Source organism: Propionispira arboris (assembly GCF_900109225.1).
Lineage (GTDB): Bacteria > Bacillota > Negativicutes > Selenomonadales > Selenomonadaceae > Propionispira > Propionispira arboris.
Genome location: NZ_FNZK01000013.1, coordinates 1 through 115343, shown reverse-complemented (window position 1 = coordinate 115343; position 115343 = coordinate 1). Strand labels below are relative to the sequence as shown.

The window sequence follows — 115343 nt, the reverse complement described above, 5'->3', positions numbered from 1 at the left end:
TGCGCTTCTATGTAATCAAAATCGGTTTTCCTCAAGTAAATATCGAGGACAATATGCCTCTTTTATTTGCCACAATTACTGGCAATATCACATCTATGCCATATTTACGGCTACTGGATATCGACTTTCCAGCTAAGTTTGTTGCTAAGTTCAAAGGACCTAAATTTGGTATAGCCGGTATCAGGAAAATCTTGGGTGTTAAAGACAGACCTCTGTTAAACAATATGATCAAACCTTGCACAGGATATACACCAGAAGTAGGGGCAAAACTCTTTTACGACGCAGCGATAGGTGGTGTGGATATTATTAAGGATGACGAACTGATTTCGGGAGACAGAGCTTTCAATAAACTTGAAGATCGTGTGAAGCTGAATATGGCAGCTGCAGCCAAAGCTGATAAGATTAAAGGTGAAACTACCATGTATACCGTAAACATCACGGATGAAGTTCATAAATTAAAAGACAATGCCTTGCGAGCTATTAAAGCTGGTGCCAATGCGATTATGGTAGATGCTTTTGGCATTGGTCTGTCAGCACTGAGATCATTGGCAGAAGACCCGGATGTTAATGTTCCTATCTTGGCTCATACCTGCTACGGTGGTGCTTTGAAAACTTCCCCGTATCAGGGAGTAAGTTCAAATGTACTATTCAAGCTATTGCGTATGTGTGGAGCTGATATTATTCTTATCGAGTGTCCTTATGGTAAATTTGATAATATTCAGAGTAAATATATACGTAGTATTCAAATTTGTCAAGGCAAGTTTTATAATCTAAAAACTTCATTACCATTTATTGGTGGCGGAGTAATACCAGGATTGATTCCAACGATTATGCAAGATACGGGGTATGATGTATTGTTAGGAGCTGGTGCTTCCGTGCATGGTTTTCCAACTGGACCTGTAGATGGTGCTAAAGCGCTGCGTCAGGCTATTGATGCTTGTATGGACGGTGTAAGCCTGAGAGAAGCCGCTAAAGATCATAAAGAGTTAGAAGTTGCTGTTAATAAATGGGGCATTTATGGAGAAGAAAATCTAAAAAACCTCTATGCTATTTAACTAAGTTTGGATTGGCTACTACCCCGGAGTGCCGTGAATTTGGTCTCCGGGGACACTAGCCTTCAAAATATATTCTAATAGAAATAGAAAAGAGGTGGAGTTGTTTTGTTAGGGAACTTGACGAAGTATCTAAATGAAAAGACTATTCGTACGCAAGTTGAGTGCCAGAATTGGGAAGAAGCAGTCAGAAAAGTGGGAAATATACTATTTGAGAACGGTGATGTCGAAAGCTCCTACGTTGACGGGATGATAAAATACGTTAAAAAGTATGGTCCATATATAGTATTGATGCCAGGTTTTGCCTTGGCCCATGCTCGACCGGAAGACGGTGCTAAGAAAGTAGCCATGTGTATGATCACCCTGAAAACCCCTGTCAAGTTTGGTCATGAGAATTATGATCCCGTTTATGTGGTAATGGGTTTAAGTGCACCAGCTAAAGAAAGACATGTTGAAGCTCTTGCTGATATTTGTAACATTTTAAAGGAAGAAAAAATTCTGGAAGTGATCAAGTGTGCTCAGGCTGCAAATGATATCATGAAAATATTTAACTCTGACGAAACTTTACTTTCGCAGCAAGAAATAGCCCCATCTTGATATAAATAGGCAAAGCAGACACTCGTCAGTATAGCTTTTTTCAATAAATAGACGAAACCGTCTTGTAAACATTTTTTTTGATATCGTTAAAGCAATTGTCCAATCTAGGTCAGCAACTTCATTGAACAACACAAAAAACATATAAGCTCAACTTAATTGCGGTGTTGGAAAATTAGGCGAGGATGATTTCTGATTTTATGAGATACTTTAAGTATATTCAATTCTTGAAGTCCAACACGTAATGAAAGTTGAGCATTTAAGAAATAACATTAAATAAGGAGGAATAGATTATGGCTTGGAAAAAAGTAAATGGTGCTTGTATTTGTGGATGCGGAATGGGAAGTTCCCTGCTCCTGAAGATTCTTCTGGAAAGTATCCTTGAAGAGAAAAAAATATCTTCCAATATCGAATGCGTTGATTCGGGGAGTGTTCCCAACGATCTTACTTTAGTAGTGACTTCTAGCGCTTTTGAAAAAGAAATGAATGACAGATTTGAAGGAAAAATTCCGGTTATAGCAATAAAAGATTTTTACGGAAAGGGGGAACTTGAATCAAAACTTAGAGATATTGGTGTTATTGATTAAAAATATTGTCTTGCCAGAGTAATATCAAGGCAAAAATCATGAAGAGAATATTTTGAAAACCTGGAAAATCTCTAGTGTACTGATCGTTATGGTAGTTGCGCTGAATACGCAAAGGAAGGCGGATTACATAGTGGCGCTCAAAGATAACCATAAAACCTTGTATAAATATCAGAATATTCTAATGATTAGAATAAATATTGCTTTAAAGAAGAAACACTACAAATCTACGATACCCATAAAAAGAGGAGGTCGAAGAAAACTATGGTTAGTGCAATCATGGAATTTTTAGCTAACGAGGTTTTAACTCAGGCTGCGGTGGTCATGGCATTAGTTGGTCTTATTGGTTTAGTTCTCCAAAAGAAACCCATTGAAAGAGTTATGACAGGTGTCATTAAAATTTATGTAGGGATGACCATTTTCACACTCGGGCTTAATGCAATTTGTGCTCAAGTTGATATTTTTACAAAAATGTCTTTGCAAATTGTAGGTGCTTCAAATGTATTGGAGGGTGCAACCAGGGTTCCTATTATTGCCTCATATGATAACGTTATGAGTGCGGCGGCATTGACACTAGGTTTAGCTTATGTCGTAAATATCTTAATTGCGCGATTCACAAAAATGAAAATTATCTACCTGACAGGACATTGGTCACATTGGACATGTATCTGTGTTTGTGCGGTACTGATGAACTATTTGGGTATTGCAAGTACTACGGCTATCTTAATCGGCGGCGTTATTGTCGGGACATACCAAGTGGTGTTCCCTTATATGCTTCAACCCTATACCAAAGTACTAACGGGAGGTGCTCCTATAGCATTTGGACATGGTGTCAGTTCCTGTGCCTTAATCGGTAGCTGGATCGGAAGCAAAATAGGGGATCCAAAGGACAGCTTTGAAGATATTGAATTGAGCGGACGTTTATCTTTCCTCAAAGAAGTTGTTATCACAGTGGCTCTAACTATGTCCGTTATGTATTTGGGCTTGTCACTAATTGTAGGAAAAGATTTTGTTATGACATTGAGTGGTGGAAAAAACTGGATCATGTTTGCTATATTTGCAGGATTCGGTTTCTCCGCTGGTCTAATGGCTCTTCTTTATGGAATTCGTATGTTTATTGCTGAAATAACACCTGCTTTCCAAGGTATTTCCACAAAACTAGTTCCCGGTGCTATACCAGCTTTTGACTGCCCCGTTTTTTTTCAATACGGTGCCAATTCGCTGCTGATTGGTTTTGTTATTGCTCAGATTTGTTCTGTTATTAGTATGGCTATTTTAATGAGATTTGATCTGACTGTTCCAATATTAATGGTAACCTATGAAAATTTCTTTGGCGGCGGTGTTGTAGCTATTTTTGCCAATAAATTCGGTGGTAAAAAAGCTGCTATAGTCGGTGCAATGTTCTTCGGTTTTACTGCAACATTAGGAAGATCGCTTTTCTTCCCAATGCTTGGTCCAATGGTTGCTTTTGCACAAACGACAGCTGAATGGGACCAAATGGTTGTCTGTACAGTGGTAGGTTGGATTGGAAACCTCCTTGGTTTAGCACAATATATGTTCTAAACAATTGAAGCTGTTCAGACTATAAGCATAATCAACGCTATAATCTGAATATCAACAACATCAATGTAAAAAATAAGGGGTGTTATTATGGCTACGAAAAGCTTAATATCCAAGGATTCAAAATTCTTATTCTTACTCGGTATTCTTTATATCTTTGTTATGTTTATAATAAGCAAAATTTAACTACCAAAACAGGGGGCTGTGTAGCAATGGAAAAGAAAAGTGCACTAAGAAAATAATCCACGGATTTTTCTATTATCAATTAGCTTATCCAGGTTAAATAACACGTCTATCGTGTTACTTAAGTCTTTTGCAATAGGGCATATAATGTTCAATTATATGCCCTATTGTAAGTTTCAAGAAATATTATCAGTAAAGTTATTGGTGATTCATGCAATATATTGGGGAAGAGATCATGTGGACGTAAATAAAAAAAGAACAAGGCTAAATACCTTATTATTATATATATTGAGGTTCTAAGAGAACATTTTATTGTACGAGGAGGAGTATATTGTGATAAATTTCCCCTGCTTTATTTGCCTGCAAAAACAGTCTTTAGACACTATGAAGAGATTAAAAATTGAAGACTCTATTCAAGAAAAGACTCTCAGAAAAATTATGGAATTGTTGTTAAATATTGATTGGAGTCTTTCATCGGATGAACTGGAAAATGAGGTTAATATTGTTTTTCGTGGTGAAATTGGAAATGCTGATCCGTTTAAACAAATTAAAGATATAAATAATAAAGAATCCATGAAGTTAATTGAAGCAATCAAAGAGAAAATTAAACAGACAGATGCTGATAAGAAAATTGCAAAAGCTACGTTGGCTGCTATAGCTGGCAATATAATTGATTTTGGACCAGATAAAAATTTTAATGTTGGCAAAACACTTCAGAAGTTTTTAAAGAAAAAACGATTACCAAGAGATTTTAACTATTTACGTGAAGAATTATTGACGGCAAATACTATTTTGTATTTTTTGGACAATGCAGGAGAGATAGTATTTGATAAATTACTTTTGGAAACAATAAATTCACTAAGAAATAAGCCATTTTCTCGAATTAGTTTAGTTGTTAAAGGAGGACCATTTGTTAACGATGTGACATTGACAGAAGCACTATCTATTGGGATGAATGAAATTCCTAATGTGGAATTTAGAAAAATTGGTAATGGTGAACCAGACACTGGTCCAAATAGAAAATCAGCAATAGTCGAAAAATGGATTAAAGAGCATGATATTGTGTTATCAAAAGGTCAGGCTAATTATGCAGGTTTGCATTCATATAAGAATATTTATTTTTTGTTAATCGCAAAATGTGCTTATAGCGCCAGTGTATTAAATGTTCCAGAAGGAAGTTTGATTATAAAACGAAGTATTTGAAACTAGAACGTATACTAATCAGTGGAAATTGTAAAAAAATTATTTTATTGAAAAATCAAGAGGAAAGCCTATATTTTAAGATAGGACTTTCCTACTTTGTGAGTATAATATACTTTTATACAGTGTATGTATCTGCGTATTCAATTCATTTATTAAGAAAATATTACGAGTATAAAGTTTTACTCTCATAAATACAAAAAGTATGCTATTCTTATGAACACCAGATAAAATAGGAATGTTATCTATTTTCAATATAGTTTATTTTAAATAAATCACAATGTTCTGACTTTTCATTATTTATGGAATAATTAAATAGGCAAAATATTTCATATCAAATAATTTTCCAATATTTTAACCGTATTCAAAAAATTAAGTTCACCATATTTTGTCTCTGATATTATAATTCCAGTCTGAAAAAGGAGTGATTATAGAATAGATATTTTTTCATATGTATATAGGTTGGGTTTTTTATGGGGAATTTACACCAGAACCAAAAAGTTAATACTTTAATTTTTTCTTATTTACTGGTAGAAATTGATAATGTTTTTGGGGGTTATGTAGATGGAAGAAAACCTACGTTTGCTTATTGCAAATGAAAATAAATTTAATCCTTACACTGATGACAGTTTAGCTTTAATGTTGAAAACATCAAGACAAAATATTATAAAGATAAGAAAACAATTAAATATTCCAAGTTATAATCTGCGCCGACTTCCTTATCTTAAAGACAAGATAAGGGAATTTATTAGCGAAGAAAAAAATATATCTGATCGAAAATTAGTCAAATCTATTCAAAATTTGGGCTTTGATATTTCTACCTTTTCTGTATCTATTATTAGAAAAGAGCTTGGAGAAATAGAAGAAATTGATGAGAATACTCAAACTAATGATAATGATGTATTTTGCCATATTATTGGTTTCAATGGTAGTATTTTCCCAAAAATAATGCAAGCTAAGGCAGCAATATTATATCCCCCCAATGGGCTTCATACTTTAATTATAGGACAGACTGGAACTGGTAAATCCCAATTAGCCATGGCTATGTTCGAATTTGCTAAAAAGATAGAACGAGTTAAACCCAAATCGTTAATTCGATTTAATTGTGCGGATTATTCTAATAATCCACAACTTTTGCTTTCACAATTATTTGGACATGTTAAGGGAGCCTATACTGGTGCTGAAACGGAAAAAAAGGGATTAATTGAAAAAGCTGATGGCGGTATAATATTTTTAGATGAAATCCATCGATTGCCAGTAGAAGGTCAAGAGATGCTTTTTTCTATTATTGACAACGGCGTATTTCGCAAACTGGGGGAATCGGAAAACGAACATAAAGTTAATGTAATGGTGATAGGAGCTACGACGAAAGATCTTGATTCTCAACTTGCCCTTACTTTTCGACGAAGAATACCAATGGTTATAGAATTACCACCTCTCTATAATCGTTCAATAAATGAAAAATATGAAATAATTGTTGAATTTTTCAGAATGGAAGCTGAACGACTTGGCATCCCCATTAATGTGAAATCCGATGTAGTGTGTGGACTGTTATGCTATAATTGTCCCGGCAATATTGGTCAACTTAGAAGTGATATTCAAATGGCTTGTGCTAAAGCCTATTTGAAATATGTAAATGAGAATAAGAAATGTATTACTATTGGTCTGGCAGAGTTTAATAACGATGTGTGTGAAAGTTTATATCGCAAAAAATATACATATAGTGGTATAAAAAACTATATTAATAATGGAATTTCAATTCAACCGGGACGAAAAGAAGTCGATATATATGATGATACGGATTCATATATATTACCAAATGAAATTTATGGTTTTATTGATCAGCGATTTGAGGAATTAAAAAGGCAGGGCGTTGAACAAAACACTATAGGAAAAATTATGGAAAGGGAACTCGAAACCCATTTAAAAAGAACCACAAGTTATTTGCAGAAAATAAATATTAATATGGAAACCCAAAATATATCATGTTTAGTCGGAAATGAAATATCGAGTATTGTAGCAAAGATGTCGGAAATTGCAGAGGAACGGCTGGGGTCATTGGATAAAAGCTTTTATTACTGCTTGGCGTTACATCTTCATGCAACAATTCAACGAGTAAAACAAGGAAAACCAATATTTAATCCTGAACTTAGCAGAATTAAAGAAGAGTATCATGATGAATATTTAACAGCTATAGAAATTTTAAAATTTGCTGAGGAAAAACTTCAAATCAAATTTCCAGAATCTGAAACTGGATTTATTGCATTATACTTAAGAAAAAAGGCCATTAATCTAAAAAGTCCTAATGGAATTGTAAATATTATAATTATTAGCCACGGACATGTTGCATCCGAAATGGCGAAAATTGTAAATAGTTTAATTGGTCAAAATTTTGTTGATTTTGTTGATATTGACTTTGAAGAAAAAACCGACACAGCATTAAAAAGATCTATTGAATTATGTGAACGAATCCATATGGGAAACGGTATATTGATTCTTGTAGATATGGGGTCAGCTATTACATTTGGTGAATTAATAACAAAAGCAACCAATATTCCAACAAGAACAATAAACAAAGTTCATACAGCTATGGCTCTGGATGCAGCTTTTACAGCGATTAATCAAAATATGACTTTGGAAGATTTATATATGACTTTGGATAATCAAAGTTATTATTTTAAACCTAAAATAAATAATGGTCAGCCGGTTCTAATTACTCTCTGCATAACGGGAGAAGGTGCAGCGCAACAAATAAAAAAATTTATTGAAAATAATTTTAAAGAAGAAATAAGACAAAGTAACATTGAGATCATTCCAATTTGCTTTATAAAATATTGGGATGCGATAAATGCAATAAAAAAAATTCAGGAAGAAAATTTTTTAATTGGAATTATTGGTACCATTGATCCAGCTATTAGTAATGTTCCTTTTTTATCTATTGATAAAATATTTGAAGAAAAAGGGGAAACTTTATTGAGAAATTTACTGTTTGCTGGGCAAAATGAGTATTTAGTTAAAACTAGCATTCCAGTATTAAATCAAATTTTTGATGATAAGCTTATATTACCACAAGCGACATTTAAATCTAAAAATGTTGTTTTGGATGAACTAAGCCAGTTGTTATTGAAATATGGTTATGTGCAAAAAGGCTATTTACTGGGAATATACGAACGCGAACGAATGGATAATACTTATTTGACTGGTACAATTGCTATCCCACATACTTTTGCTAAACATGTTATTAAACCGGGAATTGCAATTGCCACGCTGCAGAAACCCATTAACTGGGGAAATGATCAATTTGTGGATAAAATATTTATGATTGCTTTACCAGAAGCAAGTTCGCTTGTTTTCCGTTTTTTTTATCAAGTCTGGGCTGATCAAAATTTAATGGAAAAATTAATGTCGTGTACAGATCGGCATGAGTTTATAAACCATATTTTGGAGTGCAAGTGAAAATACTGAATTTCAATAGATTTTTTTGCACTACTTTCTCCATTATTTTATTTTTTTCTATAGAATGATAAAAGATTATTGAAAAAACTTTTATTTATAAAGAAGGACTTGAATTGGATATACAAACAAAGTTATTAATTTTTGCTATAGATATGATCGGTCCACTATTACTAGGATGTGCTTGCAAATATCAGCAAGTGTTTAATGCTGGATTTTTTAATAAAATGATCTTAAATAATATTCTCGTGGTTTGCCCTCTTGTTTCTTTTTTTAGTTTTTGGATATTACCAATCAATAGTGACCTGTTATGGGTTCCACTCATTAGCATTGCAATGGGATTTTTACCAGGGGGAATAGCGTATATTATTGCACAAATGAAGTATTCTGATGACCGAGAGCGCGGTTCCTACGTGATGGCAGCTAGTCTTTCAAATTTTGGCACAATTGGTGGTATTTGCGTTTTTCTTATTTATGGTGAAAAAGGATATGCATATCAACAAATTATGGTGCTATTTCAATATATGTTCATGTTTATGTGCTGTTATCCTCTGGCACAATCTTATGAAAATCGATTTAAAAAGGAATCAATAAAGCAGAAAATATCATTGAAAGCAATGTTGTTCTCAAAAAATCAACTTGCAGTATTAGGAATATTACTTGGTGGAGTTTTACACTATTTAGATGTGCCTCGTCCACATGAAATCAATGGTACAATACAAATTTTAATTCATTTTGGAACGTGGACAGGTCTCATTCCGGTCGGATATTCGATAAATTTAAAAAAAATTCGTCAATATTGGCTATCATTATTTGATTTATCAATCATTAAGTTTATAGTTACACCAATTATAATTTACTTTTTATCTCATATTGTCATCCATGATATTAATATGCTCGGAACAATTCTTGTGCTTTCATGTATGCCAACGGCAGTAAATGCAGTAATTACCTCAAGAATTTATAATTTAAATGTTGATTTGAATGTTGCTGCTTTCATTGTAACAACGTTACTGTTCTTATTTATTATTTATCCACTTCTTTTTATCGGATTATCATGTTAGTTCGGTAAGCGTCAAAAATGCCGTTACCTTGACAACACGTCAGTTGGTAACAGCATTCGTTTTGTAGTAACCTGGAACGAAATTCGGCATTAATCGTTGCGGTGCCTCAACATCATTTCGTATATTCCAGTTTGGTGCATTTTTGAAAATATAAGTCAAATATGCATATGGATTTACCCCATTTTCTTTTGCACAGTTTCTATGATGCTAAAAATAATGGCACTGGCTATAGCTCCTCGACTCGTATTCGCGAAAAGAAAATTTTTGCGATCAATAACAAACGGCTTAATGTTGTCTTCTGCACGATTGTTGTTGTCCGTCACTTATATAGCGTTCAAGATATTTCCATTGTTCAATCATGTAATGTACTGCTCGACCAAAGCTACTTTTTGTAGATGCTTTCTTGGTATGAAGGTATGACAAAAACTCGTCAAGCACTGGCTTTGCCAGTTCCTGCCGCTTTTTATAACGTTCTTCTGTTGCACAATCGGAAAGTTGCCGCTCAATCGCAAATAGTTGGGTGCAATACTGTTTACACCGTTGTGTACCAGATCTTCACGGTCTTTTTCAGGAAGGCATTTCAGTGCTTCGTCAAATTTTCTTCGGATATGCGACGTATCTTACTTTTCGAATAAGGCTCATGTACGTAGATATTTTGTTAATGCTTTGCCACAGCTTGAATGATGAAGAAACGACTTTAACAAAAGCATGTATTGAACAAATCAATCAACTCTTTTATATGGAGAAAGAATTCGCATCTCTCGAAACCGAAGAACGGAAAAAACAGCCTCTAATGCAGGAAAAGCCTGCATTAGAGGCTGTTTGGTTATGGATTGAAGCGAATAAAGAGAAAATAGCACCTAAAGCGAAATTGCGCCAAGCCATAAACTATGCGGAAAACAATAAAAAGGGTCTAGAAAAGATTATGCTGATCTATCATGAATTTGTTAACTTATATGGATCTATCGATGTTTTAACTTGGTATTGAGTTAATAATGTTGGATAGAAACCTTCTAAGGACCATCCCTTTAGTATGGATACAATCTCATCAAACGAAAGGATATCTTCATCAGCCCATGTGATTATCATTTCTACTATTACTGTCATCATCATATCAATAACAATTTTTGCATGTTCATTTTCACTTTGAATAATTATAGGAAGTTTATTTTTGAGATATATTCTGTACTTATTAGAAAAATTTAAATCTCTTTGATTGCGAACCAAAATATTGAGATACTCATAATCTTTTCTGAATAGCTCATATATTTTTCTTATATAATTAGTCATGTCAGAATCGCTTTTTAAAATTCCCATATAGATATTATCGAGCCCATCTAATAATTTAGCTTCTATGTATTCCAAGACAGCATAAATGTCTTGAAAATGTCTATAAAATGTTGCCCTATGAATCCCACTTTCTGCTGTTATATTTTTTATGGTAATTTTTTCTATTTCTGTGTTTTTGTACAGTGTCCAAAAAGCATTTACTATTTTTAATTCAGTTTGTTTTCCTGCGTTCTTGTTCAAATTATTCTCCTCCTTAAAATGCGACATATTACCTCATATTGTATCTTGTCTTTAGAACATAGGGATGATAATATAAATTCATCAAATGCGACAATGTGTCTCATCTGAAATTGTACAATAGGAAAACTAAAAAGTATAGTATTTTTAATCTATAATCAAAAATAAGGAGAGTAAATAATTATGAGTAAAGTAAAGAATAACAAGGGATTACCATTAAGTGTAGATGTTATTAACGATTTACCTGGGAAAAGGGGGATAGCATTTGACTCTTGGTATGTAAAGGCAGATTTTGAAAGTGATGGACATATTTTAGGATTTACATGGCATCAAGGAATGATTCATACACCGGACGAAAAAGAAATAGTATCGGCTGAAACAGTATTTATGGATGCCACTGACAATACTTGGATCAATAAAGACCTGACAGCACCAGCATCCTCAGAAAACAATTGTTCTTATGATGAATTGAATGTTTACTCATCTTTGGGATCATTAAAAGGTAATCGGGATGCTATGTCTTTAACATTAGATCTTGGAGAAAATAAATTGGATATTAAATTAACTTCACAAAAAGAAGTTCTCTATAATGGTGCTAGTGGTTTGATTACATTCAACGGTACTCCAAGTTATCAATATTCTTTTCCTAATATGAAAATGGAAGGTACATTTACTATCAAAGGTAAAACTTATGCGGTGAAAAATGGTGTTGCTTGGTTTGATAGACAAATTGGAAAAGTTGAACGTTCAGATATATTAAAAGAAGATGCTAATCTAGACGGAACTCTTGTTGCGGGTAAGAGTATTTGGTTATGGCTTGGCTTAGCTTTAGGTGAAGAATTAAAAGAAGCCATTTCACTTTGGGATATTTATTCAGGTAACACTCGATATGCATTTGCAACTATCGCTGACAAATTTGGTGCACAAACCAATGCTGTCGCTGATATTACTTATGACGAAGTATGGACAAGTAGCAAGACCGGTAATAAGTATCCAAAAGTGTTGACCATTAAAGTAGCAGCTGTTGACTTTAAGATGAAACTAACTTCATATGCTAATAGTGAAAATGTTGAATTTGTTCGAGACATACAAGGATTAGATGGCTGTCAATGTCTATATCATGGAATTGGAAACTACAAAGGTCAGAAAATTGATCGAGCAGTAAATTTAGAAATGATTGGGAATATATGCCAGTAATTAGTTAATGAGGTAACCGTACAACCAAACTGTGCATATAAAAATAGCAACATTAGGGGATGATTCCACTGATGAAAAGTTGGGGGACCAATGACCGTTGCTATAGCCAGTGGGCTTCTAATAGTATAGCTACTATTCATATATTGCTTGTTTTACCAACAATGTATGTGATTTGTTATAAAAAAATAAAAGAATTAAAGCATATTAAAATTTTTTGGATAATAGGACCGTTATATAATGAATTAAAGAATTTTAATCTATTTATAAATTTGCCAGAAAATTGGACGATAGGGCATGGTTTGTTTTCTACGTAACGTGATACTATCGTTCATTTCTGGCGACCGTCATGAAAATAATTAGTACCTTCTAATCATATCCATAAAGAATTTTATAAAGGATGTCGTCAGAAGTGAGAAGAAAAGTATCTGTAGAAGAATTAGCTAAAATAAAGGATGCCATGGATAAAGAAACGATAGTAAGAGTTTTTAAAAGATATAAAGCTCTCTATCTATATCTCTCTGGCATGATTGGTAGTGATGTAGCAAAACAGACAGGAATAACAGTAAATACGATATGTAATTTATATAAAAAGTATCAGTCTGCCGGACTTTCTGGTATACCGGATAAAAAAATTTCAGGAAGACCCGTACGACTTACACTCGAAGAAAGAGATACATTAAAAGAACTGATTATGAAGCAGCACCCTTTTGATGTCGGAGTATCCAGGGATTTTAATTGGACAGCTGGTTTGATTGCCAATTACATTAAACGAGAATACGGATATACATATTCTATTCGGGGAATCACTGGATTGCTGGCGCGGATGGGGTTTTACTATAAGTATCCAATTTATGTACTTGCTGATTAATAAACCATAGCGGAGAAATACCGTCTAATGCAATATGACGGTATTTGGTATTGTAATAATCAAACTAATTTTAAGTCTGTCCACTTGTGGTAAAGTAACGTTGTTGATGCATAATACTACGTTGTACGTGAGTATGTCCTACTCAAATTCCTTTTTCATTATCTTTCTTAATTTCTGAATCAAATTGTTTTTCTTTTAGCGGGCCACCTCCTGATTTTATTGTAACAACCGTTCAATGTGTCTGCAAAAAGTATTTTAGTTGTACAAAAAAGCTCTAGGCAACGGTCCTTTATTCCGTTTTGTGCCATGAGTAAGCGAAAGGTATGGTTATAATTATGGCAAATACAAATTTGAATTACAATCAAACTGTTACTGCTGATATTGGCAAAAATAAAATAACAGACTATCTTATGTGGGGTCTCGTTGCTATAGTAGCAATTATGACATTATTGATGAAATTAAATATAATTGCCAACGTAACAAGTAATATATTTATTCCTATGTTTATCTTTGCATGGCTTCATGGAACTCGGCGTTATGGGTTCAAAAACATGGTAATATGGTTTGCCATCACATGGATTGTAAGTGTTTTCTTTGAAGGACTAAGTATAACAACGGGATTCCCGTTTGGGCATTACTATTATAGAGAAGGATTAGGACTTCGTATTTGGAACGTACCAATATTTATAATGGTATCTTATTTTGCCATCGTGTATACATCTTGGACAGTAGCACATGCAGTACTAGGACGCTTCAATAAGAAAATTGAAGGAATTTATAAGGTCCTTGTCCCAATAACTACAGCCTTATTAATGACTATGTGGGATCTTGTAACCGATCCTCAAGCTTCTACTATAGGCGGTATTTGGGTTTGGAGGGATGGAGGAAACTATTTTGGGGTTCCAATATCTAATTTTATAGGGTGGTTTTTTGTAGTGTATGTTTTTTCGCAAATATTCACATTATTTATTTCCAAGAAAGATTTTGACTCTGGCAATGTTAGTATTACATCAAAAAAGACATATTGGCTTCAGCCTTGCATAATCTATTTAGTTATGGGAATAGGTGTCGTTATCGATGGAATTGTGCATTCTGATTATACTGAAATATATGCTTCTATGGGAATAATAGCTGTCTTCACAGTGATTTTTAATGCAGGTATTGCAATGTTAAATATGAAAACCTCCAAAGAATTAAACTAATAAGTCTAACCTTTGACCGTTCCTGTTTTATTATATGAAAAGTTCATTTCTGCTGTTTTTCCATGATATTAAGCTGGATTAAATATTGTCCTGTTAAATTATGCAAGGCTTTCACATATTCATAAATCGGAATACAGGAGTTTTCCTGAAAGTAGTTTAAATAGTTCATAACAAGTGTTGAAAAGATAAAGGACTGCATAGCAGAATTTTGGCTAGCTATGTTTTGCTGTTTTAGCAAGCGTGCATAATGTTTATGATTTTTCACGAAAGATGGACATTATAAAGTTCCATTATATGGGAAAAGAACATCCTGAAGTTATGGATACTTTTGCTAGTTTCTTCCTGACGCCGCATGTTTCTGAGCAAAATAGTGCGAATTGGTATAAATTACTTTCAGGTAATAGGACGACAGAAATGATGCGCGTCACGATGAGAAAACCCGAAGGGATGAAAGCGAAGATAGAAGAAATGGAGTCAATTGGTTCCAACGCATCAGTTCCGATTATAGCCCTTTATGGAGCTTTACCAGAAAAAATATGGCCGAATCGTGAGTCTTGCGCAAAAGCGTTACAGAAAATGATGGTTCCGGTAGAATATCTCTTTGGAACACAAGACCCTCTATTATTGGAATGAGCCTTTATGGTATTATTACAAATTGGAGAACTTGCAAAAAATTTCCCGTAATAGAGGTTTTATTGCACATCATTATGGAAACGTTAACACAACAATGACGTGGAAGACCAGGGCAAATGATATTCCTTTATTAGAAAAAAATTGTAAGCAAGTTTTGAAAGAAAATTATATTCGTTATAACAAAGAAAATAAAATAGAACGATAATTGTATTTAAAGTCATCGAATAGCATACGCATAGTATGCTATTCGATGACTTTTTCATGGTATAAAATAAAATTCACGATTCATAACTAGATTCGATTTTCCCCTATTGATTTTTCAAAGATAATTGTTTTTTTTGGAAATTCATAAAAGCGTTAAATTATATGGTTCTTAGGCCAAAAAAATTAGAGACATAATCAAATATGACACTAAAGAAAAACGAATTCAAATAAAGTTTTTATAACCGTTGATTTCCTTGATAATGCAAGAGCCGAGAATATTCATAGAAGAGCGAATATCTTTCTCGCTTTTCCAGAAAACATCAAGAAATCCAAAGGGTGTAGGATCTGATCCACGCATAAAAGAAAATCCGTCAATTTTCTTAAAAAGTAAATCTATTTCATCGAGTGGAAGATTATGCCCATTATTACATAGTGGATTAATGTCATATATAGTGATCCTCTCAATATTTGTATTCGATAGGGCTATAATTTATCTTTTGAATAACGAAAGGATGTGTAATATAAATTTAAAAACTTATCAGAATATTTGGCAGTGAATAAAAAAAACAAATTTGACCAAAATCTGGCATGGAACTTGCATTAATATAATGGTGAAAGATGTGCCAGAATTCTTACGGAAAAGGAAGGGAGAAACAATAGAAAGGGACATGACAAATGAATTTACGAGATAATAAGTGAAGTCAGGTCCGTATACTGAATGAAAAAATTCTGGCGCATGAATTGTAAGGAAAGGAGGAGGTATGTTGTTAGATGTGAATCTACTGGACACTGAACTAGTAGTACTTAATCTGGAATTGGAAAATAAATATGATGTTATGACTGTGCTAGCAAATTGTTTATTGGAAAAGAATATTGTAAAACCGAGTTATTTACAGGCGCTCATTGAAAGAGAAGATGTTTACCCGACAGGATTGCAAACAAAAGAATTTGGTGTTGCTATCCCGCATGCAGATATACAGCATGTACTAAAACCAAGCATTGCAATTGCTACTTTGAAAAATTCAGTAAAATTTAATTTGATGGCGAGTCCCGAAAATACTGTTGATGTGAAAATTGTCTTTATGCTTGCCCTAACAGAACCGCAAAAACAGTTGCAGCTTTTACAGGATTTGATATCGCTGTTTCAAGCCTCTCATCTCATTAAACAAATGTTGAAGTGTGATGATAGGCAAATGTTTATAGATATAGTGAATCAAATAAACCAGAATGAGTAAAGATCAAATTTATATTACATTTGTATAGAGGAGGGAGAAAGAATGGGAAAAGTAAAAATTATGTGTGTATGTGGAACAGGAATTGCAACTTCTACGGTTGTTCATAACGGTGTGGCTAATATGTGCAAAAAAAACAATATTGAATATGAAATTATACAATGTAAATCACTTGAAGTGAAATCTAAATTAAATACTTTTTCACCGGATTTAATTGTTTCAACTACGACAATTTCTACGACAACTACTATACCTATTATAAGCGGGATTGCTTTTTTGTCGGGTGTAGGTTTGGAAAAAGTTGAAGAACAGATTATCACTGCATTAAAACAAACGCTGGGGGTGATCTGATATGTTAGATGCAATTCAATTTATTTTGGGCTTGGGTCCTGCGGTTATGATGCCAATCATTATCACAGTTCTGGGGTTGCTTTTAGGGCAGGGCTTTAGTAAGGCTTTCAGGGCAGGGCTTATTATTGGTGTTGGTTTTGTTGGAATCAATATGGTTATTTCGGTATTGATGAATACGTTAGGTCCTGTAACACAAGCTATGGTTAAAAATATGGGAGTTCAACTGGATATTCTTGATGTTGGCTGGCCAATATCAGCCGCGGTTAGTTTCGGTTCTATAATTGTACCGGTGATTATGCCACTGATTCTTTTATTTAATGTATTTTTGTTGGCGATTAACCAAACAAAAACGGCAGATGTAGATATCTGGAATTATTGGCAAATGCTGTTTTGTGGAGCCATTGTATATCATTCAACGCAGGAAAATTGGTATTTGACAATCGCGGCCGTTTTGATTTGTGAGTATGTAACTTTAAAGCTTGCGGATATAACAGCACCTTTGGTGGAGAAATTTTTTGGTTTGCCGGGAATTTCGCTTCCGCATGTAGGAACTGTGGGGTGGTATCCTGTTGCGTATGTTTTTAACAAAATCTTAGACAGGGTTCCTGGTATAAACAGTATTTACATTGATCAAAAGAAAGTACAGGATAAATTCGGAATATTCGGTGAACCGTTATTTATTGGGTTAGTTCTTGGTTCTATATTGGCAATATTAGCCAAATATGACTTAGGTAAAATTTTAACTACCGGTGTTACGCTGGGCGCTGTAATGGTTATTTTACCAAGAATGGTAGCAATTTTAATGGAAGGATTGATTCCTCTGTCTGAAGGGGCAAGAGAGTTTTTAAAAAACAGATTTCCGGGGAGGGAATTTTATATTGGGCTGGATACGGCTATCGCTATTGGAAATCCAGCTGTTATGGCTACTGCCATTATAATGATTCCGATAGCTGTCTTAATGTCATTAATTCTTCCAGGAAATCGGCTGCTGCCGTTTACGGATCTTGTCATGCTGACCTTTATTTTAAGCTTTCCTGTTGCTGTTACAAATGGGAATATATTTAGATCTTTAATTATTAGTCTTTTAATTGTGCCACTGTGTTTATTAATTGCAACAGATTTTGGACCTGTGCATACAATTATGGGGCATGCTGTTGGTTTTCCATTTCCGGAAGGGACGACGACGATCAGTAGTTTATATGGTGGAACACTGCAAATCCCCTGGCTTATATGGAAGCCCCTGTCTTTATTATTTGGACAGTAGTGTGTAAATAAAACGGTACATGGTGAGGTGTATTCTTTTTAATATGCAAAAAGTGAATGGATACACCTTATTAATTTTAGAAAAGAGGAATAGAAAATGAAAGCAATTGTATTTAAAGGCCCTAAAGATTTTGAGATGCAAGAAATTCCGATGCCGCTATGTCCAGAAGAAGGGATTTTGGTGAAAGTTAAGGCCGTTGGTTTATGCGGATCAGATATTCGAACCTTTGATGTAGGTCATGGGAAGCTCATACCGCCGCAGGTCATTGGTCACGAAGTTGCAGGTGTGATAGAAAGTATAGGGAAAAATATATCGGATTTTTCTGTAGGGGATAAAGTGGCGGTCAATCCGATTATTCCTTGTGGGCATTGTGATTATTGCAAAATTGGATTTGGGAATCACTGCCAAGAGTTAGAGTTTTTAGGAACAACGATACCTGGGGGGTATGCTCAATATGTGGCAATTCCTAAAGTGGCTTTAGCGAATGATTGTGTAATAAAAATAACGAATAATTTACCGATGGAGCAGGTTCCTCTGGCAGAAACAACCGCTTCTGTCATATGTGCGCAGAAAAATATGGGGGTAGGCAAGGGCGATACGGTTTTGATTTTTGGTGCTGGTCCTATTGGTTGTTTGCACGCCGTAATTGCGAAGGCTCGTGGAGCGAAAAAAGTGATTATGTCAGAAATTAATGAGAGCCGATTGGATCTTGTAAGAAGGTTTACAAGTATTGATGTTTTTGTGGATTCCTCGCAGCAAGATGTTCATGAAATCGTGTTAGCGGAAACCAATAATTTAGGAGCGGATGCTGCTATTGTTGCCTGCCCGGTGGGACTTGTTCAAGAACAAGCCATAGATATGGTAAGGAAAAGAGGCAGAGTATGTTTTTTTGGCGGGCTGCCAATTAATAATTGTCATATAAATTTAAACAGCAATAGAATTCATTATGATGAAATTGCAATTTATGGTGCATTTGCTTACGCACCTAAAGATTTTATAGAGGCCTTCCATTTAATTTCAGAGGGGAAAGTACCAGCTGCCGAATTTGTTACGCATATATTGCCTTTGAAGGATATTGCCGAAGGGATCGATATTATAAAAAAAGGACTTGGGATTAAGGTGGTTTTGAAGCCTTGGGACTAATAACCAAGTTATGGGAGCGAGTTTCAAACAACACTAAAGGGGTGAAGAATATGGCGGTTGATTTGCATGTGCACACGGCAGCAAGCGGCGACGGAGAGTTTTCTTCTTGGGCAATAGTGAAAATTGCAAGTGAAGCTAAGCTTCAGGCGATTGCTATAACGGATCATGATACGATCGATAGTGTTGAGGAGGCTGTCAAATGGGGGGGCGAGTATAATGTAGAAGTTATACCCGGCTGTGAATTTTCTTCTATATATGAAAATAAATGGCTCCACATTTTAGGCTATTATATAGATTATCATAAGCCAGAGCTTATTCAGCTGTGCGAAAAAGTAAAAAAAGCGAGAGAAAACAATATTGATGCTCAAATAGATAAATTACATCAAACGGGTTTTTTCTTAGAAAAAGAAAAAGTTATGGAAGATAGTTCCGATCCATTGCCAATTTCTTTTGGAAGAGCAATCTTTACTGATTCAAGAAATAATGGAAATCAAATGTTAGAAAAATACAGGGGAAAAGCGAATGGAATACTTGATTTTTGTCAGGATTGGATGATTTATGGACGTCCTTATAATGCGGTGCAGTATTTTCCCAACACAAAAGAGGTTATTGAACTTATTCTGCAATGCGGCGGTGTGCCCATTTTGGCGCATCCGGGTGCTAGTTTGCGGGAAGAGGAAAATGGTTTGATTGTTGAGCTGCTGAAGTTTGGCTTAGCAGGAATTGAAGTATTTACAAGTTGGCATAATGAAAAGCAGGAAAGGCACTATCAAAAATTTGCACAGGATAAAAAAATATTAATTACAGCGGGTAGTGATTTTCATGGAAAAATGAAACCCCAAATTTTAATGGGACAGATTACGAGCAGTCCTTATACCATAGTTGAACAGTTAAAAAGCAGGGTGAGGCTTTGATGAAAGAGTGATAAAAAGAAATAATATTAAAAAGAATATTATTTCTTTATTGAAAATATTTTCTATATTGTTGTTATTTTCTTTTAATGTAAAATAGAAATTGAAGGGACCTTCAAAACGGGGAGCGGTTTAAAAATGCAGTCGTCAGTATATAATCAATCCACCTTTTTAGTATTTAAAACCGCATATCTTTATTACTTTCAAGACAAATCACAAAATGAAATTGCTGATATATTGAATATATCTATATCAACCGTATCTCGTTTAATTAAAAAAGCTAAACAAGATGGGATTGTGGAATTTGTAATTCGAAATCCCTATATGGATTGTCTTGAAATGGAAGAACAAATAAAAAATAGTTTTAATTTGAAAGATGTAATTGTTGTACCGCCAATGAAAGAACTTGGAAATCTTGTAGAAAATAAAGCAAATATGAGAAAACTCGTCGCACTGGAAGGAGCAAGATATGTCCAAAGAATTATTACAGAGAAAGATGTTTTAGGACTTAGCTGGGGGCAAACTATGTATGAGCTAATACAGTATTTGAATCCTTGTCAAAAAGTCAATGCCAGTTTTGTTACAATGCATGGAAGTCTTTCTGGATGTCATCCAGATTTAGATGTAATGGCACTGGGGGCAAGGATCTCAATGGCTTTTGGGGGGCAAAATTATTCTTTGCTGGCAGAAGGGCTGATGAGTAATAGTAGAACCGTAGATTCTATAAAAGCTGAAAAATATGTAAGCATGATCTATGAAATGTTCAAGCATATCAGCATATCTTTAAGCAGCGTAGGAGCTTTTTCCCCGAATGTTGATTCATTATTGTACAAACAGGGTGGGTATCTTCTCGATAACGAAATTCTTGAATTAAAGAAGAAAAGTGCCGTTGGCGATATCAGTCTTAGGTTTATTGATGGTCAAGGGAAAGAATGCAGTACATCTTTAAAACATCGTACCATAGGAATAGAACTTGATGTGTTTAAAAAAATTAAAACAAAAATCCTGGTAGCTTCTGGAGTATCTAAAGTCTATGCATTAAAGGGAGTTCTAACAGGTGGCCTGACGGACATATTGATTATTGATCATGCGTTAGGGAAGGCCGTTTTATCTTAACAAAAACCATAGTTTGTTTTTTGATGGGCCCGTCATGAAACGCTATAGTTTAAAATAAAAAAGGGGGTTATCTTATGTATATTGATCCTTTGTTTATGCAATTTCCTGATGGTTTAGAAGATGAAAAATATTTAATCGCAACATATTATGTGGCAAATGCGAAATCAATGGAAGCTGTTAAATATGCCGCAGCATTGGCTGTTGAACAGACTACTGGCACTTGGGTTGCTGTACCTGGCGAAACGCATGCATTAAGAGAAAAACATCTTGGTCGCGTGGTTGGAATTTATGAGGTTCCAGCTTACTCCGATTCGTATCCTGCGGATGTAACAGAAAGACATTTTATTCTACGATTGGCATTTCCAACACATAATTTTGGTGCTCAATTTGCTATGATGTTTACAACTGTAATTGGTAATATTTCAAGCATGGGCAAATTGAAATTGTTAGATTTGGAATTTCCACATAAGTTTTTAAAAGAATTTAAAGGTGCTAAATTTGGCATAGAGGGAATACGAAATTTATTGAATGTACATGACAGACCTTTGGTAAATACAATGATCAAACCGTGTATTGGTTTGAATCCGAAGCAAACAGCAGAGCTTGCTCATTCGATCGCATTAGGCGGCGTAGATATCATAAAAGATGACGAATTGACAGCCGATCCGGATCACTGCCATTTGGTCGACAGAGTCAAAGCTGTTATGGCAGCATTGAAATCTGCGGATGAAGAAAAAGGTGAAAAAACACTTTATACCTTTAATATCACAGATAGAACAGAAAAATTGCGGGACAATGCTCTTCGGGCAATTGATGCTGGGGCAAATGCGTTAATGATAAATGCATGGCCGGTTGGAATGGATGCTTGCAGGATGCTGGCAGATGATCCGGACATCAATGTTCCAATATTGTCTCATTGTGATATGCAGGGAGCTTTATATGAATCACCATGGTCAGGTATGTCGGCCAGTCTCGTATGCTCAAAGCTGCCTCGTCTTGCTGGTCTCGATATGGGGATTGTCTTGAGTCCTTATGGAAAATTCCCGCTGACAATGGATACCTTTATCCAGGCAGGTTATGCTTGTTTGACTCCGTGGCAGCACATTAAGCCAATGATGCCAATGCCGGGAGGCGGAACAACGCAGGGCCATATTGAAGAGCTTATACACAAATTTGGCAAGGATGTAATTATAGCTGCCGGTGGTGCAGTAATTGGACATCCACAAGGTCCTACTGCCGGAGGCAAAGCATTCAGGCAAGGTATTGATGCTGTGATGAAAGGCGTATCGCTTAAAGAAGCTTGTAAAGACAGTAAAAATAAGGAACTTAAAAGCGCTATTGATGCATGGGGTGTTTATGGGGAACGACAAATTTTTGACCTCAAGGCAAAATAAAGTGTTGATATAACAGAGTAAGTAAAAGAGCCTGAGGAAATTCTCGGGCTCTTTTACTACCATCTTTTGAAATAAGAATATAAATTTAAATAAGAATATTGCAAATCCGAAGCAGTCTTGTTATGCTGTAGTTGCATCTGATTTTTCTTTGCATTTTGTTTTTTGCACGTTACAGAATACAGGGGAGCAGATGATTTTTTATTAAGGAACATCTTATATTACGCTTGGAATTATAATTAAATTTTACTAGGAACGCACCGCATTTTATACATAGATAATGTGATTCATTTCTAAAAATTTGTGATAAAAGAGAATAAAAAAACAGAAAATTTAAAAAATAAGGGGGTGCTGAAATAGTAGTCAGAATAGAAGGGATCCTTTTTTGCCTTTAAAAATAGATGATGTCACGAAAAACCATGTATATATGTTACCTTTGACTGTAATATTAATTAAGGGGGACAGAATTATGGAAGTGCAGGTTTCTAAAACAACTAATGGTATAGAGGAACAAGTCATCAAAATCATAAGTGAGGAAGATAAAAAAAATCCACTAGCAGATCAAGAGATTTCTAGCAAATTATATATTAGTCGGAGCAGAACTGGTGAAATCAGAAATGCTTTAGGAATACCGGATGCACAGGAACGGCGTAAGACTTTACTTCAGGAAGAAATAAAAAGAATAGTAAAGAAAAATCCTAACATCTCTGAACGTAATTTGACAACGGAACTAAATACATTGGGTTTTCATATATCCAGAAATACGATAACCAATAGCTTTTTTGATATATTACAGACAAGTGGTTTCGCAAAAAATGAAAAAAAAGAAAAAATAATGCAAGAGCCTTTGGAAAATAACAAGCCAAGTGATATTTTTCTGACAATGATAGGTCATGAAAGAAGTTTAAAACCAAAAATAGAGCAGGCTAAGGCAGCAATCTTGTATCCATCCAATGGTTTGCATACATTGATTATAGGTGCCCCTGGAGTGGGGAAGACGGAACTGGCGGAGCTAATGTATAAATTTGCGTTGGCTTATAAAAAAACGAATGTAAACGACTATCCGTTTATTCCCTTTAACTGTGCCGATTATGCGGAAAATCCACAATTATTGCTTGCACAGCTTTTTGGGTATCGTAAAGGTGCTTTTACTGGAGCAGAAAATGATCAGGATGGACTGGTGACAAAAGCGGATGGAGGGATTTTATTTCTTGATGAAGTACATCGCCTACCACCCAATGGCCAGGAAATGTTATTTCAGTTGATTGATAAGGGACATTATCGAAGGTTGGGAGAAACGAATGCTCTTCATAAAGCGAAGGTTATGATTATTGCGGCAACTTCGGAAGATATAGAGAAAAATCTTTTGATTACTTTTCGAAGGAGAATATCTATGGTGATAGAATTACCTTCGTTAGCATTGCGAACTTTAGAAGAAAGACTTGATATGATCCGAGAATTTTTCTTTCAGGAAGCGACATTACTCAACAAAAGAATTATTGTAACGCTACAGGCATTGCGCAGTTTATTAAGTTACAACTGTGTAGGGAATATAGGAGAGTTGCGGTCAGATATTCAGGTATCCTGTGCGAAGGGATTTTTAGAATATGTGACAAACGGTCTTGACGATGATTCTATTATGATTGATGTACCGACTTTACCGATTCATATTTCAAAGAGTTTATATAATATAGTCTGGGACAGGAAAAAAGTTGAAAAAATTCTTTCCGATGATTTGATTTTTTTACCGGGAACTAAGATATTTGAAAAAGTAAAAGAAAGTGCATATACATTTCCCAATGACATTTATAAAAACATTGAGGTGGAATACCAGCAGTTACAGCAACAGGGATTATCGGACGAAATTATCAATCGTATTATTACGGATGGACTTGAAACCAATCTGAAAAAAATAATTAGCCAAATTAAAAATAATAAATATAACTTAATTACAAAAGATTTGAGGGTAATTGTGCGTCCGGAAATTATTCTGTTAGTCGAAAAAATGCTTACGATAGCAGAAGCGAAATTAGGCAGCTTTGATAATACATTATTTTATTGTTTGGCGACACATTTGAATGCTTCGATCGATAGAATAAAAACTTGCAAATACAGCTCCAATCTTTGTCTACATAATGTAAAGCAATATTATACGAGAGAATATGAAGTGGCTAAGGAAATGGCATTTTTAACAAAAGAGCATTTGGGAATAGATTTGCCAGAAGAGGAAGTCGGATTTATTGCTATGTATTTAAAAGCCACTGCAAATAAAGATGTTTATGATACAGCTGCCATTGGAATCGTTGTTGTGTCACATGGAAATGTTGCGCAGGGAATGGTAAGTGTAGCGAATCGGTTTTTAGGCGTTGATTTAGTTAAGGCTGTTGAGATGTCATTGGATGAAAAAATTGAAATTGCATTTAAGAGAACACTGGAGGCTGTAATGGAGGTAGATCAGGGGAAAGGCGTCTTGCTGTTGGTTGATATGGGTTCATTAGATACATTTGGAAATCAGATTACTTTACAGACCGGTATAGCAACACGGACAATTACCAGAACGGATACCTTAATGGTGATTGATGCTGTTCGGAAAATTTTATTGCCGGAAAATAATTTGGATATGGTGGCAGATTCTTTAACAAAAGAAAAAATCAGCAAAATATCTCATTTGGATAAAAATAGAAAAAAATCGAATTATGTCATAGTTTGCTTTTGTTTAACAGGAGAAGGCGTAGCTCAGTATATTGCAAGTATAATCAAAAAAGAGGTTTTACAAATATGCAATAAAATAAATATAATACCAATAGGGGTACTGGATGCAGTGACAATAAAAGAACAAATTGATACGATTATGCAAAATTCAAATATCCTTATAATTGTTGGTTCGATCAATGAACGATATCATGATATACCTTTTATTTCTGCGGCAGAGGTGATACAGAACGGACCACAAAAACTGATTGAAATGGTGCAAAACCGATATGAAGCAAGTCAGTTGTATATGGATAAAGCTTTTTCTAAAGTTTTCAATAGGGAGCTTATTGAAATAAATGAAGAAGTAAAAAGTAAAAAAGAAGCATTGGTTTTATTGGTAAATAAACTTGTGGATAAAAGTTATGTGACCGAGAATTATATAAAAGGTGTTATGGCAAGGGAAAATATGGGATCCACTGTAATAAATAACTGTTTGGCTATACCGCATGGATATGGGGAAGACATTATTAAATCTGGCATAGGGATTTTGGTCTTGAAAAAAGCCATTGAATGGGAATCAGGGGTAATGATTTCTTTGATATTTATGCTGGCACTGAATGAACAGTCACAAAATGAGTTTCAGCGGGTTTATAGAATTATTAGTAATTTAGATATTATTTCGCAAATAGAGAAAGCAGAAAATGTAGATGCCGTTTTTCATTTATTGGAAAATGCTTGATTTTTTAGGTAGTTAATGCATAAGATCTCTTTTTACGAATAAGTTAGGGAATGCTTGTCGAATTTGTTTTATAAATGTTATGGGCGTAGGTGATTGTCTATGGCAGCAAAAATAAATCTAATCTTTTGCCTATTTCCCTGCTTAGCTGGTATTCAATGAGTCCGTGGTTCGAACCCACTCAGCTACACCCATGAAATCAAGGGTTGTGTGATAGGCACAACTTAACAAAGTAGATGAGCATAATATAGGCACAATAGAGGGTGAGCTGAGCAGCTTAATCTCTATTGTGCCTATATTTATTTTATTTTTCCAATACCAAAGTACAATAACTGTCTTTTCCTTGAGCGGAAAAAGCCTGAAATGCATCATACGCACGCTTGGCTTGCCAGCCGCTAAGCAGCGCAATTTCTTTTAACAGCTCACTTTCTTGAGCGTTGCCGCCTAACTTATTAAGCAATTCAACCTCAGGCTCAAGGTCATGAATATCTCCTAAATAATCCTGCAACTGCTTCAAAACAGTTGCTATACGAGCTGCTTTCTGATCTTTTCGTGTACGTGAATACCACTCCAATATATAGCGGTTTTTTTTGCATTTAATCCGTAAGCGATGTATCGCTTCATTATCCATAATATCTATATTTTTCAGTTGCTGACGCAAATTTTTTAACCATTTTTTTAATCGCCAATCCGTATAACTTTGCCAAGAATCTTCTTTAACTTGTGTTTTTTCATTTAAAATCCAAAATAAAAAGGCTTGTAAATCTTCGGTCAATTTGCCCGTTTGCAGGGACTCGCTAAACAAGGCCAGTAGATTATTTCTATGCTTTAACAAGTAACCGTTCAACGGATCTTGCAAACTATCTATGTTCAGCAAGCTGCCTGCTTTCGACCATTCATCTTGCAGTACATCCAATTCCCGGATTTCTGCCGTACGTACGCTCCAACTTTGCAAAATATTTTTCCAATATTCTTGCGATTCAACAGAATATAGTAAGGCAGCAAAAGATAAATAGGCTCGCAGTTTTCTCAATGCAATTCGTAAATCATGAACGCCTTCCGCTGAGCCATCCAGCATAAAATACTTCGTTTGCGCGGTTAATGTGTTGTGCACCGCTTCGGTCATAAAAGAATCTAACGTTGTTAATGAATCAGTTTTCTTTTTCTGTTTTAATTTATGCGCCAATTTTTTATTCATACTTTTTCACCATCCTTTTATTATAAACGCTGAAACAGCTTTGCTCATCGCTTTGTAGTTTTTATATAGTCTAAATATTCTGTTATAATAGCTTAATAAGTTTTTAAATTTTATACAAGTATAAACCTTTTAGTATATAAGCTCAAGCGAAATGTTAACTGTTAAAAGAAAAATTCCTATTAAAAATGTATCGTTTTGAAACCGGATTTTATACCGATTTATATAGATGGGGCAGAACTTTATAAGAAAATAAACAATATCGCAATGGCGATTGATGAGCATACAAAGGCAATTGCTTTAGCACCGGATCAGTCAGCACTTTATATGTGAGGGAAAATTGCTATAAGATAGTAGGTCGGAAAAAATTAGCTAAAGCAGATTTAGCTATGGCTAGGCACCTTCAGAAAAGATCTAAATAAATTATAAAAATGATATTATTCAAATAATAATACAGATGATGAAAAAAGGCCTGTACAGGGAGGGATAAAATAAATTATCCCTCCGCCACAGGTCTTTTTAGGTTGTGTACTTCATGAGTTTAAGCTTTTTTTAGCTTCATTCGATTTGCAAATTCTTCATCTGTCATATTATATACTGCATCGAGTAAGGCAGCCCGAAAGGTTCCGGGACCAGTGGAGTTTTCGGCAGCAAGTTCACCACTAATACCGAGAATGGTAATGGATAATAAGCAGCCGTTGAAGATATTTTGTGAAAAGATGCAAGCTGCAGTGAGTACATTGAGCATGCATCCAGTGCCGGTTATATTAGTTAGTTCTGCTGTGCCATTATTGCCGAGAAAGGTCGTGGTTCCATCGGTTATAATGTCGGTTGGACCACTTGCAATGATTACCGCTTTGTTTTTGCGGGCCAGTGTCTGTAGCATAGTGATTGTGTCCGGGGAGAGAGTATCGCTTGATCCAACATCAATGCCGCAGGCATTATTACTAAGACCGGCGAGAGCTTTTAGCTCGGAGAGGTTTCCTTTAAGAACATTTGGCTGACACGCAGCAATGAACTTTTGGGCGAATTCCAGGCGAAAGTCACTGCAGGCAATGCCAACAAGGTCGATGATGGAAGGAATTGATTTCTCATGGGCAACTTTACCAGAGATTAGCATAGATCCAAGGCGGGCGTCCGTGACATTGCCGAGATTTACGGCCAAAGCAGCAGCTGCAGCTGTAATCTGAGCAACTTCAGCAGGATGTTCAGCCATGATTGGTTTGGCACCGGATGCAAGTACGATATTTGCGCAGTCATTAATCGAGATGGGATTGGTAAGGCAATGAATGAGTGGACTGGCAAGGCGGATCTTGTGTTTTATATTGAGAAGATCGGCGATGAGCGTTGCTTTATTTATCATAGATTTTCGCTCCTAGCTTTTGCTGCATTGTTTTGAGCATACCGTTTTTACGCATCGCAATGAGAAAGAAGTAGGCAATTGTACCGCCGATCAGCGTGCCAGAGATAAAAAGTGGTACATAGAACATCCAAGTGAGCTCAGTTTTTCCATAGAGCAAAGCCATAACCGGATAAGATACAATGGCACCGATGAGACCGGTGCCGATGACTTCACCGAGAACAGCATAGATGAGCTTGCCACCCGATGCTCGATAGAGCAGTCCGGACAATACGGCTCCAAATACAGCACCTGTCAGTGCTAGTGGCGGAATCCCCATAAGCAGCATACGCAGTACTCCAATCGTGGTCGCACATAGAAGTGCATACCATGGTCCAAGTAGTACAGCACAGGTAATGTTGATAAAATGTGCCATTGGACACATACCTTCGATTCGAAGAATGGGTGAGATAACGACACCAAGTGCAACAAGCATCGATAGGACAATAAGTTTAAAAAGATGTGCGTTTCTTTGCATAAAAAAATACCCCTTTGATATAAAGTTTTGAAAAACAGAAAAGCCGCTGTCCGAAAGTTCCGGCAGCGACTGCATATTGTCAAAAAAATCATATTCACTAACACAAAATAGCAAGTCCTACAGAACATTCCAGCAGGTCGGTCGAAGCTGAAGCTTCCTCTCAGTCCGAAACACGGACTCCCTAGCTATTTAGTTGTTTGTTGTAAACTGACGGACGCTCCTCCGGCAGCTGAAGAAAATAAGCTTTATCTATTAATTATATCGATTTTAACGGTGAATGCAAGCGAAAATATGCAGAAAAAATGAATTAACAGCCAAACGTTCACTTTTTACTTTTCTGATACTGATATTTTTGATAGAATGAGGGATGATCGGATTGATGGTAAGTTTTTCTTTTAGCGTAGTCTGCGATAGGCTATGACTGCAATATAACAAGAGGTTAAAAAATGAATTTTAATGTTCAGTCTATAAGTTGGGATAATGAAAAAAGAATAAACAGAGCAAAGGTCATTGCGGCAGAAATAGCTTCTGCCACTGAAATTGAAAAGTCTTATAGTGCTTTAGAATTTGGTTGTGGAACGGGTCTTGTCAGTTTTAATCTTTATGACAAGCTTAAAGATATAGTTTGCATTGACACAGCAAAAGGTATGGTCGATACATTAAACACAAAAATCAAACAGCATAAAGTAAAAAATATGGCAGCTTATCAACACAATATTAATGATGATTATTTGTTAACACCTAAATATGATTTAATCTATACATCTATGGCATTACATCATATTGTCGATGTTGATACAACTTTGGCAAACTTATATAAATTACTAAAGCAAAACGGGTGTCTGTGCATTGTGGATTTAGATGAAGACGATGGTAGTTTTCATAAAGCAGAGACAGATTTTAATGGGCATAATGGTTTTAATCAAACTGAATTGAAGCAAATCCTTGTAAAACTTGGCTACAAAGGGTTACGTTCGAGTACGTTTTACAAAGATGTAAAAAATATTGAGGGCGTTATATTGAACTATTCATTGTTTATTATGATTGGGAGAAAGCTATGAGGTAAGCGTATAATAGAAAGTTACCTGATGGCGAAAAATTAGCACAATCGCCATTGGTATCATTGTCATGAAATGGTAGAATAAATGATAGATATTAGTAGATATGTGTACGGAGGGTCAATATGATAAAACAAATCCGTTATTTTCAAGCAGTTGTTCGTTGCAAAAATTTTACGGAAGCTGCGGAGGTTTGTTATATTTCACAGTAAAATATCCGGCGATTGGTATTCAAATTACAAACGGCACCCATGAGGAGCTATATGGTTTTCTGCGGACGGGGCCAGATATTGTTATTAACGATCAACGTCGTGCCAGTTGATTCGTTCGGTTCTGCCATATATGAGAGGTTACAGGGAGGCGGACGGATTCTTCAGATTTCATCCTATGGCGGTCAAGTTGCTTATCCGGCAAATTCAATGTATCATGCGACAAAGTTTGGTATTGAAGGGTTCTGTGAAGTGGTAGCTCAGGAAGTAGAGCAGTTCAATATAGGCGTAACGATTATCGAACCGGGCGGAGCACGTACAGAGTTTCGTTATGACAGTGCAAAAGTGGCCAATCTCATGCCAGAATATGAATCGTGCCATGGCTTTCTTAATATGCTTGATGCAGCGAGAGGATTAGCACCTGGCGATCCGGCTAAGATGGCGCAGTGTATTATTGAGAGCGTTGATAAAAATCCGGCACCACTCCGTATGGTTCTTGGGTCTCAGGCACTCAAAGCAACGATTGAACGACTTGAAGAGCGTATTGCACATTATAAGAGTCAGAAAGAATTCGCCGCTTTGACAGATATCAAAAATTAATGTTTTAGATAGAGAAAAGACGGCAATTTCAATAAAAATTTATTTTAGTAAAAATCAACTAGGTCATCGAAGTAAAAAAATAAAGAACGAAAAGAAATGAACAAATTTCTTGACTTAGAGTTAACTGCAGGTTGTAAACTAAAAAAGAACAGGTAATATCAAACAAATTAGGAGGGATGTTTTAAATGGGGATTTCAAGACGTGATTTTGTTAAATTGGCTGGTTCGGCAGCGGTTGGGGCAGCTCTATCTGCTAGTATTGGTGGAGTGGAAAAAGTGCTTGCGCAGGCACCTGTTATTGGCAGTACAGATGTAACGGGTGGTGCAAGGACGGTTGGTTCTACAGCAAAAGTATATTTTACAAAACAGATTGATGCAGACCATTTAATTCGTTTGTATGATAAGATCGACGAGGGCATCTATGGAAAAGTTGCAATTAAATTGCATACAGGTGAGCAGCATGGTCCTAATATTTTGCCGCGTGACATGGTAAAAGCTTTTCAAGCGAAGGTTCCTGATAGTGCAATCGTTGAAACGAATACAATGTATACCGGAGATCGAAATACTACGGAGAAGCATCGTAAGACGCTAGAGGTTAATGGCTGGACATTTTGTCCAGTAGATATAATGGACGAGGACGGCGCAGTTATGCTGCCAGTTCGAAATGCACTCCATCTTAAAGAAGTATCAATGGGCAGCCATATCGTGAATTACGATTCGATGATTGTACTTACACATTTTAAAGGTCATGCTATGGGCGGATTTGGCGGATCGCTCAAGAATATTGCTATTGGCTGTGCTGATGGAAAAATTGGCAAGCATATGGTTCATGGATTTAAAAAACCAACGGCGCCAGAAGGTGCGGATTGGAACGAGATGGATACAAAAGATTTATTTATGGAAAATATGGCGGATTCAGGTAAAGCAACGGTTGATTATTTCGGCAAACATATCATTTACCTCAACGTTTTACGCCGTATGTCAGTAGATTGTGATTGTGCTGGTGTGCGTGCAGCAGAGCCAACAATTTCCGATATCGGCATTTTGGCATCGACAGACATACTGGCAATTGATCAAGCATCGGTAGATCTGGTCTATGAAAAACCAGAAAATGAAAAACATGATCTCGTAGAACGTATAGAATCCCGTCATGGGCTGCATCAGTTGGATGCCATGCGCAAATTGAAAATGGGCAATGATAAATATGAATTGATTTCTCTGGACTAAGATAGCTTTTGTCATCAAAATTAAATGAAAAAATGTATAAAACAGTCTGGGAGACTGTCTGAGATGCAGCGTATGCGAACCATTGCAAGCAATATGGTATTTTCCCTTAAATGTAAGGAAGCTGGTTTGGAAAATGGTGTTGCTTTACCAAAAAAAGAACAAGGGATCTTTACAAACTTTATTCGCGAATAAACCATTTGTAAAAGGGATTTTCAGCTTTGAAAGGGGTTGGCACATATTTGTTGACTTCGAGTTTACTGTATGTGGTAATTTAGGTAAGTAAACTGTTTAACATTGGATGCCATAGCAAGAATTAATCAAGATCAAGGGCACTGTTAGTTTTTGTGGTATAAATGGATAGCGGAACGGACGTGGTGGCATGCAGGCAATACGAAGAATTGGTATTATGGGAGGGACATTCGATCCGATTCATATGGGGCATTTGGTGACAGCCGATGCGGCTCGAATGGAATATGGACTGGATCAAGTGGTATTAATTCCGGACACTTGTCCGCCGCATAAACAGCAAATGGCGGTCACGTCGGTCCAGCATCGTTATAGGATGGCACTGCTGGCAACAGATTCCAATCTTTATTTCAATGTGTTACCCCTTGTGGAAATCAATGGTCCATCCTATACCATAGACACGGTTAAATCCTTGAAGAAAAACTATGGTGAGAACACCGAACTCTATCTGATCATCGGGTCTGATCTCATTCGAAGCTTGCCACATTGGTATGGTATTGACGAATTGCTGTGCTTGTGCAAAGTGATAGTCGCTCCCCGCCAAGGGTCAATTGGAGCGATCAAAGCGGTGATTCATCATTTCGGAGAAACGGGAAAACGACGGATTTTCCGGCTGAAAACTCCTGAACTAGAGATATCTTCAACCGAGATTCGGGAAAAAGTACGGGCGGGTAAGTCCATTTGCTATATTGTACCGGAAAACGTTGAACATTATATCAATAAGGAAAAATTGTATCGTAGTTATTAAATTCGAATAGGAAGATTGTAGTATAAAAACTTTTAGGATTGTCTGCGTTGGTATTTTGATGGCACTATTCAAAATAGTGTTTTCAAAACAAGGCAGATTTTGAGAAATATAAAGTAAATTTTAGCGAGGAAAATTTACTTTATATTTTGTATTAAAACAAGCGAGGCAACAAGGTGAATTTTGTCGACAGCATTATGAACACATTGGACTTGTTTCGACAGTGCATCGTAATAAAAGTGGTATCTATGATTATACGGAAGAAGACTGTAAATGGGTTGAGTTTAGCAAATGAATGCGAGTTGCAGGGGCGCCAATCGAGATACTGATTGAGTATGTGGCACTTTTTCAACAGGGTGATTCGACAATTGCAGCGAGAAAAAAACTGCTGATTGAACAATGGCGAAAACTATATGAAAAACAAGAAGCAATGAAAAGAACTATAGAACGATTGGACTACAAAATTAAAAGACATGATACTTTAGCAATTGGGAAAAAACATGAACTGAAGGATACCAAAGATTGAGTAAGCTATAATAATATTGCGATTAATCATGGGAAATTGAGTCAATGAATGGTGACAGAAAAATATGATTTATTTGTTTACTGCATGGAGTGAGAACATACTCTGTGCAGTTTTTTATTTATGAGAGAAATATATATATTACAATATTACAGCATTTGCAGAATAAAAATTAATTTCATACTTGACATACTGTTCAACTATGCTATTTTAATAAATAAAACATATATTAATTATATGTTTTTGCGCAATTATTTTAGAAATAAAGAAAAGGTATGGTGAATTTTTTATGGCACAGACAAAGAGAGAACTTGTGGAATCGGCATTGGAAAATAAAAAAGTAGAACGAGTACCTGTTGGATTTTGGTTTCATTTTCTAGAGAATGAAGATCAGGCAGATGCATCTACCGATCCAACACTTTCTGAAAAAAATATTGAGGGGCATCGAGCTTTTTATGAGGCATTCAAACCGGACTTTGTGAAACTTATGAGTGATGGATATTTTATTTATCCGCATCCAGCGTTCGCTGCTATTCATTCGGCAGTAGATTTTGGCAAATTAGAGCCACTTGGTAAAGATCATCCTTGGATTGAAAAACAAGTTGCTTTAGTCAAAGAATTACAGAAATTTATTAAACGAGAAGTATTCACCTTTTATAATATTTTTGCCCCAGCACGTGTACTCGAATGGTCATTACCGAATTATAATAAAACCTTACTTGGTGACTTTATTGCGGCAGATAAAGAGGCTGTTAAACATGGGCTGGACGTAATTGCACAAGATATCGCAACGTTAGCTGAACGAATCATAAAAGAAGGTGGTGCGGATGGTATTTATTTCAGTGTACAGAATATTGATGATTCACGCATTACAAAGGATGTATATTTAGATGTTTTTGCTCCAGGTGAACAAAAAATATTACAAGCAGCAAACCATGCGAATCCGAATAATGTTTTGCATATTTGTGGTTATGATGGACACCATAATGATTTGACTTGGTATGTTAATTATGAGGTGAAAGCATATAATTGGGCGGCGATTGTAGAAAATATTTCCTTGGCAGAAGGGAAAAAAATCTTCGGCGGAAAAGCTGTCATTGGTGGCTTTGGCAACACGGTAGAAGACATTCTCGCTAAAGGTGATGAAGCAGCCGTCAAAGCGGAAACACAGCGTTTGCTTGCAGAAGCAGGTCGTGAAGGCATTTTATTGGGAGCTGATTGTACTGTACCTCGCGGATTGGCGCTAGAGCGTCTTGAATGGGTACGTGACGCAGGGAAAAAGTAAATTTATTTGATAAAAGTTGTAAGGAGTTGGAAATTATGAAATTGAAAAATGTTTTTGGTTTATTTATCGTAGCGGGTCTTGCTTTGGGGCTAGTTGGCTGCGGCGGCGCAAACAAGACAGTGGACAAATCTTCCGGTGCAGCCGAGGGCGGACCTAAAGTTGTTCATATTGCACATACACAAGCTTACGTACCTTATGATTTTGTGAATGATAAGGGTGAATCCGATGGCTTTGAAGTTGCCGTATTAAAAGAAGTACAAAAACTTTTGCCACAGTATAAATTTGAATTTGTGCCAACCTCAGATGATGATCTTTTAATTGGCGTTGAGTCGGGGAAATACGATCTGGGTACAAAAGGTGCATGGCTCACTGAAGCTCGTAAGGAAAAATTCATTTTCCCGAAAGAACCAGTGGGCGCAAGTGTTATCGGTTTGGTATATCGTAAAGATAATGCTGAGCAGATTAAGGATATTGAATCCTTTGCCAAGTTTAGTGGCAAGCTAGTACCGATTGCACCACAAAATGCTCAATATAATGTTATTGAAGCTTTTAATAAAACGCATGCGGATACACCAATTAAGTTGGTTTCTTCGGAAGCTTTTACGGTTGCTGATGCATATACCTGGGTTTTAGAAGGTCGTTATGATGCTTATATTGATATTGAACTTAGCTACAAAAGCAATGTAGAAAAAGAAACCGGTTCTTACCACAATTTAGCGGATAAACTTTCATTTGTAAGATATAAAGCGATTCCAACCTATCCAGTTTTCAATAAAAAGAATCAGCAATTGGCTGATGATTATGATAAAGCAATTCAACAATTAAAAGATAGTGGGAAGATTAAGGAACTCGAAAATAAATATTTTGGTGAAGATCTTTTCCAATATGTAAAAGACTGATTGCTTAAAGGAGAGAATTCCTATGCGTCCATTTTCTCTACAATTTTTAGTTGATGTTTTTCCAATATTGCTGCCCTTTTTGTCAGCAACGCTTGCTGTGGTAGTGGGAACGATCTTTTTTGGTTCCATTGCCGGCGGGCTATTGGCTTGGGCGAAAGAGGGTTCTTACCAGCTTTTTCAGCGATTGGCACAAGCTTATACGTATATCATTCGCTGCACGCCGCCGATCGTACTTTTGTTTATTGTGTTTTACGGTTTACCTAAATTTTGTTTGGAAGTATTAGATACAAATATCAATGATTATGACAAATTATTTTTTGTAATTATAAGCTTCACCCTTCTTTTTGCTGCACCTGTTTCTGAAGTTATGCGGTCTGCATATGAAGCGATTGATCACGGACAGTATGAAGCGGCTGTTAGTATTGGTCTTAGTCCGTGGCAGGCGTTTTTTCATATTGTTTTACCCCAGGCGACCGTCGTGGCTTTGCCGAATTTTGGCAACTCGGTCATTAGTTTAATGAAGGATGGCTCGTTAGCCTATACCATCGGATTTATTGATCTTATCGGTAAGGGGCAGCTTATTGTATCGATGAATTATGGTGCCTATGCAATGGAAACGTATTTGGCTTTGGCATTGATTTATCTAATGCTTACCATTGGTATGGAAAAACTATTCCTTTGGATTGAACAAAGATTTTCTCGGCATAAACAGGCAGCTTGACAAGGGAGGAATAGCAATGGAAATCAATTATAAATTTTTAATCGATACATTTTATATTGTTTTGGCAGCTGTGCCAACTACGCTTAAACTTACCATTATACCTCTTTTGGCGGCAGCCCCTTTCGCTTTCACGATCGCTCTTATTCGCTTGCAAAAAGGCAAGAGCCTTTGGAAAGTGCCTGTGAGTGCTTATGTCACATTTGTTCGAGGTACGCCCATTGTATTGCAGATTCTCATGATTTATAGTTTGTTGCCAAGTCTGCTTAACGCACTGATGAAAGCCTGGTCATTTGATATTAATGTGTTTGACTGGGACCCTATTTTTTATGCATATATTGTATTTACGTTAAATATTATCGCGCTTTTATCCGAAGTACTGCGTTCAGCGTTTGGTAGTGTTGAAAAAGGACAGCTTGAAGCCGCTGAATGTGCAGGGCTAACGAAAGTACAGGCATATGTTCATATTTTACTGCCACAGGCAATGGTCGTCGCTATGCCGAATCTTTGTAATCTTACGGTGAATTTAATTAAAGGAACATCACTGGCTTTTTTGATGACGGTAAAAGATATGACTGCAGTGGCGAAAGTTTCAGCTTCTTATGGGTATAACTACATTGAGGCTTATTTGGATGTTTTTGTGGGGTATATTATCATCTGTTCAATTGCGCAGGTGTTATTCCATTTTGCTGAAGCACATATGGGACGGTATCGTCTCAGTAAACAAAAGTAGGTGGATAAAATGTTGAAAGTAAAAAATATATATAAAAAATATAAGCAGGAAGAAGTTTTAAAAGGTGTTGATATCACGGTCGAAAAAGGTGATGTCGTTGTTGTTTTGGGACCTAGCGGTTCAGGAAAAACAACTTTGCTGCGGTGCATGAATTTCTTGGAACGAGCCGATCAAGGCGAGATGGAATTTGACACCATATCTATTGACATGCATAAAGTGTCTTCCAAAGAAATTGGCAAAATTCGCCAAAAAACAGCATTTGTTTTCCAAAATTATAATTTATTTCAAAATAAAACAGCTTTAGAAAATGTAACGACGGGTCTCATTGTGGGTAGAGGAATTGTGAAAACAAAAGCAGTTGAAATTGGCATGAAGGCTTTAGAAAAAGTCGGACTTGCGGATCGGGCTTCTTTTTATCCGTCTCAACTTTCTGGTGGACAGCAGCAACGAGTAGGTATTGCCAGAGCAATTGCTGTGGAACCGGATGTTATTTTGTTTGATGAACCAACTTCAGCCCTTGATCCTGAACTTGTGGGAGAAGTATTGGCTGTTATTAAACAGCTGGCAAAAGAAGGGAAAACAATGGTTATTGTGACGCATGAAATGAAATTTGCTGCTGATGTTGCGACAAATGTCGTGTTCATGGCAGATGGCAAGATTGTTGAAGAAGGACCGCCCAAAGAAATATTTCTCAGACCCAAAGAAGAACGCACGAAAACGTTTCTCCGTCGCATCCTACCGCAAGAAGAATATAATATATAAACGGAGAGGCAATTTTCATAAATTTACACCGACAAATTGCTATTAAATTATCTACGTTGCGTGATGTCGTAGAACGATTGCAGGGGATAAAAAAACTCAGGAAGATTTAAGGATATATAGTAGATTGTATTCGGGGTGGTTGTATGCTGCTATGGAATAGTGAGTAAGCATCTTCTTAATATTTTTAAAATTTTAGCGGTAAATTCTTCAAAATAGACGCTTCATTTTAATGTGGGGCGTTTTTTTATGCCTTAAAATGACAGTGCGTGTTCAATTTGATCTAGTGCTATCGTCATTTATGGAAGTTTTTGAAAATATATTAATCACACATGATTAGTAGTTTTAAAAAATATAGTTGACAAAGTTTCATATAAATAATAGAATGATATTCATAGTATTCATATAATTGGAGTATGATATTACTTTGCCGGAAATATCTGTAGGTTTATGTTATACATTTTATCCTTTACAGTATAGCTTAAAAATTACATAACGTTTATCAACTGACTAGAAAACTAGAGGTTATAAAATTTGCATTATGCATATTTTATAACCTCTTTTTTTATGCCAATCCAGCGATTGTTAACTATATGATGGTAGGTTTAAGAACATACTGTTATAGATGCAATAAAAGAAATTATATTATAAATTTTGAAAGGTCAAAGGTGGAAACTATGAAAAATTTAAAAATTAGCAAAATCCTTACCATACTAATGCTGAGTTTAGTAAGTATTGTCCTGCTTACGGCATGCGGCACAAACAATGAGACGAAGACAAGTGATACTAATGTAAAGACAATTATTGTCGGTACGGGTAATAATTATGAACCATATTGCTTTTTAGATAAAAATGGAAATTTAAGCGGTTATGAATATGAGGTATTAAAAGCAGTTAATGAATTATTGCCGCAGTATAAATTTGAATTTCAGACGTATGATTTTGCGAATGTGCTTATTTCATTAGATGCTGGCAAAATTGATATTGGTGCACATCAGTATGAATCAAATGAAGAACGTCAGAAAAAATATTTATTCGGACAAGAAAGTTATACGACGTATACAACGTATGTTACAGTAGCGGCAAAAAATGAAACGATTCATTCTTTAAGTGATTTACAGGGCAAGAAGGTCAAGACTTCAACTGGCAGTAATTCAACGTATCTTTTGGAAAAATTCAATGAAACGCACAAAGATAATCCAATCATTTTGGCTTATGCCGATAATAGTACAGATGAAGAAACGGTTGTTGGCATTAATAATGGGGTCTGGGATGCAGTCATTGTAACAAAACGCGATGCGGATAAATTCAATAAGGCATATGGTAACGGGAAGGCTGTTCTCAAACAAGTGGGGGAACCTGTTGCTACATCCAAGACTTACTTTGTGTTTGCGAAAGGTAATACGGAATTGCAGACGGCAATTGATGGAGCTTTGAAAAAATTAAAAGAATCGGGTAAATTAGCTGAGATTTCTACGAAAGTAATTGGTGGTAATTACACAGAAAGTGAGTAAATAGCGATGGTGGATTTGTTTGATTGGGACAGGTTTTTTACAAATATACCCCAAATTGTAGCGTATCTACCGGTTACTTTTAAAATTGTTTTTTATGCTACGCTGTTTGGTGTCATTTTGGCTCTGCTGGTTGCCGTGATCCGGATAAAAAAAATACCGATTCTTCATCAGGTGGCGGGGATTTATGTATCTTTTATGCGTGGTACTCCAATGTTGGTTCAATTGTTGGTTGTATTTTACGGGATTCCGATCGTGATGCAGCAATTGTTCAATATTAATGTAAATCGTTGGGATAAAATTATTTTTGTATATATTACATATATACTCAATCAGGGAGCTTTTTTATCGGAGATCTTTAGGTGCTCTATTTTAGCGATACCGACTGGACAACTGGAAGCGGCTTACTCTGTTGGCTTGACACAATTTCAAGCTTTTCGGCGGATTATCCTGCCTCAGGCAGTGCGGGTAGCGGTTCCGAGTTTTGGTTCTGACTTTATCGGGTTGTTTCAAAATACATCATTGGCATTTTTAATTGGTGTTGTAGACATTATGGGAAGAGCAAAAACTATTGGGACAGCTACAAAACATGTATTAGAAGCGTATGTTTTTATTGCGATATTTTTTATTATCATCAGTTTGCTGGTCAAAGGTGCGTTTTATCTTTTAGATAAAAAATTAGCCTATGGCAGATAAGGAGATACGATGGGTTTTAATTTTATTTATTTTTATGACTCTGTGCGATCGGGTATCGAGTATCTGCCGAATACCTTTGAACTGACCTTTATTCCAATATTGGTTGGCTTATGTTTGGGAATCTTGATCGCTGTAATTCGGGTTTATAGAATTCCATTTTTCGCCCCGTTATTGGCTGTTTTGATTACGTTATATCAGGGTATACCGCTTGTCGTAGCCTTGATGATTTATCATCTTTTGTTTATGGCTGCATTCAATAATTTTGCAGCAGTTTTACATTTAAGCATCAGCATGGCTGACATTAATACGATTTGGATTGGTATTTTTGCTTTATCACTGCATGCGACCTGCTATATGGAAGAATCCATAAAAGGTGCGTTTTTCTCCGTTGACCAGGGGCAGTATGAGGCAGGGTATTCAGTAGGTTTGACGAGGCTGCAAACGTTGCGACGGATTATTATTCCCCAGGTTATTCCAGTAGCATTGCCGATGCTGACGAATAATATTGTGGGTACCATTAAAGGTTCTTCGATTGTTATGGTTATTGGAATAACGGAAGTGCTGGCAGGTTCTGTTATTCCAGCTTCAAAAACATATGCTTTTTTTGAAGGCTATATCGCTGCTGCTTTGATTTATTGGATTTTTACAATCCTTGTCGAAAAATTTGCCATGCGTATTGAAAAACGGGGTGATAAATACAGGAGGAATTTAGTATGATCGAAATTAAAAATGCAAAAAAGTCGTTTGGAAAAAATGAGATATTACACGATGTTTCTATTCAGGTTAACAAAGGCGATGTCATTGTAATACTTGGACCAAGTGGTTCAGGAAAAACAACTTTATTGCGCTGCATTAATTTTTTGGAAAAAGCCGATGCCGGTACATTGACAATTGGTGAGCAAACGGTAGATTTGAAAAAAGCTTCAAGCAAAGAAATTTTGGAAATTAGACGCAAAACAGCGTTCGTTTTTCAAAATTATAGCTTGTTTCATAATAAAACAGCCTTGGAAAATGTTATGGAAGGGCTGATTACAGCACGGCATGTACCATATGCGGATGCGAAAAAAAAAGCAGAAGATACATTGGCTTGGGTGGGGTTATTGGCAAAAAAAGATGCATATCCATGCCAGTTATCAGGGGGACAGCAGCAGCGTGTTGGAATTGCCAGAGCCGTGGTCTTAGATCCAGAGGTTATCTTATTTGATGAACCAACCTCAGCACTTGATCCTGAACTGGTTGGTGAAACACTCGCGGTTATAAAAAGTGTGGCTGAGCGTGGTATTACGATGATTGTTGTCACACATGAAATGTCTTTTGCGCAAGATGTTGCGAGCAAAGTTGTCTTTATGGATGGTGGTTTTATTGTCGAAGAGGGTACTCCGGCAGAAATTTTCCGACACCCCAAAGAGGAACGAACGAAACAGTTTTTGGCACGAATTATTTCGGCAGAAAATATGTATTATATTTAATATAGTGAATGAAATAGGCTGATGTCTGGTGGCTTTAAGCTAACCGAGTTATGAGCTTTTAAATGAGGAGGAAGCTGCGTGGGTGAAATATATTCGGGGATTCGTGAAAGCAGGCCCCATACATTCAATGATTTAGGCGATACCAGCCAAAATTTAGAACAGGATTTTAACAAGGGTTGTCTAAAAAAGGCGGATCGAAGTTTCGCACAAGGACTGCAATGCCAACAGATCAACAGTATGGCAGCATTAATGTCGTTGGATGATGCGGTGTTTATTGCTCATTCACCGCAAGGTTGCATAGGATGTACTACAATGGCGACCGATGTTTTTCGTGTAGGACAGGCGCATCGTGGTGTGAAGCTGATAAAAAATCCACGGATTATCGTGAGCAATATTGATCAAAACGATGTAGTTTTCGGGGGTGAAAAAAAACTTCAGGAAGCGATTACCTATGCCGGGGAACGTTATGATCCGAAATTGATTTTTATCTTTACCTCATGTGCATCTGGCATTATTGGTGATGATGTTGATGCAGTCATTCGAGATTTACAACAAACGAATAAAGCCTTATTGATACCGATTCATTGTGAAGGTTTTAAATCAAAAGTTTGTGCATCTGGTTTTGATGCGGCCTTTATTTCGATAACAAAGTACATTTTAAATAAAGAAAAAATTGAGAAGATACCAAATTTGATCAATTTATTTGCACCAACAACCGTAAGTTATAAAGACCAGCTGGAAATTGAAAGAATGCTGGCGACATTGGGGGTAGAAGCAAATTATATCCCATTTTACAGTTCTCTAGAAAAAATAAAGAAAATACCGGCAGCGGTGGCGTCAACTTCCATTTGTAAAGTTTTTGCCGATGAGTTTATGCAAGAACTTGCCGATGTCTATGATATTCCGTTTTCCCATACGGTAATGCCAATTGGTGTAAGAAATACCGATAAGTGGTTTCGTGGCATCGCAAAGATTGTTGGCAAAGCCAGTGAAGCAGAAGCAATTATCGAACAAGAGCATGCACGGGTTTTGCCGGAAATTGAAAAAATCAGAAAGCGGCTCCAAGGTAAAAAAGTATTTATTTGCGGCGGTACAGGGCGATCGTTTGCGGCTGCGGCATTATTAGAGGACTTTGGCATGGAACTAGTTGGCTTAGAAACACCTACATATGATGTTGATGCTCAACTTGATATTGAATATTTGAATGGAATTCATAAGAATTTTGTGGTTGATATTGCCAATATGCAGCCGTTTGAGCAGATTAATCTTGTCAAGAGATTGAAGCCAGATGTATTTATTGGTGTGCCAACCTGGGCGGCACGACTTGGTATTCCAACTACGCATGTTTTAGATATGAAACGACCAACGATGGGGTATGATGGTATTTTGTATTTGGGCAATAAAATTGCTGATCAGGTAGACAATCCGGGGTTCAATGTGAAACTTGCCAAACATGCCAGACTGCCTTATCGAGAAAGCTGGTACACAGAAAATCCATTTAAATATATCGAAGGATAGGAGTTTGAACCATGTCAAAAGTAACGGAAAATCCAAGAGGTAATTGTGTTCTTGGGGGAATCAATGCAGTATTAGGAGCCATTGACAGGGCATGTCCTATCTTTCATGCAGGGCCTGGCTGCTGCATGCAGACAAGTGCTGGTGAGTCGGGGCAGGCTGGAGGTAAGACACCATTTTTTGTATCGAGCGTGTCAATTCCCTCTTCAAATATGTTAGAAAAAGAAGTCGTATTTGGTGGTGAGAACAAACTTCGCAGTACGATTCAAGGAACGATTGAGGTCATTGATGCAAAAGCTTATTTTGTATTGACTGGTTGCACGGCTGGAATTATTGGTGATGATATTGTAAGTGTTGTTGATGAATTTCGCGCCAAAGGTCATCCGATTTATGCGATAGAAACACCGGGTTTTGCCGGCAATAGTGATTATGGTTATGAAACTGTTTTCAAAGTTTTTTTGGATCAGATCGTAGAAAAGGGAAGACCTAAACAGAAAAATCTGGTGAATTTATTGGGTATTATCCCCAATCATGATCCTTTCTGGAGTGGAAACTTCGAGGAATTGACTCGTATTTTAAATAAACTTGGTTTAGAGGTTAATACATTTTTTACCCAGCATCAAGGTATGGATGAAATTAAAAATTCTGGAGCTGCAGCGTTAAATATTATCGTAAATCCTTGGCTGTTAAAGGATGCTGCCGAGCAATATGAAGCTGAGTTTGCTGTGCCAAGCCTTCGTATTGAAGGACTGCCAATTGGTGCGACCGATACGACAGACTTTATCAGACAGATAGCAGCAGCACTTGACCTTGATACAGTGCGGGTTGAAGCGGTTATCGCTGAAGAAGAAGAAGAGTATGTCTATAATTATCTCGAAACAGCAATCGGGGCACTCAGCTGGAAGCGTTTTGCGATTGTGGGGGATTCCAATATGGCAATTGGTTTAACGCGATATTTAGCAAATGATTATAGTTTTACACCGCTTTTGACCATTATTACCGAACCGATGTTTCGTGAGGAGGATAAGGAGCGGATAAAAAATCGTTTGACTTCACTTGAGTATGCAAAGCCACCACAGGTTTTATTTGAGTCAGATCAATATCATATCGCAAAAGCTTTAGCTGAAAATGAAGAGATTACGTTATTAATCGGTAGTACAAATGAACGGGAAATAGGTTTACAAAAAGATATTCAGTGTAGTGTAATTTCTTTTCCAATTACGGATCGCTTGATATTCAATCGTACCTATGCCGGGTATCGGGGCAGTTTAACACTAACCGAAGATTTGTATGATAATTTATAAACTGAACGAAGCACATAAAAGCAGGAGGTAAGTCAAATGGCAATGCAACTCGATATTTCCGATATTGGGACAAGAGAAAACAGACTTGGGTCAATTACCGGATATGTAGGTGATTTACAAGATTTAGCAAATCAAAGTAATTGTGGATCGTTAAAAGGTGGTGTACGCTGCTTTTCACAATCTAGTACATGCCTTTCTGGGTGTGCACTTGGACAATTATCAGGTATTCGTGATGTTGCCGTTATTCACCATGGACCAGCAGGCTGCTCGGTAACGGGAGCGCAGATCTATACGGTTACGAAACAGGTTGCGAAAAAAAGAGGCGTAGTAAATAACACCGTTTATATTGGCACGGATATGAGCGAAGAAGATACAATTTTTGGTGCTGGCGATTCCTTGCATGATATTGTTGTGGAAACAAATCGACGATATAAACCCAAAGCTATATTTGTCAGCAGTTCTTGTGCAACAGGAATTATTGGCGAAGATATTGACAGCATTGTTGCCGAACTCAGAGATGAGATTGATGTACCAATTGCCGCGATTCATTGTGAAGGGTTTAAATCGAGAATCTGGGCAAGCGGCTTTGATCTTTCGGATCATGCTGTTTTGACAACGATTGTAAAAGAACCAAAACAGAAACGTAACAAAATTAATTTTAAGAACTTTTATGAAAGTGCTCGTGATGATATTATTGCGCTATTTAAAAACTTTGATGTGGAGCCAGTCTTTTTGTATGCCAATGCGACCGTAGAAGAATTGTCACATATCTCTGAATCGTTGGCTACCGTATGCATTTGCGGGACTTTAGGAAATTATTTAGGAAATGGTTTGGAAGAAAAATATGGTGTTCCTTATATAAGGACAATTAATCCCCTGGGCGTTGTTGGCTTTGAAACTTGGCTTCGCGAAATTGGTAAAGTAATTCATAAAGAAACGGAAGTCGAACAATATATACAAGCTGAACGAAGCATATATTTACCGCAGATTGAAGAAGTTAAGAAAGAATTGGAAGGTCTGCGGGCTGTTTTGGGCATGGGACCTGGCTATACTTTTGAAGTATCAAGAGTTTTACAAGAGCTTGGTATGGAAGTCGTTTGGGCAGCCGCCTGGCATTATGACAAACGTTATGAAAATGGCGATATTCCACCAGCAATGGATTATCTGCTAAAAAATACACCGAATTTTGAGGTCAGTGTAGCCGATCAGCAAAATTTTGAGATTCTTAATATTTTAAACACATATAAGCCGGATCTATATCTATCCAGGCATCCGGGATCGACAGTTTGGGCAATTAAACAAGGCTATCCGGCCGTTTATGTAGCAGATGAATATATGATCTTTGGCTACAAAAGAACGTTAGAGTTTGCACATACCGTTTTAGATACGATTCGCAACCGAAGCTTTGAAAAAAATCTGGCTAAGATGGTTAAACTGCCATATACAGACTGGTGGTATAAACAAAAATTAGATTTGTTTCTTGAAAAAACAAAGTGATTTTTGGCAGCACGTTTATCGAAAGTGCAAAGTGAAAATGGAGGTCTCGTTAGATTATGGCAAAGATATTAGATAAGCAGCGATATAAATGTGCAATGGGGGCAATGTCTACCGTACAGGCAATTGAACGGGCAATTCCCGTTCTTCATTCGGGGGCGGGATGTGCGCAGAAGCTATCAAATTCATCCGGCAGCAGCGGGTATTTCTCACCTAATATTTTTCCGTGTACAAGTATCAATGAACAGGATGTTGTATTTGGTGGCGAAAAAAAACTGCACTCCACGATTGAAAATTCCCTGAAAGTTATTGATGCGGATTTATATGTGGTACTTACTGGCTGCACACCAGAAATTGTGGGGGACAATGTTGATGAAATTGTGGCGGATTTTAAAGATGCGGAAAAACCAGTGATTTTTGCTTCGACACCTGGCTTTAAAGGCAATAATTATCAGGGGCATGAATGGGTCGTTGATGCAATTGTTGAACAATATTTAAGCCCTACGGAAAAAAAGACACCAGGCTTAGTCAATATATGGGCTGATGTGCCCTATCAAGATGAATTTTGGCTGGGAAATTTGCGTGAACTCGAAAAACTTTTGGCAGAACTTGGTCTGATTCCGAATACTATTTTCGGGTATAAACGTGGCATTGAAAATATAAAAAAAATTCCGGAAGCACAGTTTAATTTATTGGTTTCACCTTGGGTTGGATTGGAAAATGTAAAACGGATGCAAGCAAAATTTGGCACACCGTATTTACATTATCCAACACTGCCAATCGGTGCTTTTGAAACAAGTAAATTTCTGCGGGCAGTCGGCAATTTTGCGGGAGTCGATCAAGGGAAAATTGAAAAATTGATCAGCGAAAAAGAAGCCTATTATTACTATTATATTGAACGTTTTGCCGATTTATTTCTCGAAACTCGCGTTATGTCAAAAAAATTCTCCGTGGTAGCCGATGCACAATATGTTTTGGGAATTACAAAGTTTTTGGTCAATGATATGGGGCTGTTCCCCGCTAAACAATATATTGTCGATGATACGCCAAAACAATATCGAAATGACATTGAAGGATATTTTAAAGATTTGAATTATGATATCGAAGCAGCTGTGGAGTTTGGCGTGGATGGTTATAAAATTCAACAAGAGATAGAAAATACGGATTATCATGGCTATCCATTGCTGCTTGGTGGTTATTGGGAAAAAGACATTGCGGCGAAAACAAATGCACATTTCTTGAATGTTTCCTGGCCGGTGAATGAACGTTTAGTGATGAACAGTTATTATGTCGGTTATGATGGCGGCTTAAAATTGATCGAAGACATTTATTCAGTTGTGAAAACCAGATTCAACTAAGCCGGTTATGATTGTGGAGGAGGTCCATTTTTATGGGTAAAATAAATAAATCCATTACAGAATTAGTGGGGCATACGCCGCTGCTGGAACTTGTCAATTATGAACAGCAGAACCAATTAAAAGCGGAGGTGGTGGTAAAGCTTGAATATTTCAATCCCAACCAAAGCATAAAAGATAGAATTGCTTTGGCGATGATTGAAGATGCTGAACAAAAAGGATTACTCAAAAAAGGATATACGATTGTCGAAACAACAAGTGGCAATACGGGGATTGGTTTAGCTGCTATAGCTGCGGCTAAAGGGTATAAATTCCGTGTCTATATCCAAGATCAGGTCAGCCAGGAAAGATTCAAAGTAATTCAGGCTTTTGGCGGAGAAACAATCAAGCTATCAGAAGAACCTGCAGTAGCTAGCGTGCTGGCTGAAACCAAAGGCGATTTTGTAGCCGCGATTAAATCCTTGGAAGAAAATGTATTATCGAAGCAAAAAAATATCTTTTTTGTTAATCAGATTGCAAATCCCGTAAATCCAGACATACATAAACGGACAACGGGTCCTGAAATTTGGGAAGATACAGCTGGAAAAATTGATATTCTGGTTGCAACGGTGGGGACTGGTGGAACCATATCTGGTGCAGGTGCTTTTTTGAAGTCTAAAAATCCGAACTTGCAAATTGTTGCTATACAGCCAGGTCCTAATTCCATACCAAGTGATACCAATCCAAAACCGGAAGAAATTACGGGGATACATCCTTTTTTTGGAATTGCAAAAGAACGTGTGCCGGAAACAATGAATACGGATATTTATGATGAAGCTTTTGAAGTTGAAACAATTCATGCCTACGAAGCGGCTCGGGCCGTTGCGAAATCCGATGGAGTTTTATTGGGAACATCTTCCGGTGCAGCTATCCATATAGCAACTAAACTGGCAAAACGCCCGGAAAACAGTGGTAAACGAATTGTTGTTATTGCAGCGGATACGGGTCTTCGTTATTTATCAACGAATTTATTTGTTTAGCTAGAAAAGTTAACCTACATTTTAGGCTTAGCAAAGCCACTATAGTTTAGGAATCGAGATGATCATTTAGAATCTATTGTTTATAAACAATAGATAGAAAGTTGGGGAAAAACATGAGAAAAAGTTTAGCACTTATTTTAAATATTTTATTGGTGACTGGGTCGACTCATACCGTATTTGCTGGAGCAGCTACTGCCAATCCTTTTCAAAAAGTTCCTTTGGAAAACTGGGAATACAGCAATATCCAACAACTGGAAAAAGATGGGGTTTTTGAAAATGAAGACCATCAATTTAAACCAAATACGGTTTTGACACGCTATGAAATTGCGGTCATTGTGGCTAAAGCAACTGCAAATTTTGATAAAGCTAATACGGATGATAAAGCACTTTTGGATAAACTTCAGACAGAATATTCACCAGAACTTACGGCATTAGGTGTTCATTTGGAAAATGAAAAACCTGCTGCAAAAAACCTTGCTGATCGGATTTCTTTTTCGGGAGAACATTATTTTCAATATCAAAATCAAGATACGGATTCTCATGGTGTAAAAACAAAAAGTAATCCATTTTCTACGCGTACACGAATCTATACAACATATAAAATTGACGATCAATGGAGCTTCACAACACGCTTGCAAAATACGAGTACCTTAAACAAGTCCGATCAATATGAAACGGGAACCCTCGGTAAAAATGGTACAGGGACTTCTTTAAATGAAGCCTATGTGACTGGTAATATTTTTGGTGGTACGACCTCTATTGGTCGCCAAGGTCGTCATGCAACCGTACTTGACGGTCTCATTTATGATGGAGCTTTTAAAGGAATTTTAACAAATTATAAACTTGCAAACAATTTCCAAATAACAGGTCGTTATGGAACGGAAATTTCGACTCCAGTTGATGTCAACAATGATACGAATACGTATGGAAGTCTGGAACTTACAAAAAATATTGGTCCAGCACAACTTGGTTTAGCTTATCATAATTTTTCTAGTCCGGTAGCTGGCACAAGCAAAAACGTTTGGCAGGGTTATGCAACGTTTCCACTCAGTCCGGATTTTTCGGCTAGCTTAGATTATGCAAAGTCAAATGCAAATCAAGAGAATAAAGCATATTCGCTGCAAATTAGTTATAAAAAAACAGATGTATCACAAATTGGATCGTACAAACTGTATACACAATATCGTCGTATGGAAAAAAATAGTACAATAAGCACAACTTACGATATTGCTAGTGTTGGTGATGGTGGTTTTAAGGGGTATGAAATTGGTACAGAGTATGTTCCTTGGAAAAATGTTGTTTGGAGAAATGAATTTATCGATGGGAAATCTACCGTAGATAATAGTTCAACCACTAAATATTATTATAGCCGTCTGTGGTTTTTCTTTTAAACAAAACGAAAGAATATGAAGACGGATCATTTGGCAGAAAGGAGCCATTTATGGCATACAAAATAGCAATTGCTTCTACGGATGGTGTGGAAATCAATGCTCATTTTGGGAGCACAGAAACGTTTTTGATTGTTCGTGTTGAAGATGATGGAAGCTTTCAACAGCTAGGCAGAACAGCACCTGCGACTGTTTTGCCGCACCAAGTCGCGGAACATCCTGCATTAGGACAAGATACTTCAGCTTGCAGTTCGGGGAGTTCTTGTAAAAGTCAAGGTGGTGGATGCGGTGGTGGTCATGATGAAACGGAAATAAATGAAAAAATTGTTCAAATTCTTGATTGCCGTTGTTTGTTATGTAAAAAAGTTGGTGCTGGTGTCAAAAAACAATTAGAAAAAAAATCAATTGCCGTTTTTGAAGTCGATTATAAAATCGAAGCTGCTTTGAAAAAAATTATTGACTATTACCGTAAAATTGACCAGCATATTTCACTACGAAAAGCCTGAATAAAAAAATAGAAAGCAAACTTGTGGGCACTATATAATGCACTAAACAAATTATTACAACTGAACACAAAGACGACCAATAGCTTCCCTGGGCCTTTATTCAGTTCACGAATAAAATTTTGAACAGTTACTTCCATGAAACTTGCCTACTCTCACTTATTTATTTTATAGGCAAGGATAGCATAATGTTTCAATAAAAATAAGGGATATCATGAAAATCTTTCGTGAGTTATGTACGTGTAATGACACATTGATTTTTAATAAATTAAGTTTTCATATATTGGCAGAATATAAAGTGAAGCAAGAAAATTAAAAATTAAATATCAATGTCCCACTACACGAGTAGGTTCCTGTTTTATATAAACAAGTGGAGGCGTTTTTATGTCATATAAAGTAGCAATTTCTTCGACCGATGGGAAAGTCGTTAATCAACATTTTGGGCATACTGAAAAATTCCTTATTGTTCAGGTAGATGAAAAGAAAGAGTATCGTTTTCTTGAAGACAGATCTATAGAATCACCCTGTAATGCAGGCGGGCATGATGAGTGGGCGCTGGAAAAAGCTGTGCTGGCTGTGTCGGACTGTCGGTATGTTTTATGTGCTCAGATTGGTGGTGGGGCAGGACGTGTGTTGGAAATACACGGGATACAGGCTATTACAATTCGTGATTTTATTGAAAATGCCATGAAGAAGATTATTGCTTATGATGCAAAACAAAATAAATTAAAGGTGAAGGCTGAACCAGTTCTGTAACTAGAAGCTGTTTACGGAATAAAAAGGAAAGAAGGCAGAAAAAATGATTGATCAGGTAAGAGTAAGAGAAATACATCCATGTTTTGGTGCTAAACAAAATAAAGGCAGAATGCATCTGCCAGTGTGTCCGGGTTGTAATATTGAGTGTAATTTTTGTGATAGAAAAATCAATACAACAGAAAACCGACCGGGAGTAACAGCTTCTATTTTAAAACCAGAACAAGCGATTGAAGCGATTGAACGCGGTTTGAAACTTTGCCCTGATATAACGGTAGCTGGCATTGCTGGGCCGGGGGATACACTGGCGACCGATAATGCATTGTTAACCTTTCGGTTGATTCAGGATAGATTCCCGCAACTTTTAAAATGTATGAGTACGAATGGCTTATTGCTAAATGAACGGGCTGAAGAAATTATTGATGTGGGGATTGATACCTTGACGGTAACGGTTAATGCGGTCGATCCAGAGATACAGGCTAAAATTATATCAGGAATTGTTTATCATGGAAAACGCTATGAAGGTGTTGAAGCAGCTGATATTTTAATCAAAAATCAATTGGCTGGAATCCAGAAAATAGCCGATGCGGGCATTACCATAAAAATTAATACGGTATTGATCAATGAAATTAATCGATTCCATATTAAGGAAGTGGCTAGACAGGTTAAAGAGGCTGGGGCAACTTTATATAATATTATTCCGCTGATTCCACAGCATAAATTAAAAGATTATGTAGAACCAGGTTGTAATGATATTGATGGAGCAAGACGTGAAGCAGAAAAATATATAGATGTTTTCCGCCATTGTCAAAGATGTCGTGCGGATGCTGTGGGCGTTCCAGGGAAAAGTAATTTTAGTGAGCAGGTTTATCTGGGGCAGCTTGTAGTTAAGGAAACGTTTTCACATGGTTGAAGCATATCAGCTGGGAACGGCAGAAAATCATATGTGTTTGCAGGGGGAAAATAAATGTCTAATATTATAGTAGATAATTTAGTCGAACTTATCGGGAATACACCCATATTGAGATCACAATCATTTGCGAAATTAGCAAAAGTGGAAGAAAGTGAACTTTTATTCAAATTAGAATATTTTAATCCGCTCGGCAGTATCAAAGATCGGCTGGCTCATGCGATGATTCAAGATGCAGAAGAGAAGGGAACTCTTACAAAAGATTCGGTCATTATTGAACCGACTAGTGGTAATACTGGTGTCGGGCTGGCGTTTGTTGCGGCAGCAAAAGGGTATCGACTGATTATTACAATGCCTGATTCAATGAGTGTGGAACGTAGAACACTCTTGACAGCGCTGGGGGCAGAATTGGTTTTGACTCCAGGGGAAAAAGGCATGAAAGGAGCAATCCGCAAGGCGGAAGAATTGAATGGACAGATTGTAAACAGCATTATTTTGCAGCAATTTGAAAATCCGGCAAATCCCCAAATACACAAAAAAACAACAGGGCTTGAGATTTGGGAAGCTACAGAAGGGAAGGTTGATATCTTAGTTGCCGGTGTTGGGACGGGGGGGACCATAACTGGAATCGCAGCTGCGTTGAAGGAGAAAAATCCTTACATCAAAATCGTGGCCGTTGAACCAGCCTCATCACCAGTTTTATCCGGTGGTAAACTGGGAGCTCATCAAATCCAAGGTATTGGACCTGGTTTTGTATCAAAAGTTTTGGATTTGAAGCTTGTAGATGAAATCTACAAAGTGAGAAATGAAGAAGCAATTGACACGGCTCGTGTTTTGGCAAGAGTTGAAGGCTTATTGGTGGGTATTTCTTCGGGGGCAGCCGCTTTTGCTGCAGCAAAAATTGCCAAACGATCTGAAAATAAAGGAAAAACAGTTGTTGCTATCCTTCCCGATACGGGAGAACGTTATTTGTCGACGGTTTTATTTAATAAAATTCCTCAGGAAAAAACTACAATATGGTATTAAATATAATATAAATTTCTAGTTGATCAAAAATGAGTGTTAAATTCATATTATTAAAATAAAAGGAGATTAAATAATGGGAGAAAAAGTATTGAGACAAATTGCAATTTATGGTAAAGGTGGAATCGGTAAATCGACGACCACTCAAAATTTAACAGCGGGGCTCAGTGAACTTGGCAAAAATGTTATGGTTGTTGGCTGCGATCCAAAAGCGGATTCAACAAGGTTGTTATTGGGGGGGCTTGCCCAGAAAACAGTATTGGATACATTGCGTGAAGAAGGCGAAGATGTTGACTTGGAACGTGTCTTGAAATCAGGGTACAATGGGATTCGTTGCGTTGAATCGGGTGGACCGGAACCAGGTGTTGGTTGCGCTGGTCGTGGTATTATTACATCGATTGGGTTATTGGAGCGCTTGGGAGCGTACACGGAAGATCTTGATTATGTATTTTATGATGTTCTTGGGGATGTTGTGTGCGGTGGCTTTGCGATGCCGATTCGCGAAGGGAAAGCGAAAGAAATCTATATTGTAGCAAGTGGGGAAATGATGTCTTTATATGCGGCCAATAACATATCCAAAGGGATTCAGAAATATGCGAATAAAGGGGTTGTAAGACTTGGCGGGATTATTTGCAATAGCCGTAATGTAGAACGTGAAATCGATCTTTTAAAAGCATTTGCGAGTGAACTGGGCACACAGCTTATTTATTTTGTACCACGTGATAATATTGTTCAACGAGCGGAAATTCACAGAAAAACTGTTATTGAATATCGTCCAGAAGCGCAACAGGCGGCTGAGTATCGTGAATTAGCACATAAGATTGAAACAAACAAGAATTTTGTTATTCCAAAACCAATGACGCAGGAACGTCTTGAAGAAATTCTTATGGAATTTGGACTCATGGATACATTGGAAGATGATTATCGTATTTGATATATAAACCACATCAAGTAATACTATATTTTTAGTATGAAAAAGATTGACAAAATCAGCTGCTCAAACTATAATTATAAACATATTAATCATATATGGTTAATTTTTAAATACGGAAAGAATGTGTAATAGTAATATTAACCAGACTTTTGCTGCATTGAATAATAGTTTCTAAGATGAATTTTTTTAGGAATTTTTTGAGCGTAAAACAAAAGATCTGCTATTTCTCTAGAACTGTTAAAGTTTAGCTGATCAAAAAATGAAGGCTAGGCATGTTGAGACATGCTTAGTTTTTCTTTATTTTGGCAGTTATTATTAGGAGGGAATTTAATGGCTGTAAGAAAAATACAGATTGGGACAAATTCAAATTCAGCGATTTCACAACATTTAATGGAACAGATTGTAGATGTTTTAAAAACAACCTTTCATGGCAATGTAACTCTTGTTACACAAAATTTTCGTCTGGTCCAGATTGAACGCAATGAGAAAATACGGCCATGTGATATGATTACTCGCGGTCAGAAATTGAATGTAGATAAAAAGTCAGATTATACGCAAATTGGTAAAAAGATTCAAAAAGAATTTGGCGATTTAGAATACGGACAGATTGTCATTGTAATCAAAGAAGGAAAGATCATTCAAATTGAACGTACCGAAAAACATCGCTTTCAAGAATTTACCGGACTCGATGGCGAAGGCATTTAAGGTAAGGCTATTATTTATTTTATAAAATCCAGTCCCATCGTTTGCTGATCATGAGAATTGAAGGCAAAGGTTATAGGAATTTATTTCTTGTATCCTTTGCCTTTTTTTATGAGAAATATAGATATTTTTTAATGAGGTGAAAAACTATGCCAAAGAAAATTAATTTGGACATTGCCGAAGTGGAAAGCCGGGAACATCGACTGGGGACTATTATTGCCTGGGATGGCAAAGCAAGTGATTTGCATAGAGAGTCTGGTTATGAAAGCCGTGCCTGTGGCAAGAAGAAAGATGGCTGCCGGCTTTGTGAAGTCAAAGGTCCTTTTACGCAAGGCTCAGTTTGCAGCGAACAGATGGTAGAATGCCAGGCCGGTAACGTCAGAGATGCAGTGCTGATTCAACATTCACCTATTGGCTGCGGGGCGGGGCAGGTTCCGTATAATTCCATTTATCGAAATGGCTTAGCAATGCGTCATCATAAAGTTGAAAATATTCGCATCATCAATACAAACCTGATCGAAAGTGATATGGTTTTTGGTGCTGCGGGAAAATTGAAACAATCCATCGATGATGCCTGGGAACGCTATCAACCCAAAGCAATTTTTATTGCCACATCGTGTGCAACAGGAATTATTGGTGAAGATATGGAAAGTATTGCGCGTGAAAAAGAAGCAGAGCTTAAAATTCCCATTATTCCGATTGCCTGCGAAGGTTTTCGTTCGAAGCATTGGAGTACTGGTTTTGATGCGACACAGCATGGTATTTTGCGACAGCTTGTGAAGCGTAATCCAAAAAAACAAGAAGATTTGGTGAATGTTATCAATCTTTGGGGTTCTGACGTATTTACACCAATGCTGGCAAATCTTAATTTGCGGGTGAATTATGTTGTTGATTTAGCTTCGGTTGATGATTTGGAACAGCTTTCAGAAGCAGCGGCGACGGTTGGCTTTTGTTATACATTGTCTTCATATATGGCGGCAGCATTAGAACAGCATTTTGGCGTACCAGAAGTAAAAGCTCCGATGCCGTATGGTTTTGCGGGTACGGATGCCTGGCTTCGTGAAATTGCTAAAGTCACACATCGCGAAGATCTGGTAGAACAATTTATTGAGGCTGAACACAAACGTGTTGCACCACGAATTGCCCAACTTAAGCAAAAACTCAAAGGCATCAAAGGTTATGTAGCAACTGGATCGGCCTATGCACATGGACTTATTCAGGTTCTTAGAGAATTGGATGTTGAAGTCAATGGTTCCCTTGTCTTTCATCATGACCCTGTTTATGATAGTGGCGATCCACGGGAAGATTCTTTGGGGCATTTAATTGAAAATTATGGGGATGTCGGCTCCTTTAATGTGAGTAATCGGCAACAGTATCAATTTTATGGTTTACTTAAGGAAGTGAATCCTGATTTTATCTTGATTCGTCATAATGGGTTGGCGCCGCTTGCTTCCAGAATGGGGATTCCGGCAGCACCGCTTGGCGATGAACATATTGCTATTGGTTATGATGGTATTGTAAATTTGGGTGAATCGATTTTAGATGTTTTGGCACATAAAAAATTCCATGATGATATTAAAGCACATACGAAATTACCATATAAAAAATGGTGGCTGGAACAAAAAGATCCATATCTGTTAGCGAAACATCCAGAAGTCATCAATGAGTAAGGGAGTCGGGAAATTATGGCGATAAATAAGGATAAAAATGGACAGACAAATTCTATCAATCAGGTTCGTTATGGCTGTGCACTTGGAGCATTGCATTCCGTTACGGCGATTCCGGGAGCAATGCCGATTGCGCATTGCGGACCAGGCTGCGTTGATAAACAATATACAAGTTTAGCTTTTTATAATGGATTCCAAGGGGGCGGCTATGCTGGCGGGTCGGTTACACCGAGCGATAATCTTGGAGAAAATGAAGTTATTTTTGGCGGTGAAAAGAAATTGAGCGAATTAATTTCGGCAACGCTTAAAATTATGGAAGCGGATTTATTTGTAGTACTCAATGGCTGCATTGGCGAAATCGTGGGCGATGATGTATCTTCGGTCGTTAGTAAGTTCCAAGAAAAAAATGTGCCGATTGTATACGCTGAAACAGGAGGCTTTAAAGGTAATAATTTTATTGGGCATGAAATTATTACCGAGGCAATTATTGAACAGTATGTTGATAAATATGCAGTTGATAAAGACAAAAAAATCAAGGGATTAATTAATGTGTGGTCAGAATTACCTTTTCAAAATACCTTTTGGCGTGGTGACTTGTTAGAATTAAAACGTGTCATTGAAGGGGCTGGATTTCAAGTTAATATTTTATTTGGCAATGGTTCAAAAGGAATTGAAGAATGGAAAACTATACCAAATGCACAATTTAACTTGGTGGTTTCACCTTGGATGGGTTTAAGTACAGCAAAATATTTAGAAAAGAAATATAATCAGCCATATTTGCATATTCCGGTGCTCCCGATTGGGGCTGGACAAACAGCAGAGTTTTTACACCAAATTGTTGCATTTGCTGGTTTGGATATCACCCATGTAGATGAATTCATCAAACAAGAAGAAAAAGAATATTATTATTATCTGGAGCATTTTACGGATTTTTATGCCGAATATTGGTGGGGGCTGCCAGCAACGTATGCAGTAGTCGGGGATAGCATTTATAATTTGGCAATCAATAAATTTTTGGTCAATCAGTTGGGGCTTATTCCGGGTAAACAGATTATTACCGATAAAGCTCCGGAAAAATACCGTGAGGCGATTGCCAAGGAATATGCACATTTGGCGGAAGATGTAGCAACGACGGTGGAGTTTGTGGAAGATGGGTATATTGTGGGAGAAATCTTGAGGAAAACAGATTTTGGGCATAAACCACCAATTATTTTTGGTACAACTTGGGAACGAGATACGGCGAAAGCTTTAAATGGAAATATTGTTGAGATTGGTTTTCCGGCATCGTATGAGGTAGTTTTGAATAAGACGTATATTGGCTATCGTGGAGCTTTGACTCTTTTGGAAAATATTTTTACAGCCGCCATCAGCAAGAGTGCTTAATAAATTAATTGCACACACATGTTGTACTCCCTTTATATTATCTTAGTTGAGTAGAAAATCTAAAGGCTAATGGTCTGTATTTATATTGTCCCTAGATTTTTTTATTTCATAGGAAAGTTCTCTAAAATGTTATTCCAAATAAAAGAAGCACACTAACTACGGGCGCAATAAAGTAAATGATGTTTTAGATGTAAAATCAATACTATGGTTCATCGTCGATAATATCATCTTTAATTAAAAAGTAATGCATATTTAAAATGTTCTTCCAAGACACCCCGATGATGGTCATAATAAATATCGCGATGAACATACTGTTGCCACAAATTTGGCAGCAAAGAGGATTATAGACAAAAGATAAAAGAATATTATTGCACCATTTGGGAAAACTGCGAAATAGATCAGGCTTAGTTGTATATAAATAATGATTATATTAAAGCTGATTGCAAAAGCAAAGGCCAATACTATAACTTGTGAAAAGTTGGTATTGGTCTTTGCTTTTTTACGTAATTCAAACTTTGCTAAAGATGTTGAGATGATATATTGTGACAATAAATAAAGTTTATTTTATACAAAAAATATAAGGAGTGAACTGGTATCATGCTTTTATTGAAAAAATCCTATGTGTTAAACAAAATAATTCCATGGATAATTCCTGCTATATTATTGCTATTTTGGCAAGTTGCAACAAGTGATGGTCTTGTATCTAATAAAATTTTACCACAGCCCATAAAGGTAATTGATATTTTTATTAAATTGATAAGTAATGGTGAATTGATACGATATATAGGGGCTAGTACACAGCGTGCTTTTAGCGGGTTTATTATAGGCGGTGGTATCGGTTTCTTATTAGGTCTTGCAAATGGATTATCCAGAACATCAGCACAATTTCTTGACGCGTCTATTCAGATGATTCGAAACATACCTCATTTGGCATTAATTCCGTTGTTGATTCTTTGGTTTGGTATTGGTGAAGAGATTAAATTAGTTCTTGTATCACTCGGTGTGTTTTTCCCTATTTATCTAAATACGTTTCATGGCATTCGTAGGATAGATACACGTCTTATTGAAATGGGGAAAGTTTATGGATTACATGGAGCAGCATTGTTTTGGAATATTATATTACCAGGGTCACTATCCTCGATATTAGTCGGTGTACGTTATGGTTTAGGAATTATGTGGCTGACTTTAATTGTAGCTGAAACTGTAGCCGCAAATTCAGGCATTGGTTATATGGCAATGAATGCAAGAGAATTTATGCAAATGGATGTAATTGTATTGAGCATTCTTGTATATGCGTTACTAGGAAAATTGTCAGATAGTATTGCCTGTTACTTAGAAAGAAAATGGTTGAAGTGGCAAACTGAAAAATTGTAGGGAGTGATAGGTATGCTGATCAATGAAGTACAAGAATATTTAAATATTGAAGATGTAAACAAATATTTTGGTGAAACGAAGGTATTGCATGGACTTACTTTGCATATAAAACAGGGGGAATTTGTAGCAATTGTTGGGCGCAGTGGCTGTGGGAAAAGTACGTTATTACGATTAATTGCAGGGCTGGAAACACCAACAAATGGGTCAATAAAAATGCAGGGAGAAGAACTCTGTGGAATAAATAAAAAGATTCGAGTCCTTTTCCAAGAGGCACGGCTTCTTCCGTGGAAAAGGGTGATCGATAATGTGAAACTTGGTATGCAAAAAGAAAATACAAGCATTGCCAAGCAGGTAATACACGATGTTGGACTTGAAGAGCACAATGATAAATGGCCAGATATTTTATCGGGGGGGCAGCAACAGCGGGTAGCCTTGGCAAGAGCACTTGTTGCTGAGCCAGAAGTGCTTCTTCTTGACGAACCGTTAGGCGCATTAGATGCATTAACTCGGATTGAAATGCAACAACTGATTGAAAAATTGTGGCTTGCTAAAAAATTTACGGCTATATTGGTGACACATGATGTTAGTGAAGCTGTTGCATTAGCAAGTCGGGTTATTTTTATTGATCATGGAAAAATTGCAATGGATATTGCTATTCAATTGTCGCGTCCGCGCCATCGTAATAATGATTTTACGTATTATGAGAAGAAAATATTAGATCAAATAATGGGTAACGCAGAGTCTGTTATAGAGGATACTAAAAAATTAGAATATGCAATATAAAATTAAATTAAATGGACTAAATCTATTAGGATTAGGAGAATAAAACAATGACAAAATATAACCCAATTACGCCAGCGATACTTGAACAGTTACAAAAAACTGTCGGAGAAGAATATACCTTAATTCAGCAACAGATTACAGAGGAATACGGTCATGATGCAGCTACGAAAAATGATAAACCACAGTATCCAGAGGTTGTGATTTTGCCGAAAGATACCGGAGAAATAGCAAAAATTATTAAACTAGCCAATCAATATTTAATTCCGGTGACACCTCGTGGCGGAGGCAGTGGTCTGGCAGGTGGAGCGGTAGCATTATATGGTGGTATCTTACTAGATTTGGCACGAATGAATAAAATTATCCATTTAGATCGCGAAGCACAATACATCGTTGTGGAACCGTCAGTACGTACGAGTGATCTCCAGGCGACCGCCTATCAACAGGGATTTTTATATGCTGGCGATCCCTGCAGTAATGATCAATGTGTCATTGCTGGCAATATAGCAACCAATGCAGGCGGAAACCGTGCAGTAAAGTATGGAGTAACGGCAGATCAAGTGTATTCTTTGGAAATTGTGACTCCGTTGGGTGAAATTGTTACAATCGGAAGTCGTCTTAAAAAGAATGCTACGGGTTATAATTTGCCGCGATTATTGGCAGGGTCTGAAGGAACGCTAGGTATTGTTACCAAAGCTACTTTGAAGCTGCAGCCACTAGCACCATTTAATCCGAACTATCTTGTTGTTATGCCAGACTTGCAGGGAGTTGTCGCTTTAGTGAAAGAGGTGTTAGCCGATACACTACTAGATCCTTTGTCTTTGGAATTAATTGATATTAAAACCGCAAAAGATATTGAAGGCTATCAAAACTATCCTGTATTTGGTAATCCGGTAGGTGATTGTTTGATTGTTCAGTGGGAAGCTTATTCCAAAGAAGAAATATCTATCAGAAAAAAACGTCTTGAAGAAATAGCTAAAAAGCAGGGGAGCCTTGTTGTCAAAGCAATCGATGGAGATATTATCTGGCCAGCTCGCCGCATTTGGGGTAAGGCAATCGAAGCAAAAAATCCACTTCGTTTTTCAGAAGATTTGGTGGTTCCTGTGGATAAAATCAATGAATTTATTGATATATTGGAAGATCTTTCTCAGAAATGGACTTTTGAATTTCGCATAGCTGGTCATGCTGGCGATGGAAATATGCACCTGGCAATCATACCTCAACCAGAAAATACGGGTTGGCAAACTGCATTACCGCTATTGCGTCAAGAACTTTATGCCCAGACGTACGAAATTGGTGGACGTCTTTCCGGTGAACATGGAATTGGTTTTAAGAGAAAACAGACGCTGGCAACACTCGCTGATCCGATTGAACTCCTATTGATGAAATCCATAAAAATGGCATTTGATCCAAATTCTATTTTAAATCCGGGTAAAATTTTTGATATGGAAGCTGTATAACATTTTATTTAAGAATGACATTACGGGAGGTAATTATGAAAAGAATTTTGTTATTTTTACTTATACTTTGTATCGGCATAGGCTTTGCAGGATGTGCTGGAAGCCAAACAAACAGTGCTGAAATAGGCAGTGGTGGTACTGATGATTTGAGCAAAGTGACGATTCGTGTTGGCCAAACGGGATGGAGTAATTTCGAGTTAATGCTAAAAGCAGCGGGGATTGCAGATACACCTTATAAAGTCGACTATAAAGTTTTTCAAGGAGGAAATTTATGTTTGGAAGCAATGGCGAGTGATAATTTAGATTTTACTTTGACTAGTGAAATACCACCAGTTTTTTCATCGCAATCTGCCAATCAAGGGAATTTTAAAATTATTGCAGTATCACAATCGACTACGTTAAATCAAGAATTAGTTGTGCCAAAAGATTCTGGTGTTACGAGCATAAAAGAGTTAAGAGGTCAAAAAATAGCTTATGTAAATAATACAACTGCACATTATTTTTTACTGAAAATGTTGTCTCAAGCTGGTATGAAGTGGGAAGATGTAGATCCGGTTCAATTATCTACATCAGATGGGCTGACTGCTTTTTCAGGTGGAAAAATTGCAGCTTTAGCTAGTTATGGAAATGCAATTATTTCAGCTCATCAACAAGGTGCAGTTACTTTATTGAGTGCAAAAGATATTTTATCAGGTAATTTCCCCGTAGAGGCCTCAATTTCGGCTTTAAGTGATACTGGAAAGCGAGGGGCAATTGCAGATTATTTAACAAGAATCAATAAGGCGTATGAATGGACTCGTAATAATCCAGAAAAATGGGCGCAGATTATTGCAGACAATACACATCAACCTTATGATCAAGCATTGGCTACTTTTAAAGAAGGCATGGCACAGTCACCGGATAAAATAGTGGCTGTTTCACAAAAAGCAATCGATTCTCAGCAAGATATTGTAAAACAATTTTTGGAAGTGGGCGTGCTTAAAACGAATATTGATGTTAGTTCGTTTTGGAGTCATGAATATGATAAAGAATTACCGATTTCTGATAAATGAAATAGTTGGTGGCTAGCGTATTGAAAAAATAATTTTGGAGGCGAAATATGACTGCAGTTACACAGAAAATCGAAGGTATACTATCAAATAAAATTACTGGTTTGCAATTACCAGTTTTTAGAAAGATTGCCCCGTTGGTCAAACGCTATGATGCGATTGATTTAGCAGGTGGTGTACCTGATTTTTCGGCACCTGCTTGTGTAAAAGAGGCAGCGATTAAAGCCATTCATGAGGAGTGCAATCAATATGCACTTATGCAGGGAAATGAAGAACTGCGAATAGAAATTTCAAAAAAAATCGATAAGAAACATGGCATATATTATAATCCGGAAACAGAAATTACCATTTGCTGTGGTGTTACAGAGGCGATGGCAGCGACGCTATTGGCGATATTGAATCCTGGTGATGAAGTGATTATATTAGAACCGGCATTTACGATTTATGGACCGGATGTGGAGCTGTTTGGTGGAAAACCGGTCTATGTATCGCTTACACTTCCAGATTTTCGAATTGATGAAAAAGCAATTGAAAATGCTGTGACGAATAAAACAAAAGCCATTATATTTAATTCACCGCATAATCCAACGGGGCGTATTTTTGATCAAGAAGAGGTAGATCATATTGTTGATATTTGCAAACGATACAATCTTTTGGTGATTACCGATGAAATATATGATGAAATTTGTTTTGACAACCGTCCATTGCCAAGAATCTGGTTACAACCGGAAATGGAGAATCAAGTGATTGTACTTAATGGATTTTCTAAAACGTATAGTGTTACTGGCTGGCGCTTAGGTTACATTGTTGCTCCAGCTTGGCTTACAGAAGGAATCCGTATGGCACATAATTATCTTACCATTAGCAGTCCGGCGCCGCTGCAACAAGGAATTATAAAGGGCGTAACTGCTCCGGCTACGTACTATAAAGATCTTCGTAAAGATTATACCGAGCGCCGTAATTACCTTATAAATGCTTTTAAAAATATTGGAATCCCTTTCTTGGCAAGCCAAGGTGGTTATTTTTTATTAGCAGATTTTTCTTATTTAGGTTGGAAAAATGATGTCGAATTTGTAAAGGAACTCATAGCTAAATTGGGTGTAGCCGCTGTACCTTTATCAGGGTTCTATCATACATATTCAGCAGAGCGCATATGGCTTCGTTTTGCATTTTGCAAAAAATTATCTACGTTGCGTGATGCCATAGAACGATTGCAGGGGATAGAAAAACTCAGGAAGATTTGAGGGGCTTATTCGGGATTGTTGTATGCTAGCGATGGAAGAGTGCGTAAGCATTTTTTGATATGCTTAAAATTTCAGAGGTAAATTCTTTAAAATAGACGCTTCATTTTAATATGGGGCGTTTTTTTATGCCTTAAAAGGACAGTGCGTCTTCAATTTGATTTAGTGCTATCGTCATTTATGGAAGTTTTTTGAAAACATATTAATTGAGACCAGATAGGAATATAACCCTGTTTTGGCGAATTTATGTAATAGATTTTAGATAGCATGAAGAAATTTTTATTATAAAGAGTTGGGGGCTTGGCAAATGACGGAACAATACTATCTCAGTTTTGATGCAGGAACACAAAGTGTAAAAGTAGCAGTATATGATGAAAATATGGATTGTATCGTGCAGGTATCCAATCAAATGACTTTGACCTATCCACAAGCTGGGTGGGTTGATATGAATGCGAATGAATATCTTGCTTTGGCTAAACTGGGGATGAAACAGTGTGTGTGTCAATTAAATGAACGTGGAATTGATCCGGGGCTTATTAAGGTCATTATGGGGGATGGAATTATTTGCGGAATTGTTGGGATTGATGAGAATGGTCAGGCTATTACACCTTACATCAATTATTTAGATTCACGAACGCAAAGTGATGCGGCAACACTGAAAGACCTTAAACTTGAAATTTGGGGTAAAGAAACGGGAAATGCTGAGCCATTATGCATGTTTCCAGCATTGCATGCTCGGTGGTTATTATCTCATAATAAAGAATTTCAGGCTAAAGGCAGGAAGTTTGTTCATAATGCCCCCTATATATTGCTCAATTTAGCTGGTCTCAAGAGTGTCGATGCTTTTATTGATTGGGGGTCTATGTCAGGCTGGGGGTTGGGCTATAACGTATATGAAAAAGAATGGTCCGATGAACAGTTATCGATATTGGAAATCAACAAAAATTATATGCCTAAAATCGTAAAACCTTGGGACATTATTGGCACTTTATCGGCTGAAGCAGCTTCTGAAACTGGGCTGCCGGAAGGGATACCGATTTGTGCTGGAGCTGGTGATACGATGCAGTCTATGCTTGGCAGCGGCGTTTTTGAAGCAAATAAGGCGGTGGATGTTGCGGGAACCTGTGCGATGTTCTGTGTTTCGACGAATGGAATTATTCCAGAGTTAAGCCGTAAAGGCAGTGGTCTGATTTTTAATAGTGGTACATTAGAAAACACTTATTTTTATTGGGGCTTTGTCAGGACTGGGGGTCTCGCACTACGTTGGTTTAAGGACAGTATCTGTCAGCAAGCTGGAAATGACCATTATTATGAAACGTTAAGTCAAGGGGCGGCCAGGGTGACTCCGGGTTGCAATGATGTGATTTTTTTGCCGTATTTGACGGGTGGTTATGATGAATTTTCGAGTGTCAAAGGCTGCTTTCTAAACATGACACTTGATACCAATCAATTTGTCTTATGGCGGGCAGTCCTGGAAGCGATTGCTTACGATTATCGAGAAATTACCGATACATATCGTCAATCTGGAATCAAAATTGATCGAATTACCATTACGGAAGGTGGCAGCAGGGACCCCCTTTGGAATCAGATCAAAGCGGATGTTATGAATAGTGAGACAATTACATTGGAGAATGCTAGTGGTGCGGTACGAATAAATGCTATCATTGGGGCGTGTGCCGTGGATGAAAACCGAGATTTGATGGAGATGCTTACTAATAATTTGAAAATAACCAATACATACATTCCTAAACAAGAAAATTTTGAAAATTACAAGCAACAGTCGGAAAAACAAAAAGATTTATTGCATAAACTAGGTCGATGAGTGAATAATTATAAACATCAAATGATTGTTTTGACCGTAATTTTTCTTGATATTCTTCATTATATTTACAGATTGACAATTGCTTCTTGCCCCTGTAAGATTTAAATATCTTTAGATATTTATAATAGATATAATCTTCATGGAAAATATGGACAATAAAGATTCGATATTATAAGAGAAAGTACCGTGAACCAATGGGGTGTGATAACAATGTGTAAGGCAAAGGAAACAAATGAGGTAGTAACGAATGATTTGTTGAATGAAGAACTCTTGACCGCGTATGAAGAACTTACGGCTTCCGAGGAAGAGCTGCATCAACAATTTGATGAATTATTAGTAAAAGAAGAAGCAATTTATCAACAAAATACGGTGCTCAATCTACTACACGATATAGCTATCAATCTTATGTCTGACCTAAGGCATGATGATGTATTGCAAAAAATAATGGATGGGGTGCGAGATCTTTTCGGTGCTCCAAACAGGTTTGTATACTTTGTGGATGCAGAAATACGAACTTATACAGTAACAATCGGGACGGGTGTTTTTAACGAGTTAGACAAAGAAGGTATTCTTACGAAAGGTCTTGTTGGGCAAGCCTATCGAACTGGAACCGTTGCCACTGTGAAAAATTATAATAGCTGGCCGGAGCGTTTAGTGAATCCTATTTTTGATACGATATATTACGTTGCATTAGTTCCATTAAAAAACAAAGATAAAATGATTGGAGCAATCGGACTGGCTTTTTCCGAGCCGGAGCGGATTTTGTCGGAAGCGGAACTATCTTTGTTTCAACGTTTCGCGGATCTGGCATCGTTCGCTTTAGGCAATGCATTGTTATTAGACTCTTTACACACTGAAATTGTAGAACGTAAGCAGCTGGAGACAGTGTTATTAGATAGTAGAAATATGATGATTTTGGCGGCTGGTTTGGCTAACTTGGGTGTATGGGAATATGATTTAAAGACAAAACTTTATCATTTCAACGATGAGTTTTATGCTGTTTATGGTACGAATGTAGCTCGTGAAGGACAATTTATGTCGTTTGATACTTACGTTAGAGAGTTTGTACATCCAGAAGATATCTGGATGTTTGAAGAGGAACGGCAACTCTATTTTTCTGATGGCAAAGTCCCACTTAAAGACGTAGAACATCGTATTATTCGCAGGGATGGTATAGTGCGCAACATTCTTGTTCGGCGCAATAATATCAAAGATGCGAAGGGGGAAATCATAAAACTCTACGGTACAAATCAAGATATAACCGAAGTGCTGCAAGTTGATGCGGAACGGAAAAAGCAGGCGCAAACCATTAAGCATATGGCTTATTTTGATTCATTGACAGGGCTGGCAAATCGGCACTCTTTAAATGAATGGTTGAAAAATGAAATGGAAGGAGCTCGCTCAGGCAGTGCGGTTGGTTCTATTTTGTTCATTGATTTAGATGATTTAAAGATGATAAATGATACGTATGGCCACTCTTATGGAGATAAGATTATTTATACCGCGGGAACTCGGATACGTGATAGAGCGGGTAAAAATGCATTTGTTTCCCGTATTGGCGGCGATGAATTCGTTGTGATTTTGCCAGGGGCGTATGATCGAGAAAATGTGCGAAAACTTGTCCAACAGATTAGTAAATCTATCGGGAAAGAACAAGAAATTTTCGGCGGACAATTTCATATGACTGCCAGTATTGGGATAGCTTTTTATCCTGATGATGGCGATACTGCAGAAGAACTTATAAAAAATGCAGATAATGCAATGTATGCAGCAAAAAAAGAAAGCAAGGACTGCTGGCGTTTTTATACAGAAAAAATGCAAATAGATGCCTATGAAAAAATGCGGTTGACTGGTAGTTTGCGGCATGCATTGGAGCGAAATGAATTTTCACTTGTTTACCAGCCACAAATTTCTGCGACTGATCGAAAATTGATTGGCTTTGAGGTGCTTTTACGTTGGAATAGTCCTGAATATGGGAATGTGCCACCGATGCAATTTATTCCCCTGGCAGAGCAATCGGGTCTGATAAACAGCATTGGAATGTGGGTGCTGCGTGAGTCTTGTCAATTTGCCAGACGCTTATCGGAGCAAGGCGGATCGGATATACGTGTTGCTGTAAATATATCTTCAAAACAAATCGCTGTTGATGATTTTATTGTTGGTGTTTGCAATGCTGTTAATGCAGCCGGGATTGACCCGCAACAACTTGAACTTGAAATAACCGAAAGCGTGTTGATTCAGTCGATGGAGGATGCTATTGGTAAGTTGGCCCATCTTAAAGAATTTGGTGTAAAGCTATCTTTGGATGATTTTGGTACAGGTTTTTCGTCTTTGACGTATTTGAGGCAATTACCCGTTGAAACAGTTAAAATAGATAAGTCTTTTATTGATATGATAACAAGTGATGTGCAAGGAGCAAAAATCATTGCCTCTGTTATCAATATGGCACATGCGATTAATATGAAAGTTGTCGCTGAAGGTGTGGAGACCGAGGCACAACTGGAATATTTGTTAGATAAAGATTGTGACATTATCCAAGGCTATATCTTTAGCTGTCCCATCGTAGAAGCAGCGGCAATGAAATTTTTAGCAGATCATAGTGAAGTTTAATTGCTAGCTTAACGTTATTGATTGAAAATATTGGTGGGACCATATTACGAATTTAAGTATTTACAAAATAGTAGATAATATGCTAAAATAGCACATGTATCTAAGGTACGTAATGGGGTTATAGCTCAGTTGGTTAGAGTGCTTCGTTGACATCGAAGAGGTCACAGATTCGAATTCTGTTAATCCCACCAGTAAATTCAAGGTTTCGCTCATTGCGGAGCCTTTTTTGTTTGTAGTTTTATTATAAATGTCTATGTGGTGTATAAAGAAATTTATAATAGGATATAGTTTCCATATATCGAAAATAGATTTATATTAAATGTACCAAAGTATAGGTACTAATCTTAAGAATAAATTTATTATGCAATAGTCTGCAGCCTTGACGAATAAGAAAACATTGAGGTAAGATAGAAAATGTAAAGATCAAAACGCAAGGAAAAGCATCGCGGACATTGAAGTTTGTCTGTTGATTCAATAAAAGGATGGGATAGCTTATGATTTTATGCATAGCAAATGCTTCATGCAAAGCCGGTTAAACCAGACGATGGTTGCATGAAGCATTAAAATAGTCGTCGAGTATGCCGGTTTTACTTTTAAAAATTAATGATAAATTTTAAAGTAAAGAAGGCTGGAAAAATGAATTATAAAATAATGGATATGGATAAATACTATCGACGTGGTGTATTTCACCATTTTTCCGAGGATTGTAAGTGCTCGGTGTCTATGAGCAACCGATTGGATGTGACAGAATTTGTTGCTTGTTCAAAACAAAAAGGGACAAAGTTTTATATCGATTTTTTGTATATTTTAGCGAAAGTACTGAATTCGCGGGAAGATTACCGACTGGGGTATTTATATGAAACAGGTCAGGTTATCATTTATGATAAGATCAATCCAACTCAGTATATTTTTCATGAGGATACGGAAACCTGTACGCCCGTGTATACGGAATATTTCCCCGAATATCAGAATTTTTACGAACGTTGTATGGCAGATATTGTACGGGCAAAAGAATCACGGGAATATAGTCTTGATATGGCGAACCATCCAAACTGGTTCGATGCCTCATATATCTCTTGGCTGTCTTATGATTCGCTAAATGTGGAACTACCGGATGGTTACCTTTATTTTCTGCCCATTGTGAATTGGGGAAGATATCGCGAGGAAAATGGACGTCTTATGATGCCTGTTAGCGTGCGGTTGAACCACGCGACGGCGGATGGCTATCTTTTGGCCAAGGTGTTTTTGCTATTGGAAAAGGAAATAAAAGTATTTTTGCGAAAACGTGATTAAGAAATACGCAGGAAAGGATGGTTCGTTTGCAAATACGAGCCATTTTTTCTTATATTGAGCATGAATTTCAGACCATTATGGGTTAAAGAGTCCGTGATGTAAGGGCGAAATCTGTTATACTTAGGTAGGAGCTTGTCAGGAGGGAATTCGTTGAAAAACAAACAATCTATAGTAGGCGTGCTGTTGCTTTTCTTTATTTTATTAAGTGCAGGAGGGGCTTATATTGGAGATTATTTCGTTGATTTTGCGTTAAAAAGAGGCAATGCGGATGATCCATTGGCTATTCCAGCAGCCTGCCAGAAAATATTAGATCCTAATGTAAAGCCCCAGGCAGATCTGGATTTTAGAAAAGAAATATGGCAGGAAATTTCTTTTGATGGGCTCAAGTTAACCGCTTCTCATTTTAGTCCGAAAGAGAAGAGCGATAAATGGGTGGTTGTAGTACATGGTTATGGCCGATCACAAAATAGTGTTTTGGATATTGCCAATCAATATTTAAAAAATGGGTATCATGTGCTTATGCCAGATTTACGAGCCTCTGGTGAGAGTGAAGGCATTTATCTTAGTATGGGGTATTTTGAAAGTGATGATGTGAAATTATGGATTGACCAGATCGTTCAATCCGATCCTAAAGCAGACATTGTTTTACATGGTGTATCCATGGGAGCCGCGACGGTTATACAGACAGCATCAAAACCTTTACCAGACAATGTTAAAGTGGTTATAGAAGATTGCGGCTATACGAGTGCCTATACAATGTTTTCATTGCAGTTGAAGAAGCTTTATGGTTTACCCGCTTTTCCAATTATGGATTTTGTTAATGTTTTATGTAGAATTAAAACAGGTTATTATTTATCTGACGCAAATCCGCTTGCTGTTATCCATAAAAACCGTATACCGATGTTATTTATCCATGGCGGAAAGGATGAACTGGCACCTTTTAGCATGATGCTGCAGTTATATGAGGCAGCGAATTGTGAAAAGGAAAAATTGGAAATTGCCGAGGCAGGACATGCCGATGCACGAAAAGCCAATCCAGTCGATTATTATAAACATGTTTTTTCTTTTATTGATCGATATGTTGATAATAATGATGGATAATTAGGTGAAATGAAAACTTCTTTCTATATTCCAATACTTGACATATAAAATAAAAACTGTTAACATGTAATAAGTTTGATAATTCAAACAGCGGGCAAAGGTGACCTGAAACTGAATTCTTTTAATTTAGTTCCTAGGTCACCTTTTTGTATTTCATCCTTATTGGTATACCGGTATACCAATAAGACAAAAGAAAGGGGTAAAACTATGTACCAACCTTTGAATAAAGTGAATATGAAGGGCGATGGCAGTTTATATCATCAAGTTATAGATAATATTCGCAATCTTGTATTAAATGGAAAGCTAAAAGTAGGTGATAAATTGCCTTCAGAGCGTGATCTGGCAGAATTGTATGGCGTTAGTCGTGTTCCAATACGTGAAGCTTTAAAGACACTAGAGTTTTTGGGGATTGTACAAAGTGTTCGTGGTGATGGAGTATACATTCAAAATATACAAGCAAAAAATTTATTAGAAAATGTTGAATTTGCGGTGCAGGATGACAGTGATTTATTACCAGATCTTTTTGAGGCGAGAACCGTTATAGAAGTGAAGGCTGCACAGTTAGCTGCTTTGCGTAGGACGGAAGAGGAACTTGAAGAAATGTTGGAGGCTGTATTAGATATGGAACGCGATTTGTTATTGAAGCGTGATGCCAGTATATCTTCTTATAGATTTCATGTAGCCATTATAAAAGCTTCACATAATCGGGTATTATATCGTATTCATGATAATCTTTCGGGTCTGTTAAAGCTGTCTCGTCAAAAATCATTAGCAGTGAAAGGCCATAGTGAAGTCGCTTTGGATTTTCATAAACAGTTATTAAATAAAATTCGAGAGCAACAGGCAGAAGATGCAGGAAAGTTAATGGCTGAGCATTTATATAAGGCAAGTCTGGTGATTGACAATGAAAAAAAATAGCAATAATCATGGAAAGTAGATGGTGTTAATATGGCTATAAGTATCGCAATAGTAGTTGTTGCCTGGGTCGTTTATATGATTATTAAAAAGTTTTATCCTCAAGCAGTACTCTTGATAGCAGGAATGGTTCTTCTTTTTGCAGCCTGTTTATTAGGGCATACGCCGATTATGGAAGGAAAGCAGTCTTGTGGTTCTGATTTTTTTGATATTTTTAATACGATAAGTGTTTTGCTTAGTTCGCGAGTGGCTGGTTTGGGGCTCACGATTATGTCTATTGCAGGTTTTGCCAAGTATATGGAACATATTGGTGCAAGTAAGTCTCTGTTTACTTTGGTTGCATTGCCTATAAAACATATCAAATCACCATATATCTTATTGGTATTCAGTTTTTTTATCAGTCAGTTTTTGGTTGTGTTTATACCAAGCCATGCAGGACTTGGTTTGCTGCTTATGGTGATGCTGTACCCGATATTAATACGATCTGGTGTCAGTAAACTTTCTGCATTGGGCGTAATTGGCTGTGCACAATATATGGATGTGGGCCCGGGTTCGGGTAATGCAATACTGGCAGCAAATATCTGCGGGTTAGAGCCATCTGTATATTTTGTAAATCATCAACTTCCCATTTTTTTTATAACAACCTTAATTCTTGGTATTACACATTTTTTTGTGCAAAAATGGTGGGATAAAAAAGAAGGGTTTTGTGGACATGAATATCTAACTGAGATTACGGAACAAGATGAAAATTGCCCACCACTTGTTTATGCTGTTCTACCAATTATTCCGATGATTCTTATCTTGGGTTTTAGTCCGATCTTTTATAGTAAGATTAAAATGGATGTTGTTACTGCAATGTTTTTAAGTACGTTTATTAGTATGGTTTTTGAGTATGTAAGAAGCAAAGATTTCCGATCTGTTTTGAAAAGTTTGCAGTACTTATACGATGGGATGGGAAAAAGTTTTGCTACTGTAGTCAGCTTGATTGTTGCTGGCGAAGTATTTGCTGCTGGGTTAACTAAAATTGGTGCTGTTGACATACTGACATCGAGCGTGCAAAACTTAGGTTTTGGTATACATAGTTTAATTATTTTATTTTGTATAGTTATTGCTGGTTGTGCTTTTTTAATGGGATCAGGCAATGCAGCATTTTTCTCATTTGCGGCTCTTGCTCCTAAGATTGCCGCTGTAATGCACATTGATGTTATTACGTTGGTATTGCCAATGCAGATTATGACAAGCTTTGGCCGTGTTGTATCACCAATCACGGCGGCAATTGTTGCCATTGCCGGAGTCGCCGACGTATCACCTGTACAAGTTGTTAAACGAACAGCAATTCCTATGGCAGTAGCCGCACTTGTAAATGTGGTGTTTATATTTATTAATTTATAGAGGAGATGTTTTAATTGAAATGTGCAAAATGTATTCAAAAAAAATGCTATTTGGAAGGACAAAATTGTACTAAAATTACGGTTGATGATGTAAAAGATGCTTATACTGGTCAGCAGTTGGATATTATGAAGGCAGCTGCCTGTACGGAGGGGCGCTTTTATAATAATCTAACTCGGTTAGAAGAAACGAAAGAGTTCTGTAAATTAATGGACTATAAGAAAATAGGTATAGCTTTTTGCATAGGACTTAATAAGGAAGCCAAACTGATAGAAGAATATCTTGCTAAAACATTTGAAGTATATTCTGTTTGTTGTAAAGTTTGTGGTGTTGCCAAAGAAAATTTAAATTTAGAGCAAATTAAAAAAGGTGCCCGTGAAACGATGTGTAATCCATTAATGCAAGCCGAACTGCTCAAAAATAAAGAGGTAGAATTTTGTATTACAGTAGGTCTTTGTGTTGGACATGATGCACTTTTTACAGGAGCGGCAACTGTTCCTGTATCTTGTCTTGTCGCGAAAGATCGCGTACTCGCGCATAATCCGCTTGGGGCTGTGTACTCTCGTTACTGGCGGAAAAAACTTGGCATTCCATTAGATGATGAAGTATAGTAAATCACTAAATAAAGACAGGAGAGAAGATATATGATAAAGCATAATTTTGATGAATTGATTAACCGTAAAGGTACTGAATGTAAAAAATGGGATACTTATGCAGATGATGTAATTCCTATGTGGATTGCAGATACTGATTTTAAGTGTCCACAGCCGGTTATTGATGCTATGGTAAAAAGAGCGGAGCATGGTATTTATGGATATCCTGTCAATGATAAAAATTTTGAAGAAGCCATCGTTAATTGGCAGAAAAAAAGATTTGGCTGGAAGATCGAATCGGAGTGGGTAGAATATACGCCTGCCGTTATTCCTGCTATTGTATATGCAATTTATGCTTTTACAAATCCAGGCGACAATATTGTTATTCAGATGCCAGCGTATCATCCGTTCCATGCTATTATTCCGAACAATGGTAGACATATTCTTGGTAATAACCTTATTTTACAGGAAGATGGCAGTTATGAGATTGATTTTGAAAATCTGGAATCGCTGCTCAGTCAAAAACGAACGACTATGTTCCTTTTGTGCAGTCCGCATAATCCGACAGGAAAATGTTTTACCAGAGAGGAATTGAATAAAATATCTGAACTTTGTCTGAAACACAATGTATTCGTTGTTTCCGATGAGATACATTCAGATATAATTTACAAAGGAAGTAAACATATTCCTTTTGGGAGTCTATCACAAGAAGCTGCTGATAACTGTGTGGTTTGTGTCAATCCAAGTAAAACTTTTAATATAGCGGGTGTAAGAACAGGCGCAGCTGTAATACCAAACCGTCGTAACCATGATTTATTTTATGCACCACTTGAAAATCTCAAAGCATATGGCAGGACAATATTTGGTACACTGCCAATCGAAATCAGCTATAATGAATGTGACTATTATGCTGATCAATTACTTGAATATCTGGAAGGCAATCTTGAATATCTTAAAAAGTTTCTTGCAGAAAAAATACCAAAAATAAAAATTGGACACCCGCAAGCTACATATTTAATTTGGTTGAATTGCAAAGAATTGAATATGGAACCAGCGAAGCTGCAACAATTCTTTATGGAAGAAGCTAAAGTAGCCATGAATGAAGGTTCTACATTTGGCACTGGTGGTGCTGGGTTTATGAGAATGAATATTGCCTGCCCGCGTGCAAGATTAGTTAAAGCACTTAATCAAATAGAGAAATCGGTAAATATGCTATAAAAAGTTTTTTGATAAAATGGCAGTACGGATAAGAGTTGGCAATTTTTTTGTTAAAAATTAAAAACATATAGGATGCTTTATTTTTATGAGAGAGAGGCTTCAGTATGAAAAATACGTTGCAAATTCGTTTGACAATTTTGATAGCAGTCTTTTCTTTTTTTGCTGCATTGGTAGTGGGGAGTGTAAGTACATATATGAATGCTGCTGCTACCACGCAAAACATATTTAGCAGTAATGAAAATATTACGGGTCAAATTTCCAAAGAAATTGAACAGTTTGTCAGTAGTGATAAAACTTTAATAGAAACGTTGGCATTATCGCCGACAGCTTATTCAATGGATGCAGCTAAGTTTCGTGAAATGATTGTTGTGGCTCAAAAAAAGAGTCCGGAATTTGAAACTATGTATGTGATGAATCAAAGTGGTATGCAAATTGCGAAAACTACGAATAGCTCATTGAATAATAAAGCAGATAAGGATTACTTTATAAATGCGATTCAAGGGCAGACCTATATAACAAATTCTTATATTTCTCAATTAACGAATGCACCAACGATTACGATTTCTACCCCTATTAAGGATGTGAATGGGAATATTGTCGGTGTATTGGCAGGCGATGTTAGCTTGAAATCAATTGGGGAACTTGCTCAAAAAATTGTAATTGGTAAAACAGGGTATATAGATGTTGTTGACCAAAAGGGAGTGCTTTTGGCACATCGTGATGAGGAAAAGGTGAAAAACCAGGAAAGCATTGCGACCGAAGCGTATGCACAAGCAGTAATAAATGGAAAATCGGGTGTACAAGAAGGCCTGTCTTCGATTGGTATTTCATCATTAATTGCCTATGCTCCCATCAACAATTATAATTGGGGGGTAATTTCCTATCTGCCTAAAAGTGAAATTAATAGTGTGATTTATCACAGTGTAATGGTTATGGCAATTTTAGTATTTTTAGTCTTGCTAATTGCGGTCGCAGCAGCTATATTTACAGCCAAAGGTATAGCACGGCCACTGAATGATCTTGTTAATGGGGCTGTTAAAATTGCTGAAGGTGATTTAAATCAAAAAATTCAAGTGACTGGCGTGGAAGAAGTTAATCAACTTGCTGTATCGCTGGAGCGGATGCGTCAAGATTTGCGACATATTATTCAAGGGATAATGAGTTCGTCCGATCAAGTGTCAGCCGCCTCGGAAGAACTTACTGCTACGACAGAGCAGTCAACACAGGCAATTGGCTTATTGGCTGATACGATTACTGAATTAGCACACGGTGCTGATAAACAGGTAAACACAATCGAAAAGGCATCCGCTGTTGTAGAACGAATGTCAGCAGGAATAGAGGAAGTGTCTGCCAATGCCACAACGATGACAACTATTTCTGAGCAGGCAGCGACGTCGGCAAGTGGTGGTGGAAAATCGGTAAACGCGGTTATGTCACAGATGAATACGATCGAAGAAACTGTCGAAACTTCAGCTCGAGCTGTTAGTAAGCTTGGGGAGCGTTCACAAATGATTGGGCAGATTGTGGAAACCATATCTGGTATTGCTGGGCAGACAAATTTGTTGGCGCTGAATGCGGCAATTGAGGCCGCACGTGCTGGAGAACAAGGCCGGGGCTTTGCTGTAGTGGCTGAAGAAGTACGCAAATTAGCGGAACAATCCCAAGAAGCGGCCAAGCAAATAGCAGAATTGATTATTGAAGTGCAAAATGAGACTGAAAAAGCGGTGGAGGCCATGAATAATGGCACACGGGAAGTTAAGATTGGTAGCGAAGTAGTAGATACCGCAGGAAAAGCATTTACTGAAATTGTGGGGCTTGTAGAGCGTGTTTCTATGCAGGTTAAGGGTATTTCATCCGCTATGCAGGAAATGGCAAATGAGAGTGAAACGATTGTAAATTCGGTATGCGATATTGACCGTATTAGCAAAGCTGCTGCCGGACATACGCAAACTGTATCGGCTACAACAGAAGAACAGTCGGCATCTATGCAGGAAATTTCGAATGCTAGTCAATCTTTAGTAAAAATGGCTGAGGGATTACAAGATGCCGTTAAACGATTTAAACTATAGTTTACAAAAAGAAAACTGTGTTTTTTTCAATCGGTAATCTTAGAGTAAAAAAAAGAAAGTTGTTCTTTTTAAAAATATAAAAATAGCCGCTGTTGGTATATATTCGTTTTACAAGTATAAACCAACAGTGACTATTTTTTTCTTATTTATTTTAGGGATTATTTAAAAGGCGAAGTGTAAAAAAACATATAATTACTTCATGTAAAAATATAAAATCTGTTATACTATACAGAGAATTGTCAGAAGTAAATAGCTTAAAGCGTGGCAATGAAATTATGACATAAAGGGGAAATAAACGTGCGTGCAGTAGTTACAAGAGTCCAAGAAGCATCTGTTGTTATTGATGGAATTGTTAATGGACAAATTAAACAAGGATTTTTAATTTTATTAGGAATTGCGCCAGAAGATACAGAAAAAGAGGTCATTAAGCTGGCAGATAAAATTTGTGGCACAAGGGTTTTTGAAGATGAAAATGGTAAAATGAATTTGAATCTTGAAACTGTGGGCGGCGAACTTTTGATTGTTTCGCAGTTTACGCTTTTTGCTGATTTAAAGAGTAGAAGACCTGGATTTTCTGCGGCTGCTAAACCGAGTATTGCCATTCCGTTATATGAACAATTTATAAAAGAATGTCAAAGCAAAGGTTTTCATGTTGAACATGGTGAATTTGGTGCAGATATGAAAGTATCGTCAATAAATGATGGTCCTGTTACACTTTTGTTTGATACGGATCATTTGTAAATTTTAGACTACTGTTAAAGTATGTTTGAGAAAGGTGAGAATATGCAATCATCTAAAGTTTTTTATACATATTGCTTGACGAAACTGGGCGCTGTGGAGGATTATCCTTTTGGCCCGGATGTAATTGTTTTTAAGATTGGTGCTAAAATGTTTGCACTTATGGCTCGGAGAAATAATCAAAATGTTCTTTCATTAAAATGTGATATAGACTATTCATCGATACTACGTCAACAGTATGCAAGTATTACGCCCGGATACCATTTAAATAAGCGATGCTGGAATACATTAATTCTGGATGGCAGTATTCCGGAAAAAGAGATTATAGCCTTGATCGATCATTCTTATAATTTGGTTTTTAAATCACTTTCCCGTAAGGTGAAGGCAGAATATGTTACGGATTTTTAAAATCAAAAATTTTTCAGTAAATAGCAAAGGGCAAACAGGTTTATGCTGTTTGCCCTTTGCTATTTATGTACAATTAGTTTAGTTTTCGTTCTTCGGCAAATTTGGCATAATGCTCTAAGATCATATGAGCTGTTTCTTCAATCGCACGATTTGAAACGTTAATTACTAAACAATGCATTTGATGCATGATAGATTTTGAATATTCGATTTCTTCGGAGATGCAAGCTATTTTCGCATAGCTTGCATCAGACATTAAACCAATTGCCTTTAGGCGCTCCGTACGAATTTCATTGAGTTTACCTGGATCGACAATTAAACCGACAATTTTATGCGGCGGTACGCGAAATAATTCCTCAGGTGGTGTGATCCCCGGAATCAAGGGTACGTTAGCTACTTTAAGGCGTTTATGTGCCAAATACATGCTGAGTGGTGTTTTTGAAGTTCGTGATACACCGATTAAGACGATGTCAGCCTTGCGTAAACCCAAAGGACTTTTGCCGTCATCATATTTTACGGCAAATTCAATTGCTTCAATTCGTTTAAAATATTCTTGATTGAGTGAATGCATTAATCCGGGTTGGTTCTTTGGTTCAAGCCCGGAAAGTTTTTGTACTGCCTGCAGCATGGGTCCTAAGATATCTATCGTTTCGACATTATATTTTTGAGCGAGTCGATTGAAAGCCTCACGTAGATTTGGCGAAACGAGGGTATGACAAGTTAAGGCTTTTTGTGTGGAAACTTCTTGCAGTGTACTATCAATTTGCTCCACGGAATCGATATAGGGAACACGTACGATGTCAAAATTCCCCAAACCAAATTGACTAACAGTTGCTCGCACAACAGTTTCAGCTGTTTCACCAATTGAATCAGATATGACATAAATAACAGGTAATGCAGCTATGATAAATCACTCCTTTTTCCTTCGGCTAGATCAACGAGGACTCGTGTCAGATTTGTTTTGGTCAAGCGTCCGACAATTTTATAAGCTCGCCCACCTTCTGGTAAAAGTCGGACAACAGGCAGTGAATCCACTTCGTTTTCAATGATTTTTCGGGCGGCTGAAACAACCGATTCATCGGATGTGGTTACGATCAGTTTTGCCAGCGGTGTCATGACCATTTTGACAGGTATTTTTGCTAAATCGTCACCAGGACCAAGCGCGGCTTTCAATAAATCTTTACGTGATACAACGCCTGTTAAAACTCCTTGTCCTTCGACAATAAAAACACTGCCTACATCTTCTAGAAACATAGTAACAACAGCATCATAAGCGTTTGCTGTTGCTGGGAGGACGACTGGTACGGATTGAATTTCATGTACTTTAATAGTATTTAATTCTTCAGTAAAAAAAGATAGTAAACTTTTTCCAGTATAAAAATAGCCTACTTTGGAACGTGAGTCGAGTAAGCCACTCATAACCAAAATTGCCAGATCTGCACGTAATGCAGCACGGGTGACATGGGTTCGTTCTGCGATTTGTTCTCCGGTCACGGGACCTTCGTTTTTAGCAATTTCAACAATTGTCCGCTGCCTTTCTGTTAATGAAATGTTTAGCCACTCCTTTCATACGGGAATTTCCTGTAAGTACTTTTATCATAACATATTTTGCTGAAAAGTTCTCAAAAACCCGTTGCAAAGTAAATCTCTGGCAACGGGCGTGATGAGTTTATAAAATTATTGTTTTACCAAGTATAATCTTCTTTATCAATACGACCTCGTCCCGTGAGTGATTCAAGCATAATGCGCTGCTCGAGCTGGGCAACATTTTTCTTGGTTTGGCCAACCATGTCAGGATTGACCGAAATGGAATCAATGCCGCTGTGAATTAAAAATTCTGTAAAATCAGGATATACGCTGGGTGCCTGACCACAAAGCGAAACGGTTTTTCCATCTTTGTGAGCTGTATCAATCAGATGACGGATGGCACGCTTAACGGCTAAATTACGTTCATCAAATAGATGTGAAATCGTATCGTTGTCACGATCACAGCCCAATATTAGCATTGTAAGATCATTTGATCCGATCGAATATCCATCGACGAATTGATTAAATTGATCGGCAAGGATGATGTTGGCCGGGATTTCCGCCATCAGCCATACTTTGAAATCAGGACCTCGTTGCAATCCTTCTGCAGCCATGAGGGCTGTGACTTTTCTAGCCTCTTCGACAGAACGGCAAAACGGAATCATCACATGCAAGTTTGTTAGACCATATTCTTCACGTACTTTTTTTATTGCTTTGATTTCCAGCTTAAAAGCCTCCGTATACTTTGGGTCGTAATAGCGGGAAGCACCCCTCCAACCGAGTAAGGCACTTGGTTCGTGTGGCTCATACTTGTCACCGCCTTTTAGGTCACGATATTCACTGGATTTGAAGTCACTAAACCGCAATGTTACAGGGCGGAGCGACATAGCCTGACAAACCTTCTGCATTCCTTCGGCAAGTTTATCAATCGCTTCTTGCGCCCGACCGTCTTCAATCATATATAAGGGATGCTCATGAATATATGTAGTCCAGATAAATTCTTCTCGCATCAGACCAATACCATCACAAGGGAGTGTACTGTATTTTTCGGCTAAATCGGGGTCGCCGAGGTTCATATAGATTTTAGTTCCAGTAACGGGAAATGTTTCTGACTGTGTAACATTTTGCTGCACCGTTTTTTCATTTTGTTCATCTGGTTTTATTAAGTTACCGGCATAAACAATGCCATGAGCTGCATCAACTGTGATGACGGTATTGTTTTTTATGCCTAGTGTACCGGCAATGCCACAGCTTTTTGTGCCAACAACGCAAGGAATACCAAGTTCTCGACTGACGATCGATGCGTGGCAAGTCATACCACCGGCATCGGTAACAATTGCCTTCGCTTTTTTCATGACAGGAACCCAATCGGGGGCGGTCATTTCAGTGACGAGAATTTCGCCATCTTTAAACTGATCAATCATCGATGGATTGCAAATTACGCGGGCAATACCCGATATAAGTCCGGGACTTGCTGGCATGCCTTTGACCAGTACTTCACGTTTTTTATTGTTTGATTCTAGTTCTTTTGCTGTTTTTTGTATCGTTTCTTTATTTCGCCATGACCAAACAGTTTCAGGTCTGGCCTGCAAAATCCACAATTGATTTGTTCGTTCATCTATTCCCCATTCAATATCCATATAACAGCCATAGTGCTTTTCAATCGACAATGCATATTCAGCTAACTCACATACCTGCTTGGGCGTAAGAACAGCAGCATCAATTAAATCAGTAGGAACAAGTTTTTCTTCGCAGCCGCCATCCGGCATGCGGACGAATTGAATTTTTTTCTCGTTAATCGTATGTTTGTCAATTCGTAATGTTTTTTTATCAATCAGATAACTATCGGGGGTAACCATACCTTGAACAACATATTCGCCAAGTCCCCAGGCAGCTTCAATTAATATATGAGTATCATCGCCAGTGGCTACATTTACCGTAAACATAACACCAGCCGCTTTTGAAAAAACCATCATTTGAATGACAGCACTCAAGGCCACGTCTAAATGATCAAAACCTTGTTTTGTTCGATAATATACGGCGCGATCCGTAAAAGTTGAAGCATAACATTCTTTCACTTTCGTTATAACATCCTCGGCACCACAAACATTCAAATATGTTTCCTGCTGACCGGCAAAACTTGCATCAGGTAAATCTTCGGCGGTTGCACTAGAACGTACTGCCACAAAAGGGGTGGTCTCACCTTTTTTTTCGCCTAGGTCATGATAAGCATTGCGGATAGCCTCAGCGATATCTGCTGGCATTTCTTCCGCCATAATTGCAGTTCGAATTTTTTGGCTGATCTGGCGGAGCTGCGGGCCATTTTCTACATCCGTTAATTGATTTAAAAGCTCGGATATTTTTTTATTTAAGCCACTTTTTTTCATGAAATAACGATAAGCATATGCCGTGGTGGCAAAGCCATAGGGAACCGGTACAGCTGTTTGCGAGGTCATTTCACCGAGTGAAGCAGATTTTCCTCCGACAACATCCACATCGTTTCGATTAATTGTTTCAAACCAAAGTAACAAAGCATTTTTCTTTTCCATGAGATCCCTCCATTATTTAAAGTATATGCTAATTAAACTATTTATTTCTATTAGTATACACTAATAGAAATAAATAGCAATACATTTTAAACATTCATTTTATATTTTATAAAAGTATATTCCTAAATTACAAGGTAAATGCTATAATAAAAAAGTATTTTGCTTGTCGTTCGGGGCGTAGCCCAGTTTGGTAGAGCGCTACCTTGGGGTGGTAGAGGTCGTGGGTTCGAATCCCGCCGCTCCGACCAGTAAATTCAAGTCTTTCAAGCCACTGCTTGGAAGACTTTTTGTCTAATTGCACCTTACAGAAAATAAACGATACCTGCAATGCTAGTTTTATGATGGGGTACCAGTTTCTTAGCTGATCATGAACTAGTGCTGCGCATGACGTTGACCCTCCATATTCGGTGAGCATAGATAGTAGGAGTTTTATATCTGCATGATGCATTTTGGTTTATATGCGTGAAATGTGAATGTTTTGTAATTGAGTTTGTTGGTCGCTAAATTAAAATGTTGTTATTACCCTTTATAGAGGTGGTGTTTATGAATAAATGGGACGATTATTATATAAGAACAAAAGATAATGATCCAAACTATATTTTACACTTAGCATTATCTAAAGTTAACCTTAAAACAGGACATGCAATTGATTTAGGATGTGGAAATGGCGCAGATACAGCTTTACTTATAGAAAGGGGATGGACGGTTACGTCAATAGACTTTCAAGAAAAAGCCCTAAAAAATACATATGAACGTATTTTGCCAGAAAACCGATATAATTTAACACTTATCAAAAAGAAGTTTGAAGATGTAGAGTTACCAAAAGCAGATTTGGTTATTGCAAACGATAGTTTATCATTTTGTACACCTAAACAATTCCCCACTTTGTGGAATAAAATTAGAGATGCAATAAATTCTGAGGGACGATTTGCAGGCAATTTTTTCAGTAAAAGGAATGGCCTAGTCAGTAATCAGCACTCATTTTTTGAGTCAGATGAAATAAAAGAAATGTTTAAAGGTTTTAAAACGGAAATGTTTTTTGAAAAATATGAAGAGGGGCCTACTTCAAGTGGAGAATTATGGAATATTTTTTATGTCGTTGCTAAAAAATAAAGGACACTTCTCTTTGCATGTGAGAAGTGTCCTTTATTTTTGCCAAAACTGCATTAGTGTATGAAATCCGTAAAATGTTGGTGAGACCCGAATGTAGAAAAACGGTACTATTGATAATGTCACTGCTAAAGACATAAATTAATAATAAAAACTACTTTTTTATTATTGATACAGTTGTCGAGGATTCGAATCCCGCTGCTCTGACCAGATAAATAATAATAATTTTAAAGCTTTGTCTTTTTCGTACATGTTAGCAAGAGTATACTCTTCGTATATATAATTCTTTTTTATGCAAATAAAAAATCGCACAGGAAAACCTGTGCGATTTAAAAGGAGTTAAAATTGAAACTTTGGAGTCCAGAAACATAAGATTAATAGATGTGGATTACTAATCTCAAGTTTTATAATAAAGCATTTTTGTGACAATTTGATGACAAAATTGTGAAAATATAAAAACCATTGGAAAGGATTCATCCAATGGCTTTGGTTAATTGTATCAGTGATGCACAAGTATCTTACAGTTTTTTGCTGTTGCGAAATATTTGCAGTCCGCAGTCCAGGTTGATGGCTCAGGGTTTATTTCTTCTGGCACAGTCAGTGTATGGACAGTAACCTCTAAAGATTTTTTGAAATCCATAGGATCATTTTGATCTTTCGTGTGTTCTGTAATGCTGACACCTACTGTTTGTCCTTGATAGTGACCACTTTCAGGAATCATAACAAAATGACCGAGAGTTTTTCCGACACGCGTGTACATAAAAGATTCACTAATTTTACCTTGCAATTCCATCAAAACATCTCCTCATAAATTTTGTTGGACTCTGTGGGTTCAAATCCATTTTTAGTTTAGTCCGCATAGGGTACAATGTCAATGGACAATTATTCCAAAATTTGTATTTAACTGTTAGACTGAGTTTAGTACTGATTTTGAAAAGGCGCAAATCATATCTGAATAAAAGAATTATAGTTTTTAGAGGAAAAAACATAGTTATAGCGAAATATTTTATTATTAGTAATTATTAAGAGGAGATGGTCATATGGTTCAGGGCTATGTTGAATTGTATACGAATATACAGGATTTTGAACAGTATTTACTGACAGGCTCTTGCATTGCTACGATAGATCAAACTAAAGTTGAGAAATATAAAATAATTGTTCCCCGAGAGTATGTTCAGACGACTCTTATGGATACGAATCATGGATATGGTATGAAGCCGGGAGTAATTGTAGATCTTAATATAAAAGTTGAATGAAAAAATTAAAATATTTCTATAGAGTGACTTTATATTTTAAAATACAGTAAAACAAAATCTTTTGTTACTTTATAAAGGAATCTATAATTTGCTTAATGCTGGCTTCTTTTTGCTTTATAGGTAAATTATTTAGTTGCAGAGCGAGTTCAGGGGAGAGTTTTGCATGCTTAAACAATTCTTTTAAGAGGAATTGTTTCCTGTTTTCATCTAATTGGCTTATTTGAACTGTCATATTGTCCAGACTGTTTAATAAAGCTTGATTTGGTTCGTTTAAGTTCATAATTACATTCCTTCTCTCACCCTAAAGGATAGGGTGAGTTTTTATTTTTGTAGTAAAAAACATTGGAAATACGAAATCAAATAGTTGTAGGTTAAATGACCTAATCACTGCAAATGAAAATCAAGAGAGTTAAGACATTATCAGATCGTATCACTTTCTGAGTGGAACTATGATACTATAAAATAGTATATGCTTTTATTCTTGGATTTATATTTTCCACTTGCGTGAGATATAGAAGGCATACTTAAAATTATTCTAACGAAATGAATTGAATTAATAATAGGAATATAATCCTATAATAGCACATTGCTTTTTTTTTGTCATTTTATTTAATACAATTAATAGATGGTTGAACGCAGATTTTATATGGTGAAGAAGTTAGATTTCTTAGGAGTAATAAGCATTTTGTAAACGAAAGTTTCAAGGCTATAAAATTCTTATTGAGATTAAATACGACTGGTCGTATATGATAAAGAAAAAAGTGTTAATGGTAGTTACAAATGTTGATTCAATGAATGGGGTAAATGCTACAAGTTTATGGCTGGAAGAATTTTCTATACCATATATTGAATTTACAAATGCAGGTTATGAAATTACGGTTGCCAGTCCGTTGAGTGGAAAAAGCCCATTGAATCCAAATAGTCTGGTTGAAGAAATTCCCGCTGTTTGGCAGTCACTAACGGGAATTCTTGAAGCTACGGAAAAATTATCCGATGCTGTTAAAGATGAATATCAAGCCTTGGTTATTCCAGGTGGGCATGGTCCAATGTTTGATCTGGCAACCGATGAGCTTTTGGCTAGCACATTAAAAGATTTTATGGAGAAAATAAACTTATTGTCGCTGTATGTCATGGTCGGCAGCACTGGTTCGGGCAGTTTTAGCTGATGGGACATCCATTTTGGCTGGTAAAAAAGTTACAGGTTTTAGTAATAAAGAAGAAATTATCGTACAATTGGATAAATTAGTGCCATTTTTATTGGAAGATCAATTGAAAAAGATAAGAGCAAGTTGTAGCAGAAAAGATATGTGGCAGGAATATGTAGTTGTGGATGGCAATTTAATTACTGGGCAAAATCTACAATCTAGTACCTTGTTTGCGAAAACGATCGTTAAAGAGTTAAACGCTAAGCGAAACGTATGATAAAAAATTCTAGATAATTGCATATATACAAAAGAAGCATCTTGTATTTTAGAAGGATGCTTCTTTTTGTATATCTTTATGATGAAATTGTTTTTTGTTGATGAAGCCGAAATGACGGAAAAATGAACTTTAGATGCCCGGTTTTCGATTGTAAATTAGGGAGAACACGCTTGAAATCATTTTAATAAAATTTGTTTGATACCAATAAGAGTGCTTCTTCTAATTGGCTTTGACGGATACCTAAGGCATCGAAAACATTGGGATCAAGTGTGTCTGATAATTGGTTTCCAACGAAGGTATTGGCATAATGCTGCGCTATATTTACGGCATAGATTAATTCATGATTAATAATTCCGGTGGCAAAAGGGGTATGATGATACAATGCTACCTCAACAATTGGATAGGGAATTTCCCACCATTTTAATAAGTAACCACCTGCTTGCTGATGCGTAACATTTATGGAATCAAGTTCAATCTTTAATAAATCACATTCATTTTTTTCAATATTGCGAAAAATTTCAATATATTTTTCTGGGAAAATTTTAAAGAAAAGAGCCATGCCGATATTGTGCAGTAACCCTGCCGAAGATTCAATTTCCGAGAGCTTTTTATCCAATAAGTTTTTATAAATAATATTTAAAATTTGGCTGCAGATAAAAGCGTGATTCCATATTATTTCCAAATAAGCTGCATACATGTCTTTTCTGCTAAATGAATCAACGATAGAGGTCGCTAATACGATATTTTTTGTAGTTGATAATCCAAGGAAGGCGATGGTCTGTTTTATATTACCGGTTTTGACTTCATAAAAAGCCGAATTAATGATATGGAGAAGTTTTGTTGCTATGGCAGGGTCTTTTTCAATGACACTGGCAATTTTTCCTACATCTGCATTATTGTCAAACAAATTCATGATTTGATGATAGCTGTTTTTTACTGTGGGCAAATCATCTGTGTTATGAATTAACTTAATTAAGTTATCATCACATAGAATGTTTTCCGTCTCAAATATTTGATTAACTACTTGCAGCAGAGCGTTATTATCCCAGGGTTTCATAATATAAAGTTTTGCAAGGTTTTTTTGTAGTGCATTAAGAATCGTGTTTTTTTCGGAATAACCACTTAAAATAATTCTTAAAACATGGGGATGCGTTTCCTGAATTTTTTGTAAAAGTTCAAAGCCATCCATTACGGGCATGCGCATATCTGTAATGACTAAATCGATTTGTTCCTTTGCGAGAATAGCTAAAGCTGCTTTGCCGCTGTCTGCGGTAAAAAGTTCGTAATCTGTATCCATAAAGAGGCGGGTCAGTGATTTTAGAATTTGTAGTTCATCATCGACAAATAAAATTTTTTTATCTGTATGATTACTTTGCATGGGAGGATTCACTTCCGTTCGTAGGTAATTTTATGGTAAAAGAAGTTCCTTTAGCAATCTCACTTGTTACATAAAATTCACCTCCGTGCTTTTTAACAATATCATAAGCAACGCTAAGACCAAGACCAACTCCATTCCCAACATCTTTTGTTGTAAAAAAGGGATCAAAGATTCGACTAAGATGCTCATCTTTAATACCGGAGCCGGTATCACTTATTTGACAAATCACATAGTCTTCAGAACTATAGGTTTTTATTATGATTTTCCCCAGGCTGTTTGAATTCAGATTTTTTATTGCATAGATAGCATTTTGCAAAATGTTTAGAATGACTTGCCCAATTTGACCTTTATTACATAATAGATATAGTTGATCTTGCATTTGTCGGTCAATTTCGGCAACACTTTGTGCTTCGTTTTTTACGATCAACAAGCCTTCTTCGATGATTTGGTTTAGGTCATTATATACCATTTCATTTTCTATACCGGTTTTTGCTAATGTTTGTATACTTTGTACGATTTTTGTTATGTGATTTGCTCCCTCGCTGGATTCGGAAAGTATTGTAGTTAGGTCATCAAGGACGAAATTGATTTTTTCTTGTTGTTCTATATCGTCAATAATAGCTTTTTCTTGCATCAGTTTTTCTGGGGTTATATTTTCTTTTGCACAAGCCTGCACGAATTTTCTGTAAATAAAGATCATGTTTTTGATTTTTTGAGTATAACGCTTTAGTGTAGCAAGATTGCTGGATATAAAGCCAATCGGAGTATTAATCTCGTGGGTAATCCCTGCGGCAATTTCACCAAGAGAGGCAAGTTTTTCTTTTTGTACCAAATTAAACTGAGTTTCTTTTAGCTCCTGTGTTATCACATGAAGTTTTTGGTATTGTTTTGTTATGGTAGCGTTCATCTCAATTAAGGAAAGAATATTTTTTCTGGCTTTTACGGAAGCTTTTATTCTTGCTATAAATTCTGTGAAGTCAATGGGTTTATTGATATAATCATTGGCACCGTTTTCAAAACATAATTTAAAACTTGTTTTATCTTTGATTCCGGTAAACATGATGATTTGGACATCGTCATATTCTTTTTTTGTTCGAATGTTTTTTAAAATGTCAATTCCAGTTATATTTGGCATAATAATGTCCAGTAGAATAATGTCGATATTATATTCTTCTAATTTTTTAAGTACCGTTTCTGGGGTACTGCATAAAAAGACTTGGCTATCGAGGATGTTTTCTTTGATGAGATCTTGTGCCATTATTAAATTAAACTTTTCGTCGTCTACAACGAGTATATTCATATTGGGACCTCACTCTTATGATGAATGGGCAAACGAAGGATAAATGTAGTTCCTTTCCCTTCTTCGCTTTCAATTTTAATTTCACCTGCATGTTTATTTACGATAATATCATAAGCAATGCTTAAACCAAGTCCGGTACCTGTTCCTACTGGTTTTGTCGTAAAAAAGGGAGTGAAGATAGAATCAAGATTTTCTTTTGATATCCCAATCCCGTTGTCAGTGATTGAGCAATACACAGAATCATTTTTCTCAAAAGTTTTTAAAGTGATAATACCTTTATTTGAAGTATCTTTGATGGCATGAACAGCATTTATGATAAGATTTAGCAGTACTTGATTAATTGATCCACCAGCAGCTTCGATATGAGGAATATCCCCTGGTTTTTCCACTACCGTCGCAACGTACTTAATTTCATTATTGGCAACAGCAAGGGTATCAATAATGCCTTTATTTAAATCATAATCTTCAAATTCAGAAGTACTGCTTCTGGCAAACCCGAGGAGACTCTTCACGATTTTTTCTATTCGATTAAGTCCTGTAATGGATTCACCGATAATATCTTCGATGTCATTCGAGATAATATTGATCTTATTTTTCTTTTGAGAAGTTCGGATGGTATTTAAGATATTCAGCACATTATCAGTAGGTTCTGTTTGTAGGGTGCTCTCAATATGATTCAACGTATCAAGGAAATCTTTGATTTTATATAAATATTTTTGTAAAGTATCCAGGTTGCTTTGTGTATATCCAAGTGGATTATTGATTTCATGTGCAATTCCCGCTGAAAGTTGCCCGATTCCGGCCATTTTTTCTTGCTGGATAAGCTGACTTTGCAACATTCGTATTTTTTCCATACTTTCATTGTATTCTTTAGAGCTAATGTCTATACTGCGTTCTAATAATGAACGATCTTTATCTTGCGTTATATAGGCTTGATTTACAGCTGAAATAAAGGATTGGAGTTCAGCTGTAAACTCAATATTATCTAAATGGTTTTTGATTTGCCTTTTCAAAAGGCGATGTAAATTATCCATTATATTAAACCTCCGTAATTAAAGTAATCGTCATTGTTTGGTTATGTAGTTCACATATTGCATTCTTATCAGGTGACGAAATTTCACCATAAGAATAGAAGCCTGTAAAAATGGTATCCATTTTTAAAACATTTCTAGTTGCATCAATTTCTTCACTTGTTAGTTGATCCAGAACTAGTTTCCTGCCAACACAACTTACCAGAATGGCAAGGTTAGCACTATTTAAACCAAGCGATGTAAGGCTTATTTGAGCTGCCTGTCGTGCTCCATCGATAAGATTGTCAGGAGAGGATCTCATTAATTTTGAATAATACCCTTCGGGTACATCACCAGAAAATATTAGGGCATTTTGGCTTTCATCAACTCGCTGAATTGTGCGAATAAAAGTACGGCGGTGATCCTTTGACCGAACCATAAGTGGGAAGTATAGCCCGGCAGCTGGCAGCTCTGCGGCGTAGTCTCCTAAATATTCTTTATATAAAGTTAGTGCGGGTTTGTCATCCAGTTCATATAAAATATTATTTTTGGATTTTGTAATGATACGCTCAATTCCGAAAGGAGACCATCCTCCGATAGAAGCATAGCCAAAATGCACGTGCTTGCCGTAAAATCCGATTGCAACAAGACGATTTTGTTTTGGATAATCATTTGCAATAATGTATGTTTCTTTATAAAGAGTTCCGTCGCCAGCTAGACCTCCTGATAAAGTGACATTTTCCGGCATGCTGGTGATTAACCCTTCAACAAGTTTACTGCCATTAATATTTATTCCTTCTGAAATAATAAAAACATGTTTTAAATCATCAATATCGAATTTTGCAACTAAAGCAGCAGCAGCTTCAAAATATTTATCATTTTCAATAGTCAGTGAAGAAAATTGTACTTTGGTCTTTTCCATATAAACGGCAGTAGCAGATACCGTGTTTTCAGTCGCTACATTGTTGTATATTTCTCCAGCAGTAGTTCCACCGATTAAATAGGCTGTTGGATATAAATCTCGTAATTCGTCATAAATGTGATTGTTTAATAAAAGTTTTTTTGCACCAAAAATTAGAACAAATTGTGCTTTATCTCTTAATGCATTGGCCGTACTTTTTTGCCTATTTCCTGCACTGTCATATAATAGTTGTTCAATTTGCATGATATATTCCTCCATTATCAAAAATGATAAGCATTTTGCCTTTGTATTTTACTGCAAATGGTTTTTAAAAAATTACCGAGATGATATAGTTTATCCTTTCGGTATAGGTGTGTTAATTCCTGCTGCAATATCCAGGGCTTAATGATGTTGTACGAAAATAAATCCGTCAGAAGAAAGGATACGTGGTTAAATTGTCGAATTCTAGATGTTAGAAACAAAGGCATTATTTCTGATAACCTGAAAGTAAAGGGGATTTTTTAGAACTGAGGTGACAAGAGATGAACCCAAATAAAGTGTTATTTGTTGATGATGAGTCTAATGTTTTAAGTGCAATCAGAAGAGTTGTGCAGGATGAAAAATATATGCCTTTTTTTGCAGGAAGTGGTGCGGAAGCACTCACTATTATGGAAGATAATGAGTTTTCTGTTATTGTAACGGATATGCGTATGCCTGTCATGGATGGGTTGACGCTATTAAAGATTGTAAAGGAACAATACCCAAGAACGGTTCGTGTCGTTTTATCAGGGTTTACGCAATTATCTCAAATGCTTGTAACAATAAATCAAGGAGAAATCTTTAAATTTATTACCAAGCCTTGGACTGCTAGTGATGAATTACTTCCTGTTATTCAGCAGGCAATCGATTACTATAATCTTCAAATTGAAAGAGATACATTGACTGATAATCTGGCTGCGAAAAATATTGCGTATCAAAATATATTCAAGGCGATGGAAGAAAAAAAAGCACAAGAAAAAAGCGAACTCCGTCATTTGTATAAAATCAGTGTATTGTTGTTTTCTTTGTGGAAAAAAAATATTGCAATAGTCGCTGATAAATCAGCGGATCAACAAATAAGGCAGGATGAGATAATCCATATAGCCGAGGTAATTTATTTAACGTACTTAAACCAATTGCCGACTATAATTAATAGTCGGACTTCCTCTGCATTGATTAGTGAAATTATTACAAATTGTGACAATCATTTAGTAATCAATAACATATCAAAAGAGGAACTAAAAACAAAAGGAAACCACAATTATTTAGTAATGATGTTTAAAATATTATGGCACATCTTACCTGAAAAACAGGAGAAAATTAATTGCAATTTAGTTCAAAACAAACAATCCGACGGGCGGGTAAAATTGGATTTTTCTATTGATCTAAAAGACTATATATTTGCTCCGCACGATGAAAATCAGCTAAAAATAGCGTGTGCTTTATTCAATAAGATAGGTGCTTTTTACAATATGGGTGTTTCACTTGAATACGTAGAAAAAGAATTAAGTTGTGTTCATATAAATTGGGAAATAAGTGAAGTTTGATCTTTTTGTGAGACGTAAAAGAACGTTTAAAAAGGCTTAGCGGAAAACCGCTAAGCCTTAACTTTCGTATGTAATTTGAAAATATGGTGGAGACGAAGCAACCCCAACAGTAGCCACAAAATGAAATACCTTGGATATCCAAAAAAATTTATTGTATAGAACAAAATATTATTTATGTACCAAATATCTTAATCGTGATATAATATGACTATATTAAGGAGGCGATATATATGGGGATTGCAACAATTCGACCATCGGCTGATTTACGGAATCATTACAATGATATATCAAAAATTTGTCATGAAACGAGAGAGACGGTTGTCATTACTGTGAATGGTAGAGAAGATACGGCTGTGCTCAGTTTTCATGAATATCAACAAATGAGGGCAGAACTTGAACTTTTACGTACTTTGGCCGAAGCCGAAGAAGATGTGACAGCAGGTCGTGTGGCACCGATGAAAGAAAGCTTTACTACGCTAAAAGCATCAATTCGCGAGGAATATAAGAAATGAAATATGTTTTGATTCGTACAGATAAAGCTGACGATCAATTGTCGGATATCATCCATTATATTGCAGTGGATTCTGGAGATGTAAATATTGCGTTAGCATATCTCGATAAAATTGAGGCGGCAGTAATGCAATTAGCAGATTTTCCTTATAAAGGTGTACAACCTAGGTACAGCATTTTGCGGCGACAGGGATATCGAATATTGATCGTAGAACGGCATTTGATATTTTACAAGGTGAATGAAGCAGAAAAAACGGTTTGTGTTTATGCTATTGTAGATGGGCGAAGAGAATATCGCGGTTTAATTTGAAGAGGATTGGACTCGAAATCAAGTGTGGTTAATAGACAACGTGGGTTTGAAATCCACACACTCTGCCAGATAATTCAAGGCTTCAGTGGCTTGCACGGGGTCTTTTTTAGTGATTGAAAACAGATGGCTGGCAACAAAAGAGCCGCAGCTCACATTTTGAGCGTGCGGCTTTTCTGTTAATCAAAAATGGCATCGGCAATTGTATTGGTGTGTTTTCGCTCCAATGGCTTGGTTACATGGGAGTAGATATTGGCGGTTATGGCGATATTTGAATGATTGAGGAATTAGGAGATTACCTTGAGGGCTAAGTTGTTTGCTAACGCTATGGTTGCATAGGTATGGCGAAGGCCATGAATAGTGAATCTTGGTGATGAAAAGTTCTTCAAGAACTTTACTGAATCGATGAGTAATGTAGTTTTGGGAATATGTATCGCCGTTTTCTTTGCAACAGATAAAATCGCTGTCCGGTGTGGAGCTATGCAGGATATTCGGCAAGCGTGATGACGAATGCGTATCGAAGTGAATTTCTAATGAAAATTGATTAAACAGTAGACCAAGGTGAACTTTACGATTTGCGTGAAGTTCATTTTAATTTCGAAAAGTAATTTTTCATTTTTTCAAAAATCTATGTTTAATGTCGGATTTTATTCGGTAACTTATTCCGATTTCAGTGGAACTTTAAGACTATGCTGGCAAGGTGGTTTGTTCTGGAAATTCAGTATTTATGCTGGGTAAGATCGGCTAAGAGGACTAGAGAAAGTTCGGATAGGGGTGATATGCAAAAACGAAATAGATAGAACTGGAGAAAAAAGATTTTTAATGGTCAATTTCTGAATGCGGGAAAAATTTAGACGGCGAACGATATGGATAGAAGTAAAATCGATATATTTATTCAGGAATAAGCTATTGTGAAATACGAACATCTCTGAATGCTTCACTTGACTGTAAAGCAGCACTTCTCCGATCCCCAAGATTAACAAGTATATCAAGTATTCGTAGCATTTTTTGTGCAAGCTGTGGCTCAAGTGGATACCGCCTATCGGCATAAATCTGGATAAGTCCGGCAATGCGCGCAGGGAGTGTAGTCCCTCGCCACCCCGGTAAATGATTTATGTCCAAAAAAGCCAGAAGCTGATCAGCAAAAAGTTCCACCGGATAACAAGGTCCACAACGTTCACATAAAGTCAAGAATGCGCTGGCAACAGTAGAGGCCCATCCTGTATTTCGTACAAACTTATCTATAATTGGTAAAACAAGATGTATTTCTTCCCATCTGCCATTAGCAAATCGCGCAGCACCATCTGCATTTTCCACCGAAATAAAAAACAGGTCGCGTACAATGTAGGGCAGGTCAGATCCATATAGAACCCCATCTTTATACCCGTTTTTTTTGAATGTATGGTCTAAAAGTAAACGATCAACACAGATATCAAGAATTTGAATAGCATTGGTCCCAACTATTTTCGTATCAAGTATATATATGCACGTGAATGTGGTGATAAACGGGGCAAGAAAGCTGGCACATAGCTCATCTTCTTGTACTAAAATAGGATTTAGAAATCGTGTCCGAACTACATTCGTATCTAAATAACCAGAAATATTTGCAAGCAATCGAGAAAGTTCTCGTTTCCACGCAAAGAGCGCTGTCTTTTTCCTATCTTTCTTTTGAGAAGCATCGTTCTGCCAAGAAGGATTAATCTTTTCAAATGTCCATGAGAGAAAACTATCGCAAAGGCACATAAATTGCGCTCGCCGAGCTGGATCAAGCATAATCTTTTCAATAGGTACCAGTTTTAATACTTTAGGAGCATAATCCCAACGCCAAAACCGATCTGGTTCATGCCAAGTTTGAGCACTAGCGAACAGTTTTCCAAAAACGTTCTTTTTGGTCGCCGTTTGGACCCATGGTTGCGGGGGAGGAGTCAAATCTATATAGGTTTGGTTCCCCCAATACCCCTCTAAAGCTTTATTGACGGATTGTTGACGGCTTTTTTCGTCTTCCATTGAATCATAGCCATAAGCCGAACGTACGCCACGACGTGAACCGATGGAGAGCCGCAGTCCAAGATCAAGAGCCGCCCAAGCCAATCGATTATCTACATTCCAGCAATCAAAAGCACCTTTCAATGCCTCAAGCGAAATGCATTCAAGCGGATGCCCCGCAAGTACCAGCAGCTTTTCCTTAGAAACCGGATCTGAATATTGCTGAATTTCTGCGGTCAATGCACGTGCAACAAAAATGCATGGGTGCCAGGGCAAGATCGCTCTGGATGAATGAACAGTATGTTCTATTTCTGGAGTATCGTAGGCTCGCGCAATAACTTCAGAAGCCCATAATGTGTTTTCCGGATCTTCTCGATTAAAGCATAAAATTGCTGCTGCGACACCGGCTACACTGCCTAAAATTTTAGTATTGTCTGATGTACGACTGCTAAAAAGGTCAGGACGATCGAACTCTTTCGCAATTTGAAAAACTTCTGCTAATCCCATATCACAACACAGAGAATTTTTTTCAAAAGTTTTGTGAACCCAATTCCACAACGTTAGTTCACGCATGTTTTCTGCTTGGTGGGTCAACTTAGCCTGCATTTCAGGTGTTTCAAGCTTCGGGTTTTCTAGCTGTACTATGACCGAGCTTTCGTCCCCCGCATTCGGTCTCATCTTATAGTTTCCTTGTTTGCCCCATTCCGCCCAAATTTCGGCAGTGGAAAGAAACTCCTTTACACGTGATTGGGATGCTTTTTCTTCCTCATAGGCAAACGGTAAATCTACTGGAAAGCGGACCAAAGCTTCGCGCGTAGTTTGTCGAATATCTTCATCCTGATTCCATATAAATAATGGTGTTAAGTCGCGCAATGACATTCTGCGGCACTTTCGACCATTTGCTGCTTTAACTGCCTCGAAATGTAATTTATCTGCATTTTCTTGCCCAGTTATTTTAGTGAAACCGATAAGATTGGATGGAATGTTAGGATGTTCTTCTAATTGCCGACGAAGATCAATATGCCATAATCTTTGGCATGCTAAAATAGCCAACGTTGTTTTGGATACGTGTTGCGTCTCTAAAATGATCGCAATGGCAATTCCAAGTACTGAGCAAGATTGATGCCCCTGTATAACGTCGTGTAATACGCTATCAACATCACGGCCTTCTTCGATTTCTTGAAAGGCCCAGTTTTCCAGCGCCATAAGAGCGCACTGCACCACTTCGGGACCAGACCAACCTCTAAACCATCCATATTCTGGACAATCTCCCCAAAAGGTCTGTTGCCCCCAAGAAAACTCAATTACCACGGGAATAGGAGTTCCACGGTTTTCGTGACTTAATTTATGTAATTGCAACCATGCAGTCATCACATGGTTTAAAAGATCTCGAATTAATTCCAACGCTTGTTGTGATGAGGAATTGAAAAGTGAATTAAAGGGCTCACGCAAAGGAGAAGGAGGGGAAAAAACTTGGTGGTCTCGACCAACAGATAAATGATTCCAATCATGAGAAGACAACGTCGTTTGACTAAACGGCATGCTATGCCGTTCTGTCTTCCATCGCTTCTGAATATCCTCGGGTAGCTCTTCCTTAAGCTCCGCACATGTTAGCTCTGCAAGTATATTTGGTAATTGTTCAGCAAGAATAACTGAAAAATCAATGACATCAGGAAATATTTCGTTACGAATTCGTTCTTTTAATATTGCGCGTTCAAGGTATGCTTTCACTATTGCTGATGCTGTTCGGGTTGAACGTAAAACCAGCCTTCGTAGGGATGTTTCAAGATTTTTCAGATTATCGTGATCCAATTCACGCCACTTTTCGAGATTGTAGCTCCGCTCTTCGGGATGAAGCTTGTCTTCAATATCAATAAGCCAATCTAAACATTTTTTTACAATCCTATCAGATAAAACATTCTGATAGTTTGCGAAGGCATTCTGCCAAACTTCGAATACAGAAATAATATCGGGGATTACCGTACAAGGGAAATAATCTACTTGTTCAAGCGTCCACATTATAAGGCGGCGCCATGTCGAAAAATCAGAAGGCCAGCCAAGTATATCAGCAATTCGAATTATTTCAGATGAAGGTAATTCTGTAGAAATTAACTGACCATTCAACACAAGTTTATTAGGAACGGTCTTTTCTGCCTGAAACCAGACAAACAGACTGCGAAGTCGTCGATAATTATCTTGAGAAATTGCTTTCTCAAAGGTTGTTATAGAGTCCTTAAAATCCGGCATGCCAAAAGGTCCTAACAACCAAGCCCTTTGCCATTGTGACCGCAATACAGATACTTCGATTCTCATAAGATGTGCAAGCCACTCCTGTTCGGAAGGGAAAAATGACTGTGATAATAGTTCAACTACACGCCCTAAAATCGGAGGCTCTCCTGCATCTATCAGTGCATCAATCCAGTTCTCATCCTTACGCCTTAAAAGATAGAATTCTGACCACTCAAAAAAAATGTCATGTGCAAACTTACAGGCAATACCTTTTTTCATTTCGCGAATTATCCCATCATTAATTAAGTTATGCAGTATTTCTGTCGTGCTAATACTCAACTCGGAGTATAAAATTTTCAAGCCAAACCTGCGCGCGCTTACTCTTGCTAATTCCTCCAATGCATGTTGTCGCTTAAAAATTTCTTGGGATTCAGAGTGATAACCACCACCATCCCACCACGCCTCAATTAAGTTTACTTCAGATTGTGGCACAAAACTAGTTTGCATGGTGGCAGCAGAAATTCCCCGAGCTAGTACGTATGCGAAAAAAGGTCGCCTGGCAATTTCTTTAACTCGTCCTGCAGCAAAGAGCAACGCTCTAAGTTCAGGCTTGGCAATAGCAAGTATTTTCGCTTCATCATCATTTAATGGCTCAACAGTAACCGTACCAACCCCTCCGTTACTAAATAGTTTAGCTGGAAGCCAATTCCGAAGAGGTTCAATACCTACATCGCGAGATGTTACCACAAAACGCCAACAAGACAGTACCGGCGAATTTATAATTGTATTAACTAGATCTAGAACGATCTTTCGGTGTGTTGGCTGTATACGATCAATACCATCAATAAAGAGAGTAGGTGTACCTGTTACTGCGATTTCAGACAACAAAATTTCTGTGTTTTGTGTTGTTAAACCAATACTATTTGCGAATGTAGCCCAACTATTTCCATTGAGTCGATCCGATTTTAAAAACAGTACTGTCCCATCATCTAATTTGGATTGAACGATTTCTTTTAATAAAACTGACTTGCCTGTGCCTGGTAGTCCTTTTATCTGTATAAATCGGTGAGAAGCTAGTAGGGAGTTTATTTCCTCCAACAAACTGCGTCGCGCTACATGAAAATCATCAATCTCGGATGTGATGTCTTCAAGCCATAAATGAGTTAACTGAGTAAGTAGATCAAGAGCAGCTTTCATTGAGGAAGCACCTGTAAAACGATACTCACCTGCGAGCTTTGCCAAGAGGCTAAGGCGACTGAATTCCTCTGAGCGTCCTGCTCCTTCACGAGAAAGAATAACCAGACGAACCCACAGGTCAGAGGCCCGGCTTTGCTCACTAATTGCCAGAGTATGTCGAAGCTGTTTAATGGCTTCGACGGGAGCAGTTGCCTCGTCATGCAAAAAGTCAAACTTTATTAAAACAAAATGTTTGAGAAAGCAATACAGATCGCAATCCGTAACAGATTGTCCTGCATACTCATTAAGAAGTGTTCGAAACACCTCTACGATACGCAAATGATTTGAGCCTGCATTTCCATTCTCGTTAAATCTCTGGAAAAAAGTTTGATAAGTTAAACTAGCCCGTGCAAAATCACAAACGCTATATAAATCTCGCCAAGAAGCTTCCGAAATAGTACCAACCGCTGCTCCATAACGGTCGATGTTTTCACGAAATCCTTCTTTTAGTAGTGTTGCCCAGGAATTTTTAACGATTTCTCTAAAGTCAGTGTTCGAAGCGGCAATGCTGACGGTAAGACTACGTTTCACTTGCAGACTCAATCGCCCTAGTTCCCCACTATTTGAGTGTGCATCAACAATTATGTCATCTAGTGGCTCACCAAAAGCCGCTTGTTGGAGGGCAACCCGACTAACAATTCGATTATGCAATGCCGGGGCAGTATCTTCTTCAAGCAAAGCTGCCATGTAAAAAGCAGCAACGGCAGCTTCAAAGCTAAAGCCCGCTCCCCCGGTAAGTTCAGCAGATTGTGTCATTTTATCAAACTCCTTATAGGTTCATAAATAGATCTTTCTCAGACGAATCGAATGGAAAAAAGGTAATATAACAACTATTAGTGTATTTCTGTTTAGAAAAAATAAATCCTGCTACTTTAGAGATATATGGCTTTATGGAAGAACTGGGAAAATATAAACAAAGAAAGACAAACGAAAAAGCACGCTTAGCCAATTTATGGCAAGGTGCTGATGCTATAGAAAAGAATTTTTTATTTACCACATGGAATGGGGTGTCGCGCACCCCGATACCAGTTATTTACTGAAAGTATATACCGGGAATAAAGACAAAACAAGCGAGCAATTTATGCTTGCCATAGACAAACGCTGTGAGCAAGGCAAGGTCATAGGCTTTTAACTAAAACAGTATAGGGTTGAGTGGCGTTACGTAGGAAGCAAACGATTCCCTATACCCCATTTCTGGCAGACTTATAGACGGGATATGGTTTCTTTAATGCGTTCTATATAGTACTGTTTATTCTCAATTAGATTCTATACATTTAATTAGTTCAAATAAAAGTGGCACTAATTTGTGGCACCAATGGATAATAAAAAAGCCTCCGAAAACCTCGGAGGCATTGATAACACTGTAGTTGATGATAGGAATTGAACCTACGACCTGCTCATTACGAATGCGGGCTAATGCTATTGGTGAATAATTGCAATGTTTGTAGATTGTTGATTTTACTGACTTTGTTGAATGTGAAATTTGTATTTATTGGTAGCTGCCATTGGGGTTTTGCAGATGTTAAGGGACAAATAAGGGACAAAATCAAGGAGTGACTTTGCCTATAGGCAGTTATCTCGTCTAGTGAGGTCTTTGTTTTTACAACTAAAAATTTCCATGTTAAAATGAAGTAATCATTTGACGGAGGTGAGTAAATGGGTAAACATGAATATGCTATTGAAGATGTATTCAGACCGACTTCATTTCCTCAGAATACGTATATCGATCGGCTGATTTCAAGTGATGATACGTATGAATTTAGGTTAAAAAAGGCGTTGAGAAGCTCAGGGCGGTTAATATCAATAATAGGATCATCCAAAACGGGGAAGAATATTTTATGCCATAAAGTTATTGAGAAAAGCAGCATTATTGACTTAAGTGGAGCACAAATTCAAACGCAGGCAGATTTTTGGAATCAAATAGTTGAGAAAATCCGTTTGCCAATAGAAGACCAAATAACAAAAAGTGTTGGGAATAAAGCAAATGTGAGTATCAAAGGCGGAAGCAAGGCTATGATTCCCTTTATTGCTTCAGCTGATATAGGCGGGCAGGCTGGATATGATTATGCTACAGGTCAAAATATTGCGGAGAAAGAGTCTCGTAGTAATAGTGCCATTATGGAATATTTGATAAACAATAATAAGGTACTTGTCTTGGATGATTTTTATTATATTAATGATGAATTGCAGATGTATATTGCTCGTATATTAAAAACAGAGCTTTTTAATGGGCTAAAAGCCATTATTATTTCCTTGCCACATCGAGCAGATGATGCTGTTCGTCATAATCCGGATTTTATTGGTCGAACGACTTTTATTGAAATAGCACCTTGGTCGATGGATGAATTGGCTGAAATTGGTCGCAAAGGTTTTTCCCTTTTGGGATATACAATTGTTGTTGCCACTGATGCAGTACTGCACATTTTGTGGGTAGTAAGAACACGCTTACTAAATGTAGAATAAAGAAATTCTTAAAGCAAAAGGGTTTTCGGAAAAAGAAACGAATTTTTAAAAATTAAGGTACTACTAACGGTAATTTATATAATAGGGAAAAATTAGTGGTTGTATTTAGAGAAGGAGTAGTAAAATGGAATGGAAATCACCAGAATACTCAAAAAATCAAATTATTAAAGCGGGAAAGATCATTAAAAATTCCGCTTCAAAGTCAGAAGAGTGTCAAATGGCCTTAAATGCCATTGATAACTGGCGAGCTTCACATGCATTTCCTCTTCAAGTAATTTATTGCAATTTAAAAAGAAAGTATGATAAACCCGGGTTTATTGTCGCACAGAGATTGAAACGTCTTGCTTCAATTGTTAAAAAATTGGAACGGGAACCAACTATGAATCTTTGGACTATGCAAGATTTGGGTGGATGCCGTGTTATTGTTCCAACCATTGATGATGTATATGAAGTAGCGGAAAATTACAATCATTCTCGTGTTCGGCATATTCTAAAGAGAGAATACGACTATATTAAACAGCCAAAGTACTCTGGATATAGAAGTTATCATTTGGTGTATCAATATCAAAGTGATACTAAAGAGACATATAATAGAAATATGCTTATCGAAATTCAAATACGAACATATTTACAGCATTTATGGGCTACTGCACTGGAAACGATGGGATTGTTTACTAATCAAGCATTGAAAGCTAGCCATGGGAAAAAAAATACCCTGCGTTTTTTTGCATTAATAGCATCTTTGTTTGCAATGAAAGAGAATATGCCAATTGTACCAGAAACGCCTATAGATATAGAAGGTATTATTTCAGAGATAAAAATGCTTGATGCTAAGCACAACTATTTAGGTATGCTTAGTGCGATTCGCGTAGCGGTTGATCATGAAGAAGAAAAAAATAGTAAGCGAAGGGGATATTATATACTGATTTTAAACTATTCTAAACGAAATCTTAGAATGAAGTTTTATAAACCAAGCCAGATTGATGATGCAACAAAAGAATATAATCAAATTGAAAGTAGTAGAGATAACAATAAGATTGACGCAGTTTTAGTATCCGTATCTTCTTTTGGTACATTAAAGGCTGCGTATCCAAATTATTTTTCCGATATTAATGCTTTTGTAACGGCTGTAAATGAAATTATAAAAAAATAATAGTCGTTGATATTGTGGTGGAAATGGAGAAAATACTACAATAGTGATAAATGCCGTAGTAGCGGTAAAGTGTTTTGTGTTAGTATATATTGGCGTAAATCTACTTATTTTAGCGTCTTTTAGGGAAGACAGCGGCGTATGATATAGTGTCGTAACGATGAGGTTGTTTGAGCAGGTTGTATTAGAAATTAAAGAGAAATACATCTGTCTAATAGGAAAAAGGGTGAATTGGAACGCTAAATTCTTATATGGGGGAAGCCTTGATGAAACTATTAAAATATTGTGTTACAAATTTTCGGTCTGTTGAAAATAGTGGATGGATAAAGTGTGAGGATGTAACTACCTTAGTAGGCATAAATGAATCTGGAAAATCAAATCTTCTTTTAGCGCTTTGGAAACTTAATCCTGCAAGAGGTGGCGAAATCGACATTTTGCATGATATGCCTGTATCAAAGCTGAGTAGGTTAAGAAAATTAACGTATGAAACATCATTTATTAGTGCCGAATTTGAACTTGATGAGGATAGTGCGGCATATATTTCTGATACATTAAAATGTGATTGTCGATGTGGCGTTACGGTTGTTTTGACACGTTTTTATGACCAACACTATTCTATTGAGTTTCCTGCAGGAAATCCAAATCCCAATAAAGTAGAACCGGATAAAGATCAGGACGGTGTTGAAGTTGAAGAATATTCTCTTGAGCAACTAACGACGGCTATTGTACATGAAATCCCTAAATTTGTGTATTATTCGAACTATGGGAATCTTTCATCGAGAATTTATTTGCCATATGCTATTAACTGGTTAGATGGTCAAACTGTGCCTGGTGTTGACGTTAATGAAGACCAAGTGCGTACTTTACGTGTATTGTTTGATTTTGTACATCTTGAACCACAGGAAATTTTAGAATTGGGAAAAGATCCTAAAATATTGGCGATGGGAAGAAATGGTAATCAAGTTCCAACAAAAGAAGAAATTAAAAAAGCTGAAGATGATAAAGAACAGCGTAGCATACTTTTACAATCTGCAGCTGGTGAGCTTACAAAAGAATTTAAGGCATGGTGGAAACAAGGGGAATATCGGTTTCGTTTTGAAGCCGATGGTGACTATTTTAGAATATGGGTATCCGATAAAATTAGAACGGATGAAGTTGGCCTCGAGCTGCGAAGCACAGGGTTACAATGGTTTTTGAGTTTTTATTTAATTTTTTTAGTTGAAAGTCAAGAACAGCATAAGAACGCAATTCTTCTCCTAGATGAGGCGGGATTGACATTACATCCACTTGCGCAAAAGGATCTTTGCCATTTTTTTGATGATTTGGCGCAGAAAAATCAAATTATCAATACTACGCATTCTCCGTTTATTGTTGATACTAGCAATATTGATCGTTGCAGAGTCGTTTATTTGGATAAAAATGGATTTACAGTAGCATCGAGCAATTTGAGAGATGGTGTTGGCGACTTGGGAAATCAATCAGTATATGCAGTGCATGCGGCACTAGGGCTGAGTGTGTCGGATATTTTATTTCAAGGGTGTCAAGAAGTAGTTGTTGAAGGGGTTTCTGATCAATATTATTTAAATGCAATTAAAAATTATTTGATTTATAAAAAGTTATTGGCACCCAAGAAAGATATTGTTTTTCTTCCGGCTGGTGGCGTAAAAGGTGTTTCGGGTATAGTAAGTTTACTAGGCGGAAAACATGGTAAACTACCATATGTTATTCTTGATTCTGATAAAAGCGGGGTCGATTTTAAGAAAAAACTTGCAGAACATATTTACCAAAATGTGACAGAAAATTTATTGGAAATAAAAGATTATACAAACGTAGAAAACAGTGAGATTGAGGATTTGTTACCGTATTCAATATTGGAGCAGGGGGTAAATCATCTTTTTTTAGCTGTTGAAGATGATTCGTTTGTAGATGTGTATAATGAAGAAAAACCAATTGTTCCGCAGATACAGGAATTTGCACGGATTAATGAAATTGATCTTTGTAGTGGATGGAAGGTAGAAATTGCAAGAGGGACAAAAAAGGTTCTGCTTAGTAAGAAGGTTCCTGCAATTATCCAAAAGTATGAGGATATGTGGGTAAAATTATTTAAACGTATTATTGATTTGAGTTAATAATAATTTTGGGCGAAGTTGAAGCGGGATTAGGTTAGGGGTCATTGATTTTTTCAATTATATATTAATATTATATCAATGATATCAAGCTGCTTGCAGATATACCGCAAGCCATTGCAAAGGATCATAAAAAGCGGCGGTGGCAGCACAAATGACTTTCGTTTAAGACCTTTTTTGTGTAAAGATAGAATATATTCAAGGTATGAGATGAAATTAGCTTTTGAGAAATTGTTTGAACTTTTAAATGCTAATGGATATTGCAAGGAAAAAGATTATGGTAAAGCAGTGTCTAGTATTCATGATGTTTCTCATGCAATATATGGATCATATTGCGATATATTTATAACGTGTGATCATAGCTTTTATAAAAAATTAAAAGCCGTTTATTATTATTTAGGACTTTAAAAGGAGGTTAGATCTACGGTCTAATTAATTGGATAATAACAGCACTTATAAATTTAAAATGTTGAATTCATTATTGCAGACACGGACCAGATTGAGGTGATTATCAAATTGGTCCGTGTCTATTACCCAAAATTCGCGAATAAGGCGAATATTTTCTATATGTTGAATTGATGTAAATTTTATTATAGATTTTTGAATCTTTGGATGAAGAAAATGGAGTTGATAGAAGTGAAAGTAGGTTTTTCTAATGACAGATCAGCAGAATATATGATTATAAATAATTTATATGAAAAAACAAAGAAAGAATATACGTTGTTCTATCCATTTTATTATAAAAAAAATCGTGATGATACAAATATATCACATGAAAATAAACTCGATGAAGCTCATTTTATGATTTGTTTTGCGCGAAGACCAAAGACCGATGCCATTTATTCGTTAAATTCAGAAATTACTTTTCGATCATCTTTATTTGAACATATAAAATATTTTGCACAAAAAGGAATTGATACTATTATTGGCGCTCCTATTGGAACCAGTATTGAATCTATAGGACTTGGTTCTACTTGTTGTTGGTTTCAATTATTTCCTGAGCAAGAAACAGAATATCTTTCTTGTGAATTTAGGCGCGGAAAACCTTATGTGGAAGATGACCACTTAATTAAGGTTTTGACAGAGCAGAATCTTAAAATATTAATGCATGATGCACCAATGCATAATTGGAATGAAATATTAGGTATTATACAGGACTGGAATATAAATTATAAAATGCTACATTCTGGTATGTTCTTTAATAACATGGCAGGTCAGAAACCTATTTTTCTTGTTTATAAATAATAAATATTTTGTGGTGTCTGGTAAATTATTCTATAATATTAAAATTGAATTTGGCTAGTAAGCTGTTTATTTATAGCGTAAATTAAAATACGGCCTTTTATCTCGTTGATATAGTTCATTCATCTGCTCATATTTAAGTATGGACTGCCTACATGAAACTAGATAAAAAAGATAAGGTCATGTAAAAATAAATAAAAAAGCAAAGGACGATTTACATGATGAAAGACGATTAAAAAGAACATTTACGGATCAGTTTAAAAATCAAAGGGTGAAACTGGACAACAGCGAAAAGCCGCGGACTGAAATTGTTAAGAAATATGTGACTTGGTTTAATAATCAGTGCAGCCATGCTTCACTCAGTTATTTGACACTGGCGGAATTTAGAAGGGAGATCTTATAAATTTTGTCCGACTAAGTGTTGATAATCTAGAATTTCTCCTTTTAATTTGTGCTGCATCTTGATATAGGAGTAGCAAGCAGAGAGAGGTTGTTTTTATGGATTTTAAAAATCGCTTTAAAAAAGCTATTCAGGATATGGATGAACATTGTTTTGTGCGTGAATTATCTATTTTAAGCGAGCCGCTAATAAGTCTGAAAAATGAAGCTAGTGAAGGTGATGCAGATCTTATAGGATTAATTCAGAATGAATTGGATGCGTTAGACTTATATCCGCGGAGTTTCGTTATGAATCGAGAGACATATAAGCGGCGAATGCCCGCCTATATTGATGCGTACTCACAAGAAAAGCTGGATTATTATGCAGAACGATTCGCGAAAACAATTAACCCACAGTTGAAGAGCCGATATGGTGATATATTACTTGATTATCAAGGTGAAAATGAAATTGAGAATAAATATAATTTTTTTTGTAAATTAGTTCCGCTGTTGTCGCAAATTGCAAAAATAGCAAGCGAGGGCGAGAATGCAGAATATCTTTGCACACTTAGCTCATTATCGAGAGCTACCGAGCTTTGTTTAAATTATAACAATAAAGGCTTACTTAAAAAATCAATTCAGGGGATAATTGACTTTTTATCTGAAGTCGGACGAAAGTATAACTATCGCTGGGTGATAGAGCCTACTGATATTTTGCTTGAGGTTTTAAGTAATAGTAAAATGAATTCTTTGGTTGATGGAGATATAACACAATTAGTTTTAAAAAAACTAAACGAAGCACGTGAATTCTGGTTGGAAGAAAAAAACCATCACCTTCATCGCTGGGCATGTTATTGTTTGGTTGCTTGGAATAATAAATTGAAGCAACCGGTAAATGATTTGAACTTAGAAATTGGTTTATCGTTTGAGTTGGAATCAGAACATCAGCAAGGCAGACCAGAAAAAACCGAGGGTGTCAAAGCGGGTTTTTTGCAAATGGCTTTATGCCATTATTTAAAAATAGGTGCAACCAGCAAAGTTAATAAAGTAAAAGTTAAACTTAGAAAAGCATATTTAGCGGAACAAGAAAAGGAATTCAAAGCAATTATGACACCAATAATCATACCGGAAGGATATCGGCAGCATATAGAAAAAATTCTTGCTTGTTATCGCGATTTAGACAGTGTTGAAAAAATGATTCAAGTTTTTGCCTTTGATCCAAATTTAATGATTAACGTGCCTGATTTATATCAAAGTGTCGAAGCACATTTAAAAGAAGATAGTTTGGGCGCAGGGCTACCCAAATCCGTAATTACTGAAGGTAGAAGGATTGCTCAAGCAACAGAGTATGAGGAACAAAAGGAAATGAAATTTAGACGCATGTATTGTGGTAGATTAGAAGAGCAGTCTATATTTTTCCTAATGCCAATCTTTGAAATTATGAAAGGAAGAGGTTTAACTGCAGAAATATTTGTCCAGAAATATCATGGTTGGGATTTTTATCAACCGAAACGAAAGAACTTTATTAAAACCGGTTTTGAAAGATTTTTTGCAGGGGACTACATTAGTGCACTACATATTCTTGTTCCACAATTTGAAGGATGCTTGCGGAATATGTTTTTTTCAATTGATATTCCTACGACGGTTATTAAAGAAGGAAATCTGCAGCATGAACAAGTTTTTGGTGAATTTTTAAATCGCCAAGAAGTGAAAGAAACATTAGGGCGCGACCTACATATCTATATTGAGACTGTTATGGTGAATCCAAATGGATGGAACATCAGAAATGATATTGCCCATGGAATAGTTTCACCAGTTATATTTACTACTAAATATGCTATTATTATCTTGCATCTTTTTTGTAAACTTCTTAATGTTAGTATATCTAAAACTGATTAAATGATTAAAGGAAAAACTTGGATCGTTGTATAGACATTGATTCAATTCAAACAGAGCTTGGCAAAATTGCCAAGCTCTTATTTTTTAGGTAAAATGACTTTGCTCTTGAATATATGCATTCACACTGGCAAGTGGTATTTTCCATACCCGATTGATTCGGAAACATTTAATTTTCCCAGAGTTTAATAGTTGATAGGCAGCATTGTGTCCAATCATTAGTAATTCGCAAAACTCGTCTACCGTGATTAGTGTGGTCAGGTCATTATCCATGATTTAAACACCCCTTTTCGTATTTATTAATAACATGTTAGTGCCATTGATTTATGCTTTTTACGAATGTGAAAAAATCTAAATCGGGTAGTATTAATCTGTATGGTTGATTCTTCGGGCAATATAATTAGAGATAGACTCTTCCGGTATTTTCCAAGCTCGACCCGTTTTATAGGCAGGCAACTTCTTTTCATGGATTAGTTTGTAAATAACTTCGGAACTACAGCTAAGAACGCTGGCGGCATCAGAGACATGAAGGATTTTTTTATCAATATTCATGGGGATCAACTCCTATAATTTTATTTATTATTATGTTTCGCTTTTTTGCGTGTTGTTAGCTTTTTAGTGATTAAGTAAATTTGTATATTTACAAAAATTAACAGGTGCTTTGAAATAATTGAATTTTTGAATTATATATTATAAAACTGAATCCTGGGTCTTGTGAATGTATCACAAAGCTTTTTAAAGGATCATACACAAAGGAACATAGGAATTTTACTGCGGGTGAGCATAATGCTCATCCGTTTTTTTATTGAAAACAAAGGTGAAAATATAAAACTTTAACTCTGGGTTTATATATTATAACTATTCTCTAAAGCGGGGAACTGGCGAAATGTGGGATAATTTTAGAGGGAAGTGTGGTGAGGTAATGGACTTAACATATAGAGAACAACTTAGGCAAATCGGCTTGAACATCAATTACTATAGGCGATATCGTCAATTGACACAGCTACAGCTGGCTGAACGAGTCAGTATCAGTGCATGTTATGTTTCTCAAATTGAAAGAGGGCTAGTCAAAAAAGCAGTTTCATTACCTGTGCTCATGGCTATAGCAAAAGCACTTCATATAGAAGTATCGACATTATTTCAGTTTAAAAATTTAGAAAAAAAATAATCACCTTTATATAGATTTATTTTATTAGGTCAAGTGGCAGAATGGTCTTTAACTGCTGGAGGGAATCATGGATTTTTTAGGAATAGGATTTTTAATTGTCGTAGGGATTGTGGGCAGTATTGTATTTTGGGCTCTTTTAAACAACAGCGTTATCTTAAACCCAAGCTTGTCTGGTTTATTTAGCTGGTGGCTTGGCTGTGTCGTTGGAACAGCGGTTGTTTTGTACTTGTTGTTTGATCTGTTTTTGGGGGCCGTGTCCTGGGGAATAGACTTTGTGAAGCTTCATTACCAAGGCATCCTTGGTACGATTGTAATTCTCGGTCTTTTAGGTAAATTTGCAGGAAAAAAAGATGCGGTAAAAGATAAAGCAGAATAAAAAGCAAAAAAAGGATGTGTTAGAAATGAAAAAGATGTTATTAGGTGCATTGCTAGTCTGCATGGTATGGGTGATTGCCATGGTTCCCGTAGAAGCTGGGTATAGTAAATATCTCAATGGAGATACGAACTATGTTCTTGTGTATGGGCATATGGGTGTAGCCTTTTATTTGGATAAAAGCTCCGTTGTCGCAAAACAGGATGACAGTACCGCCCATGCATTTGCGGAAAACATTGTTAGCGTGGATAGTGATGGGAATGTTACAGGGAACCAGACGTATTGGTACTATCAGAAAGTGGATAGCCAAGATCTTTATGAAGCCTATAAAAGCAATGATGGAAATCATTGGAACAGTTTTGAAATCAATGATGATAGCGGGGCTATGGCAGTTGTTGTACAGGGATTTAAATATGGTTGGCCGATTGCCTTTGGCTACGGATGGTCGTAAGGCATAGAAAACAGCAAGGAGCGGAAGTTCTATGGCAATGGTGGTTACACATAATCTAGCAGCGTATAATACGCTGAATCAGTTTACTACAAATAATAAAAACGTAAGTAAGTCCTTGAAAAAAATATCTTCTGGACTGAAGATTTCTTCGGCTGGCGATGGTGCTTCAGAGTATGCGATATCTGAAAGAATGCGTTCTCAGATTCGATCTTTAGGGCAGGCTAATATCAATGCGGAAAATGGAAGCAGCCTATTGAAAACAGCGGAAGGTGCGGTTAGTTCTACGGTAGATATTTTAAAAACTATGAAAGAAAAAGCCCTCAATGCGGCAAATGATACCAATACCGAAAGTGATCGTGCGACGATACAGCAGGAATTTGATCAATATATTGACCAGATTGATGATAATTCGGGTGTAACCTTTAATTCCATGACGCTTATCGATGGTTCCAAACGAAGCAAAGGGATTGCTACAACCAGTATCTTTTTGAATTACAAATTAAATCCATCGACCACATATAATGACCAAATGACGAGTCTAAAAGACAAGGATGGAAATTCACTTGGAATCGCCGCTACAGACAATGCAGTTGTGACCTATACTTCAGAAGGCAAGACCTATTCAGAGACGTTAAAAGGGTTAGGACATTATCTCCTTACCGCTTGCGGCGGGTTTTCTGCTACAGAATCCGATGATGGACAGCTTCATTCCGGGCTTGTAAATTTTACGAATACAGTAAATGGTTATGTGCCGACTGCGGTTGCAACCGATCGCTATGGAACTGCGATTGGAAATGGATCGGATGCCGTTGTTTTGGTTGCGAGGTATAAAAGCACCAATACACAAATTGCAGGCTATACCATTCATATTACCGACGCAGCAGGGAATGATAGAAACTATGCAAATTCTGTACTGAACAGCTTTGAAGAAGCCGTCACGGCAGAAGATTCTTCCGAAGATCATAGTATTTCTTTACAGGTAGGAACCAAAAGCAATCAATCGATACATATCAGTTTATCCGATATGAGTTCAATGGGGTTAGGGCTTTCAGGCCGTTTAGGTAAACTACAGTTAACTACAAAAAAACAGGCCAATGCAGCTATTGATGTACTGGATAGGTCGTTACAAAAAGCACTGAGTCAGCAGACTGGTATTGGTGCAGTCGAAAGCCGACTTCAATATACCAGTAAAAATTTGACGCTGGAAAGTGAAAACGTAACAGCGGCATCCTCTGTAATTTGTGATGCAGATATGGCGAAAGAAATGACGGCTTATACAAAACATAATGTGCTGTTACAGGCCTCACAATCTATGCTGGCACAGGCTAATCAGAGTAGCAGCAGTGTCTTATCACTTTTAAAAGAATAAACAAACCTATTTAGCACAGGCATCTTGCCTGTGCTTTTTCGTGTGAAAAAATAGAAAATAAAAGGAGTAATGGAAAATGAAACAAGGCAGAAGCTTAGCAGATGTAGGAAGCGAATTAGAACGGCAACGTATGGCACGAAAGGACTTTATCGCAGATACTAGAAACCTTGAAATGACAACGAATCAAGAAGGAACCAGCTTATCCCTATATTTGGAAGATGAACCCCAATCCTTTGCGGTAAGCGAACTGGCACATCAACAGATGGCATCAAGGCTGCAAATTCCGTTTCGCTATTACCAAAAGATGCGGCAGGAAGAAGCACCCTTGCTCGATGAAAACGTCAATACGTGGTTTACCCGAATACCGGAAAAACGCATGCTTCGAGTGATGGATGGCAAAGTTCGGGCATTTTTGTCAGACCGGTATCGGAGGCTCGATCACTTGGAGCTTTGTAGCGCCGTATTGCCTGTTATCAAAGATATGAAAGGAGCCGAGATTGAAAGCTGTGAAGTCACCGAAAGTCATTTGTATTTAAAAGTTATCAATAAGAGGTTGAAAGCCGAAGTCAGTGTGGGCGATGTTGTTCAGGCTGGCTTTGTTATTTCTAATAGCGAAGTGGGCTTGGGAAGTCTGAAAGTAGAGCCGCTGATTTATCGTCTCGTCTGTAAAAATGGTCTGATTGTCAAAGACTATGCCCAAAAGCGGTATCATGTGGGGCGGCAGGTGGAAAGCGAAGAATCTGCTTATGAAATCTATTCCGATGAAACCTTAGCCCAAGACGATAAAGCCTTTTTCATGAAGGTACAAGATACCGTGCGTTGTGCGGTCGATGAAGCGAAATTTTTGCTAACGGTAGATAAGATGCGGGCGGCAATGAATATTCCAATGGAACACGATCCCGTACAGTCTGTAGAGCTTTTAGCAGATAAATTCATGCTCAATCAAAATGAACGTGGCGATGTGCTTCGCCAGCTCTTTATGGGCAGAGATAACAGTCAGTATGGGCTTGTTAACGCCGTCACAGCGGCAAGCCAAATCACTGAAAGCTATGAACGAGCTACAGAACTTGAAAGAATCGGCGGTGAAATTTTAGCGATGGCAGTCCCGAGAAAATTACTGCCGATGCATGAAACAGAAAGTAGCATCAAAAATGTTACACCCATTCGGAGAAGTCTTCGGGCATAAAAGAATTAGAAGCAGGAATTGTGTTGAAATAGACATGGTTCCTGCTATTTTTATTTCAAGGAGTTGTGATTATGGAGCTAGACGATCGTTTAAAACGTTTATCTGAAGAAGAATTGCTCAGTGAATTTTTACCGAAAGAAAGTGCGGCACATCTCATTCGTGAATACCGTAGCATCTATCAGATCATGATCCATGTACCAAAAACAGAATTAGAAGCTGTTTATGGTATTGGCAGTGCAAAAATAAAAAAGATAACCTATATCCGTGAAGTCATGAGTCGAGTCCAAGAAGGGCGAAAGCAGGAAATTAAGGGGATTCAAGGTCCGGCAGATGTAATCGAATATTTTAGGTTCTTAGAAGATAAGCAACAAGAAGAATTTTGGATACTGCTTTTAAATGCAAAAAATAGAATTATCAAAAGCCAACAGATTACCATTGGAACGCTTACGGCATCCTTGGTCGCGCCAAGGGAAACCTATTACCCAGCCATTCAAGCGATGGCCGCTGGAATCATTGCGATTCACAATCATCCCTCGGGTGTCAGCTCTGAAAGTAAAGAAGATCTTGCTGTGACCGAGCGTTTAATAAAAGCCGGTAAAATTTTGGATATTCCGCTATTGGATCATGTTATTATCGGTCGCAGTGGTGGCGCCAGTATGCGAGAAACGTATGAATATCTATGGAGAAAATAAGGGGGGCTAACATTATGTCATCTTATCTATTTTGCGCAACGTATCAGGATTTAACCTGTGATTTGCGGATTTGCCGAGGTCATATTGGCATTGAATTTAGGACAAAGCAAAGAGAGACAGAAGAAAGTATGTACTTTTCATTAAATCCGATGCAGGCAAAGACTTTTGCGGAAAGTTTACAAAATATGGCCATGCGTATACCCATAAAAGAAATCAAAAATACCGATGTTTTAGGGGACTTGGAGGTTTATACAGAAATTGAAAAAGAAAATAACAAAAAAATATACCACAAGGAAGAATTCCCTGTGGCTTAAAAGGAGCGAAAAACAATGCCAGCAACGAAATTTATTTGTCCAAATGGGACGCGAATCCCGATTGAAGATTGCCTTAAATTCTGCCCGCAAAAAGAGCGGTGCCTGTTTTTACCAACACTCCGGGCAATCGCGATTTCGGTAGATCGAGGAATCAAAGAACCAACCGTTACCGAACTTATTTCAGGGGTTCGGGAAACCTATCTGAAAAAGACCACAGAATATGCGGTAGTTCCGCAAAGCGTTCTTTATGCCCTACATGGACAAGCAGTTCATACGATTCATGAAGGCTTTACCCAAGGTGATATCTTAAGTGAAATTCGATTGAAAGACAAAATCACCAGTGGGAAGTTTGATCTTTATGGGAAAATCCTCGATGAAGAAGAAGGCGTATTGGGAGATTTGAAAGTAACCAGTTCGTTTAAACTTATGAAAGCATTAGGTATTTATAAGGTACGTGTAGCAACTGGTGGAATCTATAAAACAGGTCTGAAAAAAGGGCAGATGAAATACCACAATGAACTTCGTTATGATGGCGTAAAGCACGTGCTTGATTGGGGGATTCAGCTCAACTATTATCGGATGCTATTAGAAAAAGAAGGATTCGAAGTACAGAGGATGTTTATTCAGGCTATGTGTAGAGATAACAATTTGCGGATTGCCGCAGAGCGTGGTATCGATCAATCGGTCTATATTATCCCTATAAAAAAGATTGGCAATCACTGGATGGAACGATATTTTACGAAAAAGGCGGCACTTCTTCAATCTGCGATGCAAATGAAGAAGTTGCCACCAATTTGTTCGTCGAAGGAACGCTGGCATGATCGAAAGTGTTTAGATTATTGCGATGCTGGGGAAAATTGTCCATATGGGCAACGTGTAAGGTTGGCAAAAGAAAAACAAGTAAGTTAGGAGGGTTTCTTATGAAAAACTTGGCAAAAAAAATGCTCAATATTATGAATGAATGCAGCCATGTATTAAAAAAGGGAGAAAACAATTTTCACCACTATAAATATGCGACAAGTGCCGATGTTTTGGAAAAGGTCAATGCATCCTTGGTGAAAAACGGGATTTGTTCAATTGCAGTACCAGAACTACTAAATATAGTGGATGTAACAAATTCAAAAGACAATATAGAGCGATTGGCTACGGTGAAAATGAATGTATTGCTCATCGATAAAGACTCTGGAGAAACGGTTACGATTACGGGAATTGGTAGTGGTCAAGATTCTGGGGATAAAGCGGTTATGAAAGCGCAGACCGCGGCAATAAAATATGCTTATCTTTTGAGCTTGGCTATTAGTACTGGTGATGATCCAGAAGCTGATCAGAAAACGGATGAGAATATAAAGGCTATAAATCGTGTTTCAAAAGGGGCATATCATTGTTATGACTGCAACGCTGAAATTAACGAACGAATTAGACTTTATTCGGAAAAACAATTTGGGAGAGCTCTTTGTATAGAATGTCAGCGAAAACATAAAAAAATAGCATAGAAGTGTAGTTTCACCACTTTCACCAGAAAATAAAAGGATAGATAGGTTAAGACATTTATCCCTTTGTAACTTTTGGTGAAAGTGGTGAAAATTATTTTAGTAGTGTTTTGGTGGCCAATAGCTTTTCATCGGATATGGAATCTATATGAGTTATAAGAAAATCAATATAATCTAGGATCGGAGCAAGGCTTTTTTCTTTTGAGGAGTCACTTATTCCTGATTTAATTGAATCTGAGGTGGATATGGTTTCAGCTTCATGTTCGATCAGATACTTTTTGAAATCATCAAAAAGCGCCCTTTTAAAAAAGGAAAGGTTAAATGATACCAAGTCTGCTATCTGAAAGCCATATCGTGTTTTTGGTATATTTTCATCACGTAAGAACGGCATATTTTCGTAGTCGGGAAGAGTCGTTGCTTCCAAAAAAAATAATCTAGAATAATTAGTGAGAACAGATAGTCTCATTTGTAATGCAATGTTATCCCCTGTATTTTGCAAGTGAAAATTCCTCACTTTTGCAAAAGTTTTTCCTCACCTATATGGGTGGGGAATTTTATCCATCTTGCCGCATAAGCGAATCGCGCATGCGGTTGCTAGGGCCATCGTAAAGCAAGAGATAACTATGGTGTACCAGCCGATCAATTATGGCTGCGGTCATTTGTTCATCATAAAAAATACTCACCCAGCGGCTGAACTCAAGATTGGTTGTCAAAACAACGTTCCTGCGCTCATAGCTGTCGGAAATAACTTGAAACAGCAATTGTGCAGCTTCTCTGTCCAATGGCACATAACCCCATTCATCACAGATTAACAAATCAAACT

General features: G+C 36.9%; 112 protein-coding genes, 2 tRNA genes and 2 pseudogenes (1 of these 116 running past the window's edge). 95 read left to right on the top strand and 21 right to left on the bottom strand.

Translation table 11 applies throughout. The annotated features are described in order from the left end of the window. From BMY14_RS13195 to BMY14_RS13160, 7 genes are all read left to right on the top strand, one after another. Window positions 1-1055: the 3' portion of a RuBisCO large subunit C-terminal-like domain-containing protein gene (locus BMY14_RS13195; RefSeq protein WP_091832658.1), read on the top strand. The gene continues 283 nt to the left of window position 1, outside the view; the window shows 1055 of its 1338 coding nt (coding positions 284-1338); its start codon lies beyond the left edge, outside the window; its stop codon occupies window positions 1053-1055. A gap of 105 nt (window positions 1056-1160) precedes the next feature. Further along, window positions 1161-1649: a PTS sugar transporter subunit IIA gene (locus BMY14_RS13190; protein WP_091832655.1), complete on the top strand. Its 489-nt coding sequence runs from the start codon at window positions 1161-1163 to the stop codon at window positions 1647-1649. Window positions 1650-1939: 290 nt separating this feature from the next. Further along, complete coding sequence (locus BMY14_RS13185; RefSeq protein ID WP_091832652.1) at window positions 1940-2233, top strand: PTS sugar transporter subunit IIB; 294 nt, start codon at window positions 1940-1942, stop codon at window positions 2231-2233. A 261-nt stretch (window positions 2234-2494) separates the two neighbouring features. After that, window positions 2495-3793 (top strand): PTS transporter subunit IIC, encoded by a 1299-nt coding sequence (locus BMY14_RS13175; protein WP_091832647.1) that lies wholly within the window; start codon window positions 2495-2497, stop codon window positions 3791-3793. 513 nt (window positions 3794-4306) lie between these two features. Further along, window positions 4307-5176, top strand: a complete 870-nt coding sequence (locus BMY14_RS13170; protein ID WP_091832644.1) for a damage-control phosphatase ARMT1 family protein — start codon at window positions 4307-4309, stop codon at window positions 5174-5176. Between the two features lie 561 nt (window positions 5177-5737). Next, window positions 5738-8629, top strand: a complete 2892-nt coding sequence (locus BMY14_RS13165) for a sigma 54-interacting transcriptional regulator (protein WP_091832641.1) — start codon at window positions 5738-5740, stop codon at window positions 8627-8629. 113 nt (window positions 8630-8742) lie between these two features. Then, window positions 8743-9690 (top strand): AEC family transporter, encoded by a 948-nt coding sequence (locus BMY14_RS13160; protein WP_091832638.1) that lies wholly within the window; start codon window positions 8743-8745, stop codon window positions 9688-9690. Between the two features lie 39 nt (window positions 9691-9729). Here the strand turns inward: BMY14_RS13160 and BMY14_RS21195 are convergent. Together BMY14_RS21195 and BMY14_RS21190 are read right to left on the bottom strand one after the other, a co-directional pair. Further along, a pseudogene (locus BMY14_RS21195) lies at window positions 9730-9870 on the bottom strand (transposase domain-containing protein); the annotation flags it as partial. Then, window positions 9864-10212, bottom strand: a pseudogene (locus BMY14_RS21190) (IS66 family transposase); the annotation flags it as partial. The pseudogenes BMY14_RS21190 and BMY14_RS21195, both read right to left, overlap by 7 nt. Before the next feature lie 61 nt (window positions 10213-10273). On the opposite strand from BMY14_RS21190, the gene BMY14_RS13145 reads away from it, so the two are divergent. Further along, window positions 10274-10678: an IS66 family transposase gene (locus BMY14_RS13145; RefSeq protein ID WP_091832629.1), complete on the top strand. Its 405-nt coding sequence runs from the start codon at window positions 10274-10276 to the stop codon at window positions 10676-10678. Here BMY14_RS13145 and BMY14_RS13140 read toward each other — a convergent pair. Then, window positions 10627-11220, bottom strand: coding sequence for a TetR/AcrR family transcriptional regulator (locus BMY14_RS13140; RefSeq protein ID WP_019555533.1), 594 nt, complete (start codon window positions 11218-11220; stop codon window positions 10627-10629). The genes BMY14_RS13145 and BMY14_RS13140 overlap by 52 nt on opposite strands. A 180-nt stretch (window positions 11221-11400) precedes the next feature. On the opposite strand from BMY14_RS13140, the gene BMY14_RS13135 reads away from it, so the two are divergent. From BMY14_RS13135 to BMY14_RS13120, 4 genes are all read left to right on the top strand, one after another. Then, on the top strand, window positions 11401-12414 hold the full coding sequence (locus BMY14_RS13135; protein ID WP_091832626.1) for a lipocalin-like domain-containing protein: 1014 nt from the start codon (window positions 11401-11403) through the stop codon (window positions 12412-12414). A 71-nt stretch (window positions 12415-12485) separates the two neighbouring features. Beyond that, window positions 12486-12728: a hypothetical protein gene (locus tag BMY14_RS13130; protein WP_091832623.1), complete on the top strand. Its 243-nt coding sequence runs from the start codon at window positions 12486-12488 to the stop codon at window positions 12726-12728. 95 nt (window positions 12729-12823) lie between these two features. Continuing rightward, the gene (locus BMY14_RS13125) at window positions 12824-13282 is read left to right on the top strand and encodes a helix-turn-helix domain-containing protein (RefSeq protein WP_091832620.1); all 459 of its coding nucleotides are present in this window, start codon (window positions 12824-12826) and stop codon (window positions 13280-13282) included. Between the two features lie 323 nt (window positions 13283-13605). Then, complete coding sequence (locus BMY14_RS13120; protein ID WP_091832617.1) at window positions 13606-14484, top strand: carotenoid biosynthesis protein; 879 nt, start codon at window positions 13606-13608, stop codon at window positions 14482-14484. A gap of 43 nt (window positions 14485-14527) precedes the next feature. Here BMY14_RS13120 and BMY14_RS21050 read toward each other — a convergent pair whose 3' ends face one another. Then, window positions 14528-14653 (bottom strand): hypothetical protein, encoded by a 126-nt coding sequence (locus BMY14_RS21050; RefSeq protein ID WP_281246445.1) that lies wholly within the window; start codon window positions 14651-14653, stop codon window positions 14528-14530. 101 nt (window positions 14654-14754) lie between these two features. Between BMY14_RS21050 and BMY14_RS13110 the strand changes: the two genes are divergently transcribed. From BMY14_RS13110 to BMY14_RS13070, 9 genes are all read left to right on the top strand, one after another. Continuing rightward, entirely contained in the window at window positions 14755-15117 is a 363-nt protein-coding gene (locus BMY14_RS13110) for a hypothetical protein (RefSeq protein WP_143063176.1), read from the top strand. A gap of 965 nt (window positions 15118-16082) precedes the next feature. Then, window positions 16083-16556, top strand: coding sequence for a PTS sugar transporter subunit IIA (locus tag BMY14_RS13105; RefSeq protein ID WP_091832609.1), 474 nt, complete (start codon window positions 16083-16085; stop codon window positions 16554-16556). Between the two features lie 42 nt (window positions 16557-16598). Next, on the top strand, window positions 16599-16904 hold the full coding sequence (locus tag BMY14_RS13100; protein WP_091832606.1) for a PTS sugar transporter subunit IIB: 306 nt from the start codon (window positions 16599-16601) through the stop codon (window positions 16902-16904). 1 nt (window position 16905) lies between these two features. Further along, a complete protein-coding gene (locus BMY14_RS13095) occupies window positions 16906-18168 on the top strand; it encodes a PTS galactitol transporter subunit IIC (protein ID WP_091832603.1) in 1263 nt (420 codons plus the stop codon). A 96-nt stretch (window positions 18169-18264) separates the two neighbouring features. Beyond that, window positions 18265-19311, top strand: coding sequence for an alcohol dehydrogenase catalytic domain-containing protein (locus tag BMY14_RS13090; RefSeq protein WP_091832601.1), 1047 nt, complete (start codon window positions 18265-18267; stop codon window positions 19309-19311). 50 nt (window positions 19312-19361) lie between these two features. Next, the gene (locus BMY14_RS13085; protein ID WP_091832598.1) at window positions 19362-20225 is read left to right on the top strand and encodes a PHP domain-containing protein; all 864 of its coding nucleotides are present in this window, start codon (window positions 19362-19364) and stop codon (window positions 20223-20225) included. Window positions 20226-20360: 135 nt separating this feature from the next. Next, entirely contained in the window at window positions 20361-21338 is a 978-nt protein-coding gene (locus BMY14_RS13080) for a sugar-binding transcriptional regulator (RefSeq protein WP_091832595.1), read from the top strand. A gap of 74 nt (window positions 21339-21412) precedes the next feature. Continuing rightward, window positions 21413-22732, top strand: a complete 1320-nt coding sequence (locus tag BMY14_RS13075) for a RuBisCO large subunit C-terminal-like domain-containing protein (protein ID WP_091832592.1) — start codon at window positions 21413-21415, stop codon at window positions 22730-22732. 466 nt (window positions 22733-23198) lie between these two features. Then, window positions 23199-26162 carry a sigma 54-interacting transcriptional regulator gene (locus BMY14_RS13070; RefSeq protein ID WP_177177592.1) on the top strand — a complete coding sequence of 988 codons (2964 nt, stop codon included), beginning with the start codon at window positions 23199-23201 and terminating at the stop codon, window positions 26160-26162. 301 nt (window positions 26163-26463) lie between these two features. Here BMY14_RS13070 and BMY14_RS13065 read toward each other — a convergent pair whose 3' ends face one another. Continuing rightward, window positions 26464-27357 carry a CHAD domain-containing protein gene (locus BMY14_RS13065; RefSeq protein WP_091832586.1) on the bottom strand — a complete coding sequence of 298 codons (894 nt, stop codon included), beginning with the start codon at window positions 27355-27357 and terminating at the stop codon, window positions 26464-26466. Window positions 27358-27552: 195 nt separating this feature from the next. Between BMY14_RS13065 and BMY14_RS21045 the strand changes: the two genes are divergently transcribed. Next, window positions 27553-27687 carry a hypothetical protein gene (locus BMY14_RS21045; RefSeq protein WP_281246444.1) on the top strand — a complete coding sequence of 45 codons (135 nt, stop codon included), beginning with the start codon at window positions 27553-27555 and terminating at the stop codon, window positions 27685-27687. 208 nt (window positions 27688-27895) lie between these two features. Here BMY14_RS21045 and thiM read toward each other — a convergent pair whose 3' ends face one another. After that, entirely contained in the window at window positions 27896-28717 is an 822-nt protein-coding gene (gene thiM / locus BMY14_RS13060) for a hydroxyethylthiazole kinase (protein ID WP_091832585.1), read from the bottom strand. Then, entirely contained in the window at window positions 28707-29231 is a 525-nt protein-coding gene (thiW, locus tag BMY14_RS13055; protein ID WP_091832583.1) for an energy coupling factor transporter S component ThiW, read from the bottom strand. Before thiW ends, thiM begins: the two co-directional genes overlap by 11 nt. A gap of 446 nt (window positions 29232-29677) precedes the next feature. On the opposite strand from thiW, the gene BMY14_RS13050 reads away from it, so the two are divergent. From BMY14_RS13050 to BMY14_RS12825, 48 genes are all read left to right on the top strand, one after another. Continuing rightward, entirely contained in the window at window positions 29678-30292 is a 615-nt protein-coding gene (locus BMY14_RS13050) for a class I SAM-dependent methyltransferase (RefSeq protein WP_091832580.1), read from the top strand. A 122-nt stretch (window positions 30293-30414) separates the two neighbouring features. Further along, on the top strand, window positions 30415-30501 hold the full coding sequence (locus BMY14_RS21185; protein ID WP_091832578.1) for a helix-turn-helix domain-containing protein: 87 nt from the start codon (window positions 30415-30417) through the stop codon (window positions 30499-30501). Further along, window positions 30483-30611, top strand: a complete 129-nt coding sequence (locus BMY14_RS21040) for a hypothetical protein (RefSeq protein ID WP_281246443.1) — start codon at window positions 30483-30485, stop codon at window positions 30609-30611. The genes BMY14_RS21185 and BMY14_RS21040 overlap by 19 nt, the downstream gene beginning before the upstream one ends. Then, on the top strand, window positions 30580-31098 hold the full coding sequence (locus BMY14_RS13040; RefSeq protein WP_218144903.1) for an SDR family NAD(P)-dependent oxidoreductase: 519 nt from the start codon (window positions 30580-30582) through the stop codon (window positions 31096-31098). The genes BMY14_RS21040 and BMY14_RS13040 overlap by 32 nt, the downstream gene beginning before the upstream one ends. Window positions 31099-31283: 185 nt before the next feature. Next, window positions 31284-32324, top strand: a complete 1041-nt coding sequence (locus tag BMY14_RS13035; RefSeq protein ID WP_091832575.1) for a DUF362 domain-containing protein — start codon at window positions 31284-31286, stop codon at window positions 32322-32324. 63 nt (window positions 32325-32387) lie between these two features. After that, entirely contained in the window at window positions 32388-32516 is a 129-nt protein-coding gene (locus BMY14_RS21035) for a hypothetical protein (RefSeq protein WP_281246442.1), read from the top strand. Between the two features lie 187 nt (window positions 32517-32703). Then, the gene (gene nadD / locus BMY14_RS13030; RefSeq protein ID WP_091832572.1) at window positions 32704-33318 is read left to right on the top strand and encodes a nicotinate-nucleotide adenylyltransferase; all 615 of its coding nucleotides are present in this window, start codon (window positions 32704-32706) and stop codon (window positions 33316-33318) included. Between the two features lie 334 nt (window positions 33319-33652). Continuing rightward, window positions 33653-33841, top strand: a complete 189-nt coding sequence (locus BMY14_RS20890) for a MerR family transcriptional regulator (protein WP_245741411.1) — start codon at window positions 33653-33655, stop codon at window positions 33839-33841. Window positions 33842-34127: 286 nt separating this feature from the next. Further along, entirely contained in the window at window positions 34128-35123 is a 996-nt protein-coding gene (locus BMY14_RS13020; RefSeq protein WP_091832569.1) for a uroporphyrinogen decarboxylase family protein, read from the top strand. Between the two features lie 35 nt (window positions 35124-35158). After that, complete coding sequence (locus BMY14_RS13015; RefSeq protein ID WP_091832566.1) at window positions 35159-36022, top strand: transporter substrate-binding domain-containing protein; 864 nt, start codon at window positions 35159-35161, stop codon at window positions 36020-36022. 22 nt (window positions 36023-36044) lie between these two features. Continuing rightward, window positions 36045-36743, top strand: coding sequence for an amino acid ABC transporter permease (locus tag BMY14_RS13010; protein ID WP_091832563.1), 699 nt, complete (start codon window positions 36045-36047; stop codon window positions 36741-36743). Window positions 36744-36759: 16 nt separating this feature from the next. Then, on the top strand, window positions 36760-37473 hold the full coding sequence (locus BMY14_RS13005) for an amino acid ABC transporter permease (RefSeq protein ID WP_091832560.1): 714 nt from the start codon (window positions 36760-36762) through the stop codon (window positions 37471-37473). Between the two features lie 9 nt (window positions 37474-37482). Further along, window positions 37483-38235 carry an amino acid ABC transporter ATP-binding protein gene (locus tag BMY14_RS13000; protein WP_019553702.1) on the top strand — a complete coding sequence of 251 codons (753 nt, stop codon included), beginning with the start codon at window positions 37483-37485 and terminating at the stop codon, window positions 38233-38235. A gap of 674 nt (window positions 38236-38909) precedes the next feature. Further along, a complete protein-coding gene (locus BMY14_RS12995; protein ID WP_091832557.1) occupies window positions 38910-39746 on the top strand; it encodes a transporter substrate-binding domain-containing protein in 837 nt (278 codons plus the stop codon). Window positions 39747-39752: 6 nt separating this feature from the next. Then, a complete protein-coding gene (locus tag BMY14_RS12990) occupies window positions 39753-40439 on the top strand; it encodes an amino acid ABC transporter permease (protein WP_091832554.1) in 687 nt (228 codons plus the stop codon). Between the two features lie 9 nt (window positions 40440-40448). Further along, window positions 40449-41156, top strand: coding sequence for an amino acid ABC transporter permease (locus tag BMY14_RS12985; protein WP_091832552.1), 708 nt, complete (start codon window positions 40449-40451; stop codon window positions 41154-41156). Then, the gene (locus tag BMY14_RS12980; protein ID WP_091832549.1) at window positions 41153-41908 is read left to right on the top strand and encodes an amino acid ABC transporter ATP-binding protein; all 756 of its coding nucleotides are present in this window, start codon (window positions 41153-41155) and stop codon (window positions 41906-41908) included. Before BMY14_RS12985 ends, BMY14_RS12980 begins: the two co-directional genes overlap by 4 nt. Window positions 41909-41986: 78 nt before the next feature. Further along, window positions 41987-43426: a nitrogenase component 1 gene (locus tag BMY14_RS12975; protein WP_091832546.1), complete on the top strand. Its 1440-nt coding sequence runs from the start codon at window positions 41987-41989 to the stop codon at window positions 43424-43426. A gap of 11 nt (window positions 43427-43437) precedes the next feature. Further along, the gene (locus BMY14_RS12970; protein WP_091832543.1) at window positions 43438-44727 is read left to right on the top strand and encodes a nitrogenase component 1; all 1290 of its coding nucleotides are present in this window, start codon (window positions 43438-43440) and stop codon (window positions 44725-44727) included. A 36-nt stretch (window positions 44728-44763) separates the two neighbouring features. Then, entirely contained in the window at window positions 44764-46224 is a 1461-nt protein-coding gene (locus BMY14_RS12965; protein WP_091832540.1) for a nitrogenase component 1, read from the top strand. 56 nt (window positions 46225-46280) lie between these two features. After that, entirely contained in the window at window positions 46281-47579 is a 1299-nt protein-coding gene (locus BMY14_RS12960) for a nitrogenase component 1 (RefSeq protein ID WP_091832537.1), read from the top strand. A 32-nt stretch (window positions 47580-47611) separates the two neighbouring features. After that, window positions 47612-48595: a PLP-dependent cysteine synthase family protein gene (locus BMY14_RS12955; protein ID WP_091832534.1), complete on the top strand. Its 984-nt coding sequence runs from the start codon at window positions 47612-47614 to the stop codon at window positions 48593-48595. A gap of 113 nt (window positions 48596-48708) precedes the next feature. After that, window positions 48709-49986: a hypothetical protein gene (locus BMY14_RS12950; RefSeq protein ID WP_091832531.1), complete on the top strand. Its 1278-nt coding sequence runs from the start codon at window positions 48709-48711 to the stop codon at window positions 49984-49986. A 50-nt stretch (window positions 49987-50036) separates the two neighbouring features. Continuing rightward, window positions 50037-50489 (top strand): NifB/NifX family molybdenum-iron cluster-binding protein, encoded by a 453-nt coding sequence (locus BMY14_RS12945; RefSeq protein WP_091832528.1) that lies wholly within the window; start codon window positions 50037-50039, stop codon window positions 50487-50489. Between the two features lie 381 nt (window positions 50490-50870). Then, window positions 50871-51242: a NifB/NifX family molybdenum-iron cluster-binding protein gene (locus BMY14_RS12940; RefSeq protein ID WP_091832525.1), complete on the top strand. Its 372-nt coding sequence runs from the start codon at window positions 50871-50873 to the stop codon at window positions 51240-51242. A 43-nt stretch (window positions 51243-51285) separates the two neighbouring features. Next, window positions 51286-52152: a radical SAM protein gene (locus tag BMY14_RS12935; RefSeq protein ID WP_091832522.1), complete on the top strand. Its 867-nt coding sequence runs from the start codon at window positions 51286-51288 to the stop codon at window positions 52150-52152. Window positions 52153-52206: 54 nt separating this feature from the next. Then, window positions 52207-53175: a cysteine synthase A gene (gene cysK / locus BMY14_RS12930; protein WP_091832519.1), complete on the top strand. Its 969-nt coding sequence runs from the start codon at window positions 52207-52209 to the stop codon at window positions 53173-53175. A gap of 88 nt (window positions 53176-53263) precedes the next feature. Then, entirely contained in the window at window positions 53264-54106 is an 843-nt protein-coding gene (gene nifH / locus BMY14_RS12925) for a nitrogenase iron protein (protein ID WP_218144906.1), read from the top strand. A 330-nt stretch (window positions 54107-54436) separates the two neighbouring features. After that, complete coding sequence (locus tag BMY14_RS12920; protein WP_143063175.1) at window positions 54437-54811, top strand: YezD family protein; 375 nt, start codon at window positions 54437-54439, stop codon at window positions 54809-54811. 146 nt (window positions 54812-54957) lie between these two features. Further along, window positions 54958-56478: a nitrogenase component 1 gene (locus BMY14_RS12915; protein ID WP_091832511.1), complete on the top strand. Its 1521-nt coding sequence runs from the start codon at window positions 54958-54960 to the stop codon at window positions 56476-56478. 15 nt (window positions 56479-56493) lie between these two features. After that, window positions 56494-57858: a nitrogenase component 1 gene (locus tag BMY14_RS12910; RefSeq protein WP_091832508.1), complete on the top strand. Its 1365-nt coding sequence runs from the start codon at window positions 56494-56496 to the stop codon at window positions 57856-57858. A gap of 597 nt (window positions 57859-58455) precedes the next feature. Then, a complete protein-coding gene (locus tag BMY14_RS12905) occupies window positions 58456-59232 on the top strand; it encodes an ABC transporter permease subunit (RefSeq protein WP_091832505.1) in 777 nt (258 codons plus the stop codon). 12 nt (window positions 59233-59244) lie between these two features. After that, window positions 59245-60015: an ABC transporter ATP-binding protein gene (locus BMY14_RS12900; protein WP_091832503.1), complete on the top strand. Its 771-nt coding sequence runs from the start codon at window positions 59245-59247 to the stop codon at window positions 60013-60015. Between the two features lie 47 nt (window positions 60016-60062). Continuing rightward, the gene (locus BMY14_RS12895; protein ID WP_091832500.1) at window positions 60063-61472 is read left to right on the top strand and encodes an FAD-binding oxidoreductase; all 1410 of its coding nucleotides are present in this window, start codon (window positions 60063-60065) and stop codon (window positions 61470-61472) included. Between the two features lie 35 nt (window positions 61473-61507). Continuing rightward, complete coding sequence (locus BMY14_RS12890) at window positions 61508-62524, top strand: ABC transporter substrate-binding protein (RefSeq protein ID WP_091832498.1); 1017 nt, start codon at window positions 61508-61510, stop codon at window positions 62522-62524. A 47-nt stretch (window positions 62525-62571) separates the two neighbouring features. Further along, the gene (locus tag BMY14_RS12885; RefSeq protein WP_091832496.1) at window positions 62572-63765 is read left to right on the top strand and encodes a pyridoxal phosphate-dependent aminotransferase; all 1194 of its coding nucleotides are present in this window, start codon (window positions 62572-62574) and stop codon (window positions 63763-63765) included. Window positions 63766-64069: 304 nt separating this feature from the next. Continuing rightward, a complete protein-coding gene (locus BMY14_RS12880; RefSeq protein WP_091832494.1) occupies window positions 64070-65584 on the top strand; it encodes an FGGY-family carbohydrate kinase in 1515 nt (504 codons plus the stop codon). Between the two features lie 210 nt (window positions 65585-65794). Next, the gene (locus BMY14_RS12875) at window positions 65795-68194 is read left to right on the top strand and encodes a bifunctional diguanylate cyclase/phosphodiesterase (RefSeq protein WP_091832492.1); all 2400 of its coding nucleotides are present in this window, start codon (window positions 65795-65797) and stop codon (window positions 68192-68194) included. Window positions 68195-68308: 114 nt separating this feature from the next. Next, window positions 68309-68385 (top strand) — tRNA-Val (locus tag BMY14_RS12870). Between the two features lie 445 nt (window positions 68386-68830). Then, complete coding sequence (locus tag BMY14_RS12865; protein ID WP_091832491.1) at window positions 68831-69487, top strand: CatA-like O-acetyltransferase, family 3; 657 nt, start codon at window positions 68831-68833, stop codon at window positions 69485-69487. Between the two features lie 150 nt (window positions 69488-69637). After that, window positions 69638-70588, top strand: a complete 951-nt coding sequence (locus BMY14_RS12860; RefSeq protein WP_177177591.1) for an alpha/beta hydrolase — start codon at window positions 69638-69640, stop codon at window positions 70586-70588. Between the two features lie 207 nt (window positions 70589-70795). Then, window positions 70796-71506, top strand: a complete 711-nt coding sequence (locus BMY14_RS12855; protein ID WP_091832486.1) for a FadR/GntR family transcriptional regulator — start codon at window positions 70796-70798, stop codon at window positions 71504-71506. Between the two features lie 30 nt (window positions 71507-71536). Then, complete coding sequence (gene dcuC, locus BMY14_RS12850; protein WP_091832483.1) at window positions 71537-72895, top strand: C4-dicarboxylate transporter DcuC; 1359 nt, start codon at window positions 71537-71539, stop codon at window positions 72893-72895. Window positions 72896-72909: 14 nt separating this feature from the next. Then, entirely contained in the window at window positions 72910-73503 is a 594-nt protein-coding gene (locus BMY14_RS12845) for a DUF1847 domain-containing protein (protein WP_091832480.1), read from the top strand. Window positions 73504-73536: 33 nt separating this feature from the next. Then, window positions 73537-74703: a MalY/PatB family protein gene (locus tag BMY14_RS12840; RefSeq protein ID WP_091832477.1), complete on the top strand. Its 1167-nt coding sequence runs from the start codon at window positions 73537-73539 to the stop codon at window positions 74701-74703. Between the two features lie 104 nt (window positions 74704-74807). Further along, on the top strand, window positions 74808-76772 hold the full coding sequence (locus BMY14_RS12835; RefSeq protein WP_091832474.1) for a methyl-accepting chemotaxis protein: 1965 nt from the start codon (window positions 74808-74810) through the stop codon (window positions 76770-76772). A 297-nt stretch (window positions 76773-77069) separates the two neighbouring features. After that, window positions 77070-77513, top strand: coding sequence for a D-aminoacyl-tRNA deacylase (gene dtd / locus BMY14_RS12830; RefSeq protein ID WP_091832471.1), 444 nt, complete (start codon window positions 77070-77072; stop codon window positions 77511-77513). Between the two features lie 42 nt (window positions 77514-77555). After that, window positions 77556-77918: an MmcQ/YjbR family DNA-binding protein gene (locus BMY14_RS12825; RefSeq protein WP_245741409.1), complete on the top strand. Its 363-nt coding sequence runs from the start codon at window positions 77556-77558 to the stop codon at window positions 77916-77918. Between the two features lie 73 nt (window positions 77919-77991). Here BMY14_RS12825 and BMY14_RS12820 read toward each other — a convergent pair whose 3' ends face one another. The 3 genes from BMY14_RS12820 to ppsA form a co-directional block, all read right to left on the bottom strand. Beyond that, window positions 77992-78792, bottom strand: coding sequence for a pyruvate, water dikinase regulatory protein (locus tag BMY14_RS12820; RefSeq protein WP_218144905.1), 801 nt, complete (start codon window positions 78790-78792; stop codon window positions 77992-77994). Window positions 78793-78815: 23 nt separating this feature from the next. After that, complete coding sequence (ccpN, locus tag BMY14_RS12815) at window positions 78816-79466, bottom strand: transcriptional regulator CcpN (RefSeq protein WP_091832462.1); 651 nt, start codon at window positions 79464-79466, stop codon at window positions 78816-78818. A gap of 134 nt (window positions 79467-79600) precedes the next feature. After that, window positions 79601-81991 carry a phosphoenolpyruvate synthase gene (ppsA, locus tag BMY14_RS12810; protein ID WP_091832460.1) on the bottom strand — a complete coding sequence of 797 codons (2391 nt, stop codon included), beginning with the start codon at window positions 81989-81991 and terminating at the stop codon, window positions 79601-79603. 171 nt (window positions 81992-82162) lie between these two features. Here ppsA and BMY14_RS12805 point away from each other — a divergent pair. Together BMY14_RS12805 and BMY14_RS12800 are read left to right on the top strand one after the other, a co-directional pair. Then, window positions 82163-82239 (top strand) — tRNA-Pro (locus tag BMY14_RS12805). A 295-nt stretch (window positions 82240-82534) separates the two neighbouring features. Then, window positions 82535-83104 (top strand): class I SAM-dependent methyltransferase, encoded by a 570-nt coding sequence (locus BMY14_RS12800; RefSeq protein WP_177177590.1) that lies wholly within the window; start codon window positions 82535-82537, stop codon window positions 83102-83104. A 496-nt stretch (window positions 83105-83600) separates the two neighbouring features. On the opposite strand, the gene BMY14_RS12795 is transcribed toward BMY14_RS12800, so the two are convergent. Further along, window positions 83601-83894 carry a hypothetical protein gene (locus BMY14_RS12795; protein WP_091832454.1) on the bottom strand — a complete coding sequence of 98 codons (294 nt, stop codon included), beginning with the start codon at window positions 83892-83894 and terminating at the stop codon, window positions 83601-83603. 247 nt (window positions 83895-84141) lie between these two features. Here BMY14_RS12795 and BMY14_RS12790 point away from each other — a divergent pair, with 247 nt between their 5' ends. Then, window positions 84142-84357, top strand: coding sequence for a hypothetical protein (locus BMY14_RS12790; protein WP_019553658.1), 216 nt, complete (start codon window positions 84142-84144; stop codon window positions 84355-84357). 64 nt (window positions 84358-84421) lie between these two features. On the opposite strand, the gene BMY14_RS12785 is transcribed toward BMY14_RS12790, so the two are convergent. Next, window positions 84422-84637, bottom strand: coding sequence for a hypothetical protein (locus BMY14_RS12785; protein WP_091832451.1), 216 nt, complete (start codon window positions 84635-84637; stop codon window positions 84422-84424). Window positions 84638-85103: 466 nt separating this feature from the next. Here BMY14_RS12785 and BMY14_RS12780 point away from each other — a divergent pair, with 466 nt between their 5' ends. Together BMY14_RS12780 and BMY14_RS12775 are read left to right on the top strand one after the other, a co-directional pair. Further along, window positions 85104-85523, top strand: a complete 420-nt coding sequence (locus tag BMY14_RS12780) for a DJ-1/PfpI family protein (RefSeq protein ID WP_091832448.1) — start codon at window positions 85104-85106, stop codon at window positions 85521-85523. Next, window positions 85483-85779 carry a type 1 glutamine amidotransferase family protein gene (locus tag BMY14_RS12775; RefSeq protein ID WP_143063174.1) on the top strand — a complete coding sequence of 99 codons (297 nt, stop codon included), beginning with the start codon at window positions 85483-85485 and terminating at the stop codon, window positions 85777-85779. The genes BMY14_RS12780 and BMY14_RS12775 overlap by 41 nt, the downstream gene beginning before the upstream one ends. Window positions 85780-85960: 181 nt before the next feature. Here BMY14_RS12775 and BMY14_RS12770 read toward each other — a convergent pair whose 3' ends face one another. From BMY14_RS12770 to BMY14_RS12755, 4 genes are read right to left on the bottom strand one after another with little or no spacing between them, the layout of a single operon-like run. After that, window positions 85961-87157 (bottom strand): HDOD domain-containing protein, encoded by a 1197-nt coding sequence (locus tag BMY14_RS12770; RefSeq protein WP_091832443.1) that lies wholly within the window; start codon window positions 87155-87157, stop codon window positions 85961-85963. Further along, window positions 87147-88457, bottom strand: coding sequence for a hybrid sensor histidine kinase/response regulator (locus BMY14_RS12765; RefSeq protein WP_091832440.1), 1311 nt, complete (start codon window positions 88455-88457; stop codon window positions 87147-87149). The genes BMY14_RS12770 and BMY14_RS12765 overlap by 11 nt, the downstream gene beginning before the upstream one ends. Next, a complete protein-coding gene (locus BMY14_RS12760; protein WP_091832437.1) occupies window positions 88454-89491 on the bottom strand; it encodes a sensor histidine kinase in 1038 nt (345 codons plus the stop codon). Before BMY14_RS12760 ends, BMY14_RS12765 begins: the two co-directional genes overlap by 4 nt. A gap of 4 nt (window positions 89492-89495) precedes the next feature. After that, window positions 89496-90632: an FIST signal transduction protein gene (locus BMY14_RS12755; protein ID WP_177177589.1), complete on the bottom strand. Its 1137-nt coding sequence runs from the start codon at window positions 90630-90632 to the stop codon at window positions 89496-89498. Between the two features lie 278 nt (window positions 90633-90910). Between BMY14_RS12755 and BMY14_RS12750 the strand changes: the two genes are divergently transcribed. From BMY14_RS12750 to BMY14_RS20595, 4 genes are all read left to right on the top strand, one after another. After that, window positions 90911-91954 carry a response regulator gene (locus BMY14_RS12750; RefSeq protein ID WP_091832432.1) on the top strand — a complete coding sequence of 348 codons (1044 nt, stop codon included), beginning with the start codon at window positions 90911-90913 and terminating at the stop codon, window positions 91952-91954. A gap of 230 nt (window positions 91955-92184) precedes the next feature. Further along, window positions 92185-92466 carry a type II toxin-antitoxin system Phd/YefM family antitoxin gene (locus tag BMY14_RS12745; RefSeq protein WP_091832429.1) on the top strand — a complete coding sequence of 94 codons (282 nt, stop codon included), beginning with the start codon at window positions 92185-92187 and terminating at the stop codon, window positions 92464-92466. After that, window positions 92463-92774, top strand: a complete 312-nt coding sequence (locus tag BMY14_RS12740; protein ID WP_091832426.1) for a type II toxin-antitoxin system RelE/ParE family toxin — start codon at window positions 92463-92465, stop codon at window positions 92772-92774. The genes BMY14_RS12745 and BMY14_RS12740 overlap by 4 nt, the downstream gene beginning before the upstream one ends. Window positions 92775-92887: 113 nt before the next feature. Further along, the gene (locus tag BMY14_RS20595) at window positions 92888-93046 is read left to right on the top strand and encodes a hypothetical protein (RefSeq protein ID WP_177177588.1); all 159 of its coding nucleotides are present in this window, start codon (window positions 92888-92890) and stop codon (window positions 93044-93046) included. A 631-nt stretch (window positions 93047-93677) separates the two neighbouring features. Here BMY14_RS20595 and BMY14_RS12735 read toward each other — a convergent pair. Next, a complete protein-coding gene (locus BMY14_RS12735; RefSeq protein ID WP_091832423.1) occupies window positions 93678-98978 on the bottom strand; it encodes an NACHT domain-containing protein in 5301 nt (1766 codons plus the stop codon). Between the two features lie 134 nt (window positions 98979-99112). On the opposite strand from BMY14_RS12735, the gene BMY14_RS20590 reads away from it, so the two are divergent. The 7 genes from BMY14_RS20590 to BMY14_RS12705 all read left to right on the top strand — a co-directional run bounded on the left by BMY14_RS20590 (window position 99113) and on the right by BMY14_RS12705 (window position 107480). Further along, window positions 99113-99262: a hypothetical protein gene (locus BMY14_RS20590; RefSeq protein ID WP_177177587.1), complete on the top strand. Its 150-nt coding sequence runs from the start codon at window positions 99113-99115 to the stop codon at window positions 99260-99262. Window positions 99263-99878: 616 nt separating this feature from the next. Further along, the gene (locus BMY14_RS12730) at window positions 99879-100685 is read left to right on the top strand and encodes a hypothetical protein (RefSeq protein ID WP_091832420.1); all 807 of its coding nucleotides are present in this window, start codon (window positions 99879-99881) and stop codon (window positions 100683-100685) included. 124 nt (window positions 100686-100809) lie between these two features. Next, window positions 100810-101838 (top strand): RelA/SpoT domain-containing protein, encoded by a 1029-nt coding sequence (locus tag BMY14_RS12725; RefSeq protein WP_218144902.1) that lies wholly within the window; start codon window positions 100810-100812, stop codon window positions 101836-101838. A gap of 263 nt (window positions 101839-102101) precedes the next feature. Continuing rightward, window positions 102102-103964 (top strand): AAA family ATPase, encoded by a 1863-nt coding sequence (locus BMY14_RS12720; protein ID WP_091832417.1) that lies wholly within the window; start codon window positions 102102-102104, stop codon window positions 103962-103964. A gap of 207 nt (window positions 103965-104171) precedes the next feature. Then, entirely contained in the window at window positions 104172-104369 is a 198-nt protein-coding gene (locus BMY14_RS20585) for a hypothetical protein (protein WP_091832414.1), read from the top strand. 213 nt (window positions 104370-104582) lie between these two features. After that, a complete protein-coding gene (locus BMY14_RS12710) occupies window positions 104583-105206 on the top strand; it encodes a hypothetical protein (protein WP_091832411.1) in 624 nt (207 codons plus the stop codon). A 495-nt stretch (window positions 105207-105701) separates the two neighbouring features. Continuing rightward, entirely contained in the window at window positions 105702-107480 is a 1779-nt protein-coding gene (locus BMY14_RS12705; RefSeq protein ID WP_091832407.1) for a DUF4209 domain-containing protein, read from the top strand. A gap of 84 nt (window positions 107481-107564) precedes the next feature. Here the strand turns inward: BMY14_RS12705 and BMY14_RS12700 are convergent, their stop codons facing one another. Together BMY14_RS12700 and BMY14_RS12695 are read right to left on the bottom strand one after the other, a co-directional pair. Next, entirely contained in the window at window positions 107565-107750 is a 186-nt protein-coding gene (locus BMY14_RS12700; protein ID WP_091832404.1) for a helix-turn-helix domain-containing protein, read from the bottom strand. Between the two features lie 93 nt (window positions 107751-107843). Then, complete coding sequence (locus tag BMY14_RS12695) at window positions 107844-108029, bottom strand: helix-turn-helix domain-containing protein (RefSeq protein WP_091832401.1); 186 nt, start codon at window positions 108027-108029, stop codon at window positions 107844-107846. Between the two features lie 370 nt (window positions 108030-108399). Here BMY14_RS12695 and BMY14_RS12690 point away from each other — a divergent pair, with 370 nt between their 5' ends. From BMY14_RS12690 to BMY14_RS12650, 9 genes are all read left to right on the top strand, one after another. Beyond that, window positions 108400-108645, top strand: a complete 246-nt coding sequence (locus tag BMY14_RS12690; protein ID WP_091832701.1) for a helix-turn-helix domain-containing protein — start codon at window positions 108400-108402, stop codon at window positions 108643-108645. Between the two features lie 67 nt (window positions 108646-108712). Then, window positions 108713-109021 (top strand): hypothetical protein, encoded by a 309-nt coding sequence (locus tag BMY14_RS12685; RefSeq protein ID WP_091832398.1) that lies wholly within the window; start codon window positions 108713-108715, stop codon window positions 109019-109021. Window positions 109022-109046: 25 nt separating this feature from the next. Further along, window positions 109047-109469 (top strand): hypothetical protein, encoded by a 423-nt coding sequence (locus BMY14_RS12680; protein ID WP_091832394.1) that lies wholly within the window; start codon window positions 109047-109049, stop codon window positions 109467-109469. Window positions 109470-109500: 31 nt separating this feature from the next. Then, on the top strand, window positions 109501-110838 hold the full coding sequence (locus BMY14_RS12675) for a flagellin N-terminal helical domain-containing protein (RefSeq protein ID WP_091832392.1): 1338 nt from the start codon (window positions 109501-109503) through the stop codon (window positions 110836-110838). Between the two features lie 76 nt (window positions 110839-110914). After that, window positions 110915-112024 carry a DUF932 domain-containing protein gene (locus BMY14_RS12670; protein ID WP_091832389.1) on the top strand — a complete coding sequence of 370 codons (1110 nt, stop codon included), beginning with the start codon at window positions 110915-110917 and terminating at the stop codon, window positions 112022-112024. A gap of 71 nt (window positions 112025-112095) precedes the next feature. Further along, window positions 112096-112716, top strand: coding sequence for a JAB domain-containing protein (locus BMY14_RS12665; RefSeq protein WP_091832386.1), 621 nt, complete (start codon window positions 112096-112098; stop codon window positions 112714-112716). Between the two features lie 14 nt (window positions 112717-112730). Beyond that, window positions 112731-113030: a hypothetical protein gene (locus BMY14_RS12660; protein ID WP_091832383.1), complete on the top strand. Its 300-nt coding sequence runs from the start codon at window positions 112731-112733 to the stop codon at window positions 113028-113030. A gap of 15 nt (window positions 113031-113045) precedes the next feature. Next, entirely contained in the window at window positions 113046-113939 is an 894-nt protein-coding gene (locus BMY14_RS12655; RefSeq protein WP_091832380.1) for a hypothetical protein, read from the top strand. Window positions 113940-113950: 11 nt separating this feature from the next. Continuing rightward, window positions 113951-114523 (top strand): ERF family protein, encoded by a 573-nt coding sequence (locus BMY14_RS12650; RefSeq protein ID WP_091832378.1) that lies wholly within the window; start codon window positions 113951-113953, stop codon window positions 114521-114523. A 91-nt stretch (window positions 114524-114614) separates the two neighbouring features. Here the strand turns inward: BMY14_RS12650 and BMY14_RS12645 are convergent, their stop codons facing one another. Then, window positions 114615-115019, bottom strand: a complete 405-nt coding sequence (locus BMY14_RS12645; RefSeq protein ID WP_091832375.1) for a hypothetical protein — start codon at window positions 115017-115019, stop codon at window positions 114615-114617. A 55-nt stretch (window positions 115020-115074) separates the two neighbouring features. Continuing rightward, a partial coding sequence (locus BMY14_RS12640) for an ATP-binding protein (protein ID WP_177177586.1) occupies window positions 115075-115343 on the bottom strand: 269 nt, incomplete at its 5' end.

Bases quoted from the DNA above. Each gene is read 5' to 3' on its own strand.
- BMY14_RS12755 (WP_177177589.1), bottom strand. From the start codon at position 90,632: ATGCAAATTGAACAACTATTATATGACAGTGCAGGAAATAGGCAAAAA.
- BMY14_RS12995 (WP_091832557.1), top strand. From the start codon at position 38,910: ATGAAAAATTTAAAAATTAGCAAAATCCTTACCATACTAATGCTGAGT.
- BMY14_RS13000 (WP_019553702.1), top strand. From the start codon at position 37,483: ATGTTGAAAGTAAAAAATATATATAAAAAATATAAGCAGGAAGAAGTT.
- BMY14_RS12920 (WP_143063175.1), top strand. From the start codon at position 54,437: ATGGCTGTAAGAAAAATACAGATTGGGACAAATTCAAATTCAGCGATT.
- BMY14_RS12770 (WP_091832443.1), bottom strand. From the start codon at position 87,157: ATGCAAAGTAATCATACAGATAAAAAAATTTTATTTGTCGATGATGAA.
- BMY14_RS13090 (WP_091832601.1), top strand. From the start codon at position 18,265: ATGAAAGCAATTGTATTTAAAGGCCCTAAAGATTTTGAGATGCAAGAA.
- BMY14_RS12680 (WP_091832394.1), top strand. From the start codon at position 109,047: ATGAAAAAGATGTTATTAGGTGCATTGCTAGTCTGCATGGTATGGGTG.
- BMY14_RS12955 (WP_091832534.1), top strand. From the start codon at position 47,612: ATGGGTAAAATAAATAAATCCATTACAGAATTAGTGGGGCATACGCCG.
- BMY14_RS13135 (WP_091832626.1), top strand. From the start codon at position 11,401: ATGAGTAAAGTAAAGAATAACAAGGGATTACCATTAAGTGTAGATGTT.
- BMY14_RS12935 (WP_091832522.1), top strand. From the start codon at position 51,286: ATGATTGATCAGGTAAGAGTAAGAGAAATACATCCATGTTTTGGTGCT.
- BMY14_RS12790 (WP_019553658.1), top strand. From the start codon at position 84,142: ATGGTTCAGGGCTATGTTGAATTGTATACGAATATACAGGATTTTGAA.
- BMY14_RS12980 (WP_091832549.1), top strand. From the start codon at position 41,153: ATGATCGAAATTAAAAATGCAAAAAAGTCGTTTGGAAAAAATGAGATA.
- BMY14_RS12865 (WP_091832491.1), top strand. From the start codon at position 68,831: ATGAATTATAAAATAATGGATATGGATAAATACTATCGACGTGGTGTA.
- BMY14_RS12960 (WP_091832537.1), top strand. From the start codon at position 46,281: ATGGCAAAGATATTAGATAAGCAGCGATATAAATGTGCAATGGGGGCA.
- BMY14_RS12700 (WP_091832404.1), bottom strand. From the start codon at position 107,750: ATGGATAATGACCTGACCACACTAATCACGGTAGACGAGTTTTGCGAA.
- BMY14_RS13065 (WP_091832586.1), bottom strand. From the start codon at position 27,357: ATGAATAAAAAATTGGCGCATAAATTAAAACAGAAAAAGAAAACTGAT.
- BMY14_RS12840 (WP_091832477.1), top strand. From the start codon at position 73,537: ATGATAAAGCATAATTTTGATGAATTGATTAACCGTAAAGGTACTGAA.
- BMY14_RS12985 (WP_091832552.1), top strand. From the start codon at position 40,449: ATGGGTTTTAATTTTATTTATTTTTATGACTCTGTGCGATCGGGTATC.
- BMY14_RS12940 (WP_091832525.1), top strand. From the start codon at position 50,871: ATGTCATATAAAGTAGCAATTTCTTCGACCGATGGGAAAGTCGTTAAT.
- BMY14_RS12965 (WP_091832540.1), top strand. From the start codon at position 44,764: ATGGCAATGCAACTCGATATTTCCGATATTGGGACAAGAGAAAACAGA.
- BMY14_RS12875 (WP_091832492.1), top strand. From the start codon at position 65,795: ATGTGTAAGGCAAAGGAAACAAATGAGGTAGTAACGAATGATTTGTTG.
- BMY14_RS13185 (WP_091832652.1), top strand. From the start codon at position 1,940: ATGGCTTGGAAAAAAGTAAATGGTGCTTGTATTTGTGGATGCGGAATG.
- thiM (WP_091832585.1), bottom strand. From the start codon at position 28,717: ATGATAAATAAAGCAACGCTCATCGCCGATCTTCTCAATATAAAACAC.
- BMY14_RS12730 (WP_091832420.1), top strand. From the start codon at position 99,879: ATGGGTAAACATGAATATGCTATTGAAGATGTATTCAGACCGACTTCA.
- BMY14_RS12775 (WP_143063174.1), top strand. From the start codon at position 85,483: ATGTCATGGTCGGCAGCACTGGTTCGGGCAGTTTTAGCTGATGGGACA.
- BMY14_RS13085 (WP_091832598.1), top strand. From the start codon at position 19,362: ATGGCGGTTGATTTGCATGTGCACACGGCAGCAAGCGGCGACGGAGAG.
- BMY14_RS12750 (WP_091832432.1), top strand. From the start codon at position 90,911: ATGAACCCAAATAAAGTGTTATTTGTTGATGATGAGTCTAATGTTTTA.
- BMY14_RS20585 (WP_091832414.1), top strand. From the start codon at position 104,172: ATGAAATTAGCTTTTGAGAAATTGTTTGAACTTTTAAATGCTAATGGA.
- BMY14_RS12670 (WP_091832389.1), top strand. From the start codon at position 110,915: ATGAAACAAGGCAGAAGCTTAGCAGATGTAGGAAGCGAATTAGAACGG.
- BMY14_RS12725 (WP_218144902.1), top strand. From the start codon at position 100,810: ATGGAATGGAAATCACCAGAATACTCAAAAAATCAAATTATTAAAGCG.
- nadD (WP_091832572.1), top strand. From the start codon at position 32,704: ATGCAGGCAATACGAAGAATTGGTATTATGGGAGGGACATTCGATCCG.
- BMY14_RS12825 (WP_245741409.1), top strand. From the start codon at position 77,556: ATGCAATCATCTAAAGTTTTTTATACATATTGCTTGACGAAACTGGGC.
- BMY14_RS12655 (WP_091832380.1), top strand. From the start codon at position 113,046: ATGCCAGCAACGAAATTTATTTGTCCAAATGGGACGCGAATCCCGATT.
- BMY14_RS13050 (WP_091832580.1), top strand. From the start codon at position 29,678: ATGAATTTTAATGTTCAGTCTATAAGTTGGGATAATGAAAAAAGAATA.
- BMY14_RS12970 (WP_091832543.1), top strand. From the start codon at position 43,438: ATGTCAAAAGTAACGGAAAATCCAAGAGGTAATTGTGTTCTTGGGGGA.
- BMY14_RS13095 (WP_091832603.1), top strand. From the start codon at position 16,906: ATGTTAGATGCAATTCAATTTATTTTGGGCTTGGGTCCTGCGGTTATG.
- BMY14_RS12945 (WP_091832528.1), top strand. From the start codon at position 50,037: ATGGCATACAAAATAGCAATTGCTTCTACGGATGGTGTGGAAATCAAT.
- BMY14_RS13015 (WP_091832566.1), top strand. From the start codon at position 35,159: ATGAAATTGAAAAATGTTTTTGGTTTATTTATCGTAGCGGGTCTTGCT.
- BMY14_RS13005 (WP_091832560.1), top strand. From the start codon at position 36,760: ATGGAAATCAATTATAAATTTTTAATCGATACATTTTATATTGTTTTG.
- cysK (WP_091832519.1), top strand. From the start codon at position 52,207: ATGTCTAATATTATAGTAGATAATTTAGTCGAACTTATCGGGAATACA.
- BMY14_RS13035 (WP_091832575.1), top strand. From the start codon at position 31,284: ATGGGGATTTCAAGACGTGATTTTGTTAAATTGGCTGGTTCGGCAGCG.
- BMY14_RS21035 (WP_281246442.1), top strand. From the start codon at position 32,388: ATGCAGCGTATGCGAACCATTGCAAGCAATATGGTATTTTCCCTTAAA.
- BMY14_RS12675 (WP_091832392.1), top strand. From the start codon at position 109,501: ATGGCAATGGTGGTTACACATAATCTAGCAGCGTATAATACGCTGAAT.
- BMY14_RS12915 (WP_091832511.1), top strand. From the start codon at position 54,958: ATGCCAAAGAAAATTAATTTGGACATTGCCGAAGTGGAAAGCCGGGAA.
- BMY14_RS21185 (WP_091832578.1), top strand. From the start codon at position 30,415: ATGATAAAACAAATCCGTTATTTTCAAGCAGTTGTTCGTTGCAAAAAT.
- BMY14_RS12895 (WP_091832500.1), top strand. From the start codon at position 60,063: ATGACAAAATATAACCCAATTACGCCAGCGATACTTGAACAGTTACAA.
- BMY14_RS13175 (WP_091832647.1), top strand. From the start codon at position 2,495: ATGGTTAGTGCAATCATGGAATTTTTAGCTAACGAGGTTTTAACTCAG.
- BMY14_RS12905 (WP_091832505.1), top strand. From the start codon at position 58,456: ATGCTTTTATTGAAAAAATCCTATGTGTTAAACAAAATAATTCCATGG.
- BMY14_RS12780 (WP_091832448.1), top strand. From the start codon at position 85,104: ATGATAAAGAAAAAAGTGTTAATGGTAGTTACAAATGTTGATTCAATG.
- BMY14_RS12890 (WP_091832498.1), top strand. From the start codon at position 61,508: ATGAAAAGAATTTTGTTATTTTTACTTATACTTTGTATCGGCATAGGC.
- BMY14_RS12990 (WP_091832554.1), top strand. From the start codon at position 39,753: ATGGTGGATTTGTTTGATTGGGACAGGTTTTTTACAAATATACCCCAA.
- BMY14_RS13130 (WP_091832623.1), top strand. From the start codon at position 12,486: ATGAAAAGTTGGGGGACCAATGACCGTTGCTATAGCCAGTGGGCTTCT.
- BMY14_RS13105 (WP_091832609.1), top strand. From the start codon at position 16,083: ATGTTGTTAGATGTGAATCTACTGGACACTGAACTAGTAGTACTTAAT.
- BMY14_RS12650 (WP_091832378.1), top strand. From the start codon at position 113,951: ATGAAAAACTTGGCAAAAAAAATGCTCAATATTATGAATGAATGCAGC.
- BMY14_RS13110 (WP_143063176.1), top strand. From the start codon at position 14,755: ATGGACATTATAAAGTTCCATTATATGGGAAAAGAACATCCTGAAGTT.
- BMY14_RS12710 (WP_091832411.1), top strand. From the start codon at position 104,583: ATGGAGTTGATAGAAGTGAAAGTAGGTTTTTCTAATGACAGATCAGCA.
- BMY14_RS12795 (WP_091832454.1), bottom strand. From the start codon at position 83,894: ATGGAATTGCAAGGTAAAATTAGTGAATCTTTTATGTACACGCGTGTC.
- BMY14_RS12665 (WP_091832386.1), top strand. From the start codon at position 112,096: ATGGAGCTAGACGATCGTTTAAAACGTTTATCTGAAGAAGAATTGCTC.
- BMY14_RS20590 (WP_177177587.1), top strand. From the start codon at position 99,113: ATGGAAGAACTGGGAAAATATAAACAAAGAAAGACAAACGAAAAAGCA.
- BMY14_RS13010 (WP_091832563.1), top strand. From the start codon at position 36,045: ATGCGTCCATTTTCTCTACAATTTTTAGTTGATGTTTTTCCAATATTG.
- BMY14_RS12705 (WP_091832407.1), top strand. From the start codon at position 105,702: ATGGATTTTAAAAATCGCTTTAAAAAAGCTATTCAGGATATGGATGAA.
- BMY14_RS12855 (WP_091832486.1), top strand. From the start codon at position 70,796: ATGTACCAACCTTTGAATAAAGTGAATATGAAGGGCGATGGCAGTTTA.
- BMY14_RS12765 (WP_091832440.1), bottom strand. From the start codon at position 88,457: ATGAATATACTCGTTGTAGACGACGAAAAGTTTAATTTAATAATGGCA.
- BMY14_RS12735 (WP_091832423.1), bottom strand. From the start codon at position 98,978: ATGACACAATCTGCTGAACTTACCGGGGGAGCGGGCTTTAGCTTTGAA.
- BMY14_RS13020 (WP_091832569.1), top strand. From the start codon at position 34,128: ATGGCACAGACAAAGAGAGAACTTGTGGAATCGGCATTGGAAAATAAA.
- BMY14_RS12760 (WP_091832437.1), bottom strand. From the start codon at position 89,491: ATGGATAATTTACATCGCCTTTTGAAAAGGCAAATCAAAAACCATTTA.
- BMY14_RS13080 (WP_091832595.1), top strand. From the start codon at position 20,361: ATGCAGTCGTCAGTATATAATCAATCCACCTTTTTAGTATTTAAAACC.
- BMY14_RS13070 (WP_177177592.1), top strand. From the start codon at position 23,199: ATGGAAGTGCAGGTTTCTAAAACAACTAATGGTATAGAGGAACAAGTC.
- BMY14_RS21050 (WP_281246445.1), bottom strand. From the start codon at position 14,653: ATGAACTATTTAAACTACTTTCAGGAAAACTCCTGTATTCCGATTTAT.
- BMY14_RS12800 (WP_177177590.1), top strand. From the start codon at position 82,535: ATGAATAAATGGGACGATTATTATATAAGAACAAAAGATAATGATCCA.
- thiW (WP_091832583.1), bottom strand. From the start codon at position 29,231: ATGCAAAGAAACGCACATCTTTTTAAACTTATTGTCCTATCGATGCTT.
- BMY14_RS13165 (WP_091832641.1), top strand. From the start codon at position 5,738: ATGGAAGAAAACCTACGTTTGCTTATTGCAAATGAAAATAAATTTAAT.
- BMY14_RS13075 (WP_091832592.1), top strand. From the start codon at position 21,413: ATGTATATTGATCCTTTGTTTATGCAATTTCCTGATGGTTTAGAAGAT.
- BMY14_RS12900 (WP_091832503.1), top strand. From the start codon at position 59,245: ATGCTGATCAATGAAGTACAAGAATATTTAAATATTGAAGATGTAAAC.
- BMY14_RS12910 (WP_091832508.1), top strand. From the start codon at position 56,494: ATGGCGATAAATAAGGATAAAAATGGACAGACAAATTCTATCAATCAG.
- BMY14_RS12785 (WP_091832451.1), bottom strand. From the start codon at position 84,637: ATGAACTTAAACGAACCAAATCAAGCTTTATTAAACAGTCTGGACAAT.
- BMY14_RS12740 (WP_091832426.1), top strand. From the start codon at position 92,463: ATGAAATATGTTTTGATTCGTACAGATAAAGCTGACGATCAATTGTCG.
- ppsA (WP_091832460.1), bottom strand. From the start codon at position 81,991: ATGGAAAAGAAAAATGCTTTGTTACTTTGGTTTGAAACAATTAATCGA.
- BMY14_RS13100 (WP_091832606.1), top strand. From the start codon at position 16,599: ATGGGAAAAGTAAAAATTATGTGTGTATGTGGAACAGGAATTGCAACT.
- BMY14_RS12685 (WP_091832398.1), top strand. From the start codon at position 108,713: ATGGATTTTTTAGGAATAGGATTTTTAATTGTCGTAGGGATTGTGGGC.
- BMY14_RS12880 (WP_091832494.1), top strand. From the start codon at position 64,070: ATGACGGAACAATACTATCTCAGTTTTGATGCAGGAACACAAAGTGTA.
- BMY14_RS12835 (WP_091832474.1), top strand. From the start codon at position 74,808: ATGAAAAATACGTTGCAAATTCGTTTGACAATTTTGATAGCAGTCTTT.
- BMY14_RS13120 (WP_091832617.1), top strand. From the start codon at position 13,606: ATGGTTATAATTATGGCAAATACAAATTTGAATTACAATCAAACTGTT.
- dcuC (WP_091832483.1), top strand. From the start codon at position 71,537: ATGGCTATAAGTATCGCAATAGTAGTTGTTGCCTGGGTCGTTTATATG.
- BMY14_RS12885 (WP_091832496.1), top strand. From the start codon at position 62,572: ATGACTGCAGTTACACAGAAAATCGAAGGTATACTATCAAATAAAATT.
- BMY14_RS12720 (WP_091832417.1), top strand. From the start codon at position 102,102: ATGAAACTATTAAAATATTGTGTTACAAATTTTCGGTCTGTTGAAAAT.
- BMY14_RS12950 (WP_091832531.1), top strand. From the start codon at position 48,709: ATGAGAAAAAGTTTAGCACTTATTTTAAATATTTTATTGGTGACTGGG.
- BMY14_RS12745 (WP_091832429.1), top strand. From the start codon at position 92,185: ATGGGGATTGCAACAATTCGACCATCGGCTGATTTACGGAATCATTAC.
- BMY14_RS12660 (WP_091832383.1), top strand. From the start codon at position 112,731: ATGTCATCTTATCTATTTTGCGCAACGTATCAGGATTTAACCTGTGAT.
- BMY14_RS12695 (WP_091832401.1), bottom strand. From the start codon at position 108,029: ATGAATATTGATAAAAAAATCCTTCATGTCTCTGATGCCGCCAGCGTT.
- BMY14_RS12690 (WP_091832701.1), top strand. From the start codon at position 108,400: ATGGACTTAACATATAGAGAACAACTTAGGCAAATCGGCTTGAACATC.